The following is a 96,262-nucleotide window of genomic DNA, read 5'->3' as shown; positions in this document are numbered from 1 at the left end:
GGCGCGCCCTGGGCTTTCGCCCTGGGCGCGACCATAGCGGCCATCGCGCCCAGGAGCAGCGAGGTGGTAAGATGCCGACGATCCATGATCATGACCTGTCTCCTAGGTTTGAACAGCCTGCTAGATCGCCATGCCGCCCGAGACTTCGATGCGCTGGGCGTTGACCCAACGATTGTCGTCAGACAGGAGGGCGGCGATCATCGGTCCAATGTCGTCCGGCTCACCGGCCCGACCAAGAGCCGTCATCTCGGCGACCTGCCGGTTGAGTTCCGGATTGTCGCGCACCATGCCGCCGCTGAAATCGGTCTGGATCGCGCCGGGGGCGACGGCGTTGACTGCGATACGCCGCGCGCCCAGCTCCTTGGCCTGATAGCGGGTCAGGACGTCGATCGCGGCCTTGAGCGAGCCGTAGGGCGCGCTGCCGGGAACGACGATCCGGCTCAGGCCGCTCGACAGGTTCACGATCCGGCCGCCGTCCTTGATCAACGGCAGCAGCTTCTGGGTCAGGAAGAACACGCCCTTGAAGTTGACGCGATACAGCGTGTCCATCTCCTCTTCCGTCGTCTTCTCGATGGAATTGTGATGCGAGACGCCGGCGTTGTTGACCAGATAGTCGAAGCGCTCGGCCCCTAAGGCGCGGAGCGTCTCGCGCACCTGGTCCGCGAAGGCGTCGAACGTGGAGACCTCTCCCACGTCGAGTTGCAAGGCGATGGCCTTGACCCCCGCTTCGGCCGTCAGGGTCACCACCTTTTCGGCTTCCGCGCGATTGGCGTTGTAGGTGAAGATCGACCTGACGCCGCGCCGCGCGAGGCTGAGGACGGTGTTGCGGCCCAGCCCGCGGCTTCCGCCGGTGACGATGGCGATCGGGGTGTCGGAAAGGGCCGTGATGTTGTCGGGCATGACGCGCTCCTGCGTTCGAATTGATGGCGTCAGGATACGCGTGGCCAGCCAATGCTGAATGCCGCAACCCTGCCCATTCTTGCCTATTCCTGCTCCTGGGATTAGGTTGAGATGCTGGCTCTAGAATGATGCGGGCGGGCTCGAATGGCGGACGATCTAGTGCATTCGGTCCTGCGCTATACGGACCGACAGCTGGGCAAGAGCCCTTTCGTGACCGCCATCGCGGGGCTGACCATCCTGCGCTCCGACCATCCCAAGCCGCTCTCCCACATGATCATCAAGCCGGCCCTGTGCATCACGCTTCAGGGCGCGAAATGGACGGCTTTCGGCGAGCGACGTTTTGACTATGGGCCCGGCCAGGCCCTTGTGGTTGGCGTCGAGATGCCGGCGGTCGGCCAGGTAACGCAGGCCAGTCCGGCAGAGCCCTATCTCGGCCTCGTCATCGAGCTGGACCTCGGCGTGATGCGCGAGGTGATCGAGAGCCTCGACAGCGCGCCTATCGCCTTGGAGAGCGTCCGCCACGGCGTTTTCGTCAGCGACTTCGAAGGACCGCTGGCCGACTGCGCCGCCCGCGCCGTCCGACTTCTGGAGACGCCACAGGCCATCGCCCTGCTCTACCCGGCCGTGATGCGCGAGATCTGCTATTGGCTGCTGACCGGACCGCACGGCGGCGAGGTCGTGAAGATGGCCCTGGGAAGCGACCGCACCCGCCGTCTGGTCGGCGCGATCCACGCCCTGCGCGACCGCTACGCTGACCCCGTCCGCGTCGACGAGCTGGCGTCGATCGCTCAGCTCAGCCCCTCGGCCTTTCATCGGCAGTTCAAGGCGCTGACCGCGATGACGCCGGTGCAGTACCAGAAACAGCTGCGCCTCTTCGAAGCGCGCCGGCTCCTGGCGTCTGGCGAGACCAATGTGGAAAACGCCGCCTTCCGCGTCGGCTATGAGAGCGCCTCCCAGTTCAGCCGCGAATACTCACGAATGTTCGGCGCCTCGCCCCGCCGGGACGTCGCTTTGCTTCGGCGTCCCGCGGCCTGACATTCGCCAAACTCGGGTCGGTGCCGGCGGTTGCGCGCCAGGTCCGGGCGAAGACGCGCTATCAGAGCTACCTCGGCCTCGGTGTCATTTTTCTAGAAATCAACCATCAAAAAGCACATAGTTTTCGTGACGCAGGAAAGTGACAGCCCCCTCCCCTTGATTTTCCCGCTTCCTGGGTTGTCACTTAATCGACCGTTCGCGGAGTAGGGCCGGCATGCTGATCGGGTACCGTCGCGCGCGACCCGGCAAGGTGTCACGCCGCCAAGTCTTGCTGGTCGCGGCTGGCGCTCGAAGCGATCTCCCAGCGCCGACGACGACCGGACAGTCATACCCGTCTCGGTCAGCGTTCCAGGCCAGACTTGGAAGTGCGCATGCCAGCGCCCGCAGAGACATCGCAACCGTCCTGCGAATGACATCATGGGCAAAAAGCCCAGGCCACGGGATCGAACGTCGCCTGCTCGCCGCGGCCGCAAAGCGTCCGAAGGTGGCGATCAGGACCGACGCACTCCACCAGGGTCTCGTTCTCGACACCAAAGGGGACGAAGATTGATGGCCGAAAAGGCGCGCGGCGTCACGCGCGGCTACCGCTTGGGGCAGACATTGGCGGCTCGATATGTACTGGCAATGCTCTCATCCCGTGGCGCGAAGGAGTCAATCGGCCTGAACGCGAGGCGCTGCGGCGGGCAACCCAGCTGGCGCGCGGCCTTGGTGTGCCTCGGGGTCAGCCTATGCCTCCGTCACCGCCGCACCATGCGTGACGTGATGTTCAAACCATCTATAATGATGCTTTGAACATCATTTCAGACGGTTGGAGCACAGCGGCGCGGGCGATAGTGTGGGGCGACGCCGACCCGCACCATGGGTCGAGGCCCCAACGGAACAGCTGCGCCCCATGAAGATCCTGCATCGGTACGACGATGGCGCGCGCCAGGTCCGGGTGGTGGAACTGCGTGGGGATGGCGGCCGGCTCTATTTCGATGGCCCCATGCTCTACACCCACGTCGACCGCGACGGCGGCAACTGCCTCAACTACATCGCGGCGATGGACGACGCCCTGGGTGGCGCCACGAACGTCCTGCTGCTCGGCACGGCGGGCGGCGCGCTCGCCACCCAGCTCAGCCGGCGTGGGGTGCGGGTGACGGCGATCGACGACTGGGCGCCGGCCTTCGAGATCGCAAGGCGATGGTTTCATCTGCCCGACGAAGTCGAGTGCGTGCCGTCGGATGCGGTGACCTATCTGCGATCGGCCGAGCACCAATGGGACGCCGTCGCCATCGACGTCTTTCGCGGCGCCGAGATTCCAGCCGCCCTTCTGACCAGCGACATCGCTGACCTACTTTCCAAGGTGCTGGAGCCCGGCGGCCTGATCGTCTGGAACGTCGCCGACGACGCCCTGTCGTGGTCGGCGCAATGGATCGCCAGGGCGCTGCGTCAGGCCGGGTTCGCTCCGGTCATGACCCCGGTGCTAGAGGGCGGAGTCGGCAACACGCTGATCACCTGTCGCCGGTCGGACGTTGACAGCTGAGCATAGGCTCGGGCCGCCCGCCCGCGCCCATCCTAGCCCCGGTCCAGCAGCCGCACCCCGCGGCCAGTTCCTTCGCTGCGCGAGCCTGGCGCGATCAACTCGACCCCGGCGGCGTTGAGGGTGGTGACCACCTTCTCCAGACTGTCGACGACGGCGCGGACCACGTCGTCGCAGGCTTCCATACGCTGAATGGTCGGCAGGGACAGGCCGGCGCGGCGCGCGAGCTCCTTCTGATCGATGCCAAGCAGCGCGCGAGCGGCCTTCATCTGCGGACCGGTGATCATTTCGCGATCTATCGTGATGTTCAGCGCATCAGCAAGCCATCATCTGACCGATCTCGGACACGCCTGCGGTGGCTCAGTCGCCCTCCTCGGGCACGCCGCGACGGAAGGCCGCGAACATCGCCGCCAGGACGCAGCCGGCGATGATGCCGAAGGTCAGGTCCTGGACCAGGGTCAGGCCGAAGGTGGCGAGCAAGACCGCGGCCGGGCGCCAGGCGCGTAGCAGCCGCACGAACTCCGCCTTCTCCGCCATGTTCCAGGACACCACCACCAGCACTCCGGCTAGAGCCGCGAGCGGCACGAAACTGGCCAGGGGCGCGGCGACCAGCATGAACAGCAACAGGAAGCCTGAGTGCATCATGCCGGAGATCGGGCTGCGCGCCCCGGCCCGGACGTTGGTGGCCGTGCGGGCGACGGTGCCCGTGACGGGCAGTCCCCCGAACAGGCTTGAGGCGATATTGGCGATCCCTTGGGCGACCAACTCCATGTTCGAACGGTGCTTGCGGCCGGTCATGCCGTCGGCGACCTTGGCCGACAGCAGGCTCTCCACCCCGCCGAGCAGGGTGAAGGACAGTGCGGCGGGCAGGATCTGCGGCAGCAGCGACGGCGTGGCGGATGGAAAATGCGGCGCCGGCAGACTGTGGGGCACGCCACCGAACCGGCCGCCGATCGTCTCCACCGGCAAATGCAGAAGGAGCACGCCGACTGCCGCCGCCGCCACGGCGACCAGCATGCCGGGCCAGGCGGGCCGCCAGCGCTTGAGGGCGAAGATAAGCGCCGCCGAACCCGCCCCGACGCCCAGCGCCGCCGGACTGAAGGTGGGTAGCGCCCGGGTCAGGGCGACGATTTTCGGAAACAGCGGCCCAGGTTCGCCCCCGGGCAATCGGAGGCCGCCGAGATCCTTGAGTTGGCTGGTCAGGATGGTGACGGCGATGGCGCAGGTGAAGCCGACGGTGACCGCGTGCGGGATGTGGCGGATCAGCGAGCCGAGCCGCAAGACACCCAGCAACGTCAGCATCAGCCCCGACAGCAGCACCGTCAGCAGCAGGCCCTCGACGCCGAACCGGGCGACCGTGGCCGCCACCAGGACGATGAAAGCTCCGGCCGGACCGCCGATCTGGAATCGGCTGCCCCCAAGCGCCGAGACCAGGAAGCCGCCGACGATGGCAGTATAGAGTCCGCGGTCGGGGGATACGCCCGAGGCCACGGCGATGGCCATCGACAGCGGCAAGGCGACGATGGCGACGGTCAGCGCGGCCAATCCGTCCTTGCGCAAGGCATCGAGGCTATAACCCTCGCTGAGCACGGTGATCAGCTTGGGGCGGTAGAGGTGGGCCGTGGCCGTACCGTCAGGCATCGGGAACTGCCCGCGGCGGCGATCGCGCTTCAGACCGGCCGTCGCATCCTTCCGATCGGGGAATTGGGGCCAAGCAGATGACGTCGGTGCGGCCGTATTCGTCCTGCCAGAAAGCCTGCATCGCCAGCAAGCGCCAGCCGTCGGCCATGTCGCGGAGGTCATCCCTGACCTTGGGCTTTGGGCGCCGCCCGGCACGCTGGTCTAGGGCGGCGGCCTTGGCGAGGCATTGCTGCGTGGTTCGCACCGTCGGACTCCCTTGGGATCGACTTGGTCGCCTTGGCGACAGGCGGCCTCCGCCCTCGAGGAGGTCGCGGCGATGATGCTCGTCCAACGTCAGAAATTCCAGCCTTACCCGAACCCTCGACCACCAGACTGGCTATCGCGCCGATGCGGCGATCGACCGAATCTCGCGCGGCTTGCGCGCGCCACGGTCCGGTGTGCTAGCCGACGGAGTAAGGGCGTCATAAGCGTGGCTTCGCCCCTGGGACCCGAACAACCGATGGCGATCAGCAGCCATCCGACCGAACGCCTGCTGGCCTTGCGACGTCAGCACCAAGCTTCCGCGGTCTCTTTCGGCCACCCACTGGATGGTCTTCATGGCCGCGATCCATCGCTCGCGCCCTGCCAGATCACCGACAGCGCCATGGTGGATCGCGTTCAGCACGCGATAGGGTTCTTCGTGCATGGGGTCGCCCCTCGGCTGATCCATGAAGTGCGCCAGCGCGCGCCCCGCTCGGCACCGTAGCGTCATAGTCCGCCCCTGGCCAGCCGCTGGGCGCGACGCGGCCGCCGCATTGGCGGTGACGGGCTGACTCGAAGAGCCAGACGGCTGATCTGAAGAGCCCTAGCGATCATCAACGGTTGGCGGTGTCACAAGGCGTCCCTAGATAGGCAAGGGAACAGTGCGGGGCGGCGGAGCGTATGGATGCCCCTAGGCGAACTGAGCCTCGACCAGATGCTGGCCGACCCGATAGTCCGCCTGATCATGCGCCGCGACGGTGTCGAGGAGGCGGAGATCCGCGCTCTGTTCGGCCGAATGCGTCAGCGCCGCGCCCCCCGTCCGTTCGTAGAGGCTGACCCCTCCCCACACGCCTTTGTGGCGCCGCTCAGCCCCGGTGCAAGCTGAGCGCGAAATTCAAGCCTTTCCTTGAGGGTTGGTTTAGCCCGCTCGTCGTGGGCTACGGGTTCCAGGCGCGTGGAGCAGCTCGGTACAGGTTTCCTCGGTATCGACCTCATCACCGCTGACTACCGCGTCGTGACGGGAACGGGTGTCGAGGCCATAGCAGCGATCGAGGCTCGGGCAGCTTCCCGTGGTGTTCGTCACGGCCAATATCGAGCAGGTGCGGGAGGACGTGCAGGGGCGCCCATACCTTGGTGGACAAATCGATCTCGCTCGCATTGCTGGCCACAGCCTACGCGCGGCCCGCTAGCTAGCGGCTACCGGGATGCAAGGCTTTACGCGGCTCGGGCCGAAAATGGCCCGGCGAAGCTTCCCTATCAGCTTGGCGGCCGTCCACCGAGGATGACCCGCAAGTCCGGTGCGACAGTGTCCTCTGCGCCACGCGACGCCGTAAGCGTTTCGGCTAGGAGTTCCAGGAGCTTGCCAGACACAGCCCCTCCGTGGGCTTGAGCCACGCGGGTCAGGGCGTCCGCGGCCTCCGAACTGGTCACAGCGCCCTTGGCCAAGAGTAGCGAATACAAGGTCATGAACAGCCCTGTTTGATATTTGAAGAGTTCTTCCAAGTGACTATCGGTCATGACGTTCTTTCCTGATATTCCGCAAATTCACCGACCTTTGTCGATTTGCCTCCAGACGTCTCCAAGCCTGGAGTACTCAACACTTTGCATCGCGTTCAGGCCATCGAAGACCAGGCGCGGTACGGCAAGTTGAGAGCCGGACAGACGATCTCCCCGCTAGGGGCTTCGGCGATGGGTGCGATCATGGGGCCACTGAGGAACGGCGCCTTGAGGCGACGACACAGGTCCAGTTCACGCAAGCTGGCCACCCCTGTCACGCCTTGCCAGACTTTCTTGCCGCGATAGGCTTCCGGATCCTTCAAGAAGCGCGCAATAGTCGCCAGCCGCGCACGCTCATCCTGCCCCTCCAGCACCAAGGTGACGCTGTTGACGGCGCCAGCCGGCAGGCTCTCGATCCGGAATCCCGGGTCCTTCACATGCAGATCGATCAAGGAAAAGTAGGGCCGCAAAAACGCGCGGATCTGGCTGGTCGCCCCAAAGGAAGGCTCGCGCGGGACGTCATAGACGTTGGCCGCCAGCCTGGGCCGGGCGGCGCGCGGCAACATTTCGATCTGTGGGCGATAGACTTCGCGTATGGATGGCTTGACCATCGACGAGAAGCTGAAGGGCAAGAACATATAGCCCCCGGGACCGTCCGGCAGGGCCTCGCGCGCCGCCGCCAGACAGGCCAAATCCCGGGTCGTGATGTCGACGTCCGCGACCGCCTCGAAGTGATCGCCCCGCCACGCCGCGCGCCAATCGACGCCGCTGCCGACGAACCGTTCCTTGAGAAGGTAGTAGACGCCCCACCATCCCGTCGTCGGCGTCGGGATGTCGAGCAGCCCAGCGACGCCGCCCCTGGGTGGTTCCGGTTCAATCGCCGCCAGTTCCTCGGCAGGCGGCGCGCCCTCCACCGGACCACCGGGCGGAAGGAGACTGGTCACGCCCCGAGGCGTGATCTTGCAAACCCGACCCGCGAAACCGCCGTCGTCTTCGCCCGAGATCAAGGCCCTGAGAGCCTCGGCGTGGGTTCCGGCGAACCGCATGACATCGCTCTGATCGCCTTCGAACATCAGCAAGGTGATGTCGCCCGCGCCCTTGTCGCCAAATAGCTTGAATTGCAGGTCTGCGGCGAGCTTTTGCAATTCGCGGGCGTCCAGGCTCGTGGCCCGCGGGTCGGCCAGGACGAACGAGAACGGCGCCACCAGGCCGTAGCGGCGCGGCCACAGCCAGGTGGTCTCCAGATAGGCCCCGGCCACCTTGGCCACCAGCCCGGCTATGGTCTCGGAATCGGCGAACCGCAGCTCCTCGCCGACGAAGATCTTCAGGCAGGCGATCGCGGTCATGGTTTCGCTCTAGCTTCCCGGGGCGTCCCCGCCTGGGAAGAACTTGCCAAGCTTGCTCCAAACCGACTGGCCACGGCGCTGTCCTTGGCCGGATCGAACACCGCTAGACGCACGAGCGTCTGGTTCAGAAGGATGTAGGCGAACTCTCCAAACGTCACCGGCCCTACGAACCCGCCGGCCGCGCGACCTTCGAGACCGGCATAGAGGTAGTTCAAGATGCAGTTGCAGGAGAGCATGGCCGCCGCCTCATCAGGCGAGCCCGCATAGGCGTAAGGCAGGGTGTGTTCATCGACGGGGCGCGCGAGTCGGTAGGCCACGCCCGGGACCACCGGCGCGTAGAGCCGCACTTGGCCAGCGTCGACGTCGACGTCTTGGAACGAGACGTTGATCACCGCGCCGGCATAGTCGGCCACCAGGGGAGAGCGCGTATCGAACCGACCATCGACCAGATGGCGCGCGAAGTTGGCCGGCCGGCCGTTGATCAGGCAGTCGCCGACCGTGAAGCCGGCTTCCAGGAAGCTAAAGACGTCGCCGTCGCCTTCGATGAACAGGTTGACGATGTCCAGATCGGCCTCGAGCGCCGATGGCAGTTCAATCCACAGAGTCGCCAACCCGTCGCAGGCGGCCTGCCCCGTCGCGCCGTCGAAGATCTTGGCAAGGCGCGAGCCTGTTTGCTCTAGATGCACGCCGGCGACCCAACCAAAGACCGGTTGATCGTAGAGCGCTGGCAAGGCCGGCCCTTCCAGCGCGTAGCGCTGGTGGGCCTCGCTGAAGGCCGGAGCGATGATGCAAGTCAGGCCATGCTCGAACCGTCCGGCTGTCAGGCCCGTGAGCCTGGCGGCGGGCAAGATGGCGGTGCGCGCCCGCACGGCCTCGTCGAACACCGTGCAGAACAATCGATCCTCGCGCGCGACGCCGCCCGCCTCGGTGATGAAATAGGCGGTCGTGCCGCCGATCCAGCGTCCTTTGGGCAAGCCGCGGAGCAGCATTTCGGAACCGGACACGAACAGAACCGCGCCGGAGGCGATAAGATCGGCGACGCCTTCGGCGGTCAGGAAGAGATTTCTCAAGAACCGGCCTCCTCGATTTCATGCCCGGCGATCTTAGAGGCGGCCAAGCCGCCAATTCGCTAATCCCTCCGGGGGCGAATTGTCGCAACGCTGCGCCACTTTTCTCGTTTTTACTCGTCCAACCCAAGCAAATACAGAAAACAGCCAGTCTGCGACCTCGCGTCACAGATGAATGCCGTTAGATCGCCACGGCTTGTTAGCGATGAATCTCGCAGGCTGGGAACACCGCACAGGTGAGGCCAAGCCCATGAACACCGCAAATGTTGTCACCCTCAATGTCGCCGCCGAGCGCTCCGCGGCTCCAAACGACGCCGAGGCGGCGTTGCGCGGCACGCTGGCCGACGCGCCTGTCCCGGTCGTATTGATGGATCTTGATCTTCGGCCTGTTTTGTTCAGCGTTGGCTGGACGTCCGAGCGCGTGACCCCAGAGGATCTCGATCCAAAGGCCCTACAATCGTTTTTCGTCGGCGACGACTTCAAGAACGCGGCGGGATGCGCCGTGGCGACAGGCGACCTGCAGACCTGCCGTGTTGAAACGCCCGTATCTCCCGACGGCGCGACACGCTGGTTTGAATTCAGCATCAGCCCTTGGCCACGTGACGGCGCGCCCATCCGCCGCGTTGTCGCGTCGGGGCGAGAGGTGACCGAGGCGGTGCTCGCCGCGCGCTGGGCCGAGGTCGTCCAAGCCCGCCTGGCCGAACAGGTCGCCCGGTTCGACGCGGCGCTGAGCAACATGCCGCATGGCCTTTGCATGTTCGACCAGGACACCCGGCTGATCCTGTGCAACGCGGCCTATGCCCGGCTCTACGCCCTGCCCGATGCCCTGACTCGGGCAGGGACGCCGCTGGACGCCATCCTGGAGCACCGCGTCGCCACGGGAAGCGGACCGCGCCATGCCGCGGCCTATTTCGACGCTCAGGCCGAAGCCTCGCTGACCGGCGAGGCCGCCGGCCGCGACGTCGAATTGACCGATGGCCGCACCATCCGCATCACCCACAATCCGGTTATCACGGGCGGCTACGTCGCCACCCACGAGGATGTCTCAGAGGCGCTTCGCGCCGCTGCTCAGATCCAATTTCTGGCGTTTCGCGACCCCCTCACCAGCTTGCCTAATCGCGCCGCCTTCCAGCGGGCCTATGACGAGGCTGTGACCGCCGCCGACCGGGCTGGCGAGATGTTTGGCCTGATCATGATCGACGTCGATCACTTCAAGGATGTCAACGACACCCTGGGCCATGACGCCGGTGACGCCCTGCTCAAGGCCATGGCGGCCCAGCTCAAGCGGGCTTTCCGCCGTGGCGACACCGTTGCGCGCCTGGGCGGCGACGAGTTCGCCGTCGTGCTGCGCGATCTGAAGAGCGAGCACGACCTGGCGCGCCCCATCGAGGTGCTGCAGGGCTTCCTGCGCACCCCGATCCAGCACGCCGGTCAGAGCTTCACGATCTGCGCTAGCATCGGCGCGGCGGTCCATGCTGACCTCGACGCTGATCCGTCTCATCTGTTGAAGAACGCCGACGTCGCCCTCTATCAAGCCAAGGCCAATGGCCGTAATCGCGCGGTCGTCTTCGCGCCGGCCATGCGCAGCGAGGTCGAACGCCGCGTCGAATTGCTGCGCGACGTGCGCTTGGCGATCACCCAGGGCGAATTTGACCTGTTCTACCAACCCCTCGTGGATCTGGCTTCCAACAGCGTGGCCGGCTTAGAGGCTCTGATGCGCTGGAACCATCCCGAACAGGGCGTCCTGCCGCCGGCCGCCTTCATGGCCGCCTTCGACGACAACGACCTTTCTCTGCAGTTGGGCGAGGTCGCCTTCGAACGGGCTCTGGCCCAGATGCGCGCCTGGCTGGATGACGGCGTCGAATTTGGCCGAGTGGCGATCAACATCTCCTCCAGCCAGTTTCGCACCGGCCGCCTGGCTCTGGATATCGAAGAGAAGCTCAAGCGCTGGAACGTCTCGCCCGAACGCCTGACCATCGAGGTCACCGAGAACGTCTATATGGGCTGGGGCGCGGAGGTGGTCAGCGAAACCGTGCGCCGCCTGCACGACGCTGGCGTCCTGATCGCCCTGGACGATTTCGGCACCGGCTACGCCAGCCTGGCCAATCTGCGCCAGTTTCCGATCGACCGGCTGAAAATCGACAAGTCGTTCGTTCAGAACGCCGAAGATGACGCCATCGTCCGGGCCGTCTGCACCCTAGGGGCCAGCATGGGCATGAAGGTGGTGGCCGAGGGCGTCGAGCGCCCCGACCAGTTGGCCACCCTGACCGGCTATGGCTGCGACCAGGTCCAAGGCTACCACTTCGCCAAGCCGATGCCGGCGGCCGAGGTGGCCGGGTTCATCCGCGGCTTCGCCAAACCCTGAGCAACCCGGCGGAAGGAAGGGAGCGCACCGATGTTTGAAGCCGATCCCAGGACGCGCAAGATCGTGGCGGCGGCGCTGCGGCGGGTGCTGATCCTCGATCCCAATCCCAACGCGATGCGGTTGCTCGCCGACCAGATGCGGGCGCTGGGTGAGGTCCAGATCCAGGGCGCGACCACGCTCGACGACGGGCTGGCGCTGGCCAGGTCCCTGCGCCCGGACATCGTCTTCGTCGAACACGCCAGCGCCGGTCTGGACGGCCTGGCCTTCACCCAGCAACTTCGGCGCGGGCGCCTGGAATGCCGCGAGGCGGCGGTCGTGATGTGCACGGCCGAGACCACGGCCTCGGCGATTTTCGGAGCGCGCGATGCAGGGGTTCACGAGTTCCTGCGCAAGCCCTTCACGCTGGGCGATCTGGAGCGACGGCTGGCGGCGGTCACACTCAAGCCTCGCGCTTGGATCGAGGCCGTAGGCTATGTCGGCCCCGATCGCCGACGGTTCAACTCCGCTGAATACAAGGGGCCCGGCAAACGGCGATCCGATTCAAAGGGCGGCGAGACCGCCGCCCAATTGTCGCAAGCCCTGCGCATCGTTCGCTCGGCCGCCCAACACCTGGACACCGATCCGGCCCAGGCGCGACGCGCCCTTGACGTACAAGCCAAGGACCTGGCCCGGATCGCCGGAGTGATGGGCGACAGCCGCCTGGCACGCGCCGCCGCAGCCTTAACCCAATCGGTTGGTCAGGAGGCGATCGTGGATCGCGACACCCTAACCCGCGCCATTGACGATTTGATCGGCTTGGTTCCAGCCGCCAGCTTGGCGGCTTAGGGTGCGTATGTGTCCGTCCATCGGTCGTTGGGCTTCTCAAGCTAGCCGTACCTGAAAGGGCGGCGCCCGAGCAGGTCAATCGTTCGACGTGCGACGGGTCCTGAAGATCATTCTGCCCAAGCGCGAACAGGCGCCGGTCGGCGCCCCGACCATGATCCGGCGCTGACGCCGCCAGCCCAGCATCGGAGATCGCCCAGCAGAGTCGAGCGTGGCGGCTGGTGCGTCCGTTGCTCGTCCGGTCGGGCGTGAGCGACACAATCTGCTGGGTTCGACCAGTAGGAGATTCTCGTGAGGACGCCTGATGCTGGATGCGTTGCCACGATTGGACAGCCCGCTTGGCGTGAGACTTAACGCCGACGCGCCTGGGTTGCAAAAGGCGAGTATTGGAATACCAATAACCGTGTCGCTGAAGTACAGCACAGGATAACCGCCTTGGCCGAACCCACCCCGGCAAGATCCCAGGAGCGGGACGCCCGTGCGCATGGCCAAGTTCCCGGCGCGTCCGTCGTCGCGCTGACTTCTTTTTTCCTGATTGGCGGCCTCCTGTTGGCGGTCGGACACGGCGCCTATCCCAATCTCCACACCATCCTCGACACAAGCATGGCGCTGCTCTCGGGCATCCTGGCGCTGAACCTGTGGGGCGCCGGCGAACAAGCCGATGGTGACATCGCCAAGCGTCTGGCCCTTGTCTTCCTGGCGACCTGCGCCGTGGAGGTCGTCCACGTCCTAGTGACGGTGGAATGGTCGGGCCCGCTGGCGCCGATCAAGGCCGCCAGCCAGGCGCTGCGTCCCTCGACCTGGCCTCCGCCGTCGCATTTGTTGCCCTTGGGGGTGATCGGCGCCCTGGCTTGGCCGGCGACCGGCCGCCGCTCCCTGTCGCTCTTCGCCTTGGCGGTTCTGACGACGGCGATCGCGCTCTTCTTCGCCTATCAACGGCTGCCGACCTACCTGCCGCCAGGTCTCTTGGGCGTCACTCGTCCGGCGCTGGTTCTGGCCCCCTTGCTCTGGCTCGCGGCAGGCGTGATGGCTTGGCGCTTGTCCGACCGCAACCGGATCGTCGCGGCGCTGCCCGTCACCGCCGCGGTCTTGGTCCTGGCCAACGCCGTCATGCTCTATTCGCGCTCCCCGGCCGATGCGCCCGCCATGGTGGCTCACCTGGGCAAGCTCGCCGGCGACCTCGCGCTTCTGTTCTTCCTCTTCCAAAACGCGTCGCGAGACATGGGCGACCGTGTCCGCGCCGAGGCCGCCCTGTCGCAACTCAACGCCCAACTGGACCGGCGCGTCGCTGAGCGGACGGCGCAGTTGGAAGCGGAAACCCAGGCGCGCCGGCAGGGGCAACGCTTGCTTGCGGCCGTCGTCGAAAACTCCCCTGCCGTCATCTATGTCAAGGATCTCAAGGGCCGCTACCTGATGGTCAACCGCCGCTATGCCGACATCTTCCATGTCGACCGCGATGCGATGATCGGGCGCACCGACCACGACATCTTCCCGGTGGAGATCGCCAACGCCTTCCGCGCCATGGACGTGCGCGTCGCCGCGGCCGACCAGCCGCTCACCGAAGAGGAGGTCGCGCCGCACGCCGACGGCCCCCACGCCTATATCTCGGTGAAGTCCCCACTGCGGGACGAAGCGGGCCAAGCCTATGCGGTGTTCGGGATCTCGACGGACATCACCGAGCGCAAGACCGCGGAGACCAAGCTTCGCACCCAGCTCGAACGCCTGCGCCTCCTGGACGAGATCACCCGCGCCATCGGCCAGCGCCAGGACAACCAGAGCATTTTCCAGGTCGTGGTCCGCAGCATCGAGGACCAGCTGCCGGCCGACTTCGCCTGCCTTTGCCTCTACGACGATGTGGAACGCACGCTGACGGTCGCCGCCGTCGGCGCTAACAGTTGCGCCCTGGCCCTCGATCTGGCCATGCCGGAACGGACGCGCGTCGACATCGACCAGAACGGCCTGTCTCAGTGCGTCCGAGGTCGCCTGGTCTATGAGCCGGACATCGCCAATGTCCCTTTTCCCTTTCCCCGGCGGCTGGCGAGCGGCGGCCTCGGATCGATGGTCTGCGCCCCCCTGCAGATCGAGAGCAAGGTGTTCGGCGTGCTGGTCGTGGCTCGCTTCGCGCCAAACGCCTTCGTCAGCGCCGAATGCGAATTCCTGCGCCAGCTCAGCGAACACGTCGCGCTGGCCGCTCACCAGACCCAACTGCATGGCGCGCTTCAAGCGGCCTACGATGACCTGCGCCAATCCCAGCAGGCGATCCTGCAACAGGAGCGGTTGAAGGCGCTGGGCCAGATGGCCAGCGGCATCGCCCACGACATCAACAACGCGCTGTCGCCGGTCTCGCTCTATACGGAAGCGATGATCGAGACCGAGACCGGTCTCAGCCCCGCGGGACGCGGCCAACTCGAGATCATCCGCCGCGCGGTCGAGGACGTGGGCCAGACGATCGGCAAGATGCGCGAGTTCTACCGGCTTCGCGAAACTCAGCTCGAGACCGAGCCAGTGCAACTGAACGAGCTTGTCGACCAAGTCCTCGAGCTCACCCGGGCGCGTTGGAACGACATGGCCATCCAGCGCGGCGTGGTCATCAAGGTCGAAACCGCCTTGGCGCACGATCTGCCGCCGGTGCTGGGCGTCGCCAGCGAAATCCGCGAAGCGCTGGTCAACCTGGTGTTCAACGCCATCGACGCCATGCCCGGGGGCGGGGTCCTATCGGTGAGCGCCGCCAAGACCGGGGGCGACGCCGACGCCGGTGTGCGGGTCGAGGTGGCGGACAGCGGGATCGGCATGGACGCCGAGGCAAGGCGGCGCTGCCTTGAGCCGTTCTTCACGACCAAGGGCGAGCGCGGTACGGGTCTTGGCTTGGCCATGGTCTACGGGGTCGTCCAGCGCCACGGCGGCGAGCTGGACATCCGCTCCTCGCCGGGCGCGGGCACGGTCGTTTCGCTGACCTTCGCCGAGGCGACGGACAAGGCCGCCGCGCCGGAGACGACGCTGGCCGTCCCGCGCCGACGGCTGCGCCTGCTGCTGGTGGACGACGATCCGGTGCTCCTCAAGGCGCTCGGCGACGCCCTGGAGACCGACGGGCACCTGGTCACGGCGGCCAATGACGGCGGCGCGGGGATCAAGGCCTTCGAGGCCAGCCAGATCGGCGACCGTTTCGACGCGGTCATCACCGATCTTGGCATGCCCTATGTCGATGGCCGGCGCGTGGCGGCCGCGATCAAGGGGCTGTCGGCCACGACGCCGGTGATCCTGCTCACCGGCTGGGGTCAGGGATTGCTGGCCGACGAGGACATCCCGCCCCATATTGACCTGGTGTTGAGCAAGCCGCCCAAGCTGCGCGAGCTTCGCGCCGCGCTCGCCCGCTTCACCACATGAGCAGATCCATGGCCGAAACCCAAAATCCGGCAGGCGATGGCGAGCAGCGGCCGCGCATCCTGATCGTCGATGACGAAGTGGCCAACCTCCAGGCCCTGCGCGTCACGCTCGAGAACCAAGGCTTCGACGTCGTCGGCTTCACCGATCCGGTCGCGGCGTTGGAGACGATCGCGCCGGGCTTGTTCGACGTCCTGCTGACCGATCTGAAGATGCCGTCGATCACCGGCGTCGATCTGCTGCGCCAAGCTCACGAGCGTGATCCCCATCTGGCCGGGATCATCATGACCGGCGAAGGCACGATCGCCTCGGCGGTGGAGTCGATGCGCAGCGGCGCCGTCGACTACGTCCTCAAGCCGCTCAAGCTCGGCAACCTGCTGCCCGTCCTGATAAGCGCCCTCACCCTAAGCCGCTTGAGGCGCGAGAACGATCAGCTCGAACAGAACGTCAAGGCCCGCACGGCCGAATTGGAGCGGGCGCTCGAGGAAGTCGATCGCCAGGCCGCCGAACGTCTCAAGGCCGAACAGGCCCTGATGCAGGCCCAGAAGATCGAGGCCATCGGCCGTCTCACCGGCGGGGTCGCCCACGACTTCAACAATCTGCTCGCCGCTGTGATCGGCAACCTGGAGCTCCTGCAGCGCAAACTTCCATCGGATGCGCCTTATCGGCGGTTTGTCGACAACGCCCTGGAGGCGGCCAATCGCGGCGCCAAGGTCACCGGCCAGCTCCTGGCGTTCTCCCGCACCCAACGGCTCCGGTTGGAGCCGTTGGAGGTCGACGCGATCTTGCGGCGCGGCGATCCGCTGCTGCGCCAGGCGCTCGGCCCGGGGGTTGATCTCGAAATGGATCTCGAGGCCGAGGGCGTCTGGGCCAGCACCGACGCCACGCAATTGGAACTGGCGGCGCTAAACCTGATCGTCAACGCGCGCGAGGCCTTGCCCGATGGCGGCGTCGTGCGCCTGAGCACGCGCCTCGAAGCTGATCGGATCGTCCTTGAGGTCGCCGACGCGGGCGTCGGGATGGCCCCCGAGGTCCTGGCGCGCGCCACCGAGCCCTTCTTCACCACCCGGACCGGGTCCGGAACTGGCCTCGGCCTGGCGCAGGTCCATGGCTTCGCGCGCCAGTGCGGCGGCGATTGCGAAATCGATAGCGCGCCCGGCGCGGGGACGCGCGTGCGCGTTGTCTTGCCGCGCACCGAGCCTCCGGCGCTGATCGTCGAACCACCGCCAGCCCCGGTGGCGACGCAGCGGGACGGCCTTCGCGTGCTCGTCGTCGACGATGATCGCCTGGTCCGCGACAGCCTTTGCGACGCCCTGACCAACGAAGGCTTCCGCGTGCGGTGCGCGTCCGACGGCCCCTCGGGACTGGTCGAATTAGAAATCGAGACGCCGGACGCCCTGGTGCTCGACTATGCGATGCCGGGCATGACCGGCGCCGAGGTCGCGCGCCGAGCCCAGACCACTCATCCCCACCTGCCGATCGTCTTCCTCAGCGGCTACGCCGACTCTCTGGCCTTGGACCAGATCGAGGCCGCGGCCGTCCTGCGCAAACCGATCGCCATCGCCGATCTCAGCCGCGCGGTACGACTGGCGATCGGGTAGACAAAGCGGCGAAGGCTCGCGCCGCCCCCGATGGAAAGTCCGATTTGGCCCAGGCTTCGTGCCACAGACACTTGGCCTGGCACCAACCAGCAGATCTTCGAAACTGCGTTGGAGACAGGGTTTTCTGACTTGGGGTCTCCCCCGCTCACGGCTTGGTGCCTTCCAGTGAACGGACCTTCCCAAGGTCGCCTAAGAGTCATGTTTGCCCCTCTCCGAGGACGTCGTTCAACACCTCCTCGCGCAAGAGACGTCCTTCTGAAATCCGTCGCGATAGCAAGTCGATGAACGCCGCATATCGCTCCTGCCCCTTCGCGCTCGCCGCCCGATCTTCCACCGCCGACATCGCCGGCGTCACCTTCAGCCAGGTCTTCACGAAGAGCCCGATGGCCTCATTGGCGATCGTGACGTCGCGCTCGAGCCGATCGAGCTGCCGAGACATCCGATCGAGCCGGCGAAACAATGCCGCCTCCCCGGCTTCGGCGCTGTCGGGCGACAGATAGGTCTCGACGGCCGCCCGGACGATCTCAGACTTCTGCCGTTTCGTCCGGCGGGCGCGGTCGTCCAGGACGCGGATGGTATCGCTGGTCAGGAACACCTTGGTGGGGATCTTCATGCGTCGCTCCACAGCGGGATGCCGTCGTCACGATCCAGCGCCGCCTGGCGCGCCACGCCCGTAAACCGGCGCTGCAGTTCTCGCCCCTGCTGGGCTTCGTCACCTTCCTGATCCACGCCCAGATGGACGTCATCATCGCGGTACTGCGGCGGTGGGACTTCGAGACTATCCAGGTCAGGTTCTCGCTTAAGCCCGCCGTCATCTTCCGCCGTCGAGCGCCCAGCCGTGCTTGTGGCCATCGCCGAGACCACGCCACACCAATCGGCCGCAATGCGCGCGTTCGGGACGCCCGCCGCAGTGTCCAGCACACAGACCCGGCCAGCGAGACGTGGATCGGCGTAGTAGCGGATCTTGGTCGCCCGGATCGGCGGCGCGCCAGCCACCAGGACGATGGCTTCGTGCGGCGGCAGCTGCATGACCTCGCCGGGCGTGAGCAGCGGACGCGCGGTTTCCTGGCGCGAGACCATCAGGTGTCCAAGCCAGGGAGATAGCCGGTGGCCCGCATAGTTGGCCATCGCCCTCATCTCCGTCGCGGTGCCCAACGTGTCGCTGATCCGGCGCGCGGTGCGCTCATCGTTGGTCGCGAACGCCACGCGGACGTGACAATTGTCCAAGATCGAATGGTTGGACCCGTAGGCGCGCTCAATCTGGTTCATGCAGGGCGGTGCGGTAATAGTCGATCTGCTGGCGGAAGGCCGGTTGAGGAGGAACGCGAATATAGTCAAGCGCCGGGGCGTAGCAGGCCTCATGGCCGCCGATCCGAAAATCCGCCCGCGTCGCGGCGATCAAGGCCTCGACATGGGGGATGATCTGCCGCTCGGGCAAGGGTGCGGGCGCCGCCGCCAAGGTCTCAAGGCCCTCGCATTGATCGACGTTGAAGACGGTGAAGCGCTTGAGGAACGGCACCGCGCCGGGCGCGTCGCCCTCGCGCGCCGCCCGCTCCTGCTCGGCCTTGGGGGTGAACTTGTCGGCGAAGACGACGGTGGTCCCGCGCTCGCCGCGCCGCACCTGCCCGCCCGCCTTCTGGGCTTGGCGGAAGGTCAGCCAGCCCTGGGTTTCATAGCCATGCTCGATGACCGCGCCCCACAGCAGCAGGATGTTGACCCCCGAATAGCTGCGCCCCGTGGTGGCGTTGCGCGGCAGGCCCGGCCCGGTCCCGCCGACCTTGCCCCACGGCTTGACCCAGGACAGGCGCCCGGCCTCCAGTTCGCCGATGATCCGGCCGGTGACTTCGTCATAGAGGCTGGCGCGCGAACGCTCCGGCTCGCCCTCTCGGCGGGTTTCATCCGGGTCGGCCGAACCGTCCCCCTCCCCACCGCAGGCCGGGGCAGCGCCCCCCGGCCGGGCCGCCGAACCGAAGGCGGACGTCCTTGACGCAAGCTTGACCGTTCCCTGACGGCCTTTCCGGGAAGAGCGCATGAGGTGGCCTCCATCCCCGCCCCAAACCCCGCGTCCTTTCGCCGGAAAGGGGGGTGGGCGGCGATGAGCGACCGGAGAGGCCCGCCGCAGCGGGCGGCGACACCCGAAGGGCCGTAACGCAGTGGAGGACCGGCCGAAGGCCGGTTGCCGCCGTCCGTGGCGGGCCTAGAAGGGCGCGTCGCCCACCCCCCTTTTTGGAGAAAGGATCTTCAAGAGAGTCATCGCGCGCCGCGCGATGGCCTTATGCGGGCCAACGGCCCGCCCCTGCGCCAGTGATCGTGACCCGTATGGGACGAGACCCACTCGGGGCTCGACGGCCTTGGCCGTAGAGCGCGATCGCGGCGTGACGCGAGGCGCCTAACCTTGCCCGGCGGCTTTGACGTCGAGGCCGGACTGCCGGACAACAGGGCTGCCCTGGCGAGGATTTCCCGATGACCGATGCCCCGTGGACTGAAATCGAACGCCAAGCCCTGGCCCGCGCAACGCTGGCGCTGGTCGAGACCTGCGTGCGCAACACCAAGCTCGAGGACTGGCATGCCGGCCGCGAGATCATCAGCCCGGCCGGCGATTTCAGCGACGTGAAGATCGTCAGCCCCGCGGGGGAAATCCCCTACCTGGAGGCATCGCGCATTTCCGACGCCGAGATGAAGGCCTGGATGATCGAGGTCACCAACCGCGTCTTCACCTTCCTCAGCTTCCCCGCCCAGCCGATCCAGCTGGGCGGCGCGGCCCGCTGGAACACGCCCAAGCTCGACGAGAAGATGGCCCAGGGCATTCGCAATCGCATCGCGCTCCGCGACGGCGCCGATCCCGCATCGATCTACGGCGGGCGCGCGCTCGATCCAGGATGACAAATCAGCGCCGCGCGGCCAGTTTGGCCGGCCCAACACCGCAGGACCTTTTCCATGAACGTTTCAGACCTCGTCGACGCCGCCGTGGCCGCCGAACCCAAGCTCACCAAGACCCAGGCCAAGGCTATGATCGACGGCGTCTTCAAGGCGCTGACCGACGCCGCCGTGAAGGGCGAGGAAGTCTCGATCCCGGGCTTTGGCAAGTTCAAGGTCCAGGCCAAGCCCGCGCGCACCGGCCGCAATCCCTCGACGGGCGCGACGATCGAGATCGCCGCCAGCAAGAAGGTCGCCTTCACCCCAGCCAAGCAACTGAAGGACGCGGTCAACGGCTAAGCACGGTCGAGGCCAGAGACCAGCAGGGCTGGTCTCTGGAGCGGCGCCCGCCACGCATTTCTCTTGCCGCCCTTTGCTTTGCCCCTGATCTCCCTCCCATTGTCACCGAAATCGCCTTGTTCGAACGCTGGGCCATGGTCCGCCCGCGCCCCAAAACTCGAACGCGAAAAAAGCCGGGACCGCGGATGTCCCAACCCCGTCTGCGAAACGTCTCTGTCATTGAAATCGGCGATTGGCCGAGCGTCCTGCCCGTGACCGAGCAGGAGCTCCGGGTCGTCGAAACCATGATGGCCGAGGTCCTCGACGAACTGTTGGGGGCCTTGCCGTGATCAGGAGTTCGTTCGATGGCGCGTCAAAGCAGCACTGCGACTAGTGGCCGGGGGCGCGTGGCGCTCTATTTGCGGGTGTCCACCGGACGCCAGGCCGACAGCGACCTTTCGATCCCCGACCAGCGCCGCCAGCTCGAAGCCTATGCCCAGGCCAAGGGCTGGGCGGTAGACGTGGAGTTCGTGGAACCTGGCAATACCGCGACCGACGACAAGCGGCCGGCGTTCCAGGCGATGATCGACGCGGGCCTGACCAAGCCGCCGACCTTCGACACCATTCTCGTCCACTCGTTTTCGCGCTTCTTCCGCGATCAGTTCCTGTTCGAGTTCTACACGCGAAAGCTGGCGCGCAACGGCGTGCGGCTGGTCTCGATCACCCAGGAGCTGGGCGACGATCCCATGGGTCTGATGATGCGCCAGATCATGGCGCTGTTTGACGAATACCAGTCGCGGGAGAACGCCAAGCATACCCTGCGGGCGATGAAGGAAAACGCCCGCCAGGGCTTTTGGAACGGATCCCATCCGCCGCTCGGCTACCGTGTCGTGGACGCCGAGCAGCGCGGCACGAAAACCAAGCGCAAGCTCGAGATCGATCCGCAGCAGGCCGAGTGCGTCCGCCTGGTGTTTCGCCTGGCGTTGATGGGCGATGGCCAGAGCGGGCCGATGGGCGTCAAGGCCATCGTCAACCACCTGAACGCCAACGGCCTCAAGACCCGCGACGGCGGCCGCTGGGGGATTTCATCCGTCTACGGCGTCCTGACGCGCACGACCTATGTCGGGGAGCATCGCTTCAACACGCGTGTCTACAAGAGCGGGGAGCAGAAGGACGAGTCCGAGCACGTGGTCATGGCCGTGCCGGCCATTGTAGACCGCGAGACCTTCGACACGGTCCAGCAGTTGATGAACCGGCGTAACTCCAGGACCGAGGGCGGCAATTTCGCCGCCAGCCCGGTCTTGCTGGCGGGTATTTGCCACTGCGGCGTCTGCGGCGGGACCATGACGCTGCGCACCGGTCAGAACGGGCGCTACCGCTACTACACCTGCGCCAGCCGGGCGCGCACCGGACCCACCAGCTGCGGCGGCCTGGCGGTGCGCATGGATCTGGTCGACGCCGCGGTCGTCCACTACCTCGAAAATCGCCTGCTCGATCCCAAGCACCTGAAGGGCTTGATGGCGAACATCATCGACCGCCGACACGAGTGGGTCGAGAGACGCCACAAGCATGTCGGTGAGCTGCGCAAACGCGCCACGGAGGCCCAGGCCCGTCTCAAGCGGTTGCTGGACGCGATTTCGACCGGCGCCATCGAAGCCTCCGATCCCGACCTCAAGGATCAGATGCAGGAACTCAAAAAACAACGCGACACCGCCAGCGCGGACGCTGACCGCGCCGAGCGCGCTATCGACCGCCTCGGCCCGATGATCACGCCTCAGCTGCTGACGCAATTCGCGGAGGCGACACGAAAGGCGCTGCGGAATGAGGACGGCACGTTCCGCCGTGAAATCCTGCGCGCCATCGCGCAGCGCGTCGAGATCAAGTCGAAGGTTGAGTTGGAAGTCGCCGGCTGCCGGGTCGAACTGTTTCGATCCCTGGCGGCTTCGAACGGCGTGAAGGCTGCGGCGCTCGCAATTCCTTCTCGTGTACCGGAGTGGCGCGCCTTGTCGGATGAAACCGATAACTACGAGTACGCTATTGTACTCCATAGGCTCTCTAGGAGGGACAAGGGGCGCAAGCGTGGCCCTCGAGTCAAGCACCTGCTCACCTGAGCGCCGCGCCGAGACGTCCGCCTCGCGCCACTAACGGACGTTGGCGCGCCTCCGGCAACAAGACATCCGGTTAAAGCGCATCACTCAGATTGCTCCTGAGCTGGTGAGGTGATGATTGACTGCAAAGAGCGCGACAGGTTTCCTTCACCTCCGCAGAGAGGAGATGTTCGCATGCGCTCTACGCCGCTCACCTCCGACGAAGTCGAAGTCCTTCAGGACGTTAGAAAGATTGGAAGCCTAGTCCTACAACCCGAGGCTCGAAGCTTCGCCCATGCCAAGAGTCTGACGGATAGGGGCCTGCTTCGTTGTGTAACGCTGCGCGGCGTATCGACCTCAACATTTTTGTTGTCTGGCGAAGGTATCGCTTTCGCTCGCTGCGGAAGCGGCGACACCAAGGGTTAATCGCCATCTCAGGTCGCGGGCGATAAATAGATCGGATTCCCGATCAAAAGCAGCCGCCTTCCGGCATCACGAACATTGGCCCGGACCCAGGTCTGGCGCCGCCCCATCCGGATTTCGAACTGGCCCTTCGCCGACACTGGCGGGTGGATCCGAACGCCGTCCTGAATGAGCTCCAGCCCAGCGCGATCCGCGCCAGCGATTGTCGCGATGAAGGAAATTGTCCTGCCGGGCTTGGCCTTCAGCACGCCGCCCATAACCGCCGATGCTCCGTCCACGCTGGCGGACAGGTCGAGCATCCGATCGCGCGCGCCTTCCAGATCAATAAAAACACGCCCGGCGCGCAGGCCCGCCAACAAGGCTTCGGATGAGAGCCCCTCCGCGCGGATCACGGTCGTGGGTCGCCCGACGGCTGACGGCTGGCCGCGCGGAACCCCGGCGTCATGGTTGTCGCTGCCGCCGATCGCGGTGATCCGGCGACCCTGGTTCAGCTGAGCCTCCCAGAACGGGACGCCCGACAGGATGCCCTCGAAGCCGCCCAGCGCCTTCTCGTTACCGCCGTTGACGACCTCGATCGCCTGCACCGCGTCGAAGTCGGTGTCCTTGGCGGTCCAGCCGCAGCCCATGCATTGTTCGCCGGATGGAACGGCGGGGTGATTTATCGAGAAGACGCCGCCGGCGGCCTTCACCGCGCGTTGCAGGTCGCGGATCGACGGCGCGCTGCCGGAGCCCAGGCGAAAGTCGATGAAGGCCGTCGGCCCGAAAACATTGGCGTGCCCCTGGAAGGTCGTGACCTCGCGGCCGGTCATCAGCAACAGGTTCGGGAAAGACGGCTGGAGCTCGGCCAGGGCCTGCGCCTGGCTCGTAGTGTTGTGGTCGGTCACGGCGATGAAATCGAGGCCGGCGCCCTGGGCCGCCAGCACCGTGCGATAGACCGGACAAGGGGCGCGCGGCGCGTCTCCGGTGACGCAGCCGCCGTCGCTGTGGGCCGTGTGCATGTGCAGGTCGCCGCGATACCAGCCGGGCGTCGTCGCCCTGGCCAGGGCGACGGGCGGCGGCGCGGGCGCGCGCTGGAACCAGACCTTCGCCTCATAAGTCGCTCGGGACCCCGCTCGGGCGTTGGGCACGCCCAGCAGCAAGGTCCACTGGCCGGCCGGCAGCGGCCCGGGCAGGTAACTGGCGGTCGCCGCCTCGGTGGAGATGAAGAAGGTCTTCTTGTTCCCGCCGCTCCAGCCCCGGAAACGGACGGGATCCAGAAGGCCAAGATCGACCACGGTGCGGTTCTCCCGGCCCGTATAGTCAAAGGCGACGGACAGGCCGGTGACGCCGGCCGGCACGTCGAAGGTCACGAGCTTGTAGGTCTGGTGGTCCGCGCCGGTGATCTCGCCGGTCAGGACTAGGTCGGGCCGGCCTGTCTGGGCCAAGGCGGGCCACGCGATCAACATGGCGACGAGAGCAATCCAGCGGAGCATGGCGGCGTCCAAAGAGAAGGGCGGCCGAGACTGCGGCCGCCCGAGTTTAGGGGAACAAGGTCAATCGGCTCGCCTCAGAAGCGGTAGAGCAGCGCCGCCTTGAAGGCCCGGCCGAACTCCGGCCGACCGACGCCGTAGAGCGCCCCGGCCTCGCCGCTGATGATCTGGCCCGCGCGCGGATTGCCTTCGGTCAGGCCCAGCTCGTTGGTCAGGTTCGTGCCGTAGGCATAGATCGACAGCGCGTCGCTGACGTTGAACCGCACCGTGGCGTTGACGAGGGTGTAGGCCGGCAGGCGCGAGGTGTTGGCCGCGTCCGAGAAGCGGTCGCCATAGCGCTCGATGCTGCTCTCGATCCGCAGACGGCGATCCATCAGATTGACGCCGGGGGCGAGGCGGAACGCGGTCTTCGGTACGCGCACGAGGCGGTTGCCGGTGAAGTCGCGCGTGCGGCTGGCGGTCCCCGCCGGCGGCTTGATCTGGCAGGTCGGGTCCGAGGCCGAGACCGCGCAGCTCTCCTCGAACTTGTAATCGCCGAACTCGGGGTTCTGGACGGTGGCGCTGAACCCGAGGTCGAACCAGTCGAGCGGGCGGATCGTGCCCTCCAGCTCCAGGCCCAGCGTCTTTGTGTCGGTGATGCTGGTCTGGTTCACATAGGCGCCGGTGGTCGGATTGAAGACCAGGCTGCCGAAGGTCAGGGCGTCATAGGCGGTGTGGAACACCGTGGCGTAGAGGTCGAGCTTGCCGGTCGTCAGCTTGTAGCCCGCCTCGGTCAGATCCATCGTCTGGACGATCGGCGCGGTGTTGGTCGCGTTGGTGATATAGTCGCCCAGCGACGGCAGGCGGAACGCCGAGGTGTAACGGGCGAACAGGCCCATGTGCTGGCTCAGCCGATAGTCGGCGCCGAGCGTCCAGCCGGTATGGTCAAACTTGCGGGTGAAGCGGTCGTAGACGCCGGAGCCGGCCAGCACCGTGTCGTCGGCCGGAGTCGGCGAAAGGCCCAGATTGATTGTCGCCGTCCGCTCGCTGCGGCCGGTGAACTCCACCTTCTCCCAACGCACGCCTGCGTCGATGCGCAGGGCCGACGTCACTTGCCACTCGTCGGTCAGATAGAGCGCGGTGGTGTTGGACTTGCCGTCGCCGTTGGCGAATTCGGCGCCATAGCGGCTGATGCCATTCTCGGTGAGGCTGGAGAGCACCTTGCCCGTCGCGTCGACGGTCACGAGATCGAGGCGCCGGGCGTTGTCGCGCACGTCCAGCAGGGCGTTGGCGGAGTAGCGGTTGAAGGCCTCTTCGACATGGGCGTGGTAGACCCCGGCCGCCACGTCATGGGTCTGGCCGCCGATCTCGAACTTGTGCAGCAGGCGCGTGTCGCTGATCAGTTCGTCCAGCGGCACGGAGACGTAACGCAGCGAGCCGTCCAGCACGAGGCCGTTGCCGTTCTGGCCCGCGCCCGTGGTGTTGAAAACCTCGCTGGGACTGGTCGCGTAGCGCAGCTGGACGTCGGTCGCGCCGGGCGTCGCCGCCAGCAGGGCGGCGCGATACTGCGCGATGCGGGCCGACCCCAGCACCGGCGTGTTGGGGAAGAGGCCGATGCGCTTGGACTCCGAGGTCCGGTAGCGCAGCGTCTCCTGCAGGCGCCAGCCATCGGCAACGTCGTATTTCACGACGGCGGTCGCCTGGGTCAGCTTGACCTCGGTGCCGCGCGACAGGTCCCAGTTGAACGGCCCCTTGGGTCCGCGCAGGGTCAGCTTCTCGGTCTCGGGTCCCGCCAGGGTCCCGGTCAGCGGATCGAAGCCCGGCGCCGCGCTGGGCTCGCCCGCGGCGTTGAACTTCAGCGGCACGCCGGCGAACAGGATGACGTTGTCGTCCAGGTGCTTGATGTTGAAGTCGACGCTGCCGCGCTGGAAGTCGCGACCGATCGAGGCGCGGACCTGATAGCCCTTGTTGGCGGTGAAGCCCGGATCGCGGATGCCGTCGTCATCGCGCCAGAAGCCGCCGAGGCTGGCGCGCCAATCGCCGATCGGCCCGCCGACATAGGCGTCGACGCGCTTGAGGCCGTAGTCGCTGGCCTGGACCTTGACGATGCCCTCGCGGGTTTCGCCCTTGCGGGTGATGAAGTTGACCGTGCCGCCCGGCGCGTAGGAGGCGAAGATCGACGACGGACCGCCGCGCACCACCTCGATGCGTTCGATCGTCTCGTCCAGGCGGAACGATTGGTCGGCGTTCAGATATCCCAGGCCGCCGTCATGCTGCACCGGCGCGCCGTCCTCTTGCAGAGCGATGGCCGAGAAGCCCTCCTGGGGAATGCCGCGCGCCCGGATGTTGGCGCTGGCCTCGCCGCCCGACGCCTCGACCCAGAAGCCCGGCACCGACTTCAGCGCGTCGGCCACGCCCATCGGTGACCGCAGGCGCAGAGTCTCTTCGTTCATCGTCGTGACGGCGTAGCTGGTCGACAGGCGCGTGCGGGCGTCCGAACCCGCGCGAGCGGTGACGATCAGCTCCTCCACCGTCGAGACCTCAGCGGCGGCCCCGCCGGCGGCCAAAGGGCCGCCGCCTCGCTGGCGCAGGGTGATGACCTCGGCCGTGGCGGAGGCGATCTCCAGGTCGCTGCCCTCGATCAGACGGCGCACGGCTTCCTCGCGGCCGTAGGCGCCTTGCAAGCCCGCCGTGCGGTGCTTGGCCGCCACGTCGTACGGGAAGAGGATCTGGACGCCAGCTTGACGCGAGAAGGCGTTCAGCGCCTGGGCCGTGTCGCCGGCCGGGATCTTGAATTCCACCCGCGCGGCCGCTTGCGCATGGGCCGCGGCCGGCGCGAAGGCGACGAGCGCCGAGGTGGCCAGAAGCAGACAGGCGCCAAGGCGCGGCGCTCCGTGGCGCGTCCAAGTCTTGATCATCATATTTCGCCCCATCTAGGTCGCCGAAAAACCGGCGTCTCGCTCAGCAAGATGGAGCGGGGGCGAGAAACCTCTATCGAGATTTGAGAAGAATTCGTGACGATCCGTCGTCGATGATCCGTAGGCCGAACGTTGTCCGGAGGGCCTCCAGGAAGCTTTCGGGGTTACCGGTCAGGAAACGGCCACCCAGACGCATCGCGCCGACCTTGGGCTCTTCTATGACCATCTTGCGTACGAGGTAGCGATTGTACTCCTCGACCGCGTCGGACAGGCGCTGCCCCTCGAAAACGATTTCACCGCGACGCCACGCCTGAACGTTCTGGACCTCGTCTTCCGGCGCGGTCGCGACGGCGACGCCCGTGGCGGTGACGGCCAGGGCCTGGCGGGGGTCGGTGGCGCTGATCACGGCGGCCTGGGTTTCGCCCGCCGCCGTCCGGACCGCCGCCCGGCCAGCCAGCACGATCAGGTCCAGCCCCGTCGATCTCAGGCGCGCGTTGAATTGGCCTGGCGCGAGGTTGGCCAGCCCGGTCGGCGTGAAGAGCTCGAACGGCCGCAGCGCATCGTGGGCGATCGTCAGGGCGATCTCCCCTCGCCTTAGCCATAGCCTTCGCCGGTCGCGACCAAAGCGCCAGAGCACTTCGGTGTCGGTGTTCAGCTCGACCGAGCTGCCGTCCGGAAGCGACATCGTGCGACGCTCCCCCACCCCGGTGACCGTGCGGGCGCGCAGCCACTGGTCGCGCCCCAGATAGGCGGCGCCCGAAAGGCCCGCCGCGAGGGCGAGACCGCCGCCCAGCCACGCGCGCCGGCTCATTGCCGGCTGGGCCCGAGGCGGCGCGTCGCGCAGGGCGTCCAGCCGGCTCCACGCCGCGGCGACCTCGGCGAAGGCCGCCGCGCGGCGAGGGTCGGCGTCGCGCCAGGCTTCGAATTCCCGGGAATCCGCTCGTCCGGCGTCCAGGCGCGCCAGCCACTCCGAAGCCTGGGCGATCAGCGCGTCTCTGTCTTGATCGCCCGCTTGCGCCATGTACTCGCCTTAACTCCGATCCTTCGGCCTTCGTCCGCCGCCAACGCCTTGGTGAGTAGGGCCAATCCCTTGGCCAAGTGCTTTTCAACCGTAGAGATGGACAAGTTCAACCGAACCGCTATCTGGCCCGGCGCAAGCCCCTCCATTTTCCGCAGCGTGACCACGCGTCGACATTGTTCCGGCAGCCGATCGACCGCCTCTATCACGCGCAGCAACTCTTCCCGAGCGCTCGCGACGGCATAGGCGTCCGGCGCAGGATCCGGCAGAGCTTCCATCTCCAGCACTCCGATCTGACGGATGCCGACGACCTTGGCCCGCCGAACGCGCTCGAACGCGAGGTTTCGAATGATGGTGAGGACAAAGCGCTCCGGGCGCTCCAACCGGCGCCAGTCCTGAACGCCAAGCACTTTGGCGTAGGCTTCTTGCACGAGGTCCTCGGCCTCGACCGCGTCGCGCGTCAGCTTGCGCGCATAGGCGCGATAGCTCGGCGCGAACGGCAAGACCGCCTCGGCGAACCATTTGTCGATGTCGCGTAGCCAGGCCATCACGCCGCGTCCCGTCAGCGATCACCGCCGACTCTCGATTGCTGCACTAGCGACCCCGGGTGTCAGTTTAGCGACACCGCCTCGACGACGGATGTTCGAGCGCGCTCGCCGTCCCGGCGCCGTTTTCGGGCGCGCGATACTGAGGCGGCGCTAGATCATTCGCATGCGTTGGCTGTCACAGTTCGCGGCTACGGTGCCACAGCGTATGGACTGAGTGATCGATGCAGCGTCGGCTTCCGCCCCTTGAAAACATACAGGCGTTTATCGAGGCGGCTCGCGGCCCGAACTTCCGTGCGGCCGCAGAGCGTTGCGCCATCAGTCCCGCCGCCTTTTCGCGCCGCCTGCAAGCGCTGGCCTCGCAATTCGATCGCGTCCTGTTCGAACGCACGCCCGAAGGCCTTCGGCTGACCGAGGCCGGAGCGCGTTGCCTGCGCGAATTGGAACCGGCCTATCTGGAACTGCGCCGAGCGACCCGCGCCGCGGTGGGGGACGATCTCGAGCAAAGTGACGTGCGCCTATCCCTGTCGCATTCCCTGGCGGTCGGCTGGCTGATCCCGCGCTTGGGTGATCTCGGCAACGTCGCGCCGGACATCCGGCTGTCATTCGACACCATTCGTGACGACTCGGCGCTGCGGCGCGGCGCGGTCGATCTGGCGGTCTGTTTTAGCGACACGGATTTTTCGGGCCTCTCGTCTCGCGCGCTGATCACTGTTTCGGCCACGCCGGTCGCCTCGCCGGAGGTCGCGGCGCGCTTCCAGGCCAATCCCGACCTCTCGGCCTTCCCCCGGCTCGCCGTCAGCGTTCCGCTCAACGTCTGGGACTGGTGGACGGATCAGGCCGGCCTGACCCGTCTAGCCGCGACCACACGCTTCGACGTGATGCAGGCCGCGTACGAGGCGGCGGCCCAGGGCATGGGCGTCGTCCTGGGCGCCCTGCCCACCGTGCAGCCCTATCTCGATGATGGCAGGCTCGTCGAACTGGGCCTTCCCTGGCTCAAGTATCCCGGCGAGTACCGCCTGGCGGCCACGAGCGCCGGAAGACGGCGGCGCTCGGTCGCGACGGTGTGGTCTTGGCTGGAGCGCCAGGCGGCCAGCACTCCGACCGTCTATCTGTCAAAGGCTTCGCGAAGCAGGTCGGACAGCCTGTACCCCGCGAGCGCGGCCCGCGCCTCGGCCACGGCTGCCGCCTCCTCGGCATAGCCCGGCGGCAACGCCTTGGCTTGCTTCGCCGACGGGCCGCCGACGGGTCCTGAAGCATAGACGCGGGACGCCGCCAGCGCTCGGCTCTCTTCGGCCCAATCGCTGTAGTTGGCCGCGACGGCGTGCGCGACGCCCGGCGCCAGGACCGTTCGCGGAAGACGGCGCTCCAGCTCGATCGCGCGCGCGCGCACCGAGCCGATGTCGCCTGCGCGATGGACGGCGTCGTCCCAGAACCAGTGCAGGGTTTCGGGACGGCCGGTCACGGGGTCGATGACGAACTGTTGGCTGCCGGCCTTGTCGCTTTCCGGATACTGGCTGGAGAACAGCTGCGCCGTATGGAGCGGTTGATGCACGTCTCCGGCGAGGTGCATCACCCAACACAGCGCCACGGCGCGCTGGGCGGGCGTGGCGGCGCGGTTGGCCATGACGCGGGCGTTGAGGGCGAAGGCCTCGACACCGTCCATGGCGACATCCGGAGCGGGCGCGTTGGCGGGCGGATCTTCGGTCCGGACAATGGGTTTTAGCTCCAGATGCCAGCTGGGTTGGTCATAACCGGTCAGACGCGCATCGTCGGGCCAGCGCGCGCACTCCATCATCAGCCGTAGCGCCCGCTCTCGCCCCTCGCTGCGGTCTTCGGCCACCTCGAACGCGCCCCGGTCGGGATGGCTGTCCAGCACCGCGACCACGCGATCGATGACCGCGGGATCCCGAACCTCCAGCGCGTCGAAGGCGATCGCGGCGATGACCATGTGCCCCGGCCGCGTCCAAGCGGCGGCCGGAGCGGCGTCAAACGACAAGGCGGTCAGAAGCGCCAGTCCCGCCGCGCCCAGGCATGTCCGAGCCCTCATCAAAAGCTGGCCCCGAGGCGGATGAAGTATTCGCGGCCGTCCACGCCGATACCCCCCGCTTCGGTATAGGGCCTCCCGTCGACCTGACCTCGCACCCGGTCGGGATAGGCGTCCGTGGCGTTCAGCACGCCCGCCTGAACGCGCATCCGCTCTGTCACTTGATAGGCGACCGTCAGATCCAGCGTGGCGTCGGAGCCGAACACTTGGATCGGCCCGACAGGGGCGGCTTTGTAGCGCCCGAAGCGCGCCGCGTCGGCCGTCAGGCTCCAGCGGCCCATCCGTAGATCCGCCGACAGGGTTAGCTTATTGCGGGGCTCGGCGTCGGCCAGCGTGTTCAGCGACGTCGCCGCCAGAAGCGGCAAGGCTGGGATTACCGGATTGCTCCGCAGTTCGCGGGGGTCGGTGTCGAACGCGGCGTAGCCAAAGGTCAGGCTCAGCTTGCCGTCACGGCCAATCTGGGTGCGCCAGTTCCCCGTGGCCTCGATTCCTTGGGTGCGCGTATCGAGAGCGTTGGTGAAGAAGCGAACCTGGCTGGCGTTGGTGATGCCGGCCTTCTGCAGGATCGCCGTGACGGCCGCACCGGTCAGGGACTCGCTGAGTGCGATGCGATCTTCAATTTCGATCCGGAAGGCGTCGAGACTGAAGGTCAGGCCCTCGCGGGGCGTCAAGACGACGCCGCCGGAGTAGTGTTTGGAAGTCTCCGGACGCAGATCGCTCGCCCCCAGGGCGCGGGCGACAGGATCGGTCACGGCGAAGGTGCCGATGTTGACCAGGGCGCCGGCGCTGAGCTGACTGGTGACCGTCGAAAAATACTGCTGCTGCAACGACGGGGCGCGGAAGCCGGTGCTGGCCGTCGTCCGCGCCGCCAACCAGGGCGTGGCCCGCCAGAACGCCGAGACCTTGCCCGTCGCCTTGCGTCCGAAGTCGCTATAATCCTCGGCGCGGCCGGCGACGCCAATGTCCAGACCGTTGACCGGGCTGAATTCGGCATCAACGAAAGCGGCCGACGCGTGGCGATCGACGTCGATCGGCTCTGGCGGGTTGAAGCCAGGAAAGCCTTGCGCGCCCGCGCCGGTGAACGAGGCCGTCTCGCCCGACCGGATCTTGAAGGTCTCGCGGCGATGCTCAAGGCCCAACGCTAGATTGGCGCCCGCCATCACGCCGCGAAAGGCGCGGCTGACCGTGAGGTTGGCTATGTTTTGGCCATAGGTCACGCCGCCTGAATCGAACCGCGTTGGGCTGCCCGCGCCGAGCGAAGTGTTGACGCTGTTGGACAGCTTGAAGTCGCCCCGGTCATAACCGGCGGTGTCGCTCAGATCGTAGCGCCAGCCCGCCATCTCGCCCCGCACGCCGACCGCGCCGCCCAGATCAAGCATGTCGAGATTGACGTAGGGCAGGAAGCCGTTGGGATAGAGCGTTGGCGCGACGCTGGGCAGGCGAAAAAGCGGCGTGCTGGTCGAGTCGCGCCAGGCCAGGGTTCCGAAGCCATAGGCGCGCGCGTCGCCAGGCAGACCCACCTCCGCATTGGCGGTCAGCAGCAGGTTTGTCGCCTCGGGATCGCCCGTGCGCTGGCTGACGCGACCGACGCGCGGATCGATCTCGGCCGAGTTGGTCGGCTTTCTGTTCCGGGCCTCCCCAGTCACGGTGAGGAACCCGTCGTGGCCGAGCCGCAGGCCGAGGCGACCCGCCCCGACGACGGACTGGCCATCGCCATCCTCTGTCACGCCGGTTGTGAGCGTCGCCTCGCCGCCGCGAGCGTCGGAGCGCAGGACGATGTTGATCACGCCGGCGATGGCGTCCGAGCCATACTGAGCGGCCGCGCCATCGCGCAGCACCTCGATGCGGGCGATAGCCGCGACCGGGATGGTGTTGATGTCGACCGGCACCGTGCCGCGGCCGACGCCGTTGTTGAAGTTCAGCACCGACGAGGCATGGCGGCGATGGCCGTTGACCAGGATCAGAACCTGATCGGGGCCCAGCCCCCTCAGTGAGAAACCGCGCGTGCTGCTGGATGACGGCGAGGTCTGGGAGCGCGGATAGTTGAACGACGGCGCCAGGAAGCCGAGGACCTTGCCCAGGTCGGTGAAGCCGCGCTGCGCTAGCATTTCGCCGGAGAATACGTCGACCGGCGCGGCGGTCTCGGTCGCCAGGCGTCCCGGCACCCGCGACCCGACCACCAGCACCTCGTCCAGCACCGTTTCCGGAGGTGACGACGACTGGGCGAAAGCCAACGTCGCACCAAACGACACCGTCAGCGCCGCACCGGCCGCCAACCCCTTGAACACCGTCATGACTGAAACCCCCGTCTCGTGACGAGGCGTTTAGTCCGAGCTCCCACCACGGCGCGAACGCAAAGGCCGCAACGGCGTTGCGCGGCGCGCAACGTCCCCAGCTGCTCTGCCTTCGGTCTCCGATGAAGATCGCACGAGCGCACCTTCTCTTGAGGGTCGCCCGCCCTTGTCGCCTATTTCACGACAATGGAGATCGGGTTCGCGTAGAACCACAGGTCCGACCACGGATCTTCACCTGGCAGGTCCGGCAGCGGTTCGCTCTCCGCGCCGTTCGTGCCCCGGACCCGGATATAGGTGGAGCGGCGCACGTCCTTGAGCGCGTAGACCATCGACAGCACCTCGCCCTCGCGCGCCCAGGAGGTTGGGGTGAAGGCGCGCACGACGCGGGTCGAGGGATTGGCGTCGAGCGTGCGGTCGGCGGCCGGTCCGATGATGTCGCCCTGAATCAGGTCGATGCGGGCGACGCTGGGCGAAAAGCCGCCAAAGTTCTTGCCCGCCGGGTCGCGCACCCGGATGACCACCATGACGTCCGTTCCCGCGGGAACCTCCAGTCGCCCGCCGATCTCGGCCCTGGCGCCGGTGGCGCTGGCGGTGACATCGACCTCGGACACGAGGTCGCCCAGTGTCACGAAGATGCGGCCGTTGCGCAGGCCGTCCAGTACGTCGTCATAGGTGTGGGCGGCCTTCACATAGGTCTTGGAATACTCGCCCGGCCAGAAGTCCGCGCCGCCGTCGGTGTAATGGCGATGGGAGTCCGAGGTCGAGGTGACCCACCAGCGGCGCCCCTCGCCCAGCATCGCGTCCCAGAAGCCGCCGAGCTTGGCGGTCATCTGGTCGAAACCGCCGAGGGTCGGCGCTCGCGAATAGCCGCCGCGATCGCCCTTGCCCTTCAGCGAGCCGTCGGGGTTCAGGCCCGAGGCCTGGTGTCCGGGCGCGCCCTCCATGCCGACCACGACGTCGGGGGCGGTGTCGTTCCAGTCGCGCAGCTCGGACGGCGAGACCAGGCCGTAGCGGCCCATGCCGGTCGCCGACCGCGACGGGTGGTTGGCGATGACCACCGGCGGCTTCGCCAGCGCCTTCATGTGGCGTAGCGCGTCCAGCATGAAGCCTTCTTCGTCGCGGGCCGGGTCGGCCGGCCACGGTTCGCGCCGGTTGTAGCGGCGCTCGATCCCGAACAGGGCGTCCCGTTCGCTCGCCGTGCGCGGCAGGATCAGGCTGGAGTGCTCGGCCGCCGGCGTATCCAGCTCCATGCCCCAGAACTGCAGCACGCCCGGCGTCTCGCGGCGAGAGCGCGCCAACTCGGGATAGGCCTCGTCGCGATTCAGTTTGGCGTGGTTGGGACCGCCGTGATCGGTGGCCACCATCCACGAGAGGCCATACCGGGCGCCCATCCGGGCGTTGGTGGTGATCGGGTTGCTGGCGTCGCCCGCCTTGACCAGGATCGGTGGCTGGGACGGATCGGCGCTGGGCTTCACCGAGACGCTGAACCAGCTGTGGACGTGATGGTCGCCGGCCAGCCAGCGGCGCTCGGAAGCCTTGGCCGGCCGCGCGCCGGGGCGGTTCGGCGCGACCGGCTCGACCGCGTGGCCGGGATGCGCCGACGCCGGGCTTCCGGCGGCCTGCGCGAGGCAGAGCGTCAGGGCGGCAGCCGAACAAGCGAGACGGGCTCGAGGCGGGAAGGTGCGCATCCGAATGTCCTAGCCAAACCCTGTGACGCTTCCCACAAGCGATCTTGGGAAAGCAAGCCGGCCCGCGCCGCGGGCGCGCGAGCCGGCCTCAAACCCCGCCGTCAGGCCTAGAACTTGGCCCGCAGGCCGAAGCTGACCGTGCGGCCGTAGTTGGTGTAACCGCCGAACCAGCCGCCCTTGATGAACTGCCGCTGGGAGGCTTTCGTCAGGTTCTGCCCTTCGATCGCCGCCGTGATCTGCGGCGTGATCTTGTAGCTGACGCTGCCATCAAGCGAGCCGAACGCCTTGTCGTTCAGCGCCGAGAGCCCCGCCCCGCCGACGTCCTGCAGGACGTCGTCGACCCAGCTGTAGCTGGCGCGGGCGGCGAAGCAGTCCTTCTCGTAGAAGGCCGTCACGTTGAAGCTGTTCTTGGCGACATTGACCATCTCGTCCTTGAGGGTCGGCGAGTAGGTCGCTGCGGTGTCGGTGTAGGTGTAGTTGGCCAGGAAGCCCAGGCCGTCAAACGGGGCCGGCAAACGCTTGAACAGGTGCTGGTAGGCCAGCTCGACGCCCTTGATCGTCGCCTTGCCGCCGTTGGTCGGCGAGGTCAGCACGTAGGTCTGGCCGTCGACGACGATGTTGGTGTTCTGACTGTAAACGAAGGTGGTGATGTCCTTGTAGAAGGCCCCGCCGATCAGCGCGCTGCCCGGCGCGAAGTACCATTCCAGGGTCGCGTCATACTGCCAGGCCTCGAAGGGCTTCAGCAGCGGATTGCCGCCCACGGCCGTCAGCAGGGTCCCTGAGTTCAGGGTCAGGCGCGGCGCCAGGTCGGCCAGGGACGGCCGGGTGATCACCTTGGCGGCGGCGACGCGGGCCTGCAGGGTCTCGGTCAGCTCCAGCGCGAAGTTGGCCGTCGGCAGGACGTCGGTATAGGTCTTCTCGAAGCGGACGGGCAGCGCCGCCGTGCCGTTGTCGGCGTGACCCGACGAGACCTGCTTGGTCTGCGCCACACGCACGCCGACCTCACCGCGCAGGGGCGCGCCGAACAGGTTGGTGTCGATGTCGCCCAGGGCGTAGCCGGCCCCGATCTTCTCGGACACGCGATACGAATTGCGCTGGTCCGCGCGGGCCGTGCCCTTCTGGTTCGGGTCGCGCAGGGCCCAGAACGCGGCCGGGTCCGGCATGGCCCAGCGCGTCGGCAGGCCGGCGGAGGCGCCGCCCAGGAAGTCGGTGACCGGGAACGGGTCGAAATAGTCCGCGCCGAAGAACTTGCCGGTCAGGTTGGTCGTGTAGTTGATGTCGGCGCGATTATAGGATCGCGAGCGCTCGCGAAATTTGACGCCGAACTGAAGGCGGCTGACCGGACCCAGGCTCACCGGCCGCTCGGCGTCGAACTGCAGGGCGGTCTCGTCGTCCGTAGCGTTGTTCACCCGCCATTCGATGCGGCGGAACGGCAGCAGGGACGGGTTGTTCAGGTCCGCGGTCAGCAGACTGACGTCCGGCAGCCCGTCGCCAGCCTGGGGCAGGTTGAACGTGGCCCGGCCCATCGACCCCTGCAGACGGGTGCGGGTGATTGGCTTGGAGGTTTCCGAATAGGCCCGGGCGTAGGCGAGGTCGCCGGTGATCGTCCAGTCCTCGAGCTTCTGACGGATCTTGCCGGCGACCATCATGTTGTCGTGAGCCAGGTCGCTGACTTCGCGACCGATCTGACTGTTGGTGTTCGCCGTGCCGCCCATCATGACGCCGTCCTTGATCACGGCCGAGCCGGCGACCAGGGTCGAGAGATCCGGATCGACCGAGTAGGTCAGTTCGTCATAGTGGTCGTCGAGCTTGGTGTAGCTGCCGTCCAGCGTGATTTCCGTGGCGTCGCTGGGCCGATACTGGGCCGAGAGGACGACGCCCTTGCGCTTGCGGTCCTCGCGCTCCAGCGTCGGGCGGATATTGGTCGCATACAGCTGCACGCCCTGGGCGATCAGGCTCTTTCCCAGGGTGGTGGTCGCGCTGGGATAGCTCCAGCCCACGCCGGTGATGCGGTCCTGGCGCAGGGTGCGCTCATCGTACACCGCCGCCGCCAGCACGCCGAAGGTGCCGGCCGCGTTGGTCCAGCTGGCCAGGCCCGACACGCGCGGGTCGGTCTTGCCGGCGAGCTCGGGATGGCTGGCGGTGGCCGACAGCGCCAGGGTCGTGCGGCCTAGGTCCAGCGGACGAAAGGTCTTGATATCGACCACGCCGCCGATGGCCCCCTCGTCCAGAGAGGCCAGCGGCGTCTTGCCGACCTCGACGCCGGCCACCAATTCCGACGGCAGGGTGTCGAAGCGGAACTGGCGGCCGCTCTGGCCGCTGTCGCGCATGTTCTCGTTCACCGCGGCGCTGCGGCCGTTCAGGGTGACGATCTGGAAGTTCGGGCCCAGGCCCCGGACGCGGATGAAAAGGCCCTCGCCCCGGTCGCGGGTGATGGCCACGCCCGGCACGCGCTGCAGGGCCTCGGCGATGTTGTTGGACGGGAACTTGCCGATGTCCTCGGCCGAGATCGCGTCGACGACATTGGCAGCCTTGCGCTTTTCGTTCAGGGCGCGGGCGAGCGAATTGGCGAATCCGCCCGTGACGACGAGCTCCTCGAGCTCGGTGGGCTCGTCAGCCCGGGCTGGGACCGCCTCGGCGCGCGGCGCGGCCGCGGCGGGGTTGGCCTCGGTCGAGACCTTCTGGGCCGCCGGGCGCAGGATCGCCGCGCCGCCGTTGCGCACGAACGTCAGGCCCGTGCCCCGCAGCAGCTCGGCCAGGCCGCGCTCGGCGTCGAACTGGCCGCGCACGCCTTGGGTGTGCTTGCCGCTCAGCAGGGCCGGATCGGCCAGAACCTGCAGGCCCGTGGCCCGGGAAAAGCTCGGCAGGGCCGAGGCCAGGTCGCCAGCCGGGATGGCCAGGGTCGGCTTTTCGGGCGGCGCGGCCACGACGGGGCTCGCCGCCAGCAACGCGGCCGCGGAGGCCGAGCCAAGCCAGGTCCAGGTCTTCGAAGTCATGTCGTCATCCCCGTTTCGCGCGGCGTTCGACGCCGGTTCGGCCGGGAAGACGCTGGCCACCCTCGAACCCGGACAGGGATTTTTGTGAAGTTTCGGCGACGGCGGTCAGCGCGAGAGCAGAAAGCCGTCCGACGTCTGACGGACGGTGAAGCCGTGCATCAGCGCCAGATCGCGCACCAGGGCTCGGGGCTCGTCAAGCCGGAAGCGGCCAGCCACCCGTTGGCGACCCAAGGCCGGATCGGCGATCACGATCGGTGTGGGCGAGGCGCGGTTCAGGCGCTCGACCAGCCGCGCCAGGGGGATGCCGTCCGTTTCCAGCCAGCCCGAGCGCCAGTCGTCGGCATGGAGGTCGAACGCGCGGATCGCCGACAGCCGGCCCTCCTTGGCGAAAGCCCGCTGGCCCATGGTCAGCTCGGCCGTGCGGTGGATCAGCCCCGCCGGCGCCAGCCGAACGCGACCGCGACGCACCGAAAGCTCCAGGCGCCCATCGCTGCGCTCGAGGTCGAAGGCGGTGCCCAGCACACGGGCCGAGCCTTCGGGCGCCTTGACCGTGAACGGCCGTCCCGCGTCGTGGGCGACGTCGAAGAAGGCCTCGCCGCTGACCAGCTCGACCTGGCGCCGCCGGGCGCCCAGGCGCGCCTCCAGGCGGGTCGCGCCGTCCAGGGTGACCTGCGTGCCGTCGGCCAGGGTGGCGACCCGGTGCTGGCCCGGCGCGGTCTGCAGCACCACTGGCGCGACGGTCATCAGCTGAATCTGCGGCCAGGCGACGACGGCGGCCAGGCCGCAGGCCGCCAGACCGCCCGCCAGCGCGGCCCAACGCCCAGCGCGGCGCGGGACTCTCCGCCGTTGTTCGCTCAGCCGCATCGCCTCAGCCAGGGCGGGGTCCTGACTGGCGCGCCAAACCGCGTCGAAGGCTTGGCCGTGGGTCGGATCGGCCGACTTCCAGGTCTCGAAGGCGGCGTCCTGACGGTCGCCGTCGTCCAGACGTCGCGCCGCCCAGACGGCGGCCTCTTGGCGGATGCGGCTCATCGGCGGCCTCCGCTGGCGCGGCGCTCGGCCCGCGCGATCTCGCGATGCAGCTGCTCCAGCGCCCGCACCACGTGCTTTTCGACCGCCGCCTCGCTGAGGCTGAGATCCTGGGCGATCTGACGCGGCGAGTGGCCGTGCAACCGGCGGCGGATGAACACGTCGCGACGCAGGGGCGGCATGGCGTCCAGCGCCTTGCCGAACACCTCGACCTTCTGGCGATGCATCAGGATCTGCTCCGGCGCGGGGGCTTGGCAGGGAATGTCGTCGTCCAGCGCCTGGGCGGGCCGTCGGCTGGCGCGGCGGAAGTGATCGCGCACAAGATTCAAGGCGATGCGATAGCCCAGCGCGGCCCTGTCAACGATGGTCCGCGCCTGCTCGTAGGCAAGCAGGCGCTCGAATGTTTCCTGCACCAAATCCTCGGCCGTCGCGGGATCACGCGTCCGCCGAACGATAAACTGATAAAGGTCGCGCCGCTGCGCGCGCAGGCTAACGAGGTCGCTCATCGTAGCGCTTGGCTCCCCCAGGGAGCGGAATAGCGGACGGACCGACCAAGCATGGCCAGGCGCTAGCACGACTTTGTGACACTATCGTCCTTTCGCGCCGAACGCCGCCTCAGCGCCAACAGCTGACATGGGCGCACTTCCAGAAACTGGACGTTCGCGCCATTCTGAGAAGTGCTTGCTTACGGAGAGGTGGATGTCGCCCTGGCCAAGATAGCGAGGTCCTGAGAGCCAGGCCATTCGCGCCCCTGCTCGCTCCGTGTTCTTGCGCGGCTGGGCGACGGCCATCGTCGCAAAGCGTTGCTGCGCGGCTATGTCGAGGAGTCGGCAGACGCCCGGCCTCGACCGTGACACGACCTCCAGAATGCTGAACCAGAGGGCTAAATGACAAGAAGACCCGCTCATGAACACTGACGACCCGCGCGGGGGCCGAAGGTCTGCCTGGAGGGCGCGCGGACCAAGCGGACGGGGACCTCTCGCAACGGCTAGCCGACGCGACGGCGCGCGCCGATCGCCAGGAAGAGCTCTTCCACGAGCTGATCGAGCGGTGTCCCTTCGGCATCTACATCGTCGACGCCGACTTCAAGATCGCCTCGATGAACCAACGCTCTCAGAACGGCGCCTTCACCAATGTTCGTCCCGTAATTGGTCGCGCGTTCGAAGAGGCCATGCGCATCCTCTGGCCCGAGGAGGTCGCCCAGGAGATTCTCGGCCACTTTCGCCGGACATTGGAGACGGGGGAGCCGTTCTATTCGCGTGACTTCTATCGCCCACGGAATGACGTCGACGAGGTCGAGGGCTACGAGTGGGAATTGCAGCGCACCCGAACGCCCGACGGGCGCCACGGGGTGATCTGCTATTACTACGACTCAACCGAGCTGCGGCGCGCGCAGCAGCAGATTTCCTCGGACCAGCGCCGTCTCGAGCTACTCGTCGACGAGCTGAACCATCGTGTGAAGAACACCCTGGCGATCGTTCAGTCCCTCGCGGCGCAGAGCTTTCGCGGGTCGGACATCCCTTCGCATGCGCGAGAGGCTTTCGAGGGCCGCCTGGAGGCTCTGGCCGGTGCCCACGATGTCCTCACCCGCAATCACTGGGCTGAGGCCGACGTTGCCACTATCGTCGTGAACGGGGCGAGGGCGTGCGGCGTCGAGGGGAGATTGCGCGTCTCGGGGCCAACGGTCGGCCTGGCGCCGCAGACGGCGGTGACCATGGCCATGGCGGTGCATGAGCTTCTCACGAACGCCCTCAAGTACGGCGCGCTTTCGCGAGACACCGGCGAGGTCGAGGTCACGTGGAAGCTCCAGAAGAACGGTGGATCGCGCCGCCTGCGTTGGGTCTGGCGCGAGCGCGGCGGTCCGCCCGTCAAGACGCCGACGCGGCGCGGCTTTGGCTCCCGACTGCTGGAAAGCGCCATGGCCGCTGAAGGCCATGGCCGCGCCGACCTCGCCTTCAACCCCGATGGCCTAGTGTGCACGCTTACTGCTGACCTCAACCAAGCGTTGGGGACTTAGACGGCCGGGGCTTGGCTCCGTATGCCACCGTATCAGACGAGTTGCGCCGACGCGTCGGCCTGCCAGTGATTAGCGTTCCTGAGCCGCAACGCGCCATGAACAGGCATTGGCAGGCCGCCGCTAAGCTGACCTTTGCACAGCCGCACGTTTGCCAGCCGAAGCGACAAGCTCGCCGGACCTTTACAAGAAGATAAGCTCGTCGTGCGACGGTCGGAGGATGGAGCGTCGCCAAAGTTTAAGACTCCCATTTCCCGCCCTGGTGGCGCTGGTCGCTGCGATAGCATTTGCTCTGACGATGCTTGCTCTTTCTAAGCCAGCAGTGGGCTTGGGCGACATCCACGCAGCGCAGATCCAGACGAAAGCGCCAGGGGATCAGCATTTCAGCGGCTGCAGAGCGGCCCGGGCCGCGGGACGCGAAAACATACCCTCTTGGGATCCATCTTACCGCAGTAGCATGGATGGCGACGGTGACGGATTGGCTTGCGAGCCGTATCGGGGCAACAATTCTCGTGGGTGAGCGTGTCGTGCTGACGTTTCGCGAATGGGGCACACCGTTTGATGAAGCGCATTTCGTTGGGCATCACGCCAAGGCTCCGTTTGTCGAAGCATTTGACGCTCACATATTCTTTGATGACCAGGAGAAGCACGTTCTAGGCGCAAGAGCTTTGGTCCCCGCGGGACACGTGCCGGGCCCTCACGCTGCGGACCAGCTGATTGTTCCCGCAGCGGAATAGCACCCTAGCAATCGTCGGGCCCGCTAAATCTCAGACCGCTACAATCGTCACCCCCATATCGAGTAGTGCGTAGTTTACGCAACCTTAAGATCTCACGTAAGCTCAGCCGTGGTGGGCTGGATCATGGGGAATGCTGCGGTGGAGTAGCATCACCAAAGAGCTCCAAGCAGAATCACCCCAAGTGTGAGGAGGTTGAAGTGGCTTGGTACAAGAACGTTGACAATTTGAGAAAGGCGAATGGAACCGAAGCGGTTTGGTCAACTGAATATAAACCTGGCGCGATCGTAGCGACTTCTGGCATTTACCGCTGTAGAAACTGTGGGAAGGAAGCCACTTGCAACAAAGGCGATCCCTTTCCACCCGAGAACCACCACCAACATCCTCAAAGTGGCGCTGTACTTTGGCGATTAATCGTATGGACTAACACCTCTGGCGACGAGAGCCACGGGGCCGTCTAGCTTGCAGATACAAAGGCGCCAGGAGGCGACATTGGCGCACCTCCAGAAACTGGACGTTCGGCATCTGGCTCGAAAAGACCGGCACCGACCTGCGGTGGAGGTTTTACGCAACTTGGCTGGAATGTCAGTCGACCTTCACCCCCTCGGGCACAACCCTTTCGGGGTCCAGTCGGAGGTGAGGGTCGTCGGCGGACTGCCTTCACCATGCAGGATCAATGCGAAGCCTTGCCGGGTTTGTTGGCCAATCGCCATGAGCAACATGGGCGGCCCGCGCCGGACCATCAGCGAATGTCCCGCTCCCCGTGCGACTTGGATGCCATCCGGCGTTTCCAAGCAACTTGCCCCGCTGATCGCATAGAAAGCTTCGGGTCCTGAATGCACGTGCACGGGGGCTGTAGCGCCCGGCGGGAACGTCGACTTCAAATATTCGGCGCTAAAGTCGCCGCTAGCCGCCTCGATTGGGAGGGGGCCGATATCGGCCATATGCTGCCCGCCCACGGGGTCATGCCCCTTGTCGCCGATCTCAAAAAGCCAAACGCGGCCGAAGGCTTGAACAACAGCGCCATGTGGGGATTTAACACGTTCAGCGGCTTGCGCGTCCGCAAAGGTGTAGATTTTCCAATAAAGCGCCCCTTGAGGCAACGCTCCGAGCTCTTGGTGAGCGACAAGGCAGGCTGGGCCCGGCGTCTCGCCAGTTTGCCCGGCGCAGGTCCGCGAGGTTGCTTGGGCCTGAGCAGAAGGCGGAGCGAGGGTTAGTAGCGCTAGGGTCCCAAGAGCGCCTGCTAGCAGTCCGGATAAAGTCCTAACCATGGTCCGAGCTCTCCCAATAGCGCGCTCCGATAGTGCCCGAGGAAAAGCCAGCTCACCACCCTTCCCCGGCCATCCGAGGATCTGTGTCGCCGGCCAGGCTGCGCCATTTGCTGTCGTTGCCGCACCTCCGGAAAGACGACCTATGCAGGGTCTGGCTCTGGGTCTGGGTTAGCCTGCAGCGGGAGCGTAATTTGCGCGCTGAGCCCTAGCTCTGCCCAATGTAATTCCACGCGACCGCCAAACGGCTGAAGGCTGCGCTTGAGCAAGGTCCCACCAAACCCTGAGCGTTTGGGCGCAACGACGGGCGCCCCCCCACGCTCGATCCATGACAGCTCAAGCTGCCCATGGCTGCTACGCCAGCGCACGGTCAAGACGCCTTCATCGACGGACAATGCGCCATACTTGGCGGCATTGGTTGCCAGCTCATGGAGGCAGAGTGCAAGCGCTTGAGCATGTCTGGCCGGCAAGGAGATCGGCGGCCCGTCAAGCTTGATGTGACCGTTGTCACCCAAGCCATAAGGGCCAAGTTCTTCCGTCAGGAGCTGGCGCAGGTCGCCGCCCGACCATCGACTTTCAGCAAGCAGCTGATGGGCGCGCGAGAGAGACTCGATCCGCCCCAGCAGGGCTTGTCGGTAGGTCTCGAGATCACCGGCCTTGGCTAGCGACACCATGCTCTGCACGACAAACAACAGGTTCTTGGCGCGGTGATCGACCTCGAGCATCAGAAGCCGCAGACGCTCTTCATTCTCCCGCTGCTCGGTGACGTCCAACTGTACGCCGACCAACTTCCGGGGCCGGCCAAGGTTATCGCGAACGATCTCCGATCGGACCTGCAGCCAGCGCACCTGGGCGTCAGCCGTTAGGCGCCTGAATTCGAAATCCGCGAATGTGTCGTCGCCGTCGAGGGCGCGCTGTCGCGTCTTATTCAGAAGAGCGGCATCGTCTGGGTGGTGGCGAGTGCGTCCCTCTTCGAGGCGAGCGCCAGCGTCGCCAAAGTCTACTCGCCGGCGCAGGTCGTCACTAAGAGGAGGGAGGGCGTCGTCGAGTGACCATTCGAACGGCGCCATGCGGCCCGCTTCCAGCGCCAAGCGCAGCCGGGCCTCGGAAGCCGCCATTCGCTGGACCGCGAGCTTTTGCTCGGTGATATCCTCAGCGACGCCGATCATGCGCACCGGGGCGCCACTTTCATCGTAGAAGAAGCGACCGCGCGCCGCGCGCCAGTGGATTGAACCGTCTGGCCATAGGGCGCGGAACTCATGATGGAAGGTCGACCGGCCATCGCGAGCCGCTTCGATCAACGCCACCGTCTCGTCGCGATCGTCCGGATGCAACCGGTCGAGCCAGGCTTGGTAGCTGGGTAAAACTTCTCCGACCGCGTAACCCTGCTGCAAGAAGTGGCGGTCGTTCCAAACGACCTTGCCCGAGGCGATGTGCCAGTCCCAGCTGGCAAGGCCGCCAATCTCAAGGGCCAAACGAAGACGTTCCTCGCTTCCACGCAGGGCGCCGTCGACGTGATCTCGGTCCGCCGTGTCGTAGGAAGGGCTCGACAGCCCATTGTTGGCTTCGCGTGGCCCGGTGTTTTCAACCTTTGCCGCCGCTGGCCCAGCTTTCGGATTATCCAGCGACTCTTTAGTCATGCTGTGCCCAACTCCATGCCGCACAATGCATCGGCAGCTCGAAGGTGAAGTTATAATCAAAGGCCTGCATCGCGCCGCCTCAATAGCCGGAGGGACGGAACCGGCTGTGCATAGCTACGGCTTAGGGAGGTAGGGACAAGATCGCGTTATCGACGTCCGCACCATAACAATGCTGGAGGTTCGCACCGTCGCATGACCGACATAGGCCGCTCGGTTCAGATCACCCACCGATCCCTGCGGTTTTTCGCAATCCTAACAGTCCCGCTACGATCGGTAAGGCAGCGCCATAAGCAGACTCTCGGTCCGCTCCAAGAACACGACGTTGAGCGGTATGATCTTCTAGCCGGACGAAGTAGGATAATCGCGATCGAGCGACTGCATGTAGCAGCGGCAGAAACCTAGCTGGGCAATTTCACACCCGACCGTTGGGAGGCGGATTATCCTCTCGCGCACGACGATGGCGATCCATGCCGTCGCTGAACGCGGCGGCCAGTATGCCCGTGGGCATCGCGATCAGTCCGATGCTAAGGATCGCAGTGACGCTAGCCAGGACCTTGCCCAAGGGGGTAATCGGATAGACGTCGCCGTATCCGATGGTCGTCATTGTCGCTACAGACCACCATAGGGCTCTGGGGATGCTGCCGAACTTTTCGGGCTGAACGCCGCCTTCAGCGAGGTAGAGCGCTGTGGCGGCCACGACGATCAAGGACAGGCCCGCCACCAAACTTAGGATAAGCTCGTCGCGGCGCGACATCACGGCCTCGACAATATGGTCGAGGGCTCGGGACATCCGACCAAGCTTGGCGAGGCGAACGATCCTGGCCAGACGTACCCACCGCAGCAGCAGCGCTCCGGAGGTGCCGACGACCATGAACGATGAAACCACGGCGATTAGATCGGCGACCGCCGCAGGCGAAAAAATGAAGCCGAGCCGTGAGCGCCAAGCCGAGCGTGTCGGATTCCGTTCTGGCGCGGTCCATAATCGCACGGCGTATTCCGCGGCAAAAATCCAGCCAAGTGCGAATTCCCCCGAAGTGAACGCCCGCCCGTAGTCGCGGATCAACGTTGGTTCGGTTTCAGCGATCGCCAAGGCGGTAGCGGCGATGATCAACGCCACAAGCACCTTGTTTGTGAGTGAAAGCCCTTGAGCTCGGGCTTGAGGCTCAATTTGCCGGTAGAAGCGTCGGCGGACGCGTTCCTCCGGCCGCTCAAAGGGCGTTGTTCCGTCCACAGGTCCCCCCGGTATCCCGCCTAAGGTTTGAACCCAGATCGATGAACGGTCCAGCGTTGGTTGGCGCCTATCATATTGGCCTTCCGCGGCTCGAGGCCGATAATCAGGTAGAGGCGTTCCGGCCAAAAGCACCCGATTGCCGCGCTGTCGTTGCATCAAGCCACCCATAGTTGACCTAAGCTGGGCCGTCGGGTGTAAATCTCTGAGTGGGGGAAACTATGCAGACATCCGTGCGGGTGCTGGCGAGCATCGCCAGCAAAGTCACCTTTGCTTCGCACCAAAACAGCGCTCCCGTTCTGCTGGATATGGAGTTGGAGCAGACTGGCGAAACGACGCTGGAAAACTTGACGGTCGAATTGACCGCCGAGCCGGGATTTCTGACGCCGAAGACCTGGCGCATCGATCGGCTGGAGCCCCGGGCCCGCGCCCGCATCCTGGATCGCAAGATCGAATTGAACGCAGGCCTTCTGTTCGAAACCGCCGAAAGCCTGGCGGGCGAAGTCGTCATTTGCGTGCGCTGCGGAGACGAGGAACTGGCGCGGGCGCGCTTCGCCGTTGAAGTACTGGCGCGCAATGAATGGGGCGGCGCGGGCTATATGCCGGAGCTGCTGGCCGCCTTCGTGACACCCAACGATCCGGCCGTCGACCAAGTGCTCAAGCAAGCCGCGCAGGTACTGCAAAGCGCCGGCAAGCCCGACACCCTGGACGGCTATCGAAGCCAGTCGAGCCGGCGGGTCTGGGAACTGACCTCCGCACTCTGGTCGGCGGTGTCGTCCCTGCGCCTGATCTACGCCTTGCCGCCGGCGAGCTTCGAGACCAACGGCCAGAAGATCCGGACGCCGGGCGCGATTCTCGAAAGCGGACTCGCGACCTGCCTGGACACCGCTTTGCTGTTCGCCGCGGGACTGGAGCAGATGGGTCTCAATCCCGTCCTGATCCTCACCAAAGGTCACGCCTTTGTCGGATCCTGGCTGATCCCGCAGGAATTCGCGAGCCTGATCACCGACGACGTGGTGGCGGTCAGGAAGCGTGTCGCGCTCGGCGAGATGGTGCTGTTCGAGACCACGCTGGCGACCAGCAAGCCCGCGCCCTCCTTCAGCCAGGCGGTGGAGGCCGCTAGCCGCCAGATCGGTCCCGAGCACGAAGGCGATTTTATCCTGGCGCTCGATATTCGCCGCGCGCGCATGCAGCGCTTGCGGCCGGTGGCGCTGCAGATCACCGCCGTCGCGCCCGTCGAGGCGGACACGCGCACGCCCGTGGCCGAGAGCCTGGAAGAAGCGCCCGCCCTGCCCGACTTCGATCCCAGCCCGGCGGACGAGCCTCCAGCGACGCCGAGGGGGCGGATAGACCAGTGGCGACGCAAGTTGCTTGATCTGACGGTGCGCAACCGTCTCTTGCACACCAAGCCCAGCACCACGGCCCTGAGGCTGATCTGCCCCGACATCGCCAGGCTAGAAGATCTGCTGACGGACGGCGCCAAAATCCGGATCAAGCCCCTCCCCGAACTGGAGGGCTTTGCCGCAGGTGGACGGGACGCTGCCCTGCATGAAGCCCGCACGGGCGAAAACCTGCTTGAGGCGCATGCCCGCCAGGCGCTGGAGGCCGGTGAGGTTCTCTCGTCGCTCGACGCCAAGGCGCTGGACGCCCAACTGGTCGAACTCTATCGCAAATCGCGCCTGGACTTGCAGGAAGGCGGCGCAAACACCCTGTTTCTGGCCATGGGCTTTCTGAATTGGAAGCGCTCCGAAGCCGACCCTCGCACCTATCACGCGCCGCTGATCCTGCTGCCCGTGACGCTCGAGAGAAAGAGCGCCCGCTCCGGAGTGGTGATGACCGCGCACGAGGACGAGGCGCGCTTCAACCTGACCCTGCTGGAGCTGCTCAAACAGGATTTCGAGCTGACCATCCCCGAGTTGGAGGGCGAACTGCCGGCCGACGACCACGGCGTGGATGTCCGCGCCGTCTGGACCTCGGTCCGGCGTGCGGTGCGTGACGTTCCAGGGTTCGAGGTCGTCGAGGAACTGACCCTGGGCGTCTTCTCCTTCGCCAAATATCTGATGTGGAAGGATCTGACCGATCGGGTCGACCACCTGAAGGCCAGCGCGGTCGTGCGCCATCTGATCGACACGCCACGCGACCCTTTCCTCTGCAAAGAGGGCTTTCCCGACGCCGACAAACTGGACCGGGAGGTGCGGCCATCGGAGTTGTTCGCACCGCTCCCTGCCGACTCCTCCCAGCTGGCAGCTGTGATCGCCTCCGGCCAGGGTTGCGACTTCGTGCTCGACGGGCCGCCAGGCACGGGCAAATCCCAGACGATCGCCAACATGATCGCGCACAATCTTGCGCTGGGCCGTAAGGTCTTGTTCGTGGCTGAAAAGATGGCGGCCCTAGAGGTCGTCTATCGTCGTCTCGACGCCAGAGGCCTGGCCCCCTTCTGCCTCGAGCTGCACTCCAGCAAGGCCAACAAATCCCAGGTGATCCAGCAATTGGGTCGGGCATGGGATACGCGCGACACCGTGGCGGCGGAAGACTGGAGCGCGGAAACCGGCAAGCTCGCGGCCCTGCGCGACGAGCTGAACGGCTTGGTCGACCTCCTGCATGTCCGGTCAGACAACGGCTTGAGCCTTTTCGAGGCGATCGGTCGGACCGTACGCGACGCCGACGCCCGCACGCCGGAGCTCGGTTGGACCGCCGAGCGTCGCCACGACCGCGCGACGCTGGAGGCCATGCGCGAAGCCTGCCGTCAGATGGACCGCCTGTTCGACGCCGTCGATGACCTGGACCCCGAAGCCTTCGGCGCGATCGCGGCCGATGATTTCACCGGCGCCTGGCAAGCCGAGATGGTCGCCGCGACCGCGGCCCTGGCGCGCGCGGGGGAAACGGCCCACGCGCGACGCGCGGAGCTCGAAACCTCCTTGGCTCTGCCGCGCGGCCCGGCTGATCGGCCGGGCCTGGCGGCGCTGACGGACCTGGCCGATACGATCGACGCTGCCCATGGCCTGGATCTGAGCTTCGCCTTCCTGCCCGACGCGCCGGCGATCATCGACGCGCTGGAGCGCGGACGCCATCACCTTGAGACCTATCAGACGGCCGAACGCAATCTGTCCCAGGCTTATCCGGCCGAGGCCTGTCGCCGGGTTCAGACGACGGCGCTGCAGGCGAAGCTGGAAAAGGCCGACAAGGCTTTCTGGCCAATGAACCTGATCCGGCGCGCCTCTGTGAACGGTGCGTTGAAGACCGCCGCGAACCTGGCCACAAAACCCGACGCGCGGACCGACCTGCCGCTGCTGAAGACGATGCAAGGCCAGTTGGAGCGGCTTGACGAGTTGAAGGGACAGGCCGCTCGCGCCTCGGCCTGGACTGGTCTGGCGACCGACGAGACCCGGCTGGCCGCCACGCTCGACGTCGCGCAACGCCTGCGCGCCGCCACCGCGAGGCTGGCCGCCACGCCCGAGACCTTCGCCGCCGTGCGCGGCGCGGTGCGCCAGGTGGTGGTGGACGGCAACGAACTGCTGGCCGAAGCCATGCCGATCCGTCTGGCCACGGCGAGATGGCGCGGCGCGCACGCCGATCTCGAAGCGGCCTTGGAACGGTTCTGCGCCGTCGCCCGCTGCGAGCAGCCGCTCGACCATCCCGATCTTCTGGAACGCGTCGCCACGATGAGCGCGACCCTGCTAGCCCATCAACCCCGGCTTCGCGATTGGAGCCTGTGGCGAAAGGCTCGGCGCGCGGCCCTGACGCTCGAGCTCGATAGCATGGTCCAGGCGCTGGAGAACCGAACGATCCGGGCAGGCGAGATCGCCGCGCAGTTCGAGACGGCCTATGCGCGATGGTGGGCCGCAGGGCGCATCGACGGCGACGACCGCCTGCGTTTCTTCACCGCGCGCGAAGAGGAAGATCGCATCGCCGACTTCCGCGCCGTGGACGATCGCGTGGCCGACCTGACGGTTGCCTATATCCGCGCGAAGATCTCGGGCCAGATCCCGGACCGCAACACCGTCGCCAAGACATCCGGCTTTGGCGCGCTGCGCCATCAACTGGGCCTGCAAAAGCCCCGCAAGCCCGTGCGCGCCCTGATGAGCGAGATGGGATCAGACATCACTACGCTGGCGCCCTGCATGTTGATGAGCCCGCTTTCGGTGGCCCAGTATCTGCCGGCGGATGGCGCGCTGTTTGACCTGGTGATCTTCGACGAGGCCAGCCAGATCACCACCTGGGACGCCATCGGCAGCCTGGCGCGAGGCCGCCAGGTGGTGATCGCTGGCGATCCGCGTCAAATGCCGCCGACCAACTTTTTCCAGCGCGGCGCGGGCGCGCCGGCCGAAGACGAGATCGACGACAGCGTCGAGGAGGATCTGGAAAGCATCCTGGACGAATGTCTCTCGGCGGGTCTGCCCCGTCACACCCTGGAGTGGCACTATCGCTCGCGCCACGAAAGCCTCATCGCCTTCTCCAACCATCGCTACTACGAAAGCCGCCTGGTCACCTTCCCGTCGGCAGTGACCCAGGACACCATGGTCAGCCTGCGGCGGGTCAGCGGGGCCTACGCCAAGGGCAAGTCCCGCACCAACGCCTCCGAAGCCCAGGCGATGGTGGAGGAGGCCGTCCGGCGCCTGCGCGATCCGACCTTCGGCGGTCGCGGCAAATCACTGGCCATCGTAACCCTCAATTCCGAGCAGCAACGGCTGATCGAAGATCTGCTCGACAAGGAGCGCGCCAAATATCCCGCTTTGGAGCGGTTCTTCGGCGATCACTGCCTCGAGCCCGTCGTGGTCAAGAACCTGGAAACCGTCCAGGGCGATGAGCGCGACCTGATCCTCCTAGGCGTTGGCTATGGGCCCGAGACGCCGGACGCCCCCACCATGAGCATGAACTTTGGCCCGCTGAACCGCTCCGGCGGCTGGCGGCGGTTGAATGTGGCGGTAACCCGGGCGCGCGAGGAGATGATCCTCTTCGCCTCGTTCGGTCCGGAGATGGTCGACCTCAACCGGACCTCGGCCGACGCGGTGCGCGACCTCAAGCATCTCTTGGAATACGCGCAAAAAGGTCCACGGGCCTTGGCCGAGGCGATCCAGGGCTCGGTCGGAGGCTATGAATCGCCGTTCGAGGAAGCCGTAGCCCGAGGCCTGCGCGAACGGGGCTGGACGGTCATCCCCCAGATCGGCGTCTCGCGTTTCCGGATTGACCTGGGCGTGGTGCATCCCGACAAGCCCGGCGCGTATCTGGCCGGGGTGGAGTGCGACGGCGCGGCCTATCATAGCGCGGCCACCGCGCGCGATCGCGACAAGGTTCGCGCGGGAATTCTGAAGGGCCTGGGATGGGAGCTGGAACGCGTCTGGTCGACGGCCTGGTGGCACAATCGCCAACAGGCGCTCGACCTTCTCCACACCGCTTTGACCGGCTTACTGGAGGCCGACCGGACCCGCGTCACCGAAGACGCTCCGGTCGGTCTGCCAGAACCGGAGACGACGGCCGAAACGCCCTTGGCTCTATCCAGCTCAACCGAACGCGTCGCTCAATTCGCGCGCGCCGTGGCCTTCCCGGATTTGAAGGCGACTTCGCCCAGCCAAGACGGCTTCTATCGCGTGGTCGATCTGTCCGACGAACCCGACCTCGATCCGGCCGCGTTCCATGAGCCGATTTATACCTCGACGATCGAGCGACTGGCCCGCCGGGTGGTCCAAGACGAAGGACCGTTGCGGATGGACGCCGTGGTCAGCCGCATCGCGCGAGCCCACGGGTTCAAGCAATCAGGCCGCCTGATCCGAGAACGGGTGGAATTGGTCGCCAAAGCCCTGTTTCCAGCTGTCCCGGACCCAGATGGCCTGGTGTTCGTCTGGCCCGACTGGGCCACGGTGGAAACCTGGTCTCGCGCCCGCGTGCCGGCGAGCGAAGCCGATATCCGCTTCATCGACGACATCCCTCACGCCGAGCTGTCGGCCTTGGCGCGACGGGTCTCTGCCGCCGATCCCGTGGTTGAAATTGCCCGTCAGTTCGGAATTCGGCGAGTGTCGGCCGCAGCGCGAGCCCGCATCGAGGCGGCAGTTGCTTCGAGCGTGGACCCATGATCCGGTTCATCCACACCGCCGACTGGCAGCTGGGCAAGCCCTTCGGGCGCATGCCGGATGACGTGCGAACCGTCCTGCAAGAGGCCCGTCTCGACGTCATTGACGCCATCTCCAAACTCGCCGCCGACAAGGGCGCCGATGATGTCTTGGTCGCCGGCGACGTCTTCGACGCACCCGAACCTGGCGAGAGGGTTGTCCGACAAGCCCTCGCCCGGATGCAACGCGCGCAGTGTCGTTGGTGGCTCTTACCAGGCAATCACGACTACGCCCGTGCCGAGGGGCTATGGGCGAGGTTGTCTCGTGACGCTCCCGCCAATGTCAGAGTCCTGGCCGAAGCCCTACCCGTCACCCTGAGTGAGCGCGCGGTCATCTTGCCGGCGCCACTGCTCTATCGGCGCACACCCGACGATCCCACGGCTGTTTTTGAAAGTATGACCACGCCCGCCGGCGTGCACCGGATCGGCCTGGCGCATGGGCCCATCCAGTCGTTCTCCAGCACCGCGGCGATGAACCTGATCCTTGCAGATCGCGCCCAGCGTTCGGGTCTGGACTATCTGGCCTTGGGCGACTGGCACGGCTTTACCCAAATCGGCGAGCGCACGGCCTATAGCGGCACGCCGGAGGCCGACGACTTCGATCGCCCGGTAACCGGCGGAGCGGTGCTGGTGGAGATCGCCGCACCCGGTGCCGTCCCAGCGCTCTCTCATCATCCGTTGGGCCGCTTCACCTGGCGAAACGAGGCCTGGCCAATCGATGGGGTTTCAGGGCTGGAAGCCAAGCTGCGCCGCCTGCGCGCGGAAGCTGACCTATCGCGCCTCGTGCTGCGGCTGAAGGTCTCGGGCATCGTCAGCTTGGCCGATCGGGTCACGATGCGCGAACGGCTGGAGTCGGAGCTCGGCCTGGAGACCCGTTGGCTTGATCTCGACTTGCAGGATCTTTTTGCAAAGCCAACGGCAGACGACCTTGGCGATATCGATGCCCACGGCGTCCTGCGAGTCGCCGCCGAACGCTTGCTGGCTATGGCCAAGGGTTCCGGCCCCGAGGCGCAGCTGGCGGGCGCGGCGCTAGAGCGCCTGTTCGTCGAGAACCTGCGAGCCGCGCGCACCGTTGAGGCCGACGCATGAGGATCCGCAGCCTGGCCCTGGAAAACTTCCGCCGCTTTCGTGCTCCAGTGCGCATCGAGGGTTTGAGCGATGGCCTCAATCTCATCAGCGAGCCCAACGAGACCGGCAAGTCGACCATCCTTGAGGCAATGCGCGCGGCGCTGTTCGAGCGGCATGGATCTGCCGGGGCGTTCATAAAGTCGCTCCGCCCCTGGGGCGATGAGACCGCACCGACCGTCGAGCTCTGCTTCGAACTGGAAGAGTCGGCTTGGACCGTGTCCAAGCGCTTCCTGCAAAAACCCCAGGTCACGCTGACCGGCCCGGGCGGCCAGATCTTCACCAGCGACGCGGCCGAGGAGAAGCTCCAGGCCTTGCTGGGGTTCGAACGATCGAGCAATCGCGGCGCTGACGACGAGAGCCGAGGGGTCCTGGGCCTGCTGTGGGTCGAGCAGGGCAAGGCCCTGTCTCTGGACGCCCCTGGCCGCATCGCTCGGGAAACAATCCAGTCGGTTCTCGCAGGCGAAGTCGGCGCCGTCACTGGTGGCAAGCGCGCGGTCACCGTCACCGCTGCGGTCGAGACGGCGCTAGCAGACTTTCGCACCGCCAAGGCGGGCCAAGCGACAGGGAAGTTGCTTGCGGCTCAGCAGCAGTTGAGCCTGGCGCAGGCCCGACGAGCCGAGGCCAACGCGGCCATGGACCATTTCGGCGGCGTACTCGATCGTCTCGCTGCGGCGCGCGCTGAGCTCGATCGCACCGAAAGGTTCGCCGAAGACCCGCAGCAAACCGAAGAGGTCAAGGCCTGGACGCGTGACCTTGAGATCGCCCGGGCGGCTGAAGGCCGGCGCCGGGAAGCCCAAGCGCGCTTGGGCGAGGCTCAGAGCCGTCGCCAACAGGTGGAAGACCGCGCCCAGAGTCGGGAGAATCTCAAAGCCGAGTTGGCGGCGGCGACGCGCAATAGCGCTGAGGCCGAAGCGTCATTGGCGCAATTTGAGCCCCTCCTCGCCGCTGCCCTCAAGGCCGAAGACGACAGGGCGGGCGATCTGAAAGTGGCCAGAGCCGAGCTGGAGGGAGCCGAGCGCGTCGCCGCCGAAGCGGTGACAGCTGAGCGCGCGATTTCGCGAACCAGGCATCTGGCGGCCGCCTTCGCGCGCCTGGACGCCGCGGAGCATTTGTCGCTGGAGATCGGAGCGCTGAACCAAAACATCGCCCGCGCACCAGTAACCGATCCCATCCTGGAGTCTCTGCTCGCGCTGCAGGCCAAAGTCTCCCAGACGCAAACTGCGCTTGAGGCGGGGGCGCCAACCCTTGAGGTGAAGCTCGAGCCCGGCGGCGTCGGCAAGGCGCGCCTCAACGGGAAGACGGCAGTCGATGGACGTCATCTCATCGTCGAACCCGCAGTTTTGGAGATCGCCCAAACCGGCACCTTCACGCTCGTGCCGGCTTCCGCGTTGGCCGCGCAGGCGGATCATCGCCGTGCGGTCGAGGATCTCACCGAGGCCTTGGCCAGGATCGAGTTACCCAGTCTGGACGCTGCGCGCGCCGCGGCCGAGACACGTCGCGGCCTGGTCGAGCGCCTCAACACGCTTGAAATTCGGCTGGAAACCTACTGCATGGCGGACGAGGCCCTGAACTTGGCGGCGGGACTGGAGGTATTGCGGGGTGCCCTCAGCGGCGCTGAGCGCCCGCCCACCCCTGTGGGTCCCAGCGTCGACCTCCAAGCCGAGACCGAAAAGGCTGAACAGGCTGTCTTGCGAGCTAGAATGGCCGAGCGCGCGGCGGCCGAGGCGCGGGACACGGCCGGTGAAGCGCTGAAGCGTTGCGAGCTTCAAGGCCAAGCCCTGAGCGCGACGAGCCGGGGCCTGAAATCACGCCTTGAGCAGCTCTACTCGACCCTCGACGCCCTGAACGCTGCCCAGTCCGACGACGCGCTCGACATCGAGCTTCGCGACGCACGCCAGGCCGAAGCGCGCTGTTCGGCCGAGTTCGGAGACGCGCAAGCCGCGGCGCTGGCCTTCAACATCGAAGATTTGGAGCGCAAACTTGCCAACGCCGAAACCCGCCGCCGAAACCTCGAGGCCGAGCGTGTTCGCTTGGCCGGTGAGATCGGCGGTCTCAGTGAGGCGGCACGGTCGGAGGGCGAGCGGGGGCCGGCCGCTGAACTTGATGCCGCCCGAGAAGCGGAAGACGGCGCCGCGAACCACCTTGCATTGATCACCCAGCAGGCCGACGTCCTCAGCCTTTTGAAAACCGTCCTCGCTGAGGCCAGTCGGGAGGCCACGCACCAGTATCTCGGCCCGGTCACGCAGCGGGTAACACCCTATATTGACCGCCTGCTCCCTGGCGCGACTTTGGAGATGTCGGACGCTATGGCCGCTGGATCGGTCAGCCGTCTAGGCCGCCTGGAGCCCGCTGAGGATCTCAGCCGCGGGACCCAGGAGCAGTTGGCGGTATTAACGCGGATCGCCTTCGCCGACCTACTTCTCGAAAAGGGCCGTCCGGTCTCTCTCGTACTCGACGACGCGCTGGTCTATTCCGACGATGGGCGACTGGAAACCATGACCGATATCCTGAGCGAAGTGGCTGAACGCATGCAGGTGATCATCCTCACCTGCCGCAAGCGCGCCTTCATGCATTTGGAAGCGAACCGCGTATCATTGATCGAGGTCGATTTGTCAGCGCGGCGCTGAGATCGAAAAGTTTAGGCGAGCGAGGATGGAGGAGACACACCACCTCCCTCCCAGCGAAGCCTATGTTCCGAGCAACCGACTGCTGATGGAGGCCTCTTGACGGCCTTTCTTCGGCGATCGGTGATTGGAAAGTGGTTTGGATCGCTCAATCGCGAATATCAGGTTTGCGAAAAGAGGATGGACCGTGGCGAGGACTGCCGAATATTCAATCAAGGGCTATCTATACCAGTTCCTCCGCTATCTGTCGGAGATCCTGGCGGCGGGGCCGGGCACCAAGGTCACGATCGAGGGCGCGATCGAAGATATCGATGTCGCAGCGCCAGGGTTCACGACCGCGGTACAATGCAAATATCACGAGGCGGTCGATACATTCTCGCTGAGCAAGATCTACAAGCCGGTGCTGCTGATGCTCGAGCATTTTTCGCACAACAGCAGCACAACGCCAGAGATCTATTATAGGCTCTTCTGTCATTTCCCCGACCAGGGCGGCGCGCGTCGGCTCAGCAAGAACGAGCTCAACTCGGTGCTCGCCACCAAATCCGACGCGTTGCAGAAGATCATCAAACGCATCGCGCCCGGCGTCGATCATGACCTCTTCCTGACGCGTTTCACGATCGAATTTGGCCAGACCAGCGACGACTTGCAGAAGTCGGTGCTCGCAACCCTCGGAACCAAAGGTTTCTCAGCGGAGGATGTCGACGCGATCATCTTCCCAAATGCGATCCAGCGGATCGTCGATACCGCCACCCAATCCGCGCTTCCCGACCGGACGGTCGATCCCGCCACGTTCCTTGAAGCGCTGCGCGATGTCCGCCGCGTGACCTTCACCCGCTGGACCCGGGCGCTTGCGTCGCGCGCGCAGATCGCCAAGCGGCTCCGCGGAGACCTTGCCCCGTCGCTCGCTCACAATATCCGCCGCCGAACCTTCGTCATCGACCCGGCCATGATCGAGAAGTTCGACGATACGATCGTCGGTTTCATGAAGGCATTTGCCGACCGCTACTGCTGCAAATATCTCCATGAATATCCGCCGCTATTCCTGATCACGGGTGATTACGATGTGGATGCCCTGGCGACCCGGCTCCACGACGCTGGCCTCACCGCCGCGACTGGGATGGTTGGAAACGCGTTTCGTGCCAACGCTCTGTTCAAGAAGCCGATGCGCCGCAAAACGCCGCTCGCGATCGAGTTTCGTCTTGGCCTTGCGCGCCGGTCAGTCGTCACCGAAGAGCCGCCCGAACGACCCGACGAGCTGTTCCTTGTGAACGTCGCCGACGATGCGTGGGCGAAAAAAGACGTCACCGTCCACCGCTTCGAGATCGAACGCCTGTCCGATCTCGAATACGTGCTCAAGCTGAGGAATGTATATGATTGATCTTGGTGATCCGATCGGCTGCGTCACTGATAGCTCGCCTTCGCTGGTGCGGATCGAAGTCAGCAACGCCGAGGCTTTCGACAGGCACAAGGCGAAGCTCGGCGTTGGGCAATATCTGCTTATCGCGTCGGGCAACGATCTCTATCTGCTTGCGACCATCACGGCGGTCCGTGCCTCACACATCGATCGCGCGAGACCCGACAGCGGTGACGCTGGCACCGGCGAGGCGGACTCGGTCTCATTCCGCTTCCAAATCGACACCCAGCCGATCGGCACGCTCTCAGAGGACACCGACTTCACGCGCGGCACGCCCGCGCTCCCAGTGCCCACTGAATACGCCTATGTCACCCCACCCGAGGTGCTAAGCGCTATCTTCTCGAAGCAGATCAAGTCGCCCTTCTTGCTCGGGACGTTGAGCGTCGCGCCCGACGTCAAGTTCGAGGTCGATGGCGACCGCTTTTTCAGCAAGCATGTCGCGGTAGTGGGCTCAACCGGTTCGGGCAAGTCCTGCGCGGTCGCCAAGATCCTGCAGACCGTGGTTGGCATCGAGGTTAAGACTAATGCCAACAAGGCCACGCAGAAGAACGCGCACATCGTGATTTTCGATATTCACGCCGAATATGCGGCGGCCTTTCGGCTGGCCGAGACCGAAAATTTCACGCTCAACCTGCTCGACGTCGATACGTTGAAACTACCCTATTGGCTGATGAACGCCCAAGAACTCGAGGAAATGTTCATCGAGAGCCACGAGATCAATTCGCACAACCAGGTCTCGCAGTTCCGCCATGCTGTCGTGCGCAACAAGTGCCGACACAATACGGGCCTCGACAACATCTCATTCGACACGCCGGTCTATTTCTCGATCGACGAAGTGGTGACCTATCTTGAGAATATGAATGTCGAAGTGATCGGAAAGCTCAGCGGCGAGGGGAAGCCCAAGCTCGCCGACGAGACCTTGGTCGCGGATCGGGACAGCTGCTATTTCGACAAGCTGCAATCGTTCGTGGTTGCGTCGACCGCCGCCGCGACCAAGGCGAGTAATGGGCCCTTTCACGGCGAGTTCGATCGGCTGATTCTTCGCCTGCGCACCCGGCTCGCTGATCCGCGCCTGCGATTCCTCTTTTATCCGGTGAAAGACGGCGGGATACCGCTCGAGACCGGTGACTTCGCCGATGTCGTCCGGCAGTTCATCGGGTATCTCACCAGATCCAATGTCTCGATCGTCGACCTGAGTGGCATTCCGTTCGAGGTGCTGAGCATCGTCATCAGCCTGATCTCGCGGATGATCTTCGACTTCGGCTTCCATTATTCGAAAACTCGCCACGTTGGCGGCAATGTCAGCGACGTGCCTATCATGGTGGTGTGCGAGGAAGCACACAATTACGTGCCCCGGTCTGGTGGCGCGCAATATGATGCCTCGCGCAAGTCGATCGAACGGATCGCCAAGGAAGGGCGCAAATATGGCGTGACGTTGATGGTCGTGAGCCAGCGCCCGTCCGAGGTCTCTGAGACCATCTTCTCGCAATGCTCGAATTTCATCTCCCTCAGGCTCACCAACGCGGTCGACCAGAGTTACATCAAGTCGCTGCTTCCCGATCTGTCCGCCGGGATTGGCGACCTGCTTCCCAACCTCGGTCAGGGCGAATTCCTCACCGTGGGCGACGCGCCGCTGATGCCGACCGTTGGCCGTTTCGCGCTCCCAGTGCCGGAGCCGCATTCGCGCAGCGTCAATTATCTCCAAGAATGGAAAGCCGACTGGCGCGAGGTCAATTTCGATGACGTGATTGAGCGCTGGCGCGGCAAGGTAGTCGCCGCAACCGCTTGAGACCCAAGGCGAGTAGCCCGTTCCGTTACCCGCCTCTGATCAGCCGGGGTCCGGTCCGGTTACCGGCCCGAACTTAGCGGCTTCCGATAAGTGGCCCTTTCGAAGCGCGCTATGAGTCAGGTCTACCCGTTTCCAGGACCGACCTCGCCAGCGCGTCGCCCGCTGCCAGGAAGCCGACCTTCCCAACTTCTCCGATGAGTCAAAACAGGACTTGGCTTGCTGCCTGGTACGCATCCGGTGAGAACCGCGGTGGCCTAGGTCCGATTAGCGGACGTCATCAAGTTCCGGGCGGGGTGGGAAGCGGTCATCCGGGCTTAAAGAGCCATGTTGGCTAGGTCAGCCGCCATAGTCGAAGTTGGACGGCTTCTTAAGCTTGCCACCGAAGGCGTAGCTTAGCCCCAGCGTGAATCGGCGCGAATTGCTGTCGTACTCCACGCTCTGCCTCAAGCCAGGCTGCGTAACGTATTCGCGTGCCTGGCTGCTGTTGAGCACATCGCGCGCGGTGGCGACCAGCGACAGGCGCTCGTCGATCTTGTGGCGAAAGCCCAGGTTCAGCGTGCTGTAGGCCGGGGCATAGCCTTGCGGCGTCAGGCGCTTTGCGTGGAGCTGGGCATTCAGCTGGAAGAGATCGGCGGGGGTGATCTGGCAGTTCAGCGAACCCTTGCCGCCTACCAACAGCGCCGAACGGGTCTTCGCGCCGGTCAAGCCCTCGGCTTCGATCTCGGAATAGGTCGCCGTCGTGCTGGCTGTATAAGTCAGCTTCGAGGTCAGTCGTCCCCCCGCCGACAGCTCCAGACCGACGTTCCGCTTAAGGCCCAGGTTCTGCCTGGTCGACAGCAAGGTCCCGCCTTCCAACGGCGTGACAATGTCGGTGACCGTGTCGCGGATGTCCCGGTAGAACACTGTCGCCAGGCGATAGGCCGGGCCGTCGCGATACTCGTATGAAGTCTCGATGCCACGGGTTTCCTCCGGTTTCAGGGCCGGGTTGCCGGCCGTGACCGTCAGCGCGCCGGCGGTGTTGGGGAAAGGGTTCAGATCATCGGGATCGGGCCGCTCGATGCGTTGCGTGTAAGACCCCTTCAGCTGGCGGTGATCGTCGAGGGCGTAGCTGAGGTGCAGTGACGGAAAGGCGCGAGTGTCGGTGTCGCGATGCGTTCCGCCCAAAGTCAGCTGCTCGGTCTTGATGCGCGCGCTCTCGACGCGCAGTCCCATCAGCGCGGTCAGCTTGCCGAACGGCCGCTCCAGCGTCGCATAGGCCGCCGAGACCACCTGGCCGTAGTGGAAACGGTTCGTCAGGCTGGGGTCCGGTCGGGCCGTCGCCGCGTCGCCTCCGCGCGCGCCGCTGTTCTCATAGAGATAGCCGTCGTCCTCGACCTGGACGCCAGCCGTCAACTTGGTGTCCTTCGGCAAGGGTTTGCGGTAGTCGGCGGAAAGCCGTGTCAGGGTCTGGTGCTGGTCGAAGTCTCTGGCCTGATATGCGCCCGATGCCGGTGCGCCGCCTAGGTAGGCGTAGGGCTGACGGTCCTTGTTGATTGTCGCGCTGTGATCAAGGTCCAGCGTCAGGTCGTGATCCTCGCCGGCGAACTTGCGCACCAGCTGAGTCTCGACCTCGTCGTCATAGACCCGATAGGTCTTGCGGCCGACGCGGGTGGACGAGGTCTCGCGCCCCGGGGAGCGGATATCGAAGGCGTCTGCCTCATGGGTGACCCAGTCGAGCCGAAGGTGGTGGGCGTCGGCGGAAAGCTGGGTGCGCTCGCCGGCCTCGTATTCGGCCGACAGATGGAGGTTGCCGAAATAGGCGGATGTACGCCCCTGGTAGACGCCGTCGCTCTCGACATCGCCAGACAGTTCGCGGTGCTCGCGAGTCCTTTTCTTGAGAATGTTTCGCCGGACGGAAAGGTCACCGTTCAGCGACAGCTTGCCGGAATTGTAGCCCAGGTTCCCAGCGCCGTTCGCCAGACCCTGGTCGCCGACATTGGCCTGCAGCGCGCCGGTGATCCCCGCGCCCTTGGCCTTCTTGCTGATCAGGTTGATGACCCCGCCCGAGCCGTTGGCGTCGAAGGCGGCCGATGGGTTGGTGATGATCTCCACCCGCGCGTACCGGTCGGCGGGCAGCTGTTGCAGGGCGGCGGCGCGACCCGCGCCCTTGAACAGGCCCGAGGGCTTGCCATCGACCAGGATGGTGACGTTGGGGTCGCCGCGCAGCGAGAGCTTCCCCTCAGGATCGACCTCGACCGACGGCAGATTGCCCAGCGCATCGCCAATCGAACCCGCCTTGGCCTGCAGGTCGTCGGAAAGGCTGTAGCTCCGACGATCGATCCGGGTCTGCACACCCGCTTGCGAGGGCGCGGAGATGACGACTCCGTCGATCTTGTTGGCCGGCGCAGGCGGCGTGGGGACTTGGGCTAGAACGGGCTGGGCGGCAAAAACAACGGCGAGGCCCGACTGGCCAAGCAAAACTCTCATCGCCGCGTCTCACCCGGAAGGCTGCAAAATTCAAGCAACCTAGAGGTGGCGCCCGAGACGCTGTCAAGCTTGAGTGGCGGTGGGTTGCGACATTTTCCGCGAAGGTTTCGGACGCGCCGTCGCACGGTCCCAAAACACACCCGCTCTGCACGAAACCAGCTTGGTTCGGATGTCCGACAAGGGTCGGCACACGAAGTAAGGTCCCCGCCGATATCCGGACGTTCCCTGCGGAGTGTCAGGCCGCCTGGGCGGGCGCGGCTGCGGCGCGCCAGTTCCACGGCAGGAGCTCGTTGATCTGCTGAGCGGGATGCCCGGCGATGCGAGCCAGGACGTCGGCGAGCCAAGCCTGCGGATCGACGTCATTCATCTTGGCCGTGACGATCAGGCTGTAGAGGATCGCCGCGCGCTGGCCGCCACGATCCGAGCCGCAGAACAGCCAAGACTTGCGGCCCAGGGCGATGCCGCGCAGAGCGCGCTCAGCGGCGTTGTTGCTGAGGCAAATGCGGCCGTCGTCGAGGAAGCGGATGAACAAGGGCCAGCGGCGCAGCATGTAATGGATGGCCTTGGCCAGGTCGTGGGCGCGGGTGAGCTTGCCGCGCGTTTCGTGCAGCCAAGCCTCCAATTCGGCGACCAAGGGCTTGCTGCGCGCTTGCCGGACCTCCTTTCGCTCCGCAGGCGAAAGCCCCAAGATCTCGCGCTCGATGGCGAGGCCAGGGCCTCCAGGCGCGCCTTCGAGAGCTTCGTCATCGGCTTATCCCCGCTCGCTCACGATCGGAGCCAAAGGAAGCGCTCCGGTCGGGTTCGGCGGCCGATTAGTCGGCTAGGCGCGGCTTGGCGTGTGAAGACTTGATGTCCGAACGACTACATTTTCACATCAGTGACGGATGCCGTTGTTCTGAAACCAGATTTCAGATGACCAAGAGCATCACTCGCAAGATTGAGATATCTCAATGTTCGTGGCGATTGACTCGATGCCAGGGAGACCGCAAAATTATCGGTCCGGTCTAGAGAATTAAGCCTGATCGACTTCCGATTGCTCGGAAACGCGGCTTGCTACGCCCCCACGAAATCTTGGGGATTTGTATAGATTCGGTCACCGGCCGCCAAGCTGGCGGACCGCATGCTTTGCGCGCGCGGATTCGCCCGTGCGTGGAGACCCTGATGCCCATACCCTATGCTCGTCGCCAGATGTCGACCTCAGCGACGTCGTGAGCGACGGGCTCGACCTCATCGCGGGCGTCATCCGGCGCCACATCGCTTGGGCGCCGGTCTTCGCCTTCGTCATCGCGTTCCTGGAAAGTTTGCCGTTCGTAGGGCTGTTCGTCCCCGGCACCTCTCTGCTGCTAGGCCTGGGCGCGGCTGCGGCGATGCACGGCGCCCCACTGTGGGAGATCCTGGCCGCCGCCGCCCTCGGCGCGACGCTGGGAGCGTGGATCTCCTACGAGACCGGGCGTGCCCAATGCGGCCGCCTCAACCAAAACGCCTTCCTGCTGGCTCGACCCAAAATCCTGGCGGCGGGTCAAGCGCTCTTTCAACGCCACGGGGCCGCTAGCGTCGCCATAGGACGTTTCTTACCCGTCCTGCGCCCCATGGTTCCGATGATCGCGGGCGCGTTCGGGCTGCAAGCTAGGCGTTTCCACCTCGTCAACATCGCCTCGGTCCTGCTGTGGTCGCCGGCCTTCATCTTGCCTGGCGCGGCGGCCGGCCTGACCGCCCGTTCGGTCGGCGGCGGCGCGGCGATCATCCTTATCCTGGCGATGGTGGCCCTGGTCGCCGCGATCTTCCTTTTGCGTCGCCTGACGCGGCTCGTCGATCGCCTGGCCGCTCATGCTGGCGCGCTGGCCTCCCGCGCGCTCGCCCGCGCCCCTGGCGCGCCGGTTTGGCGAGCGAGGCTGGCGCGCCTGGTCCTCGGGCCGGAGCATGCTTTGGCCCGCTGGCGCTCGGCTGGGGTTTGCGCCTGCATCCTGCTGATCGTTTACGTTTTGAACTTGGGCGCTGACGTTGTCAGCCAGCGCCCGATCGTCCGGGCTGACGTCGCCATCGCCAATCTGCTCTACGGCCTGCGCACCCCATGGCTGGACGCCCTGATGATGATGGCCTCGGCGCTAGGCGACGGCGGCCAGCGCACCGCCGCGACGGTCTTGGCGACGCTCTACCTCCTCTACCAACGCCGCTGGCGCTGGGCGCTCGCGCTGGCGCTGGTCATGACCGGCGCGGCCCTCGCCACGCCCGCCTTCAAGACCGTTTTCCATGTGGCGCGCCCCTCGACGCTCTATTCAGGCGCGGAAGCCTATAGCTTTCCGAGCGGCCATGCCACTTCGGCCGCCGCCTTCTATCTGAGCCTGGCGTGGATGGCGTCCCGCGCCTTCGAACGACGCTGGCGCCCACTCATCTGGCTGCCGGCGCTCGCCGCGATCCTACTGACGGCCGTCTCAAGGGTCTATCTCGGCGCTCATTGGCCCTCGGACGTGATCGCCGGCATGGCGCTCGGTGGCGCGCTGGCGAGCCTGGCCATTGCCTTCGCGGCCAGCGACGCCAAGCCCTCGGCGGACATGCCGCCTTGGCAGGATGGCGTGGCGTTCGTAACCGCGCTGTCCCTGGTCGCCGGCTCTCTTGGACCTCGAGCTTACAACAAGGCCGAGGCTCTCTACGCCCCCTATCTACAATTGGGGCCGGCGCCGCGAGGCGCAGCCAATCTGACCGGCGCGGCGATCCCCGCCCGCCGCATCGACCTTCTAGGCCAGCCCGAAGAGCCTTTCGTGGCGCTTTGGCGGGCCCAGCCCGGCGCGCTGGAGGCGCGACTTCGAGCGAGGGGGTGGCGCACCGCTCCCCGCTGGTCCTGGCGGGGCGGCCTGGCCGCCCTCGACGGCCGCGCCGATCTGCATCGCCTGCCACCGCCCAACGTCTTGCACGAAGGCCGTCCGGCCATGCTGACGCTCGTCGCCCCAGGCGCGTCGGCGGATGACCGACGCATCCTGCGGCTCTGGCCGTCAGGCCGTCGTTCGGACGTCTATGTCGGCTCGCTCACACGCGAAACCGCCGTCCGTCCGCTACGCATCGTCACCCTGCTACGCGAAGATGACGCCACCGCCCTCGACGATCCGCTGCTCTCGAGCATCGCCCCATTCGAGGTCGCCAAACCCCGATAGATGCTCTTAGGAGAACGTCGCGTTTTCGCCGAGGGGCCGGCGCGGGCCTCACGGCGCGCGGAGGGATCGTTCGTCGCGATTGCTTGGAACCTGTCTGAAGTCGCCCAAGCCGGATGGTCATCACGCTTGAAGACCTCAAACCAGGTCAGAAGGTGCGTGCGACCTTTGTTGATCAGCAGCGTGGATCGCCCTTTTGAACGGCGAATGAGATCCGCTAGCCCGGCGCGCGCTTGGGCTCAGCGCGCGCCGGGTCGCAGCCAGGAGGGAGGAACTGGCTGCGCGGTCAGGCGGGAGCGCCCGACACCGGAGGCCGGCCAAAGCGCCAGATCAGGCTGGGCAGGACGACGAGGCTGGCGATGGTCGAGGTGATCAGACCGCCCAGGATGACAATAGCCATCGGTCCCTGAATCTCGCGGCCTGCCTGCCCGGTCTGGATCGCCAACGGCAGGACGCCGAGGGCGGTGACCAGAGCGGTCATCAGGATCGGCGTCACCCGCTCGCGCGTCGCCCGGGCGATGGCGCCCAGCGACCAGGCCTCGCCCTCGACGAGCACCAGATGGTCCAGGTGCGACACCAGCAGGATGGCGTTACGCGCCGCCACCCCGAACAAGGTCACGAAGCCGACCAGCGAGCCTAGGGACAGGCTAGCGCCTGTCAGAGCTACGGCGACGACCCCGCCGACCAGGGCGAACGGCGCCGAGGCCAGGATCAGGCCAACAGACCGGCCGCTGCGGAAAGTGATCAGCAGCACCGCCACCACGCCGATCACGGCGATGGCGACATTAAACAATAGCTGGCGCTGGGCGTTGGCCGCGCCCTCGGCCGTCCCGGCATAGTCGAGGTAGACGCCGGGCGGCAGCTTCACCGATTTGGCGATGGCGTCCTGCACGGCCTTGGTCACCTTGGCGGCGTCCTTGGGCGCGGGATTGGCCGTCACCACCTGGCGCGGTCGCCCGCCCTCGTGGGCGATGCTGGTGCGGCCGTCGGTCAGCCAGACCTTGGCGATGTCCTTCAGCGCCACGACCTGGCCGCCTTGGGCGCGGATCAGCAGCTCGCCCACGGCCTCGGGGTCCTGGCGAACCTCCGGCGGCGTCGTCACGGCGATGTCGAGCGCGCGGCTCTCTTGGTACACCTGGGCCGCCACCGCGCCCTGATAGGCCGTCTGAATGGCGTCCAGAACCTCGGCCGGGGCGAGGCCATAGCGAGCCAGGCTCGGCAGGTTGAGATCGACGCGGACCACGGGCGTGCTGGGCGGAATCTGGATCTTCACATCGGTCGCGCCAGGGACCTTCTCCATCACCGCGGCGATGTCGGCGGCGGTCTTGTCCAGCGTGTCGAGATCGGCGCCGTAGACGCCGACGGCCAGGGACGCGGTCTCGCCCGACAGGGACTCGCCGATGCGATCGCCTAAGAAGGTCAGCACCTCGGTCTCCAGGCCCGGATAGCTGTCGAGGACCTTGTGGATATCCTCCTGAACACGGTCCTGATCCTTGCCGGAAAGCTTGGGTTTCAGTTCGACGTGGAATTCGCTGCGCTCGGTCCCGAAGGCGTCCTCGCCGCCCGAGGCGCGGCCGATCTGCTGCTCGACACTCTGGACGCCGTCGACGGCCAGGAGGTCACGGGTGATCCCCTCCCCGTACTTGCGCATGACGCCCAGGGAGGTTCCCGGCGGACCGGCGACGCCGAGCACGAAGTGGCCTTCGCGGAAATTGGGCAGCAGCTCGGAATTGAACAGCATGAAGCCGGCGCCGGTGACCGCCGCGGCGGCGATGACCCCGATGACGGCCAGGCCCGGCCGGCCGCTGGCGCGGACCAGGACGCCCTCGTGCCAGACCTTGGCCCGCTCGAGCGCCTTCGGCTCCTCAGGAACATGGGCGTTACCCAGCAACAGCAGGGCCAGCGGCGGGGTGACGACCACGGCCACGGCCAGGGACGCGGCCGTCGCCAGGATGAAGGCCGCCGCGAGGGGCGAGAAGAACGCACCCTGCAGACCGCCCAACATCAGCACCGGCGCCAGCACCAAGGCCACCACGACCGTGGCGTAGATGACTGGCGCGCGCACCTCGAGCGAGGCGCCGAGCACGACCTCCACGGCTGGCGCTTCGCCGCGCCCGCGCAGGCGGCGGACGATGTTCTCGACATCGATGACGGCGTCGTCGACCACCACGCCCAGCGCCACGGCCAGGCCGCCCAGGGTCATGGTGTTGATGGTCCAGCCCAGGGCGTCCAGCACGATCACCGCCGTCAGCAGCGACAGCGGTATCGAGATGAACGAGACCAGCACCGCGCGCAGATTGCGCATGAACAGTAGGAGGACCAGCGCGATCAGCACCGCGCCGATCACCAGATCCTCGGTGATGCCGCCGAGCGCGGCGGAGATGAAGTTGGCCGGCCGGTGCAGGTCGGCGAACACCTTGACGCCTTGGCTGTCGAGGGCCGGCTTCAGCTCTTCCATCGCCGCCTCGACGGCGTGGGTGGCGTCGAGGGTATTGGCCCCGTACTGGCTGGACAGGCTGATCAGCACGCCAGGCTTGCCCATGATCACCGCCTCGCCGACGTCCGGCGCTGGGGCGTCGACCACGTCGGCGACGTCGCTGACACGGACCGGCGCGCCAGCGGCGGAACTCGGGATCGGAGCGGCGCCGATGTCGGCGGGAGTCAGGGCCTGGCCGCGCGCGTCGATAAGGATTCGCTGCTCAGGCGTGTCGATGAAGCCGCCGCCGCTGACGCCGGTCGCCGCCTTGACGGCCGTGACAAGGTCCGACAGCGACAGGTCGCGGGCCGCCAGGTCGTCGGGTCGGGCGCGGACTTCGAAGCGGCGGGCCTCGCCGCCATAGACCGTGGCGCGAGCCACGCCGGCGGCCGCCAGCAGGCGCGGCCGGATCGTCCACTGGACCAGATCGCGAAGTTCCATCGGCGACAAGCGCTCGGAGGTGAAGCCGATCTTCAAGAGGTCCATGGTCGAGGAGGTCAGTGGCGCGACCTTGGGCGCGGCCACGCCCGCCGGCAGGCTGCCGGCGACTTCGCCCAGCGCCTCGGCCACCACCTGGCGGGCCCGGTAAGGATCGGAGCCTTCCTTGAAGACGACACTGACCGAAGACAGGCCCTGCTGGGACTCCGAGCGCACGGTCTCGACGCCCGAGGCGCCGTTGACGGCCTGCTCGACGGGCCGAGTGACCAACTGCTCGACCTGCTGTGCGGTCAAACCGGGCGCCTCGGTCGAGATCTCGGCCTGGGCGGGGACGAACTCGGGGAAGACGTCAAACTTGGCGTGGGTGAGAACCACGCCGCCATAGATCAGCAGCAGGGCCGCGCCGAGCGCGACCAGACGCGGCCTTTCCAGGCACCAACGGACGATGGCGCTGAGCATCGGATCAGTCCTTTGCCTTGGGGGCGTTCTCGGCTGCGAAGATCGCGGCCGCGCCGGACACTGCCACCGGCTCGCCCGCCTTCGCGCCACCGGCGGCGAACAGGCCTTCGGCCTGTGGGACGACGCCGCTCAGGACCCGGCGTTCGAAGTGGGTGGAGTCCTGGCGGACATAGACGAAGACCTTGCCCTGGGCGCGCATCACCGCCGAGCGCGGGGCGAGGACGCCCGTGGTTCCCACCGGTCCGCTCAGCACCGCCGGCGCTGTGAGGCCTGCCGCCAGCCGGCTGGCGGCCGGGCCGCGCACGACTCCGATCAGGCCGCCCGATTGCAGGCGGGTGTCGGCCGTCCGCGCCGAACCGAGTAGGATCACGGCGAGATGCTCACCACCGCTGAGCTCCAGTTGGACGCTCCGGGCCCCTGCCGCACCGGCCGGCGCGTCGATCCGCACCAGGGCCGCGCGACCAGCCGCCAGATCGGCCAGCAACCGCGCCCTGGCGCCGTCGGCCATGAAGGCTGAGCCCCATTCCAGCCCAACCCGACGGCGCAGCAAGGTCAGCTTGGCGGCGTCGGCGTTCGCCTGGGCCTGGGCGGCCTGGGCGGTCTTGACGGAGATGGTGGCGTCGGCAGCCGCCAGGGCCTTGGTCCGCATCGCTTCAGCCGCCGAGGCTCGCACGGCCGCCTGAGCGGCGAGCAGGTCGCTATCGAGGGTCGCGAGCGGCACCGGGTCGAGCACGCGGGCAAAGCCGTTGATCGTCCCGGCGTAGCGCGCCGCCGCCAGCGGAGCGACCGCCACGCCCAGTCGCTTCTGAGTCGCCGCGTCCAGCTCGACACCCGCGAAGGCCTGGCCGGCAAGGGCGGTCGCCATCAGGGCCACCAAGACACTGGTTTTCGCGCCAAGCTTCATTGTCCGTCTCCTAGGGTGCGGGACGTGGTTTCGAGCAGGATGAGTTCGGCCGGGTCGAAGGGCGCGCGCAGGGCGTCCTCCAGATCGATCTCGGCCAAGGCCTGGGCCTTGCGGGCGTCGAGCAGGGTAAGCCGCGTCTCCAGCGCCAGGGCGCGCGCACCCAGGTCGTCGACGCGGTCGGCGGCGCCGGCCGCAAGGCTGCGCGCGGTCGTCGCCGCCAAGGCGTCGGCATTGGGGATGTCACGCGACTGGACTTGGTTCGCGGCGACGCGGGCCGCCGTCGTGGCCGCCTCGGCGGCGTCGACGGCCGTGAGCGCCGCGGCTTGGACGGCTTCCAGCGATCGGCCAGCTTCGGCCCGCTTGGCCTCGGCCTGAGCGATGGCCGCACGGTTCAAGTCCTGTGGCGGTAAGGTCAGGGCCAGGTTGAACGGCAGCTTGGCCACGCCGTGGTCATAGGTGTAGCCGGGTCCGATCCGGACCTCGGGATACTGCTTGGCGATCTCCAGCCGCAGCGCGCCTTCAGCCAGATCGTAGTCGACCACCGCGCGCAAGACGTCGCGCCGGGTCAAGGCGGCGGCCCGCGCGGCGGCCGGAACGTCGAGCGTGTTCGGCATGGTGGTGGCCGGCGCCAGACGCAGGTCGCGCACCGCCAAGACCGGAACGCCCAGCGCTCCGGCCATGGCCGCATCGGCGGCGGCGCGTCGGCTCTGGGCGTCGCTCACCCGGCGGCGGGCCGTCTCCAGCTCGCCACGAGCGGTCAGAGCCAGGCTGCGGTCGTCCTCGCCGGCGGCGACACGGCGGTCCAGGCGATCGGCGCGGGTCTGGCGCACGACCTCGACCTCGCGAGCCTGGGCGACCTCCGCGTCGGCGAAGGCCCGTTCGGTCCGCGCCTTTGCCAGGGCCGTGCGAATGGTCCAGACCGCCTCGCCGTAGTCGTAGAGCGCCTGCAACGCGGCCAGATCGGCGGCGTCGATCCGCGTCTGGCGGCGGCCGCCGATGTCCAGTGGGATGTCAGACGTCGCGCCGTAAAGCCACTGCTTGGGCTCGGACTTTGCGTATTCGGCCGTCAGGGTCAGGCTCGCCGGAGGCGGCACGTGCGAGACCTTGGCCGCCGCCCGCGCCGTCCGGTATTTCGCCGCCGCCTCGGCGACAGCGGGGTTGTTGCGAAGCGCCTCGGCCAGCAGCTCCGCGCCGGTCCAGTCGTGGCCGTCGGCTGGTGCGGACAATTGCGTCGCCGCGCGACGGTCTGGATAGGCGTCCAGCCTCACCGGCGCGGGCGCATAGGCCACACAGGCCGACAAGGTTAGGGCCGCGCCGGCCAGGGCCAAGACCGGCGTCCACTGCCCGGCGGATCTGCAATGCGGAGGGGTGCTCATCCGGATCTCCTCGATCCCTCCGGCTTAGACTGCGGCCCTTGTCGGTCGCATGGCCGGTAGATTGCGAATTCCCAATCTTGCCGCGACAGGTCACCGCAGGAACACGACCTCGGCCCGCAGCCCCGGCTCGGCGTCGCTCAGCCGGACGCTTGCCTCGTGCAGCTTGGCGACGGCGGCGACCAAGGCCAGGCCCAGGCCGCTGCCCGGCGCGGAGCGGCTGCGCTCCAGCCGGTAGAAGCGGTCGAACAGCCGCGCGTGCTCGCCGGTCGGGACGCCGGGGCCGTTGTCGGCGACCCACAGGACCGGCGCCCGGTCGACCAGGTCGATGCCGACTCGCACCTGAGCGCCCTCGCCTGTATGGCGCAGTGCGTTCTCGACCAGATTGACCAACATCTGGGTCAGCAGCTCAGTGTCGCCCTCAATGACGAGGTCTTCGCCGGCCTCCAGCCGCAGGGATCGCCCCCCCTCCTCGGCCGAGGGCGCGAAGGCGTCGACGACGGTGGCGGCCAGATCGCGCAGCCGCACCTGCCGAAACGCCGCGCGCCGCGCGCCGCCCTCGATCTGCGCGATGCGCAGCAGGGCCGCGAAGGTCTCCAGGATGGAGTCGAGATCGCTCAGGGCCCCGTCTATGGCCTCGGCTTGCTCGGCCGGCGCGCTCTGGGCCGCCTCCAGCCGCTGGCGCAGGCGTGTCAGGGGGGTCCGCAGGTCGTGGGCCACGTCGTTGGAAACCTGGCGCAAGCTCTCCATCAGGGCGCCAATGCGGTCGAGCATGCGGTTAAAGGTATGGGCCAGGCGATCGATGTCGTCGCTGGATCCTCGCGCCGGCACCCGCCGGGTGAGATCCCCGTCAATGATCGCCTCGGCCGTGCCCGAGATCGCCGAGAGCCGCCGATGGACGTCGCGGCTGAAGGCCAGCCCGCCCACGACGCCCAGGATCACCACCCCGATCAGGGCGCCGGCAAACCCCTGCAGCACGACGGTGTCCAGCGCCTCGATGCGCTCTTCGTCGTCGCCGACGATCAGGTGATAGCCGCCGGGCAGCGGCGTGGTGAGCACACGGACCGGCTCGACCTCGCCATCGCGCTGAGGGGCAGCCAGGGTCGCCCAGCCCGGCTTGGCCGCCGAGCTTGGAAAGCGCCCGGCCAGCGGTCGGCCGTCAGGTCCGATCAGGCCATAGTCCAGCGCGCCAGGCGTACGGTCGCGCTCGCGCACCGCCTGGACGACGCCGTCCAGGCCCTCGGTGGCGAACTCCTGGGTCAGGGCGGCGGCTTCCGCGCGGATGCGGGCGTCGAACTGCTCCGACAGGGCCGCACGGGTGCTGTAGAGGGTCAGCGCGCCCAGCAGCACCACCGAGAGCGCGAACCCCAGGGTGTAGAGAACGGCCAGGCGCAGGCTGGTTGAGCGCAGCACCTAGTCGGGCTCGCGCAGACAATAGCCGGCGCCGCGCACCGTGTGGATCAGTTCCTGCGGCTGGCCCCGATCGACCTTGCCGCGCAGCCGGCTCATGTGGGTCTCGACGATGTTGGTCTTGGGGTCGAAGTGGAACTCCCAGATGCTCTCCAGCAGCATGGTGCGGGTGACGACCCGGCCTGCATTGCGCATCAGATATTCCAGGAGCTGGAACTCGCGCGGCTGCAGGTCGATGCGCTGCCCGCCCCGGGTGACCGATCGCTTCAGCAGGTCCAGACGCAGGTCGGCCACCTGCAGGGCCGAGACCATCTCCTGAGGCGGCGGCCGACGCGCCAAGGCGTTCACCCGGGCCAGGAACTCGGCGAAAGCGAACGGCTTGACCAGATAGTCGTCGCCGCCCGCTTCCAGCCCCTCGACGCGGTCGTCGATGCCGCCCAGCGCGGTCAGCAGCAGGACGGGCGTCTTGACGCCCGCCGAGCGGATGGTGCGCAGGATGGCCAGGCCGTCGAGCTGGGGCAGCATGCGATCGAGCACGATGACGTCATAGGGTTCGCCGGCGGCCAGCATCAGGCCCTCGCGACCCGTGGCCGCGTGGTCCATGGTGTGCCCGGCTTCCGACAAGGCGCGCCGCAGATAGGCCGCCGCTTCCTTGTCGTCCTCGACCAGCAATATCTTCATGCCGTCATCGTGCTCCCGGAGGACCGCTTAGTCCTTGTCGTTGTCGAGGCCGTTCTCGAGGATCTTGCCGTCGGCGGCGTCGATACCGACTTCGTACTTCTTGCCGTCGGTTCCGACGAGGTCGAACGTGTAGCGCAGGCCGCTGCCGCCCTTTTCCTTTTCCAGCTCGCGATCCTTGATCGTGCCCGGACGCGCCTTCAGGGCGATGGCCTCGGCCTGCTGCATCGAAACCTTGGCCGACTTGGCCAGCTCGTGACCGGTGAAGGTCTTGGCCGTTTCAGCCAGGACCGGCGTGGCGGCGGCGATCAGGGCCGCGACGATGATCAGCTTCTTCATGGGCGACTTCCTTTTCAAGAGGACCCTTCAAGGATCCGACTGACCCCCACGATGCGCCGGCCCGCATTCGTCCACGATGGCCACGACATTACCGATTCCCAATCGCGCGGTGTCGAGGTTGGGAATTATCAATCTCGTCGTCATGGGCCGGGAAGACGCCGCCGACGATACCCGCTGCAGTTTGGCTGGGCGGGACATTTCAATGCGCAAGACTCTGATGGCGGCCCTGGCGGCCAGCGGCGCCCCCGGCGCGATCGCCCTGGCCCAGCAGACAGTTCCTGCGCCCACGGCGGTCGAGGGCGTGGTGATCACCGCCCAGAAGCCGGCGCAAGCAACCTCCATCGACCGGCGGACCTATTCGGTCGCCCATGACCTGCAGGCCAGCGCCGGCTCGGTCGGCGACGTGTTGCGCAACCTGCCCTCCGTCGAGGTCGACGTGCTGGGCAACCTCTCCCTGCGCGGCGACAGCAACGTTCAGGTGCTGATCGACGGCAAGCCCTCGACCATGATGTCGGCGGCCAATCGCGGGGCCATCCTGCAGCAGATGCCAGCCGACAGCATCGAGTCGATCGAGGTGATCACCAACCCCTCGGCCCAGTTCAAGCCGGACGGCGCGTCGGGCATCATCAACATCGTCACCAAGAAAAATCGCCGTCCTGGGCGCTCTGGTACGGCGCAGGCGAGCCTGGGCACGGAAGGTCGCTACAATCTCGGCGCCACCGCCGCCTACAAGTCTGGGGCCCTCAACCTCTTCGGCTCGGCCTCACTGCGCCACGAGACCCGCAAGCGCACCACCACTGACCACCGCGTGCGCCGCGACGCCGTCGCCGGCGGCGCGGCCGCCAGCGACCAGACGGTGGTCAGCGACCAGCAGCGCGATTCCAAGATCGTCTCGGCCGGCTTCGACTACGATCTCGACGCCAAGAGCCGGATCAGCGGCTCGGCAAGCTACAACCGGCGCGCTGAAACCCTGACGATCGGCGAACGCAATCGGGCGGCGGATCCCGGCGGGACGGTGCTGAAGGACTACGACCGGCAGGGCCAGGGACGCGGCCACGAGACCAGCACCCAGCTCTCCGCCGGCTATCGCCGCACCCTGGCGAACGACGGCGAGTTCACGCTCGACCTGCAGCGCGGCGAGACCAAGGAAGACCGCCGCCGCACCTATCTCAGCCGCTTCCGCGCGCCCCCCGCGGCAGATCTTCGCGAAGAGTTGATCCCGCGCGCCGACGAGATCACCACCGAACTGTCGGCCGAGTATTCGGGCGCCCTCCCCGGTAGGGCCAAGCTGAAGCTCGGCTATGATTTGCAGCGCGACAACGACGACTACGACAACTACGGCGGAACGATCGTCGGCGCCCTGCATGTCGTCGATCCGTCCCAAACCAACCGCTTCCTCTACAAGCGCACCGTCCACGCTCTCTACGGGACCTATGAGCGACCTCTGGGCGACTGGACGCTGCTGGCAGGCCTTCGGCTAGAAGAGACGCTGATCGACACCAACCAGCTGCGAGCGCCTTGCAGAACAGCACCGACTACTTCCGCGCCTATCCTACCCTGCACCTGGAGAAGGACCTGGGCGAGGATCGCAAGCTTCGCCTCAGCTATAGCAAGCGCGTGGCCCGTCCCGAGCCCGAGGATCTCAATCCCTACTTCGTGGTCATCGACGCCTTCAGCGCCCGGGCCGGCAATCCCAACCTGATGCCCCAGGAGACCCATGCGTTCGAAATCGGCTACGAGACCCGGACGCACGGCGCGACCTTGGCGGCGACGGCCTATGCTCGCCGTAGCCTGAACGGCATGACCGACGTCAGCCGCTACATCAGCCCGACCGTTTTGCTGACCACCAAGGAGAACCTGGGCAAGGCCACATCGGGCGGCGTGGAGCTGTCGGCCAGCGGCAAGATCGCCAGCGCCGTGAGCTACAACCTCAGCACCAACGTCTTCTACAATCAGATCGACGCGGCCAACCTGGGGTTTGCCGCAAAGCGCTCGGCCATCGGCTATACCGGCAAGGCCAGCCTCGACTACGCCGCCACGGCCAAGGACTTCTTCCAGGTCAGCGCCAGCTACAGCGGCAAGCGCCTGACCGCTCAGGGCCGCCGCCTGCCCAGCAGCAGCGTCAATCTCGGCTATCGGCGCAAGCTGACGAGCGATCTGTCGGCCGTGGTCACGGTCTCAGACCTCCTTAACCGGCAGCGCGACCGCACGGTGATCGACACCCCTACCCTTTCCGACCAGTTCGAGCGCCGCCAGCTAGGTCGCACGGCCTTCGTCAGCCTGTCGTGGAAGTTCGGGGCCGGCGGCAAGGCCAAGGATCCTGGCTTCGACTACGGCGCGCCTTAGTTCCGACCCGAACACTTCCCTGGTCTTCTCTGGAGGGAGCGCCGCATTCATCGGCCCTCCCGATACAGAACCGAGCGGCTGCGCGCCGCGACATCGAGCTTACGACGCCACCTCCAACGCGTTCGGCACGTGCCGCCGTGAAACGCGCCGGAGCTTTGACATGACCTGTAGATAGTCTCGGGAAGCGCCCTCGATCGTGAAGCGGTGGGCTTGCGCGAGGGTCTGCGCCAGATCTTGGCAGAACGGCCGCGCTCTGGCGATTGCTCCTGCCAGCGCCCGCTCGTCGCCCACCGGGACGAGTGCGCCCATCCCGCCGTGACCCAGCAAGGTCGCCATGCTGCGGCTGCAGTCGGTGGCGACGATGGCCAGGCCGGCGGCGAGCCCTTCGAGGATGACGGCGGGCACGCCCTCGTAGTCCGAGGATAGGAGCAGGACATCGAACGACGGCAAAAGGTATGCCGGCTCAGGCAGATATCCCCGGAACTTCACCTGCGCGCCAAGGCCACGGTCTTCCACGAGACCTTCGAGCATCGCCCGCTGCGGCCCATCGCCGATCACCGTCAGCGTGTCGCCTCCCCGCGCGCCGCGCGCGAAGGCCCGGAGCATCAGGCCAATGTTCTTCTGCGGCGTCAGCCGGCCTATACTGACGAAACGCCGACCAGCGCCCAGGCCCGGCCGCGCGCCTGTCATACCCCCCGTCCGCAAGGCTTCGATCAGCGGCCTGGACAAGGCGGGATCGGGGATGATGGTGATCCGACCTTCCGAGACGCCGAGGCCGACGCGGATCTCTTCAGCCATCGGCGCTTCCATACCGATGAAGTGATCCAGGCAATGCCCCTGGATCTTGAGCCACAGGCGATAGAAGACGCAAAACCAGGCCGGCATGTCCTGGCGGTCGAGGTCGTTGCTCACCTTCAGCAGGATGGGTGGGCAGCGCCGCCCCAGCAAGACCTTCAGGGCCACCGCCACGATGGCGTAGGTGTTGCCCGCGCAGAACAGGATGTCAGGGCGTAGCCGTCGAACGACCCCAGGAAGCGTCCAGATCATCCAGAGCGTTTCCATCCTCGCCGTCCAAGGACGGGTCCGATGGGGCGAGACGAAGTCTAGGCCTGCCCCGACGTCGCCGCGCATGTCCCCATCGGTTCTCCCCATGAAGAGCGGCGCATCGACACCCATGGCGCGCCACTGCCGCACCAGGCGCAGGGCAATCCGCTCGACGCCGCCAGGCTCGAAGCTGTGCAGGAAGGTCAGGACGCGCAGGGACGGCCTCCGGGATTCGGCAGCGGTCGCGAGGCGCGGTCTGGCGCCCGCCCCGTCTCGGCGATGAAGCCCGGCAGCCGCTGGTAGATCGCCGCGCCGGTGCGGTCGAAGGCGTCTTGCCCGAAGCGTTCCAGCACGCGCGTGCGGGCCGCCGCGCCCATCTGGGCCAGGCGCTCGGGGCGCGACAAGAGGCGGCCCAACGCTTCGGCCAGCGCCCAAGGATCTCCCGGCGGCACGGTTAGGCCGGTCACGCCGTTCTCGATACTGTAGGGCAGCTCGCCAACGCTGGAGGCGATGACTGGAAGCCCCGCCTGCATGGCTTCGTGGGCGGCGATGCAAAGCCCTTCGGACCGTGATGGCTGCAAGTAGAGGTGCAGGTCGGCCAGGAACTCGAGGGGTCGTTCGTTAAAGCCGGTGAACTCGATGAAAGTCAGGCCATGGCGCTCGGCGCGCTCTTCCAGAGCCGCGCGCGCCCTGCCCTCGCCCGCGATACGGACCCGGATCGCGGCCGGGAAACAGCAGCCCTGGGTCTGGAGCCGTAGCAACGCCTCGATCAGGATGTCGTAGCCCTTCACCGGATGCAGCCGCCCCAGGGATCCCAGCTCCAGGGTCTGTCCAGGGCGCCAGGGATAGGCCCGGTACATGTCGGGATTGGCGGCAAAGAGCGGCCAGGCGACCAGGCGCGACGGCGGGACCTCTAGGCGCTCGGCGGTCAGGTCCGTGACGCTGTGGGAGTCGCCGACCCAGAGCCGCGAACGCGCCTGTCTCAGGCGCAGCAGCAGAAGGTTGGCCAGCTTCAGCTTCGCGGCATGCTGCCAGCTGACCACCGGCACGCCAAGACGTTCGCCGACGATCTGTCCCAGCAGCGTGGCCCGGGTCAGGGAGGTCCAGATCACGTCGGGCCGCCAGTCGCGAAGGCGCGCGTCAAGCCAGGCCAGGGTCTTGCGGTGGTCCTTCTCCCCGCCCTGCCGCACGTGGACAGTAAGGCCTGCCGCTTCCATGGCCGCCACCGCCCGCCCATCGCGACGGGTCAGGGCAAAGACCTCCAGGCGAGCGCCCTGGGCGATCAGGGCGCGCGCCACGGCGGGGACCGGCAGGGCGGCGCCGCCGCCCTCGACCGAGTTGATCACATAGGCGATGCGCAGCTCAGCCATGGGCCCGCTCCGCCTCGACAAGCGCCGCCGCCGACCAGTCCAGGGCCGCCAGGCGCGCCACGGCGCGCGCGGCGCGGACGGCCGAAGGCTCCTCGGTGAGATCGAAGCTCTCGGCGAACATCGCCTGCTGAACAGGCCGCCACCGCGCCTCGTGCTCGGCGCGGGCCGAGGCCAGAGCCTCGCCCAGTTGATCGGGCGTCTCGATGACCGGACCGGCCCGCCAGTGGCCGTAGTTGGGATCGTCCCGCCAGGCCTGGCGATGGGTGTTGAGGAAGACGCAAGGGCGTGGGCGCAGCAGAAACTCGTAGACCTGACTGGAAACGTCCCCGAGATAGATGTCGGCGCGCTGGGTATAGACCATGGTCGTTGAGGCTCGGCTGCCCAGGTCGATATGGATGTTGGGCGCGCGCAGATAGCGCTCCTCGATCCGGCCGGCGCGGTCGAGCCGCAGCTTATCGATGGTCACCACGAACGGCCGCTCGAACAGCATCACGTGCGGCGCGAAGATCAGATGGTAGTCATCGCGCGCGGCGAACCAGTCCAGCACCTGCCGGCCCGCCTCGTACCAGGACGACAGGTGCGGCGAGACATGCGGATTATAGAGCACCACCGGCCGCCCGTCGTCGAGCAGCGGATGGGTCGGCCGACCTCGCGCCAACAGATCGAACTTCGGATATCCAACGACGGAAATCCTGTCGGGCTCGACCCCGGCCTCGGCGACCAGGCGGTCGCGGATTTTTCGGCCGGACACCAGCACGTGGTCGAAGCCGGCGCTGGCCTTGTCGAAACCGATGGCGCGGTCGCCGGCCCCGTGCCGGGTATGGATGATCTTCAGGTGATCGAGGCCGTAGCGGGTCTTGAGGATCAGCGAGGTCTTCTCGGCGACCACCAGCATGTCCAGCGCGCGGAAGAAGTCGAGATTGTCGCCGTAGACCAGGAGCTTGGTCGCCGGCAGCACCGCTTCGGCGGCGGCGGCCAGGACCTGCGACGACCTCCGCTTTAGACCCAGCTCCACCAGGTTGATGCCGTGGCCGATAAGCCCGCCGCCCAGGCGGACCACTTCGGCGGTCATACGCCGGTTGGTGGTCGCCACCACGATCTCCAATCCAAGATCCGCCCGCGCCAGCGCCAGGGCGATGGGCAGGCTGTGGGCCACTTGATGGATCTGGTCGTGATTGAAGAGAAAGCCGATGCGCATGGCCAAACGACGCCATGCCCCCAAGACCCTCTCACCGATTTTACGCCGCCGCCTCGCGGGCGCGTGGCGTCCACAGCGAGCGATCGATACGCTTGACGTCGAACAGGGTGACCGGACCACAGGCCGACAGGGTGTGCAGCCCTTGCGAATAGGCGCCCGCCCCGGGCGGCAGGCTCAGGGGCGCGGCCGCCTCGGCCTCGAAGCGCGTGGTGTCGAGCCTGAGGACGGTCAGCAACCGGATGCCGCCGCCGTAGGTTCGCGTGCAGTCCTGCATCGGCAACCGCGGTAGACCGTGCTCGACCCACGCCGTGCCGCCAGGCCGACCGGAGGACAGATCCTTGCGGACCGGATTGCCAGGGTGCGTGCGCCAGGGGCCGGTCAAGCGCTCGGCGAAGGCGAGGTGCAGGCGTCCCTGCTTCCAGCGCTGCGGCCCGGTTGGCGAATAGGCCAGCCACCACAGGCCATCGTGGCGGAACGGTGTGGCGTCGATGGCTGGGGTGTCGAGCTCCAGCCGGACCACCGGCTCCCAGACGTGCGGGAACGCCGCGGCGCGATAGAGCGTCAGCACGCCGGACTTGTAGGCTTCCGGCAGCATCCAGGTCTCGCCCTCGGCCTCAAAGACCTGCGGATAGGACAGGTGCCAGGGCTCGCGGAGAACCACCGAGCGCTGGACAGGCGCAAAGCCCGCGTCCAGTTCGATCATTTCGATGACGCCGTGCCGGGTCTGGTAGTCATAGGCTTCGACGAAGAGGTGCAGGCGCCCCTCGCGCCAGACGCCGAAGGGATCGGCCAGGAACTTCCGCCCGCCCTCCTCCGGAAGCCAGTGAACCGGCGCGTTCGCCGGAAAACCGCGCCGGGCGACGTCCGCGATCGGCGCCTCCACCAAGCCGACACGCCAAATGTCCCGCCCCGGAATCTTCAGGCCCCACCTAGTCATGGACGCTGCTTTCGACAACGACGCGGCCCATCTCGCTCGGCGTTATCGCCGCGCGCCGCAGGCCACGCGCCAGATCGGCCAGGCCGAGCCCGACGATGACCGCCAGGTGCAGACCCAGGGTCATCACGGCCAGCGCCGCCAGCAGCACCGCGAGGGCCGAATGCGCGCCAAGCAGCAGCAGCATCAGACTGCCAAACACGAGATCCTTGTTGGAGATCAGCGGAATCCGCGACACCAGCAGCCGGATCGCCAGCAGGACCACCCACAAGCCCGGCGTGACCTGGGGCAGCGCCAGGCTCCACACCAGCACCGTCAGCCCGGCCCAGACCGTCAGGCGCGCCCCGCAGGCCCCGGCGACATAGAAGAGCTGGCCGAGGCGCAGCGAGAACACGCGGCGCCCAAAGGCAAGGACCCCCAGCGAGATCGCCACTGGAATGAGCCCCGACCACAGGGCCGGCCCTAGCCGACGGGCGAAATCGAGGTCCTGCAGCTGCGTGGCGCTGACCAGCGCTAGGACCAGGGTGAGGACGTTGCCCATCAGCGCCGAAACGATGTTGGCGTCCTTGATCGCGGCGAAGGGCGAGGCCACGGTGCGGGATGCCCGACGCGCCCAGACATAGAGGAAGGCCTCGCCGCTGTAGCCGAGCACCACCTCGTTGATGACGTTCTTGCGCAGCAGCGCTTCGAAACCGGCCAGTGGCATGCGCCAGAGTCGCCGGAAGATCGCGTAGTCGAAGAGCGTTTGCGTCAAATAGAGCAACAGGAAGGCCGGCCAGACGCCGAGCGGCAGCTGGCGGATCGCCTTCAGCACCTCGCCACTGGCCCCGCCCAGCTGCACCGCGATGGCGCCGATCAGCCCGGCGGAAAGGAGACCGCCCAGCCACCCCCACAGGCGCGAGGTCTTGCCCGCAACGTTCGGCGCCGTCTCGTCGATCAAGGTCTTGCGCCTCACGCCCGCGCCCCGGCCGCAACGGCCCCGTAGTGGTCGAAGAGGTCGGCGAAGTGGTCGATGTCGCGACGGACCCTGGCGGCGGCCGTAATGGCCGAGGCCCTCAAGAGGCCAGGATCACGCGCCAGCAGGCGCCGGATGGCGGCGGCGGCCGAGCCGGTGTCGCCAGCCCGATAGATCTCCGAGGTCGCCGGCTGCGCCAGATGCGCGAAACCGCCACGATCGGGGCCGACGACCGGAAGACCGCTGGCCATGGCCTCGGCGGGGATCAGGCCGAAAGTCTCGGACTCGCAGCCGTGGACCAGAAGGTCGGCGCTGGCCAGGTGGGCGGCCAGCAGATCGCGGTCGCGGATCGGCGGCAGAATGCGGACATGAGGATTGCCGGCCGCGGCGCGGGCCACCCGGGCGCGATCGACTCCGTCGCCGATCAGGACGAGAGCGATCGGCGCATCGGCGCGGGCGCGCATGGTCGCCTCGATGACCATCGGCCAACGCTTTTCCGGATGGAACCGTCCGACGCCCAGGACGAGCCTGGCGTCATCGGGACAGGCGCAGGCCGCCAACAGGCGCGATCGCAGCGCCGCGTCCCGTTTGCCGGGAGAAAAGGCGCCGCGGTCGATGCCGAGCGGCACGCTGGCCACCGCGCCCACGCCCTGCCCCGTCAGCCGGTCGGCGAGCCAAGGTCCGCCCGCGACAACGGAGCCAAAGCCGCCCGCGAGCCTGCGCAGATAGCTCCAGAACCAGCCGAAGAGCTGGTCGATCCGCTGAGGCGTGGCGATCGGCGCCAGCCATCGCTGGGGGTAGGACGCCACCGGGTCGGCGTGCATGAACATAGCCCGTGGGACCGGCCCCTCCCAGCTGGCGACGATACCCGCGCCCCGCCAGGGCGACGAGGCCTCGACCAGGTCCGGCGTCAGGAAGTCGAGCTGGCGGTGCACGGGGTCGGCGTCCCAGAACATGTGGTAGTTGGCGTCGAACGGGAGGCGGGGCGCGCGGACCTGGATCACGCCGCCCGCCGCACGCGGCTCGAAACCGTCGCACGGCCCCGGGGCGATCACGAACAGCTCATGGCCCAGCTGCGCGGCGGCCTCGAACTTGCGGTCGATATAGGTCCGCACGCCCCCGCCGGTGGGCGAATAGAACTCGGCGACATCCACAATCCGCATCGTAGTCTTTCAAAAAGCCCCGCACCACCGCGCGTCCGACATCGTCGGCCGTGACGCCGGTGGCCGCCTGCACGCAAGGACGGCGTCGTCGGACGCGGGTCTCACCGATTTTTCGAAATTCCGTGTGGGGGTGGGACCAGCGCGCCGTCTTGGTCGGCTGGGACCGGGGCGTACACGTGGAAGGACCAGCATGGACATCAAGGCGCAGATACACACCCATGGTGCGCGCCCGTTGCGGATCGCGTTGTTCTCGGGGAACTACAACTACACCCTGGACGGGGCCAACAAGTCGCTGAACCGCCTGGTCGGCCACCTGCAGGACACGATCGGCGCGCAGGTACGGGTCTATTCCCCCACCGCCCCCAAGCCCGCCTTCGAGCCGGTCGGCGAACTCATCTCCGTGCCGTCGGTGAAGATCCCGCTCCGGAGCGATTACCGCCTGGCCTTGGGCCTGCCTGGCTTCCTGCGACGAGACATCGAGGCCTTCAAGCCAGACCTCATCCACCTTTCAGCCCCCGACCTCTTGGGCTCGGCGGCCCTAAAATTCGCCCGCAGACTGGAGGTCCCGGTGGTCGCCAGTCTGCACACCCTGTTTGACACCTATCTCGACTACTATGGCCTGGGTCGCCTGCGCCCGCTGGTGCGCGGGCGACTGTGGAAGTTCTACGGCGCCTGCGACTACGTCATGGCCCCCACCGAGGCGATCGGCGACGAGCTTCGCGCCCAAGTCCCCTCCACGCGGGTCCGGACCTGGGCGCGGGGCGTCGATCCGGACCTCTTCCATCCCGGTCGCCGAAGCGAGGCCTGGCGGCTGGACCAGGGCTTTGATCCCGACCGCCCGGTGATCGTGTTCCTGGGCCGGATCGTCATGGAAAAGGGCCTGGCGGCCTTCGCCGAAGCCATCCGTTTGATCGAGGTAGCCGGCCACAGGCCGCAGGTGCTTATCATCGGCGATGGACCTGCTCGCGCCTGGTTCGAAGACCGGCTGCCGGGCGCGGCTTTCACTGGCTTCCTGTCGGGCGAGCCCCTTGCCACGGCGCTGGCCAGCGGCGACATCTTCTTCAATCCCAGCACCACCGAGACCTTCGGCAACGTCAATCTGGAAGCCATGGCCTGCGGCCTGGCCATGGTCTGCGCCGACGCACCCAACACCCGCGCCCTGTTGCGGCACGGCCGCAACGCTCGGCTCTGCTCAGACCAGCCCGCCGCCTATGGCGAGGCGCTGAGCGAACTGATCCGCATTCCCGAAACCCGCCGTCGCCTGGGAGTGGCGGCGCTGGAACGCAGCGCCGCCTATCGCTGGTCTGAGATCCTCGACGAGGTCGTCGAGGTCTATGCCGAAGCCCTGGGCGTGCGGACGACCACGTCGACGCCGAGGATCGCCACCCGTCGTCACGGCGCGATTGTTGACCCGCACGCCGCTGGCCTCGCGTCGCTCTGAAGGCCCGCGCGTGCTCATGATCCTCAAGACGCTCGACCGCTATCTCCTGAGGCGGGCCCTGACGCCGATGGCCGCCGTGCTGATCAGCACGATGGTGGCGTTCCTGATGGAGCGCATCATGCGCTCCTTCCAGCTGCTCTCTCAGACGACTGACGGCTTCAAATACCTGAGCGAGCTGCTGGTTAATCTGGTCCCGCACTATGTGGGCCTGACCCTGCCCGGCGGTTTTTTCATCGGCCTCTTCGTGGTGGTCAACGGCCTCAACAAGAGCTCGGAGATCGACGCGATCCTGGCCAGCGGCATGTCGCTGGGGCGCTTTGCCGCCCCGTTCGTGGGCCTGGGCGCCGCGCTGATGATGTTCAGCGTGCTGCTGTTCGGCTTCATCCAGCCCTACAGCCGCTATGCCTATCACGCCGTACTGTACGCGGCCGAGAAGGCGGGTTGGAACGGCGATGTCCGGCCCAAGGCCCTGCTTTCCACAGGGCCGCTCTTCCTGACCGCCGATCGCACGGACGCCAGCGGCCGCAATCTCCAGCGCGTCTTCATCCGCAAGATCGAGCCCGACGGCCGCGAGGACGTCCTCACGGCGGTGTCGGCGGTGGTGCGCAAGGACGCCGGCGACCAAAGCGTCACGTTGGACCTGCGCGACGGTCGCCAGGTGAGCACGACGCCCGACGCCCAGGTGTATGTCACCGATTTCGCAAGCTTCTCGTTCGACGTGCCATTGTCGCTGTCGGGCAAGCTGTTCCGCGTCCGGGGCGACGACGTCAGCGAGCTCACCCTCATCGAGCTGGCGCAGCGAGGTTTCGGCAAGGCCCAGCCGACCCTGCCCCGGCAGACCTTGCTGGCCGACTTCTACGCCCGCACCTCCCGCGCCCTGATACTGCCCCTGCTGCCGCTCCTGGCGGTGCCATTCGGCCTCAGCGCCAAACGGGCCGGTTCGGGCTCGGCGATGGCGACGGGCGGCATCCTGCTTTTCCTGTTCGAGACCTCCATGATCCTCGGCGAGGCCATGGCCACGAGCGCCGGGCTGCCGGCGGCTCTCACCGTCGGTTTGCCGGCGGTCCTTTTCGCCACGATCTGTATCGCCACCTGGGTCGCCAGCCGCAAGCGCCCCGGCCAGAACCCCGTCAGCTGGGTGACCGAGCGCATCGCCGCGCTCTTCGCCGCCATTGCCGAAGCACTCGGCGCCCGCCGAGCGGCGGCTCTGCCGTGACCATCGCCGGCCTTCGTCACCATCCGGGCAGCTTGCCTTCGTCGCGCCGCCAAGCCATGTCTCTTGGCGTACCAGCGACTCTTTCAGCGGCCCGAACGCCTGGCGATGCAGACCAACGCCGACAGCCAGATTCCGATCTCGCTCCCCTACCGTTGCGGCGCTCGCGCGCGATGAAAGACGCCCCTGCCGATCTTTCGCCGCTGGCGGCCGTCTATCTGGAACGGCGCGAGGACATGCGCCGGTTCTTCCTGGCGCGGCTGGGCGGGCGTGGCGAGGTCGAAGACCTAGTCCAGGAACTCTATCTCAAGGTCCAGGCGGTCACCGAAGAACCGATCGAGAACCCCCAGGCCTATCTCTACCGTCTGGCCTCGAACCTGATGCTGGACCGGCTGCGGCAGGCCAAGCGCGCCGGCGCGCGTGACACCGAATGGCGCCGGACCAACCATGCCACGATCGGGGCGCTCGACATCGCCGACACCCCTGACGCCGAAAGCGCGGTGATCGCCCGCCAGCGGTTGGAGAAGCTTTCCAAGGCCTTGGAGACCCTCGCGCCGCTGACCCAGCGCGTCTTCCGGCTGCACAAGTTCGAGGGCCTGACCCATGCCGAGACCGCCGCGCGGATGAGCATCTCGCGCAGCGCCGTCGAAAAGCATGTCAGCCTGGCCCTGAGCCATCTGGTCAAGCGGGTGGGCCGATGACGACTGTTACCTATTGGCATCACCTTACCGGGATGTGGAGAGGCGGTTGGGGTGGCGTGACGTCAATGAGACGGCGCCCGTTTCAGACTTGGCGCGAAGGAAGCGCGAACCGCCTATGACGAAGTCCGTCGACCAAGACCCGATCCAGCAGGCGGCCGCCGACTGGTTCGCCAGGCTGCAGGGCGATCCTGCCCTGGAGGACTGGACGGCGTTCCAGGCCTGGCTGGAAGCTGACCCCGAGCACGCAGCCGCCTATGAAGCGGTCGAGGCGGTGTGGCTCGATCTCGACGACCTGCCGGCCAATGACACCGCGCCCGATCCGGCCGTCGCCGCACCGATGGCGGCCAATGTCACGCCCCTGCGCCGGCCCGCCGGGGCGCCTCGGCGGGGGCTCCTGATCGGACTTGGCGTCGCGGCCGCGGCGGCCATCGTGGGTCTGGTCGCTGTTCCACGTTTCACCCAGCCAGCCTTCACCAACTATTCGACCAGTCGCGGCGAGACGCGCGAGGTCGCCCTCGCCGACGGTTCACGGCTGACCCTGGGGGCGGCCACGACCCTGCGCGTCAGCCTCGGGGCGCGACAGCGCGACGTGACCCTGGTCGATGGCGAGGCCAGCTTCGATGTCGCCCACCTGGAGAAGCGGCCCTTCGTGGTGGCGGTGGGGGAGCGGCAGGTGCGGGTGCTGGGTACGGAGTTCAACATTCTCAACCACGCTGGAAGCCTCGCCGTCTCGGTGCGTCGTGGCCTGGTCTTGGTCTCGGGCGGCCCCGAAGGCGCGGTGCGCCTGGCTCGCGGCCAGCAACTCGCCAAGGGACCAGGCGCGACCGCCAAGGTCGCCACGGTCCAGCCCGACGCCGCCTTCGCCTGGAAGTCCGGCAAGCTCGTCTATAACCACGCGCCGCTGACGAAGGTTGTCGCCGACCTCAACCGCTATGTCGCGACACCGATCCGCGTTGATCCCAACGCCGCCTCGGTGACAGTGTCAGGCGTGCTGCTGGTCGACGAGGAGGCCGCCATGATCCGGCGCCTGGAACTGTTTGCCCCGATCGTCGCTGAGACGACGTCCACGGGGGTCATCCTCAAGGCCAAGCCGGCGCGCCGCTGACCGTGGGGCGCAGGACCTATCGCGGCGGCCGCCTGTGGGCCGCGGCCCTAAGCGCGGGCCTGGCGGGCCTTGCCGGCTCGTCCGAGGCCGCGCCGCGCCTGCTGGCCGGCCGCCTGTCTCCGGTCGTGCGGCTGCAGATCGCCGCCAAGCCGCTGCACGCTGCCCTGATCGATTTCGCCCTGCAGGCCGAGCTTTCTTTGGGCGGCGACCTCGACGCCTGTCGCGGCCAGGCCCCGGCGCTTTCCGGACGCCTGTCAGTCGGGGCGGCGCTCGACCGCCTGCTGGCCGGCAGCGGCTGCAGCTATAGCCAGCCTGATCCGCGCACGATCATCATCCACCGCCTCGCCGCTACGCCGCGGCCGGCCAAACCTGCGCCGGCAGCCACGCCGCTAGGCCTGGGCGAGGTGGTGATCACGGCCCAGCGCTATCCCAACCTGCCCGGCCGCACGCCGTACGCCATCTCGGTGGTGTCAGGCGGCGCGCTGGAACGCGAGGCAGTCACCAGCCTCTACGACCTGACCAGCCAGGTCGCGGGGATGACCGTGACCAACCTGGGACCCGGACGCGACAAGGTGCTGCTGCGCGGCCTATCGGACGGCGCCTTCACCGGCCAGACCCAGTCGATGGTGGCGCTCTATCTGGACGATGTGCCGATCACCTACAGCGCGCCGGACCCGGACCTGCGGCTGGCCGATGTCGAGCGGGTGGAGATCATGCGTGGGCCACAGGGGACGCTCTATGGCGGCGGCTCGCTGGGGGGCGTGATGCGGATCGCCACCCGAAAGCCCGATCTCGACCGCTACCAGGCCAGCGTTCTGGCTGGCCTTGGCTGGACTCAGGGCGGTGGCCGCGGTGACGAGTTGGAGGCGATGGTCAACCTCCCGCTCCTTCACGGCCGCGTGGCGTTAAGAACCGTGGCCTATCGCGAGACGCAGGACGGCTACATCGACAATCGCGCCTTGGGTCTGCGCCGCATTAACGGTTTCGAGCGCGCGGGCGTCCGCGCCAGTCTGCGCGCGGCCCTGACGCCAGGCTGGACATTGACGCTGGGCCTCACCCAGCAATGGATCGACAACGATGACACTCAGTACGGCTTGCAGCGGTTGGGCCCCAAGCAGCGCGACACGTTCGTACGCGAGCCGCACGACAACGATTTCGACCACGTCTCCCTGACCCTGACGGGCGAAGGCGGCTGGGGACGTCTGACCGGCTCGGTGTCGCAATTGGCGCATGACTTCGCCAGCCGCTACGACGCCACCTCGGTCTCGTCGATCTACGGCCTGGGCGATGCGGCCTCGGCGTTCGATGAGAATAAGGGCATCGATCTGACCGTGGCCGAAGTCACCTACGCCACGCCGGGCGAGCACCGTCTGCACGGCCTGGTCGGGGCTTTCGCCTCGACGGGCTCGATCCGGCTGAACACCAGCCTGCACGCCCTGCCCGCCGGCTCGCCCGCCGCCTATGCCGAGCGGCGGCGCGACACTATCCGCGAGATCGCGCTCTACGGCGAGATGACGTTCGACGCCACGCCGCGCCTCTCTGCGACAGCCGGCCTGCGCTGGTTCGATTTCCGATTCGGTACCGACGCGACGATCACCCAGCCTGCCGGCCTACGCCAGACGCGCCCGTCGGCGGAAGCCGCAGGCTTCTCGCCCAAGGTCCTGGTCAGCTACGACGCCAAGCCCGGCCTGCTGCTCTATGCCCAGGCCGCCGAGGGTTATCGGCCCGGCGGCTTCAACACCGCCGGCCGCATCGGCCAAGTCTTCGACGCGCCCGAAACCCCGCCGCGCCGCTACCAGGCCGATGAACTCTGGAACTACGAGCTGGGCGTCAAGCTGCGGGCGTTCGACGATCGTCTGCAGGGCCGCGCGGCGGTGTTCTTCGCCGATTGGGAGTCGGTGCAGAGCGACCAGTACCTGGCCGACGGCGCGGCCTATACCGCCAACATCGGCAACGGCGCCAACCGCGGGATCGAGGCCGAGGCGGCGTTTCGGGTCAACGAGCGACTGGACCTGCGCGCAGCGGCTCTGCTCAACGATCCGGAGGTCACCAAGCTCAACCCCGCCTTCAGCACGCGCAAGGACGCCAGCCTTCCTGGCGTGTCGCGGGCCTCGGCCAGTCTCGGCTTCGACTATCATCGCGAGCTGGCGATCGGCCCGACGCTGCGGCTCCAGGGCCAGGCGTCCTATGTCGGCGGGTCCTACCTGACCTTCGAAGCCGATCCCGCCCACGAGATGGGCGAGTATCTGGGCCTGCGGGGCGTGGCCAGCCTGACCACACCGGGCTGGACGCTGGCGGCGACGCTGGACAATCCCTTGAACAGTCATGCCAACAGCTTCTCGTTCGGCAACCCGTTCCTGATCACTCGCGACCAGATCGTCACCCCGCCGAGGCCCCGGACCCTGAACGTGCGCCTGACGGCCCGCTTCTAAGCGCTGGCTCACGCCTTACCCCGCCGATCACGCAGGAGCCGGACCTTGTAGACCACCTGGCCGTCGAGATCTCGAAACGCCAAGTCCAGCGCCTCGCCCTCCAGCCGGAAGGCCGCGAAGCCAGGTCGAGACAGGCAAAAGCGGGTTCCAGCCACCGCCTCGACCTTATCGCCGGCGTCCGCGCCTGAGCCCGTACAGATGTAGTCGACACGGCCACGGCGGATGTGTTGCAGGCTGTGGTCGTGGCCGTTGATGTAGGCCTGCACGCCGTGGGCCTCGAGCAGCGGCGCGACAGTCTCCACCAGCTCGGGACTGTCGCCATGGCCGCCCGAATAGACGGGGTGATGGCCCATGACGATCTTCCAAGGTGCGGTGGAGGTGGCCAGCGTGCGCTCGAGCCAGGCGATCTGTTCAGCGCCGTCGTGACGCTCGCGATGACCGCGGGCCATCTGCTGCAGCATCTCGTCGTAGTTGCCGCCATCGACCAGCGGGGCGGTGTCGATCACGAAGAGATCGACCAGGTCCGAGCCGAGCGTCTCGCCGCCGATCTTGAAATAGCGGCTGGGCATGCGCCAGCGCGCACTCTGGGCCGAATAGTCAATCTGGGCCTGGGCCGCGCCCCGGTAGTCGTGATTGCCAAGCGCGGCGTACCATGGGGTCTGCAAGGCCGGGGCGTCATAGACCGCCTCAAAGGATTCTCGCCAATGGGGGTCGTCCACCGAAGCGACGCCTGCAGGATAGAAGTTGTCGCCGGCCGCCAGCACGAAGCGACTGGCCAGATCCTGCGCCGCCGCGCCCATGGCCCGAGCGACCTGACGCTGGGAGCGCTTGCCACGACGACCCCAGTCTCCCAGCGCCACGAAGCTGATCGCCTGATCCTCGGCGGCGGCCGGCGCGGTCCACGCCGCGCTGGCGGCAAGGCCAGCCAGAAGCGCGCGACGGTCCAGGGACGATTGGGACACTAGAGGCCTCCGGGACGACCGGGCCCCGACGGCCCGTGCGTTCAAGGACGCCGCCATCGCCGCCGCCTCTCATCGATTTTGGCGGCGCGCTCAGGCTTCGGCGATCTGGTGGGGGGGGCGCCGGGCCGTGGCGTCATTGGCGACATCGACGCCTCGGCGTCCTCTTAGCAACGGGATCGCCCATGAGATCGTCTTGCTCGCCTATCCGCACCGAACGCCCCCTCCCACGACAGGTCATTCGCGGCTGCCGCTGGGCTGGCCTGCTTCTAAGCTGTGCGATCGCGACAAGCGCCGCGGCTCAGACCATCGAACCCGACCCGCCCGTCGTCGAGACGGCCACGGTCGAGACGCCGCCCAAAGACCCGTTGCAGCGCCTGAACCGCGCAAGCTTCGGTCTTGGCATGGCGCTGGACCACACCGTTGTCGGCCCTATCGCCCACGCCTATGTCGCCGTCACTCCGGCGTACGCACGCGCCAGGGTCGACGCCGTCATCACCAATCTCGGCGAACCGCGCACGGTCCTCAACGATCTGGCCCAGGGCCATGCCCGGCGGGCCGAGGCGGCCACGTCGCGCTTCCTGATCAATTCCTCGGCCGGCCTTCTTGGGCTGTTCGATGTCGCGGGCAAGATGGGCATCGCCCATCACCGTAGCGACTTTGGCCAGACGCTGGGCCGATATGGCGCCCGCCCTGGCCCCTACCTCTATGTCCCCTTGCTGGGGCCCCTGACCGTTCGCGACGCCGTCGGCCGGCTGGTCGACGCCGCAGCGGACCCAATCACCCAGATCGGCGGCGGCGGCGGGACGACGTTCGGCGCGGTTCGCAGCAACACCAGCCGGCTGAACACCCGGGTCAAACTCGACGCAGGCCTGCGCGCGCTGGATGATGCGACCGATCCCTATGCCAGCCTGCGGTCGGCCTACCTCCAGCGCCGGGACGCGATCGTCCGTGAAGCGACGGGGGAAGCCGAAGCCCTGCCCGATTTCTGATCTCACCCCTGGGCGCCCGGTTCCGCAATGTTACCGAGGACGCAAGCGGCCCGCCGCCGGGTTTCCCCGACACCGGGCCGCAGGGCCTTCGCAACGATGGCGCAGCGCGAACCGACCTCGCGCCGCGTCGCCGTCAGAAGCGGGCGTTCAGGCTCACCTTCGCCGCCCGACCCGAAGCCGGCGAGATGTTGTTATTGCTATCGGCGTACTGGAAGTAGCGCTTGTCGAAGAGGTTCTCGACATTGAGCTGCAGGTCGTAGGTCTTGTTGATCCGGTAGTAGAGCGCGCCGTCGACGCGGGTGAAGCCGGCCAGCGAGACCGTGTTGTCGGTCGCCGCGAACCGCTTGCCCATGCTGGTCACGCCGATGGCGCCGCCGAAGGTCTTGTTCGGGTCATAGCGCAGCCACACTGCGCCCGACGACTTGGGCACGTGGTTGACGCGGTTGCCGGCCCGTACCGTCGCCGACTGGGAGTCCAGGAACTTGGCGTCGGTATAGGTGTAGGAGGCCACGATGCTGAGCTGGCGGGTGATCTCGCCCTGGGCGCTCAGCTCCACACCCTTGGACCGCTGGCGGCCGATCGGGATCGTCGGCGAGGCGGCGTTGTTGGGGTCGCTCAGCGCCAGCACGTTGTCGCGGTTCAGCTGGAAGATCGCCGCGGCGAGGTTGAAGGTCGGCAGGACGTCCCACTTCGCGCCCAGCTCGTAGTTCTCGTACCTTTCCGGAGCAAGGCTCTGGTTGGAGAGGTTGAGGGCCGAGAGCTGGTCGCCGCCGCGCGGCAGGTAGCTCTTCGAGTAGGAGGCGTAAATCGAAGTGTTGACCGCCGGCTTGAAGATCGCCCCCACCCGCGGCGACCACAGATTGTCGGTGGCGCTGAAGTTGCGCTGCGTGCCGGCGGCCAGGAACGGGTTCCGGTTGGTGACGTCGGTCTGGTAGTGCTCGTAGCGCAGGCCGGCGACCACCTGGACGTTCGGCGACAGCTCGATCTGGTCCTGCACATAGCCGGCCGCCAGCTTGGCGATGCTGAAGTTATGGCCGCTGGTGGCGGCTTCACGCCACTGGACGTCGGGCCGGCTGATCCGCGAGGCGTTGACCGGCACGAAGATGGTCTGCACGCCGCTGGCGCTGGTCGCGGTCGGGAAGAAGCCCTCGGTGCGCAGATTGCTGGTGGTCTGGCGGCCAAACTCGGCGCCGATCAGCAGGGTGTGCTCCACCCCGCCCGTCTGGACCTTGGCGTTGAAGTCCGTCTGGTTGATCAGGTTGCGGCGCTTGGCGCCGTTGTTGTAGGCGCTGATCGCCACGATCGAACCCGGCGCATAGACGCCGGCCGCCAGGCCCGCCGGATTGGTCTGGGCCGTGGTGTTCACCGCGCCGGGGAAGACGTTCTGGTAGAAGCGGTCATAGTAGGCGTAGCGCGTGCGATTGCGGATCGACATGGTGTCGCTAAACCGGTGCTCGACGAAGACCGTGCCGGCGCTGGAGTTGATCCAGTTGGGGCTCTGAGCCGGATCGCCGAAGAACTGGCCGCGCGGCGTCTCCAGCGGCTTGCCCTGATAGGACGACACGCCGCGATCGCCGATGCGCTTATCGTGGAAGCGCTCGTAGCCGATCGACAGGGTGGTGTCGGGATCCAGCTTGAACGTCGCCGTCGGATTGAAGCCCCAGCGCTTGTTCCAGACGCCGTCCCGGAAGCTGCCACTGTCCTGCCAGACGCCGGTCGCGCGCAGCGAGGTCGTCTCGCTGACGGGCGCGCCAAGATCGACCTGGCCGCGATAGTGATCATAGCTGCCGACCTCCAGGCGCGCGCCCAGGTGCTGCTGGCCATCGGCGACCTTGGTCACCCGGTTGATCAGGCCGCCGGTGACGCCGCGACCGAAGATCATGGCGTTGGGGCCCTTGAAGACCTCCAGGCGCTCGATGTTGTAGAGGTCGCGATAGCTTTGGGTGTCGTCGCGCACGCCATCGACGAAGAAGCTGGCGGTCGTCAGGTTGCCCCGGAAGCTCAGGGTGTCGCGGTTGTTCTCGCCTTGCGAGGAGAAGACGCCCGGCACGTAGCGGACGGCGTCGCCGATGCCGTTGGCGGCCTGGTCTTCGATCTGCTTGACCGAGACGACATTGACCGCCTGCGGCACGTCGATCAGCGCCGTCGGCGTCTTGGTGGCCGAGGTGATCGCATTGGTCCTGTAGGAGGTCTGGCCAGTGATCGTGACGCCGCTCACCTCGTTGATGGTCTGCGCCAAGACCGGCGTGGCCAGAAGGGCCGCGGCCGAGGCTAGAAGCAGGGCGCGCGAAGGCGCGCCGCGGAACGTGCGGTTGATCGACATGTGGTTGAAATCCCGGACCTGAAGCTCGCTTAAGTGCGAACGATTTTCATTCGCGCCCTATAGCGCTGCGGTCCGGTCGGCTCAGCCGAAAATTACAAAGCTTGGGAATTTGTATAGCGACTGAAATGAACCCGTAATGTCAGCTGCACATGGCCAGATCGCTCTATTGGAGCGGCCAATCCGATGAACGAACGGAGGCTAACCGTCTTCGATACTACCGAGGTCTAAGGCCAGGGAAGGACGTCTAGCCACCTCTGGTTCGTCGCCCGCGGACAAAGGCGCGGTCGGTGGCCATGAAGCGGGCGAGCATTGGCGCGACGAGCTTGGCCGGCTCCACCGCCTTGCCGCCGGTTTCGGCCGCCAAGACCTTGGCGTAATCCACCAGGTCGCGATGCAGCGCGGCGGGCAGCTCCAAGGCCAGCTTGACCGGCGTGTCGTCCTCGATCGCCCCCAGTTTCAGCTTGCTCATCGGGTCGCTTTCTCTTCGTAGGGTTCAAGGACCAGGTCGCGCGACAGTAGGACCGTCAGCGGGGCGCCGGGTCGCACGGTGAGGACCGGCGGCAAGGCCAGGCTCTTGGACACCGCCTGCTGGCCGACATCCGAAATCGCCCGCGCCCCGCCGCGCCGCACGGCCTCGACGAGGGCGTCGTCGCTGCTGGAGCCGGCCTCTGCCCCCAGGGCCAGGACGGTGCTGAGCGCGGCCGCGCCGAAGACGGCCCGCGCATGGCGTTCGACGCTATCCTGCAGCCCGGCAAAGCCCTGGGCGTCGGCGCCGGGTAGATCATCGAGCACGATCGAGCGCCCGTTGGGCAGGATCAGACGCGTCCACTTAATCCGTAGCCGCGCCGCCCCGGCGGCAACCTCCGTGTCGTATCCGCCGATCAGCCGCGCGCCGGCTGGGATCAACCGGACGCCGCGTCCCAGCCCGTCGAAGACGTCCCGGGTCACTTGCCCGACCGCCAGGCCGGGCGCGTCGGATCGAAGCCCCGTCACCAGAGCGCCGGAAATGCCCGTTCCCGCCAGCACGATGTAGCGAGACGCCGGCGGGGCCAGTCGTTCGGGACTGGTGGTCCTCGCGTCCGCGACCGCGACAGAGGGCGTAGCGGCAGCTTGTTCGACCTGAGGCCTGCGGTCCGACACGGCGGCAAAGAACAGGCCAGACATGGCGCTGGTCGTCCTGGCTGACTTCGGAGCCGAAGGGACCGGCGCCCTCACCGGGATGCTGGTCGGCGCGTCTGCGGTCGAGGCCGCGGCTCCAGAAGTCGTGGTCTCGAAACGTCGCTGCTCGGCCTTGAGGATTGGCCGCCCCAGGTCGCCGGGCAAGGGCGGCCCCAGCTGTGGGGTCGCCGTGGTGCGATAGTCGCGCGGCTGGGAGGTCACGCCTTCCGGCGGGACCATCGGCCCCGGCTCACGCACCGCAGCCGGCGGCGTCTTGTGATGATCGGCAAGCGACCAGAAGAGGGCTCCAGCCAGGGTCGCCGACAGGACGCCTCCACCGATCGCCAGGGCCTTGCGCGACAGCCTTGCGACCGGCGGCGCGTCCCCGCGAAGTTGAAGGGTCTTGGGAGCGTCGGCCGCTCCGGTATGATGATCCTGGTTCATCGCGCCGCCTCCTTGTTCGTGCGGACGATACGAACGATCATGGCCTTGCGCCCCAAGCCCAGGCGCAGCTCCACCCTATCCACGAGACGATCTACGATCAGGGTGCGCGCGATGACGTGGTAGTCGATCAGCTCGCTGGCTTTGCCATCCTCACCGACCTGGTAGAGCGGCGGCAGAGCCGTCAGATCGGCGCTCTGGGCGAAGGCGAGGTAGGTGCGCCGTCCATCGTCGAAGACCCGTGCGGGCCGCCAGGCGACCTGATCGCCCTCCAGTCGATAGGCGAAGGTCGATCCGGCCGGATCGGGAAGCGTGATGTCCGTCGACTCGATCGGCTCGACCAGGACAGGCGTCGGGGCCGGCACGACAGGCGCATAGCGCCAGGCGATCTCGGAGTACCAGGTCCGGGCGCTGGCGCGCAGCTCCAGGTGATAGGTGCGCCGGTCGGACATGATGAGCAGGTTGGTGGCCAGCGGCGCGGCCGTCGGCTTGACCAGGACGTGGACACGCCGGGTCGATCCAGATCCGCTGGCGCTGTCGGCGATGATCCAGCGGGCGGTGTCGCCCGCGGCGATTGGCCCCGTCAGCGTCTCGCCGGGCTCCAGGACGATGTCGGTGATGCGCCCGGGCGTGGCGACCAGCGGATAGACGGTCTGGTCGAGGAAATCGTAGTCACGTGCGCCGCCGGGCGTGGCCAGGCGCGCATCCTGGGCCGCCACGGCCGAGGCCGACAGCCAGGCGACGGAGATGATGGCCATGCTCTTCATGCCCCGAACTCCTTGCTCCAGGCGATGGCCTTGATGCGCACGCCCAAAGGGTTGGCCCTCAGACCTTCGGGCGTGCGCGGGGTCGAGATCGACACGCCCAGCACCGCGACCCAGCGCTCGACACCCACGCGCTCGCCGGCGGTGAAGCGCTGCTCGGTCCAGGTCACCCGAAAGCTGGTCGGCGAGGCGCGCACGACATTGGTCACCTCGACCATCACCTGGGTGCGGGCCGCCTCGCCGAACGGGTCGGCGCGGCGTGCGTAGTCCGACAGCGTGGCGGCCCCGTCGCCCTCGACGAAATCGTAGGCGCGAAGCCAGGCCTGGCGCATCAGCACCGGATCGATCGAGCGGGTGCGCACGTCGGCGATGAACCGCGACAGCGCCCAGGCGATCGCCGCGTCGGCAGGCTTGGCGCCCAGGGCGGCCGGCGCGACGATCCTCGGCTCGCCGAGCTTGTCGACCTGCACCACCCAGGGCGTGATCGATCCCCGCGCGGCCAGCCAAGCCAAGCTTCCCGACAAGGCGGTGTTGGCCAGCAGCAGCCCCAGCGCCGCATAGCGCCAGTTGGCGGCCTGGACACGAGCCGAACCGATGCGCTCGTCCCAGGCCTGGCCGGCCCGCTGATAGGGGGTCTCTGGCGTCGGCGTCGCGCCATAGCGCGCCGATCCCTTGAAGGGGTCCATGATCAGTCCTCCGAGATTTTAGGCGCGGCGCCGCCGCTGTGATTGTCGCCCGCAGCCGTGGCGTGGGCCGCCAGGCTCACCCCGTGCGCCACAGCCTGCTTGGTCTTCAGGTCGCGCGCCCAGTCCGGCTCTGCCCCACCCGAGGGTTGGCCGCCGCCGTCACCGGGATCGCGATTGGCGGCGCGCGGCGTCGGTGAGGGCTGGGGCGCGGCCCCACCGGACGAGGGTCCGCTGGGCGGCGGCGGTGGCGGCGAGCCACCGCTGGGTGCGCCACCGGCTGGGCCACCGCCCAGACCGCCGC

Annotated in this window: 68 protein-coding genes and 4 pseudogenes; 29 read left to right on the top strand and 43 right to left on the bottom strand. The window is 67.0% G+C overall.

From position 1 onward, the window contains the following. Positions 1–120: 120 nt before the first annotated feature. The gene (locus AC07R7_RS24025; RefSeq protein ID WP_494636825.1) at positions 121–900 is read right to left on the bottom strand and encodes an SDR family NAD(P)-dependent oxidoreductase; all 780 of its coding nucleotides are present in this window, start codon (positions 898–900) and stop codon (positions 121–123) included. 144 nt (positions 901–1,044) lie between these two features. On the opposite strand from AC07R7_RS24025, the gene AC07R7_RS24020 reads away from it, so the two are divergent. Both AC07R7_RS24020 and AC07R7_RS24015 read left to right on the top strand, forming a co-directional pair. Further along, positions 1,045–1,935 (top strand): AraC family transcriptional regulator, encoded by an 891-nt coding sequence (locus AC07R7_RS24020; protein ID WP_494636824.1) that lies wholly within the window; start codon positions 1,045–1,047, stop codon positions 1,933–1,935. A gap of 892 nt (positions 1,936–2,827) precedes the next feature. Next, positions 2,828–3,460, top strand: a complete 633-nt coding sequence (locus AC07R7_RS24015; protein WP_494636823.1) for a spermidine synthase — start codon at positions 2,828–2,830, stop codon at positions 3,458–3,460. 32 nt (positions 3,461–3,492) lie between these two features. Here AC07R7_RS24015 and AC07R7_RS24010 read toward each other — a convergent pair whose 3' ends face one another. From AC07R7_RS24010 to AC07R7_RS24000, 3 genes are all read right to left on the bottom strand, one after another. Continuing rightward, on the bottom strand, positions 3,493–3,744 hold the full coding sequence (locus AC07R7_RS24010; protein WP_494636822.1) for a helix-turn-helix domain-containing protein: 252 nt from the start codon (positions 3,742–3,744) through the stop codon (positions 3,493–3,495). A 73-nt stretch (positions 3,745–3,817) separates the two neighbouring features. Then, positions 3,818–5,098: a SulP family inorganic anion transporter gene (locus tag AC07R7_RS24005; RefSeq protein ID WP_494636821.1), complete on the bottom strand. Its 1,281-nt coding sequence runs from the start codon at positions 5,096–5,098 to the stop codon at positions 3,818–3,820. A gap of 376 nt (positions 5,099–5,474) precedes the next feature. Then, positions 5,475–5,783: a hypothetical protein gene (locus AC07R7_RS24000; RefSeq protein ID WP_494636820.1), complete on the bottom strand. Its 309-nt coding sequence runs from the start codon at positions 5,781–5,783 to the stop codon at positions 5,475–5,477. Positions 5,784–6,023: 240 nt separating this feature from the next. Between AC07R7_RS24000 and AC07R7_RS23995 the strand changes: the two genes are divergently transcribed. Continuing rightward, complete coding sequence (locus AC07R7_RS23995; RefSeq protein ID WP_494636819.1) at positions 6,024–6,224, top strand: hypothetical protein; 201 nt, start codon at positions 6,024–6,026, stop codon at positions 6,222–6,224. A 727-nt stretch (positions 6,225–6,951) separates the two neighbouring features. Here AC07R7_RS23995 and AC07R7_RS23990 read toward each other — a convergent pair. Both AC07R7_RS23990 and AC07R7_RS23985 read right to left on the bottom strand, forming a co-directional pair. After that, the gene (locus AC07R7_RS23990) at positions 6,952–8,181 is read right to left on the bottom strand and encodes a hypothetical protein (protein WP_494636818.1); all 1,230 of its coding nucleotides are present in this window, start codon (positions 8,179–8,181) and stop codon (positions 6,952–6,954) included. Then, complete coding sequence (locus tag AC07R7_RS23985; protein WP_494636817.1) at positions 8,178–9,251, bottom strand: DUF6976 family protein; 1,074 nt, start codon at positions 9,249–9,251, stop codon at positions 8,178–8,180. The genes AC07R7_RS23990 and AC07R7_RS23985 overlap by 4 nt, the downstream gene beginning before the upstream one ends. Before the next feature lie 247 nt (positions 9,252–9,498). On the opposite strand from AC07R7_RS23985, the gene AC07R7_RS23980 reads away from it, so the two are divergent. From AC07R7_RS23980 to AC07R7_RS23965, 4 genes are all read left to right on the top strand, one after another. Continuing rightward, the gene (locus AC07R7_RS23980; RefSeq protein ID WP_494636816.1) at positions 9,499–11,613 is read left to right on the top strand and encodes a sensor domain-containing protein; all 2,115 of its coding nucleotides are present in this window, start codon (positions 9,499–9,501) and stop codon (positions 11,611–11,613) included. Positions 11,614–11,643: 30 nt separating this feature from the next. Beyond that, positions 11,644–12,438, top strand: a complete 795-nt coding sequence (locus AC07R7_RS23975) for a response regulator (RefSeq protein ID WP_494636815.1) — start codon at positions 11,644–11,646, stop codon at positions 12,436–12,438. Between the two features lie 546 nt (positions 12,439–12,984). Then, a complete protein-coding gene (locus AC07R7_RS23970) occupies positions 12,985–15,819 on the top strand; it encodes a hybrid sensor histidine kinase/response regulator (RefSeq protein WP_494636814.1) in 2,835 nt (944 codons plus the stop codon). An 8-nt stretch (positions 15,820–15,827) separates the two neighbouring features. After that, complete coding sequence (locus AC07R7_RS23965; RefSeq protein ID WP_494636813.1) at positions 15,828–17,417, top strand: response regulator; 1,590 nt, start codon at positions 15,828–15,830, stop codon at positions 17,415–17,417. 196 nt (positions 17,418–17,613) lie between these two features. Here AC07R7_RS23965 and AC07R7_RS23960 read toward each other — a convergent pair whose 3' ends face one another. The 3 genes and pseudogenes from AC07R7_RS23960 to AC07R7_RS23950 form a co-directional block, all read right to left on the bottom strand. Continuing rightward, positions 17,614–18,030 carry a ribbon-helix-helix protein, CopG family gene (locus AC07R7_RS23960; protein ID WP_125157540.1) on the bottom strand — a complete coding sequence of 139 codons (417 nt, stop codon included), beginning with the start codon at positions 18,028–18,030 and terminating at the stop codon, positions 17,614–17,616. After that, positions 18,027–18,686: pseudogene (locus AC07R7_RS23955) on the bottom strand (type IV secretory system conjugative DNA transfer family protein); the annotation flags it as partial. The pseudogene AC07R7_RS23955 and the gene AC07R7_RS23960, both read right to left, overlap by 4 nt. Beyond that, positions 18,673–19,449 carry an ArdC family protein gene (locus tag AC07R7_RS23950; RefSeq protein WP_494636812.1) on the bottom strand — a complete coding sequence of 259 codons (777 nt, stop codon included), beginning with the start codon at positions 19,447–19,449 and terminating at the stop codon, positions 18,673–18,675. The pseudogene AC07R7_RS23955 and the gene AC07R7_RS23950, both read right to left, overlap by 14 nt. A 431-nt stretch (positions 19,450–19,880) precedes the next feature. Here AC07R7_RS23950 and AC07R7_RS23945 point away from each other — a divergent pair, with 431 nt between their 5' ends. The 4 genes from AC07R7_RS23945 (at position 19,881) to AC07R7_RS23930 (ending at position 22,723) form a co-directional block, all read left to right on the top strand. Further along, positions 19,881–20,300 carry a hypothetical protein gene (locus AC07R7_RS23945; RefSeq protein WP_494636811.1) on the top strand — a complete coding sequence of 140 codons (420 nt, stop codon included), beginning with the start codon at positions 19,881–19,883 and terminating at the stop codon, positions 20,298–20,300. Between the two features lie 54 nt (positions 20,301–20,354). Then, on the top strand, positions 20,355–20,633 hold the full coding sequence (locus AC07R7_RS23940; protein ID WP_125157511.1) for an HU family DNA-binding protein: 279 nt from the start codon (positions 20,355–20,357) through the stop codon (positions 20,631–20,633). 185 nt (positions 20,634–20,818) lie between these two features. Then, a complete protein-coding gene (locus AC07R7_RS23935) occupies positions 20,819–20,962 on the top strand; it encodes a hypothetical protein (RefSeq protein ID WP_494636810.1) in 144 nt (47 codons plus the stop codon). 57 nt (positions 20,963–21,019) lie between these two features. Beyond that, positions 21,020–22,723 carry a recombinase family protein gene (locus AC07R7_RS23930; protein ID WP_494636809.1) on the top strand — a complete coding sequence of 568 codons (1,704 nt, stop codon included), beginning with the start codon at positions 21,020–21,022 and terminating at the stop codon, positions 22,721–22,723. Between the two features lie 410 nt (positions 22,724–23,133). On the opposite strand, the gene AC07R7_RS23925 is transcribed toward AC07R7_RS23930, so the two are convergent. From AC07R7_RS23925 to AC07R7_RS23910, 4 genes are all read right to left on the bottom strand, one after another. Continuing rightward, positions 23,134–24,594, bottom strand: a complete 1,461-nt coding sequence (locus tag AC07R7_RS23925; RefSeq protein WP_099503497.1) for a CehA/McbA family metallohydrolase — start codon at positions 24,592–24,594, stop codon at positions 23,134–23,136. A 74-nt stretch (positions 24,595–24,668) separates the two neighbouring features. Continuing rightward, on the bottom strand, positions 24,669–27,491 hold the full coding sequence (locus tag AC07R7_RS23920) for a TonB-dependent receptor (RefSeq protein WP_246842018.1): 2,823 nt from the start codon (positions 27,489–27,491) through the stop codon (positions 24,669–24,671). A gap of 70 nt (positions 27,492–27,561) precedes the next feature. Then, on the bottom strand, positions 27,562–28,509 hold the full coding sequence (locus AC07R7_RS23915; RefSeq protein ID WP_099503495.1) for a FecR family protein: 948 nt from the start codon (positions 28,507–28,509) through the stop codon (positions 27,562–27,564). Then, the gene (locus tag AC07R7_RS23910; protein ID WP_099503493.1) at positions 28,473–29,054 is read right to left on the bottom strand and encodes an RNA polymerase sigma factor; all 582 of its coding nucleotides are present in this window, start codon (positions 29,052–29,054) and stop codon (positions 28,473–28,475) included. Before AC07R7_RS23910 ends, AC07R7_RS23915 begins: the two co-directional genes overlap by 37 nt. Positions 29,055–29,275: 221 nt before the next feature. On the opposite strand from AC07R7_RS23910, the gene AC07R7_RS23905 reads away from it, so the two are divergent. Beyond that, on the top strand, positions 29,276–30,253 hold the full coding sequence (locus AC07R7_RS23905; protein WP_099503491.1) for a LysR family transcriptional regulator: 978 nt from the start codon (positions 29,276–29,278) through the stop codon (positions 30,251–30,253). Here the strand turns inward: AC07R7_RS23905 and AC07R7_RS23900 are convergent. From AC07R7_RS23900 to AC07R7_RS23875, 6 genes are all read right to left on the bottom strand, one after another. Further along, positions 30,160–31,101, bottom strand: coding sequence for a S1/P1 nuclease (locus AC07R7_RS23900; protein WP_099503489.1), 942 nt, complete (start codon positions 31,099–31,101; stop codon positions 30,160–30,162). The genes AC07R7_RS23905 and AC07R7_RS23900 overlap by 94 nt on opposite strands. Continuing rightward, positions 31,101–33,392: a TonB-dependent receptor plug domain-containing protein gene (locus AC07R7_RS23895; protein ID WP_099503487.1), complete on the bottom strand. Its 2,292-nt coding sequence runs from the start codon at positions 33,390–33,392 to the stop codon at positions 31,101–31,103. The genes AC07R7_RS23900 and AC07R7_RS23895 overlap by 1 nt, the downstream gene beginning before the upstream one ends. A 173-nt stretch (positions 33,393–33,565) precedes the next feature. Then, positions 33,566–35,080 (bottom strand): CehA/McbA family metallohydrolase domain-containing protein, encoded by a 1,515-nt coding sequence (locus AC07R7_RS23890; protein WP_099503485.1) that lies wholly within the window; start codon positions 35,078–35,080, stop codon positions 33,566–33,568. Positions 35,081–35,187: 107 nt separating this feature from the next. Next, entirely contained in the window at positions 35,188–38,076 is a 2,889-nt protein-coding gene (locus AC07R7_RS23885; RefSeq protein WP_099503998.1) for a TonB-dependent receptor, read from the bottom strand. A 105-nt stretch (positions 38,077–38,181) separates the two neighbouring features. Next, positions 38,182–39,105 (bottom strand): FecR family protein, encoded by a 924-nt coding sequence (locus AC07R7_RS23880; RefSeq protein WP_099503483.1) that lies wholly within the window; start codon positions 39,103–39,105, stop codon positions 38,182–38,184. Further along, positions 39,102–39,608 carry an RNA polymerase sigma factor gene (locus tag AC07R7_RS23875; protein WP_099503481.1) on the bottom strand — a complete coding sequence of 169 codons (507 nt, stop codon included), beginning with the start codon at positions 39,606–39,608 and terminating at the stop codon, positions 39,102–39,104. Before AC07R7_RS23875 ends, AC07R7_RS23880 begins: the two co-directional genes overlap by 4 nt. A 407-nt stretch (positions 39,609–40,015) precedes the next feature. Between AC07R7_RS23875 and AC07R7_RS23870 the strand changes: the two genes are divergently transcribed. From AC07R7_RS23870 to AC07R7_RS23860, 3 genes are all read left to right on the top strand, one after another. Continuing rightward, complete coding sequence (locus AC07R7_RS23870; protein ID WP_099503477.1) at positions 40,016–41,119, top strand: sensor histidine kinase; 1,104 nt, start codon at positions 40,016–40,018, stop codon at positions 41,117–41,119. A gap of 217 nt (positions 41,120–41,336) precedes the next feature. Then, entirely contained in the window at positions 41,337–41,636 is a 300-nt protein-coding gene (locus tag AC07R7_RS23865) for an excalibur calcium-binding domain-containing protein (protein WP_168193652.1), read from the top strand. Further along, positions 41,578–41,853, top strand: coding sequence for a 5'-nucleotidase (locus AC07R7_RS23860; RefSeq protein WP_099503475.1), 276 nt, complete (start codon positions 41,578–41,580; stop codon positions 41,851–41,853). Before AC07R7_RS23865 ends, AC07R7_RS23860 begins: the two co-directional genes overlap by 59 nt. A gap of 593 nt (positions 41,854–42,446) precedes the next feature. Here the strand turns inward: AC07R7_RS23860 and AC07R7_RS23855 are convergent. From AC07R7_RS23855 to AC07R7_RS23845, 3 genes are all read right to left on the bottom strand, one after another. Beyond that, complete coding sequence (locus AC07R7_RS23855; protein ID WP_127846970.1) at positions 42,447–42,953, bottom strand: cupin domain-containing protein; 507 nt, start codon at positions 42,951–42,953, stop codon at positions 42,447–42,449. Positions 42,954–43,261: 308 nt separating this feature from the next. Continuing rightward, entirely contained in the window at positions 43,262–44,758 is a 1,497-nt protein-coding gene (locus tag AC07R7_RS23850) for a sensor histidine kinase (RefSeq protein ID WP_099503471.1), read from the bottom strand. 412 nt (positions 44,759–45,170) lie between these two features. After that, positions 45,171–45,875, bottom strand: coding sequence for an ion transporter (locus AC07R7_RS23845; protein WP_305764129.1), 705 nt, complete (start codon positions 45,873–45,875; stop codon positions 45,171–45,173). 332 nt (positions 45,876–46,207) lie between these two features. Here AC07R7_RS23845 and proA point away from each other — a divergent pair, with 332 nt between their 5' ends. The 5 genes from proA to AC07R7_RS23820 all read left to right on the top strand — a co-directional run bounded on the left by proA (position 46,208) and on the right by AC07R7_RS23820 (position 59,047). Then, positions 46,208–52,057, top strand: a complete 5,850-nt coding sequence (gene proA, locus AC07R7_RS23840) for an anti-phage protein ProA (RefSeq protein ID WP_494636808.1) — start codon at positions 46,208–46,210, stop codon at positions 52,055–52,057. Continuing rightward, the gene (locus AC07R7_RS23835; RefSeq protein ID WP_099503467.1) at positions 52,054–53,181 is read left to right on the top strand and encodes a metallophosphoesterase family protein; all 1,128 of its coding nucleotides are present in this window, start codon (positions 52,054–52,056) and stop codon (positions 53,179–53,181) included. Before proA ends, AC07R7_RS23835 begins: the two co-directional genes overlap by 4 nt. Then, positions 53,178–55,847 carry an AAA family ATPase gene (locus AC07R7_RS23830; RefSeq protein ID WP_099503465.1) on the top strand — a complete coding sequence of 890 codons (2,670 nt, stop codon included), beginning with the start codon at positions 53,178–53,180 and terminating at the stop codon, positions 55,845–55,847. Before AC07R7_RS23835 ends, AC07R7_RS23830 begins: the two co-directional genes overlap by 4 nt. Before the next feature lie 184 nt (positions 55,848–56,031). Then, a complete protein-coding gene (locus tag AC07R7_RS23825) occupies positions 56,032–57,222 on the top strand; it encodes a hypothetical protein (RefSeq protein ID WP_099503463.1) in 1,191 nt (396 codons plus the stop codon). Then, entirely contained in the window at positions 57,215–59,047 is a 1,833-nt protein-coding gene (locus tag AC07R7_RS23820) for an ATP-binding protein (RefSeq protein WP_099503461.1), read from the top strand. Before AC07R7_RS23825 ends, AC07R7_RS23820 begins: the two co-directional genes overlap by 8 nt. 336 nt (positions 59,048–59,383) lie before the next feature. Here the strand turns inward: AC07R7_RS23820 and AC07R7_RS23815 are convergent, their stop codons facing one another. Both AC07R7_RS23815 and AC07R7_RS23810 read right to left on the bottom strand, forming a co-directional pair. Continuing rightward, positions 59,384–61,513, bottom strand: coding sequence for an outer membrane beta-barrel family protein (locus AC07R7_RS23815; RefSeq protein WP_099503459.1), 2,130 nt, complete (start codon positions 61,511–61,513; stop codon positions 59,384–59,386). A gap of 235 nt (positions 61,514–61,748) precedes the next feature. Continuing rightward, a pseudogene (locus tag AC07R7_RS23810) lies at positions 61,749–62,216 on the bottom strand (IS66 family transposase); the annotation flags it as partial. A gap of 505 nt (positions 62,217–62,721) precedes the next feature. Here AC07R7_RS23810 and AC07R7_RS23805 point away from each other — a divergent pair. After that, positions 62,722–64,662 (top strand): bifunctional DedA family/phosphatase PAP2 family protein, encoded by a 1,941-nt coding sequence (locus AC07R7_RS23805; RefSeq protein WP_099503457.1) that lies wholly within the window; start codon positions 62,722–62,724, stop codon positions 64,660–64,662. A 283-nt stretch (positions 64,663–64,945) separates the two neighbouring features. On the opposite strand, the gene AC07R7_RS23800 is transcribed toward AC07R7_RS23805, so the two are convergent. The 6 genes from AC07R7_RS23800 to AC07R7_RS23775 all read right to left on the bottom strand — a co-directional run bounded on the left by AC07R7_RS23800 (position 64,946) and on the right by AC07R7_RS23775 (position 72,736). Beyond that, the gene (locus tag AC07R7_RS23800) at positions 64,946–68,032 is read right to left on the bottom strand and encodes an efflux RND transporter permease subunit (RefSeq protein WP_099503455.1); all 3,087 of its coding nucleotides are present in this window, start codon (positions 68,030–68,032) and stop codon (positions 64,946–64,948) included. A 4-nt stretch (positions 68,033–68,036) separates the two neighbouring features. Next, positions 68,037–68,936, bottom strand: a complete 900-nt coding sequence (locus AC07R7_RS23795; protein ID WP_099503453.1) for an efflux RND transporter periplasmic adaptor subunit — start codon at positions 68,934–68,936, stop codon at positions 68,037–68,039. Then, positions 68,933–70,312 carry a TolC family protein gene (locus AC07R7_RS23790; RefSeq protein ID WP_492888646.1) on the bottom strand — a complete coding sequence of 460 codons (1,380 nt, stop codon included), beginning with the start codon at positions 70,310–70,312 and terminating at the stop codon, positions 68,933–68,935. The genes AC07R7_RS23795 and AC07R7_RS23790 overlap by 4 nt, the downstream gene beginning before the upstream one ends. Positions 70,313–70,402: 90 nt before the next feature. Continuing rightward, entirely contained in the window at positions 70,403–71,722 is a 1,320-nt protein-coding gene (locus AC07R7_RS23785) for a sensor histidine kinase (RefSeq protein WP_099503449.1), read from the bottom strand. Beyond that, positions 71,723–72,400 carry a winged helix-turn-helix domain-containing protein gene (locus AC07R7_RS23780; RefSeq protein ID WP_099503447.1) on the bottom strand — a complete coding sequence of 226 codons (678 nt, stop codon included), beginning with the start codon at positions 72,398–72,400 and terminating at the stop codon, positions 71,723–71,725. A 27-nt stretch (positions 72,401–72,427) separates the two neighbouring features. Then, positions 72,428–72,736 (bottom strand): PepSY domain-containing protein, encoded by a 309-nt coding sequence (locus tag AC07R7_RS23775; protein WP_099503445.1) that lies wholly within the window; start codon positions 72,734–72,736, stop codon positions 72,428–72,430. Positions 72,737–72,812: 76 nt separating this feature from the next. On the opposite strand from AC07R7_RS23775, the pseudogene AC07R7_RS23770 reads away from it, so the two are divergent. Continuing rightward, positions 72,813–74,234, top strand: a pseudogene (locus tag AC07R7_RS23770) (TonB-dependent receptor); the annotation flags it as partial. Between the two features lie 20 nt (positions 74,235–74,254). After that, positions 74,255–75,082, top strand: a complete 828-nt coding sequence (locus tag AC07R7_RS23765) for an outer membrane beta-barrel family protein (protein ID WP_256371364.1) — start codon at positions 74,255–74,257, stop codon at positions 75,080–75,082. 99 nt (positions 75,083–75,181) lie between these two features. Here the strand turns inward: AC07R7_RS23765 and AC07R7_RS23760 are convergent, their stop codons facing one another. From AC07R7_RS23760 to AC07R7_RS23735, 6 genes are read right to left on the bottom strand one after another with little or no spacing between them, the layout of a single operon-like run. Further along, on the bottom strand, positions 75,182–76,324 hold the full coding sequence (locus tag AC07R7_RS23760; protein ID WP_492888675.1) for a glycosyltransferase: 1,143 nt from the start codon (positions 76,322–76,324) through the stop codon (positions 75,182–75,184). A gap of 5 nt (positions 76,325–76,329) precedes the next feature. Further along, on the bottom strand, positions 76,330–77,496 hold the full coding sequence (locus AC07R7_RS23755) for a glycosyltransferase family 4 protein (RefSeq protein ID WP_246842019.1): 1,167 nt from the start codon (positions 77,494–77,496) through the stop codon (positions 76,330–76,332). After that, positions 77,489–78,694 carry a CDP-glycerol glycerophosphotransferase family protein gene (locus AC07R7_RS23750; RefSeq protein ID WP_494636807.1) on the bottom strand — a complete coding sequence of 402 codons (1,206 nt, stop codon included), beginning with the start codon at positions 78,692–78,694 and terminating at the stop codon, positions 77,489–77,491. Before AC07R7_RS23750 ends, AC07R7_RS23755 begins: the two co-directional genes overlap by 8 nt. 40 nt (positions 78,695–78,734) lie before the next feature. Further along, the gene (locus AC07R7_RS23745; protein WP_494636806.1) at positions 78,735–79,631 is read right to left on the bottom strand and encodes a glucosamine inositolphosphorylceramide transferase family protein; all 897 of its coding nucleotides are present in this window, start codon (positions 79,629–79,631) and stop codon (positions 78,735–78,737) included. After that, complete coding sequence (locus AC07R7_RS23740; protein WP_494636805.1) at positions 79,624–80,583, bottom strand: hypothetical protein; 960 nt, start codon at positions 80,581–80,583, stop codon at positions 79,624–79,626. Before AC07R7_RS23740 ends, AC07R7_RS23745 begins: the two co-directional genes overlap by 8 nt. After that, positions 80,580–81,746 carry a glycosyltransferase gene (locus AC07R7_RS23735; protein WP_099503432.1) on the bottom strand — a complete coding sequence of 389 codons (1,167 nt, stop codon included), beginning with the start codon at positions 81,744–81,746 and terminating at the stop codon, positions 80,580–80,582. The genes AC07R7_RS23740 and AC07R7_RS23735 overlap by 4 nt, the downstream gene beginning before the upstream one ends. A gap of 190 nt (positions 81,747–81,936) precedes the next feature. Between AC07R7_RS23735 and AC07R7_RS23730 the strand changes: the two genes are divergently transcribed. The 5 genes from AC07R7_RS23730 to AC07R7_RS23710 all read left to right on the top strand — a co-directional run bounded on the left by AC07R7_RS23730 (position 81,937) and on the right by AC07R7_RS23710 (position 88,638). Next, on the top strand, positions 81,937–83,187 hold the full coding sequence (locus AC07R7_RS23730) for a glycosyltransferase family 4 protein (protein ID WP_099503430.1): 1,251 nt from the start codon (positions 81,937–81,939) through the stop codon (positions 83,185–83,187). Between the two features lie 16 nt (positions 83,188–83,203). Next, positions 83,204–84,403, top strand: coding sequence for an LptF/LptG family permease (locus AC07R7_RS23725; RefSeq protein WP_492888640.1), 1,200 nt, complete (start codon positions 83,204–83,206; stop codon positions 84,401–84,403). Positions 84,404–84,573: 170 nt separating this feature from the next. Continuing rightward, a complete protein-coding gene (locus tag AC07R7_RS23720; protein WP_246842020.1) occupies positions 84,574–85,101 on the top strand; it encodes an RNA polymerase sigma factor in 528 nt (175 codons plus the stop codon). Between the two features lie 115 nt (positions 85,102–85,216). Then, a complete protein-coding gene (locus AC07R7_RS23715; protein ID WP_099503428.1) occupies positions 85,217–86,206 on the top strand; it encodes a FecR family protein in 990 nt (329 codons plus the stop codon). A gap of 2 nt (positions 86,207–86,208) precedes the next feature. After that, positions 86,209–88,638: a TonB-dependent receptor gene (locus tag AC07R7_RS23710; RefSeq protein ID WP_492888639.1), complete on the top strand. Its 2,430-nt coding sequence runs from the start codon at positions 86,209–86,211 to the stop codon at positions 88,636–88,638. 8 nt (positions 88,639–88,646) lie between these two features. On the opposite strand, the gene AC07R7_RS23705 is transcribed toward AC07R7_RS23710, so the two are convergent. After that, positions 88,647–89,600 carry a purple acid phosphatase family protein gene (locus tag AC07R7_RS23705; protein ID WP_168193656.1) on the bottom strand — a complete coding sequence of 318 codons (954 nt, stop codon included), beginning with the start codon at positions 89,598–89,600 and terminating at the stop codon, positions 88,647–88,649. Positions 89,601–89,782: 182 nt separating this feature from the next. Between AC07R7_RS23705 and AC07R7_RS23700 the strand changes: the two genes are divergently transcribed. Continuing rightward, positions 89,783–90,589, top strand: a complete 807-nt coding sequence (locus tag AC07R7_RS23700) for an MlaA family lipoprotein (RefSeq protein WP_099503424.1) — start codon at positions 89,783–89,785, stop codon at positions 90,587–90,589. A 133-nt stretch (positions 90,590–90,722) separates the two neighbouring features. Here the strand turns inward: AC07R7_RS23700 and AC07R7_RS23695 are convergent, their stop codons facing one another. The 6 genes and pseudogenes from AC07R7_RS23695 to AC07R7_RS23670 all read right to left on the bottom strand — a co-directional run. Then, positions 90,723–92,912, bottom strand: a complete 2,190-nt coding sequence (locus tag AC07R7_RS23695; RefSeq protein WP_494636804.1) for a TonB-dependent receptor — start codon at positions 92,910–92,912, stop codon at positions 90,723–90,725. Positions 92,913–93,156: 244 nt separating this feature from the next. After that, the gene (locus tag AC07R7_RS23690; RefSeq protein WP_494636803.1) at positions 93,157–93,381 is read right to left on the bottom strand and encodes a DUF2274 domain-containing protein; all 225 of its coding nucleotides are present in this window, start codon (positions 93,379–93,381) and stop codon (positions 93,157–93,159) included. Next, positions 93,378–94,514 carry a TraB/TrbI/VirB10 family type IV secretion system protein gene (locus AC07R7_RS23685; RefSeq protein WP_494636802.1) on the bottom strand — a complete coding sequence of 379 codons (1,137 nt, stop codon included), beginning with the start codon at positions 94,512–94,514 and terminating at the stop codon, positions 93,378–93,380. Before AC07R7_RS23685 ends, AC07R7_RS23690 begins: the two co-directional genes overlap by 4 nt. Continuing rightward, on the bottom strand, positions 94,511–95,278 hold the full coding sequence (locus AC07R7_RS23680) for a TrbG/VirB9 family P-type conjugative transfer protein (protein ID WP_494636801.1): 768 nt from the start codon (positions 95,276–95,278) through the stop codon (positions 94,511–94,513). The genes AC07R7_RS23685 and AC07R7_RS23680 overlap by 4 nt, the downstream gene beginning before the upstream one ends. Next, positions 95,275–95,961 (bottom strand): conjugal transfer protein TrbF, encoded by a 687-nt coding sequence (gene trbF / locus AC07R7_RS23675; RefSeq protein WP_494636800.1) that lies wholly within the window; start codon positions 95,959–95,961, stop codon positions 95,275–95,277. Before trbF ends, AC07R7_RS23680 begins: the two co-directional genes overlap by 4 nt. Before the next feature lie 2 nt (positions 95,962–95,963). After that, positions 95,964–96,262, bottom strand: a pseudogene (locus AC07R7_RS23670) (P-type conjugative transfer protein TrbL); the annotation flags it as partial.

The sequence above is a fragment of the Caulobacter sp. GW821-FHT05F04 genome (assembly GCF_059419665.1).
Note: the sequence above shows the minus strand (reverse complement) of the source record. Positions and strands in the feature narration are given on the sequence as shown.

Coding starts and splice junctions, on each gene's coding strand:
- AC07R7_RS24025 (WP_494636825.1), bottom strand. CDS start 900: ATGCCCGACAACATCACGGCCCTTTCCGACACCCCGATCGCCATCGTC.
- AC07R7_RS24020 (WP_494636824.1), top strand. CDS start 1,045: ATGGCGGACGATCTAGTGCATTCGGTCCTGCGCTATACGGACCGACAG.
- AC07R7_RS24015 (WP_494636823.1), top strand. CDS start 2,828: ATGAAGATCCTGCATCGGTACGACGATGGCGCGCGCCAGGTCCGGGTG.
- AC07R7_RS24010 (WP_494636822.1), bottom strand. CDS start 3,744: ATGATCACCGGTCCGCAGATGAAGGCCGCTCGCGCGCTGCTTGGCATC.
- AC07R7_RS24005 (WP_494636821.1), bottom strand. CDS start 5,098: ATGCCTGACGGTACGGCCACGGCCCACCTCTACCGCCCCAAGCTGATC.
- AC07R7_RS24000 (WP_494636820.1), bottom strand. CDS start 5,783: ATGCACGAAGAACCCTATCGCGTGCTGAACGCGATCCACCATGGCGCT.
- AC07R7_RS23995 (WP_494636819.1), top strand. CDS start 6,024: ATGCCCCTAGGCGAACTGAGCCTCGACCAGATGCTGGCCGACCCGATA.
- AC07R7_RS23990 (WP_494636818.1), bottom strand. CDS start 8,181: ATGACCGCGATCGCCTGCCTGAAGATCTTCGTCGGCGAGGAGCTGCGG.
- AC07R7_RS23980 (WP_494636816.1), top strand. CDS start 9,499: ATGAACACCGCAAATGTTGTCACCCTCAATGTCGCCGCCGAGCGCTCC.
- AC07R7_RS23975 (WP_494636815.1), top strand. CDS start 11,644: ATGTTTGAAGCCGATCCCAGGACGCGCAAGATCGTGGCGGCGGCGCTG.
- AC07R7_RS23965 (WP_494636813.1), top strand. CDS start 15,828: ATGGCCGAAACCCAAAATCCGGCAGGCGATGGCGAGCAGCGGCCGCGC.
- AC07R7_RS23960 (WP_125157540.1), bottom strand. CDS start 18,030: ATGAAGATCCCCACCAAGGTGTTCCTGACCAGCGATACCATCCGCGTC.
- AC07R7_RS23950 (WP_494636812.1), bottom strand. CDS start 19,449: ATGCGCTCTTCCCGGAAAGGCCGTCAGGGAACGGTCAAGCTTGCGTCA.
- AC07R7_RS23945 (WP_494636811.1), top strand. CDS start 19,881: ATGACCGATGCCCCGTGGACTGAAATCGAACGCCAAGCCCTGGCCCGC.
- AC07R7_RS23940 (WP_125157511.1), top strand. CDS start 20,355: ATGAACGTTTCAGACCTCGTCGACGCCGCCGTGGCCGCCGAACCCAAG.
- AC07R7_RS23935 (WP_494636810.1), top strand. CDS start 20,819: ATGTCCCAACCCCGTCTGCGAAACGTCTCTGTCATTGAAATCGGCGAT.
- AC07R7_RS23925 (WP_099503497.1), bottom strand. CDS start 24,594: ATGCTCCGCTGGATTGCTCTCGTCGCCATGTTGATCGCGTGGCCCGCC.
- AC07R7_RS23920 (WP_246842018.1), bottom strand. CDS start 27,491: ATGATGATCAAGACTTGGACGCGCCACGGAGCGCCGCGCCTTGGCGCC.
- AC07R7_RS23915 (WP_099503495.1), bottom strand. CDS start 28,509: ATGGCGCAAGCGGGCGATCAAGACAGAGACGCGCTGATCGCCCAGGCT.
- AC07R7_RS23910 (WP_099503493.1), bottom strand. CDS start 29,054: ATGGCCTGGCTACGCGACATCGACAAATGGTTCGCCGAGGCGGTCTTG.
- AC07R7_RS23905 (WP_099503491.1), top strand. CDS start 29,276: ATGCAGCGTCGGCTTCCGCCCCTTGAAAACATACAGGCGTTTATCGAG.
- AC07R7_RS23900 (WP_099503489.1), bottom strand. CDS start 31,101: ATGAGGGCTCGGACATGCCTGGGCGCGGCGGGACTGGCGCTTCTGACC.
- AC07R7_RS23895 (WP_099503487.1), bottom strand. CDS start 33,392: ATGACGGTGTTCAAGGGGTTGGCGGCCGGTGCGGCGCTGACGGTGTCG.
- AC07R7_RS23890 (WP_099503485.1), bottom strand. CDS start 35,080: ATGCGCACCTTCCCGCCTCGAGCCCGTCTCGCTTGTTCGGCTGCCGCC.
- AC07R7_RS23885 (WP_099503998.1), bottom strand. CDS start 38,076: ATGACTTCGAAGACCTGGACCTGGCTTGGCTCGGCCTCCGCGGCCGCG.
- AC07R7_RS23880 (WP_099503483.1), bottom strand. CDS start 39,105: ATGAGCCGCATCCGCCAAGAGGCCGCCGTCTGGGCGGCGCGACGTCTG.
- AC07R7_RS23875 (WP_099503481.1), bottom strand. CDS start 39,608: ATGAGCGACCTCGTTAGCCTGCGCGCGCAGCGGCGCGACCTTTATCAG.
- AC07R7_RS23865 (WP_168193652.1), top strand. CDS start 41,337: ATGGAGCGTCGCCAAAGTTTAAGACTCCCATTTCCCGCCCTGGTGGCG.
- AC07R7_RS23860 (WP_099503475.1), top strand. CDS start 41,578: ATGGCGACGGTGACGGATTGGCTTGCGAGCCGTATCGGGGCAACAATT.
- AC07R7_RS23850 (WP_099503471.1), bottom strand. CDS start 44,758: ATGACTAAAGAGTCGCTGGATAATCCGAAAGCTGGGCCAGCGGCGGCA.
- proA (WP_494636808.1), top strand. CDS start 46,208: ATGCAGACATCCGTGCGGGTGCTGGCGAGCATCGCCAGCAAAGTCACC.
- AC07R7_RS23835 (WP_099503467.1), top strand. CDS start 52,054: ATGATCCGGTTCATCCACACCGCCGACTGGCAGCTGGGCAAGCCCTTC.
- AC07R7_RS23830 (WP_099503465.1), top strand. CDS start 53,178: ATGAGGATCCGCAGCCTGGCCCTGGAAAACTTCCGCCGCTTTCGTGCT.
- AC07R7_RS23820 (WP_099503461.1), top strand. CDS start 57,215: ATGATTGATCTTGGTGATCCGATCGGCTGCGTCACTGATAGCTCGCCT.
- AC07R7_RS23815 (WP_099503459.1), bottom strand. CDS start 61,513: ATGAGAGTTTTGCTTGGCCAGTCGGGCCTCGCCGTTGTTTTTGCCGCC.
- AC07R7_RS23800 (WP_099503455.1), bottom strand. CDS start 68,032: ATGCTCAGCGCCATCGTCCGTTGGTGCCTGGAAAGGCCGCGTCTGGTC.
- AC07R7_RS23795 (WP_099503453.1), bottom strand. CDS start 68,936: ATGAAGCTTGGCGCGAAAACCAGTGTCTTGGTGGCCCTGATGGCGACC.
- AC07R7_RS23790 (WP_492888646.1), bottom strand. CDS start 70,312: ATGAGCACCCCTCCGCATTGCAGATCCGCCGGGCAGTGGACGCCGGTC.
- AC07R7_RS23780 (WP_099503447.1), bottom strand. CDS start 72,400: ATGAAGATATTGCTGGTCGAGGACGACAAGGAAGCGGCGGCCTATCTG.
- AC07R7_RS23775 (WP_099503445.1), bottom strand. CDS start 72,736: ATGAAGAAGCTGATCATCGTCGCGGCCCTGATCGCCGCCGCCACGCCG.
- AC07R7_RS23755 (WP_246842019.1), bottom strand. CDS start 77,496: ATGGCTGAGCTGCGCATCGCCTATGTGATCAACTCGGTCGAGGGCGGC.
- AC07R7_RS23750 (WP_494636807.1), bottom strand. CDS start 78,694: ATGCGCATCGGCTTTCTCTTCAATCACGACCAGATCCATCAAGTGGCC.
- AC07R7_RS23745 (WP_494636806.1), bottom strand. CDS start 79,631: ATGACTAGGTGGGGCCTGAAGATTCCGGGGCGGGACATTTGGCGTGTC.
- AC07R7_RS23735 (WP_099503432.1), bottom strand. CDS start 81,746: ATGCGGATTGTGGATGTCGCCGAGTTCTATTCGCCCACCGGCGGGGGC.
- AC07R7_RS23730 (WP_099503430.1), top strand. CDS start 81,937: ATGGACATCAAGGCGCAGATACACACCCATGGTGCGCGCCCGTTGCGG.
- AC07R7_RS23725 (WP_492888640.1), top strand. CDS start 83,204: ATGATCCTCAAGACGCTCGACCGCTATCTCCTGAGGCGGGCCCTGACG.
- AC07R7_RS23720 (WP_246842020.1), top strand. CDS start 84,574: ATGAAAGACGCCCCTGCCGATCTTTCGCCGCTGGCGGCCGTCTATCTG.
- AC07R7_RS23715 (WP_099503428.1), top strand. CDS start 85,217: ATGACGAAGTCCGTCGACCAAGACCCGATCCAGCAGGCGGCCGCCGAC.
- AC07R7_RS23700 (WP_099503424.1), top strand. CDS start 89,783: ATGAGATCGTCTTGCTCGCCTATCCGCACCGAACGCCCCCTCCCACGA.
- AC07R7_RS23695 (WP_494636804.1), bottom strand. CDS start 92,912: ATGTCGATCAACCGCACGTTCCGCGGCGCGCCTTCGCGCGCCCTGCTT.
- AC07R7_RS23690 (WP_494636803.1), bottom strand. CDS start 93,381: ATGAGCAAGCTGAAACTGGGGGCGATCGAGGACGACACGCCGGTCAAG.
- AC07R7_RS23685 (WP_494636802.1), bottom strand. CDS start 94,514: ATGAACCAGGATCATCATACCGGAGCGGCCGACGCTCCCAAGACCCTT.
- AC07R7_RS23680 (WP_494636801.1), bottom strand. CDS start 95,278: ATGAAGAGCATGGCCATCATCTCCGTCGCCTGGCTGTCGGCCTCGGCC.
- trbF (WP_494636800.1), bottom strand. CDS start 95,961: ATGGACCCCTTCAAGGGATCGGCGCGCTATGGCGCGACGCCGACGCCA.